This is a genomic window from Bacillus sp. REN3, from assembly GCF_017912555.1.
Taxonomy (GTDB): Bacteria; Bacillota; Bacilli; order Bacillales; family Cytobacillaceae; genus Mesobacillus.
In genome coordinates this window covers 1-115,343 of sequence record NZ_JAERSD010000005.1, presented here as the reverse complement: position 1 = coordinate 115,343, position 115,343 = coordinate 1, and the positions used below count along the sequence as shown (strand labels likewise).

The following is a 115,343-nucleotide window of genomic DNA, read 5'->3' as shown; positions in this document are numbered from 1 at the left end:
CGAGCTGACATATCCTTTCTTACCTGAAAAACTTACTCTGTACCAACCCCCGTGTTTTGAAAGTATGGCCACCTGTTTTCCCTTCGGGATGACAGTGATGACTTTGTACTTCGTTCCTGCACCAGATCTCAAATTTAAATTAGCAGTGGTTTTATATTTCATGGTCTGATTGGGTGTGTTTTTATTGGAGGTTTGCCCGGCCAGTTTAACATACTTGGAACTGACATATCCGGTTTTATCAGAATAACGGACTTTATACCAGGCGCCATGCTTTGAGATTAAGGTCACTTGTTTTCCTTTTGGGATGACGGTTATAATTTTGTAATTTGTCCCTGCCCCGGTCCGAAGGTTGAGATTGGCGGTTGTCGCATATTGAGTTGTTGCCTGAACTCCACGGACGGTATCTGGCATGAATGATGAGTTCCCCATTGGAAAGGATGTCAATGCAAAGATCATCGCCAACATGACTGCAATTCTTTTCAATAATTGTTTCAACCTTATCTCTCCTCACAAGAATGGTCATAAAGGACTCTCTGAATACCAATGTATGAAGCAACAGGCCCCTTGGTCAAAATGAATGCCCCCTTCGCAAGTTGAACTTCCTTTTCCTTATTGCCCCACCAGAAAGAAAATCCATATAAGGATCGGTCAAGCAAGCATAAACCAATAAATTAATAGATGAATACGCCATATCTCCTTTTTTCCTGAAACTAAGCAATGCAGCCAGTTCTTTCAGCATTTTGCATTCTCCGGCCTTATTATTGTTTTTTTGGAGAACACCATTACAGGATTTCCCCGACATGCGGAGTTGAAATAAAGTTTGTTCGAAATCTCTAATAAGCATTTTTGATGGAATAGAAAAGGGTGTATTCAAAATTCAACGGTTCAAAGGTAAATTCCTGCTTTTTTTGTTAAAGTTGATTCTGCACAAAAAAACAGCCTTCCTGACCTATCACCAGGAAGGCTGTTTGTAAAAAATCAGTATTGGATCAAGAAGTATTTCTTTTTACCGCGGCGGACAATCGTGAACTGGCCTTCAATGCGGTCAGCTTCACTCAAGACGTAAGCAGTGTCAGTCACGCGATCGCCGTTCAGGGAAACTGCGCCATTGCTGATATCTTCGCGCGCCTGGCGTTTGGATGGAGAAATATTCGCAGCAACCAGCAAATCGACCAAACCTGTTTCTCCCTTCCCTTCTACTGTAAAAGAAGGGACATCCTTGAAGCCTTGCTTGATTTCTTCAGCAGAGAGCTCTTTCACATCCCCGCTGAAAAGAGCGGCAGAGATCTTGATGGCCTGCTGAAGCGATTCCTCGCCGTGGATCATGCGGGTCATTTCCTCAGCAAGTGTCTTTTGTGCCTGGCGCAAATGTGGCTCATCCTTGACAGCTTGTTCAAGCTGTTCGATCACTTCCTTGCTTAGGAAAGTGAAGTATTTCAGGTATTTGACTACATCTGCATCCGCTGTGTTGATCCAGAACTGATAGAATTCGTATGGTGATGTTTTTTCAGGATCAAGCCATACAGCGCCGCTTTCTGACTTGCCGAATTTCGATCCATCCGCTTTCGTTACAAGCGGGATTGTCAGACCGTATGCCTTTGAACCTTCCCCCGTTATTTTGCGGATCAGTTCGAGTCCTGTCGTGATATTCCCCCACTGGTCACTTCCGCCAATCTGCAGCTTGCAGTCATGGTTCTTGTACAAGTGATAGAAGTCCATAGCCTGTAAGATCGTGTAGGTGAATTCAGTAAAGGAAATTCCTGTTTCGAGCCTTGAAGCAATCGTGTCTTTCGCAAGCATGTAATTGACACCGACATACTTGCCGAAGTCGCGCAGGAATGTGACGATATCCATCGATCCTGCCCAATCATAGTTATTGACCATCATGGCTCCGTTTTCGCCTTCAACATTAAAAATTTGTTCAAGCTGCTTCCTGATTCCTTCTACATTGTGCTGGACCTGCTCCAGTGTCTGCAGCTTGCGCTCTTCGCTTTTGCCGCTAGGATCCCCAATCAGGCCAGTCGCTCCGCCAACGAGGACGATCGGACGATGGCCAGCCTCCTGAAAACGACGCATTGTAAGGAAAGGCAGAAGGTGCCCGATGTGCATGCTGTCAGCAGTTGGGTCGACCCCGCAGTAGAGGGAGATTTTTTCCTTCGAAAGAATGTCCTTGATGCCTTCTTCATCTGTCTGCTGGTAGATGATCCCCCGCCACTGCAAATCCTGTAATAAATCCATGATCCTTCCTCCATTCAATATTTTCAATTCCACCGAACAAGGTCAGTGAAGCTGTACACAAAACAAAAAGCGCCCCTGCAATAAAATTGCAGGGACGCAGGAATGCGCGGTACCACCCGGCTTGAAAACAAAATTGTCTTCCACTCAAATAAGGTAACGGTTAAACCGTCCGATGCTACTATGTAAATCCAGTTCGCCATCGGCGCTCAGGGAGGTAATTCATCCTTTTGTATGTGCCGGCTCGCAGCGGCCGCCGGCTTTCTGGTACAGTGACAAAAGAACTACTGGTTCCCTTCACAGCTTTCTGCTATTAAGTTAATATTATACTTTTACCATATAGGTATGTAAATTGTCAAATATCGATATGAAATTTCAGAAAAATTCAGGATTCCAAGATTCCGGTTTGCATGTTTATGCTATAATGTATGTGATTTTAGGGGGAATGATATGGATGCAAGAAGAAAAACAGCCTTGGAAAAAAAGATTGCAATCCTTGGGTGCTTTTTTTACTAATAAACGAACCGTAAAAGGAGCAAGGATTACCTACCAGGTTCTCTGGAACATGGTGCTGATACTGATCATCATCACGATCCTCGGAGCCGGGTTTGCAGGTGGCGTTGGGGCAGGATATTTTGCGTCTCTCGTGAAGGATGAACCAGTAAGACCATACGAAAGCATGAAGAAAGATATATACAACTATGAGGAAACTTCTGATTTATATTTTGCTGACAATGTTTATCTTGGCAAACTCAGGACGGACCTCTACCGTGAAGAAGTTAAGCTTGAAGATGTGTCCAAGCATCTGATGAACGCCGTCGTAGCTACTGAAGATGAATATTTCTATGAGCATGATGGTGTCGTACCAAAAGCCATCATGCGCGCGCTTTTCCAAGAGGTCACGAATTCTGCGACATCCTCAGGGGGGAGCACGCTGACACAGCAGCTCATCAAGAATCAGATTCTGACGGATGAAATTTCTTTCGAGCGGAAAGCAAAAGAGATTCTCCTGGCCCTGCGGCTGGAGAAATTCTTTGACAAAAAAGAGATCCTGGAGGCGTATTTGAATGTCGCCACCTTTGGCCGGAATGCGAATGGCAGCAATATAGCAGGCGTCCAGGCGGCGTCAAAAGGCATTTTCGGCAAAGACGCCAAAGACCTAACACTGCCACAGGCTGCATTTATCGCCGGCCTTCCTCAGAGCCCATTTGGCTATACGCCATTCAGCAGCAACAACGGCGCTATGAAGGACCCGAAAGGCCTCGAACCGGGGCTCACCAGGCAAAAAACCGTATTGGCACGAATGCATGGCGCAGGGTTCATCACGGATAAAGAATACAAGGAAGCGATCAACTATGACATCACCAAGGATTTCGTCAAAGAAGTCCCAAGTGATAACACCGTTGAGGAATACCCATTCCTTACTTTCGAAATCGAGAAACGGGCAGTCACAATCCTCGCGAAAATCCTTGCAAAGCGCGATGGCTATGAAGTAGAGGATTACGAAAAGGACAGCGTATTGAAACAAGAGTATCTCGCGCTTGCCGATCGGGACCTTAGGCAGAACGGTTATAAAATTTATTCTACGATCAACAAAAAAATATACGATAAGCAGCAACAAACGGCTAAAAAATACGCCTACTATGGAAGCGACAAACCGCAGGTAGTACCTGACCCGGACAATCCTGGACAGACGATCGTCATCAATGAGCCTGTCGAAATCGGATCGGTCATGATTGAAAATAAGACAGGAAAGATCCTCAGCTTCGTCGGCGGACGCGACTTTGACCGGATCCAGGTCAACCATGCAACAGATTCAAAAAGGCAAAATGGTTCGACCATGAAACCATTGCTTGTCTATGCACCAGCCATGGAACTTGGGAAACTGCATCCTGGTACCGTTTTGCCTGATGTCGAGGTTTTCCTGTACGGCCCAAGAAAACCATGGCCGCACAATTACGACATGCGATACAGCGGACTGACAACGGCGAGACATGCGCTGACAAAATCCTATAATGTGCCTGCCGTTCTTGCCTATAAAAATATCCTTGGCCAGCAACCCGCAACCTTCCTGGATAAGATGGGATTCTCGAATCTCAAGAAAGTTGATTACTCGAACTTATCTACTTCTATTGGATCACTTGATGGAGGGGTCACAGTTGAGGAGAACACCAATGCATTCGGCACATTCGCCAATGGGGGCAAATTCATCGATGCCTATTTGATTGAGAAAATCGTGGATAAAGAGGGCAATGTCCTATTCCAGCATAAATCTGAACCTGTCGATGTCTTTAGTCCGCAAACAGCGTACTTAACGATCGATATGATGCGTGACGTCATTAACCGCGGAACGGCAACCGCAGTAAAAGGCAGGCTGAAGTTCAGTTCGGACTGGGCTGGAAAAACAGGGACAGGACATGATTACTATGATTCCTGGTTCGTAGCCACAAATCCAAACATATCAGTTGGCGTGTGGCTCGGATATGACCACAATAAAGCCCTTGAAAGACATTACAGAGGTCTTTCATACGGAGTGAGAACCCAATACATCTGGGCGGATCTAGTGAACGACGCGTATGATGTCAATCCTAACCTAATCGATCCTGCTGAGCGCTTCAAAATGCCTGGCGGAATCGTCAAACGTTCCTTTTGCGCTGTTTCAGGGCTGCTGCCCTCGAGCGCATGTTCCAAGGCTGGCCTTGTAGAGTCGGATTACTTCATCGCAAAATACGCACCGACAAAGGTGGATGACAGCCTGGTTGAAAGCAAGTTCGTTTATGTGGGCGACAAGCGCTACCTCGCACTTGATTCAACACCTGCTGAATTTGCGGAAACCGGGGTAATCCTGAATCCTAAATACATGGAAAGCATCATTGGACATAAAATCAGGAACCCGGCCCAGCTAATCCCGAACAAAGACAGGTGGGGGAAAATCCTTGCTGCCGATGATAAGCTGACAGAGAATGGGAAGACACCTGCAGCTCCTGGCATCAAGGTATCCGGTAATACGATTACGTGGGGCAAACACCCTGAAAAAGATGTAATTGGCTACAGGATCTATAGCGGCAATAAAAAAGTCGGCAGCATCAAAGCGGGAGCGGCTTTATCCTTCAAAGGAGGAAATGGTTCTTACCATGTAACCGCCGTTGACATTGCCGGAAAGGAATCGGCTCCATCTAATGTCATCCAGATTGGAAAGCCTGCTGAAGATCCAAAAAAAGATGGGCAAAAGCCGGATAAACCGAAGACAACAGACCCGAAGCCTAAGGATCCGCCATCGGACCCTAAGCCACAAAACCCCAAACCACAGGACCCGCCTCCTGGTGACGGCGGCACAAATGGGGATGGAGAACAAAACGAAACATAATTTATCATAAGAAAGGAAACCGCATCAACGAGGATGCGGTTTCCTTTTTTAAACACTATCCATGAAAAAGAAAAGGTCCAGCTCTCCCCACGTGGAATGGTTCATCAATGACTGAATTAAGAATACCCTATTCATGGAAAAAGAGCACAAATTTTCAACGTTTGCGCTCTTTTTCCAATCTTCTATTATTCTTCCATTGTTGACAGGTCTCCTGTAGGAAGATCAAGTTCCCATGCTTTAAGGACACGGCGCATGATTTTACCGCTTCGTGTCTTTGGCAGTTTATCGCGGAACTCAATTTCCCGCGGTGCTGCGTGGGCTGCCAAGCCTTTTTTAACGAATTGACGGATTTCCTCAATCAACTCGTCCGATTGCTCGTAGCCATCCCGTAAAGCAATGAACGCTTTGATGATTTCCCCGCGTACTGGGTCAGGCTTTCCAATGACACCCGCCTCAGCTACTGCCGGATGCTCTACCAGCTTGCTTTCGACTTCGAACGGACCGACGCGCTCGCCGGAAGTCATGATAACATCATCGACTCTTCCCTGGAACCAGAAATAGCCGTCTTCATCCATGTAAGCTGAATCCCCGGAAACATACCAGTCTCCAGGCATGAAATAAGATTCATATTTTTGCGGATTGTTCCAGATGGCATGCATCATCGCCGGCCAGCCTTTCTTGATCGCCAGGTTCCCCATTCTGTAAGGAGGCAGCTCATTGCCCTGGTCATCTACAATCGCTGCTTTTACTCCTGGAATTGGCTTGCCCATTGAACCAGGCTTGATCTCAAGGCACGGATAGTTGCAAATCAGCTGTGCACCGGTCTCTGTCATCCACCAAGTGTCATGAATTCGCAGGTTGAACACCTTCATGCCCCAGCGGACAACCTCAGGATTCAGCGGCTCGCCTACGCTAAGAATGTGGCGAAGTGAGCTAAGGTCGAATTTCTTCACGATTTCATCGCCTGCGCCCATCAGCATCCTGAATGCCGTTGGTGCACTATACCAAACAGTTACTCCGTAATCTGCGATCATCTTGTACCATGTCTCAGGATTGAATCGACCGCCAATGACGACATTGGAAGTTCCCGTCAGCCATGGAGCGAAAATCCCGTAGGCCGTTCCTGTAACCCAGCCTGGATCAGCTGTGCACCAATAGACATCGTCTTCTTTCAGATCAAGGACCCATTTAGCTGTCATGTATTGCTGAATCATCGCATTATGGACATGGAGGACACCTTTCGGCCTTCCAGTCGAACCGGATGTATAATGGAGAATCAATCCATCTGTGCGCTCTACCCATTCGATATCAAGCTTGTTGCTTGCTTCGGCAAGTTTCTTCTTGAAGTCGATGTATTCCTCTCTGTCCTCAAGGTTATCACCTACGAGAAGGATATGCTTCAATTCCGGAAGCTGGTCGGCAGGCACCCTTTCGAGAAGCTCAGGGGTCGTAACCAGCACTTTCGCTCCGCTATCTTCAAGCCTGTCCCGAACCGCGCCCTCCATAAAGGCTTCGAACAAAGGGCCGACAATCGCACCAAGCTTGATTGCTCCCAGAATGGCAAAATAAAGCTCCGGTGAACGTGGCATAAAAATAAAGACGCGATCCCCTTTTTCGACGTCTGCATATGTTTTGAATACATTTCCCGCTTTATTGGAGAGCTCCTTCATTTCCTTGAAGGTATATTTTTCTTTGCGGGTCCCATCTTGATAATACAATGCGATTTTATTTTTCCTGGAGCCTTCCGCATGGCGGTCGATTGCTTCATATGCCATATTCACCCTGCCGGTATCATGCCAGGAAAATTCCTTTTCGGCAGCTTTCCAGTCAAACTGGCCTTGAAGCTCCTGGTAATTTTTCAAATTATAATCCCCTTGTGTAACTGGCAGCGCTTCCACTTTCATATATCCATCCCCCTTGAAATTTTGATTTAAAATACATTATAGTATAAAAATCTTCTTTTCTCAATTTTTAAAATATTCGTCAGCCATCAGCTGCTAAGCTGGAAATCCATTTAATAAAACAGAAAATTTTGTGAAAGCGCTTTTCTTTGCTGCATTTTATGTATAATAGAGTTGACGTTTTGAATTGTTGACGGGTGGTGACCGAATGGAACACAAGAAAACTTATAATGCAAAAGAACTGAAAACTCCCCATGGCCGTCTAATCATTGAAGGCCCCATTTCTCCCGAAAAATTGGCAAGCTACGAATTCCATAAAGACCTGGTAGCTTTCCGCCCTCCCGCCCAGCAGCACAAGGCATTGATTGAAATTGCCGGCCTGCCTGAAGGAAGGATCATCGTGGCCCGATCAGGGCACGTGATTGTCGGGTATGTCACATTCCTTTATCCAGATCCGCTTGAACGCTGGTCCGAAGGCAAAATGGAAGATTTAATCGAACTTGGGGCGATCGAGGTAATACCCGAGTTCCGCGGCTGCTCTGTCGGCAAGAATCTGCTGATTGTTTCAATGATGGATGATGTCATGGAGGACTACATTATCATCACGACGGAATATTACTGGCACTGGGATTTGAAAGGCACCGGACTGAATGTCTGGGAATATCGGAAGATTATGGAGAAGATGATGAATGCAGGCGGACTCGTCTGGTATGCAACCGATGATCCTGAGATCAGTTCTCACCCGGCAAATTGCCTGATGGCCAGAATCGGGAAAAGAGTGCCGACCGAGTCCATCCAGAAATTTGACCAACTGCGCTTCATGAACCGATTCATGTATTAAACCTATCACCAGTCAACATGACAGATGGCTTATCATTCAAGGAGGAAAGCATATGATCGTTGATGAGATAATGAAAAAGGATGTAACCGTGCTTTTTCCTGAAGACTCGATTGCAAAAGCGATCAAAGTGATGGCAGATAAGAAAATACGGCATATTCCGATCATTGATCAAGACCATGCCGTCATCGGGCTGGTTTCAGACCGCGATATAAAGGACGCCGCCCCTTCCATCTTCCACTGGGACGAGCATAAGGAATCCCTCGAAAGGCCTATTGAATCCATCATGACTACTAAAGTGATCACCGGCCATCCTCTTGACTTCGTCGAGGAGATTTCCGCGATCTTTTATGAGCACAATATTAGCTGCCTGCCGATCATCAAGGATAAGAAGCTCGTCGGTATCGTGACCGAGACAGACTTGCTGCATACACTAGTTGAACTGACTGGAGCCCATCAGCCGGGGTCGCAAATCGAAGTTAGAGTTCCGAATAAGGCAGGGATACTATGTGAAATCGCGACTGTCATCAGCATGAGAAAAGCTAATATACTGAGCGTGCTTGTTTACCCTGATAAAAAGGATGATCGTTACAAAATCCTTGTGGTAAGGCTTCAGACCATGAATCCGATCGCGGTGATCGAGGATCTGAAGAAAGCCGGACATCAAGTATTGTGGCCGAATCTTCCGGGGGTTTCATCATGAGCGACCCCTCTGTTTTTGTTTTTTCCGAAGAACTGCTGAATTACCGATTCAGCAACCATCATCCTTTCAATCAAATGCGGTTGAAGCTTACTTTGGATTTGCTGAAAAAAATCGAGGCAATAGATGACAAACAGATCGTCGCTCCGCGAATGGCTACGGATGAGGAGCTCTTCCTTATCCATGACCCGAATTATGTGAATGCCGTGAAGATGGCTGGCCATGGCAAGCTAAAGGGCGATGCTGCTGAGGGCTATGGTCTTGGGACGGAGGATACGCCCATTTTCCCGAATATGCATGAAGCAAGCGCGCTGCTGGTGGGGGGCACGCTGACAGCTGTCGATTATGTCATGACAGGAAAGGCACGCCATGCCCTTCACCTTGGAGGCGGCTTGCACCATGGCTTTAGAGGCAAGGCATCGGGCTTTTGCATCTATAACGACAGTTCAGTCGCCATCAAATACCTTCAGGAAAAGTATGGCGCGAGAGTCTTGTATGTAGATACAGATGCCCATCATGGCGATGGCGTACAGTGGTCTTTCTATGATGACCCTAATGTTTGTACGTTGTCTATCCATGAAACTGGACGCTACCTGTTCCCAGGAACAGGAAATGTGAATGAACGCGGCCAGGGAAAAGGCTACGGATTTTCTTTCAACGTGCCTGTCGATGCATTCACTGAGGATGAATCATGGCTACACGCTTATAAAACAGCGCTGACAGAAGTAGCTGAATTCTTCAAGCCAGATGTCATTCTTACACAAAATGGCGCCGATGCGCATTATTTTGACCCGCTGACCCACTTATCGGCAACAATGGGCATCTTTAGGGAAATCCCACGGCTGGCCCATGAAATTGCCCATGAATACTGTGATGGCAAGTGGATTGCTGTTGGCGGCGGAGGCTATGACATCTGGCGCGTGGTTCCGCGTGCATGGTCACTGATCTGGCTGGAAATGACTGAAAACTCAAACTGTTATGGAAGCTTGCCACAATCATGGCTGGATGCCTGGAAGGAAGAGACATCAGTTGAGCTCCCGACTGGCTGGGACGACCCGGATGGCCTCTATGCTCCCATTCCTAGAAAACAGGAAATCAGCGAGAAAAATGCCCAGACAGTCGAGAAAGCACTCTACCCAATCCGCAACAGCAAGAAGTCTGAAACAATATAAAAAGGCTGGACAGCAACCTGTCCGGCCTTCTTCAACATTCACTTCGTTGACTTCCTGCTTTCAATCCTGTGCGGCAGGATAACGATGTTTTCTTCGACATTTTCTTTGTTCATGTATTTTGTCAGCAGGCGCATCGCCACTGCGCCGATATCATATAACGGCTGGACAATAGTAGTCAGCTGTGGACGGACCATCAGCGCTAGTCTTGTATTATCTGATGCAATGACCTCGAAATCATCCGGTACATTAAAGCCTACATCAGATGCGCCATGGACCACGCCAAGAGCCATTTCATCTGAACCAACGAGAATCGCGGTTGGCTTCTTATCAAGCTCGATGATCCTTTCGATGGCTTCAAGGCCGGAATCATACGTATAATCCCCCTCGATGACCAGTTCTTCATTGTACTCGATACCGGCATCTTTCAAGGCGCGCTTGTAGCCAGCAAGCTTTTTGTCCTTGTTGATCGGTTCCCGCAAAGGTCCAATCACAAAGGCTATCTCTTTATGCCCTTTTTCAAGAAATTCAGAAACAGCATCGAATGTTGCTTGTTCATAATCGATATTGACTGATGGGATTTCTCCTGACTCCTCGATGGATCCGGCAAGGACAATTGGAACAGGTGACTTTTTGAATTCTTCAACATGTTCTTTTTGAATGTTCCCGCCCATGAACACGATTCCATCCACTTGTTTCCCAAGCATCGTATTCAAAAGGTGCAATTCTTTTTCAATGTTCTGGTCTGAGTTGCTGAGGATGATATTGTATTTATACATCGTTGCAATATCTTCGATCCCCCTGGCCAGCTCGGCGAAGAACGGACTGGAGATATCTGGGATAATGACCCCTACAGTCGTTGTCTTCTTGCTCGCAAGCCCGCGTGCAACGGCATTTGGACGGTATCCGAGACGGTCGATAACCTCCATTACCTTCTTCCTGGTTGCAGGCTTGACATTCGGATTTCCATTCACCACACGTGAAACCGTTGCCATAGAAACGTTGGCTTCCCTGGCCACATCATAAATAGTAATATTCATCTATTCCACTCCTTCAGCTTTTTAACGGGATTTATTGTTTTAGTTTACAGCAAGTGCTGCATCCGTAATCATTTTAGTTTGTGATTTTTTGTACAAGTATAATTATGTTATTAATCATACGATATCCACACAAATCCCGCAATCTGAAGGGCTCATTTTCTCGACATTTTTACGTAAAAATCTTGTCCGGATCGGAAAATGGCAATGTAACAGAAAAACCTTCCTCCGTAGAGGAAGGTTCAAAGCCGATTTTATATCCTTACAAAGGGTGTTGATTTCAAGCCTGCCAAAAATTCATCGAATTGCTTCAAGTCCATTTGCTGGGCATTGTCGGAAAGGGCTACCGCCGGATCTGGATGCACCTCAGCCATCACTCCATCCGCACCGATTGCCAATGCTGCTTTAGCTGCTGGCAGCAGAAGGTCCCTTCTGCCTGTGGAATGGGTGACATCGACCATCACCGGCAAGTGTGTCTCCTTCTTTAAAATTGGCACTGCTGATATATCAAGGGTATTCCTCGTTGCCCGCTCATATGTCCGGATTCCGCGCTCACAAAGAATGATTTGGCCATTTCCCTGTGACATGATGTACTCAGCAGCGTTGATGAATTCCTCAATCGTTGCCGCAAGCCCCCGTTTCAACAGGATTGGCTTATTCACTGCACCTGCCGCCTTGAGCAATTCGAAGTTCTGCATATTCCTTGCACCTATCTGGATGACATCAAGGTACTCAACTGCAGTCTCTATATCCGCCGGGTTGACGATTTCACTGATGACCGCTAAATCATATTCATCGGCGACTCTTTTTAAAATTTTCAAACCTTCAAGTCCAAGTCCCTGGAAATCATATGGCGAAGTCCTTGGCTTAAATGCGCCGCCTCTAAGCAGCTTGAAGCCTTTCGCTTTTATTGCTTCCGCAACGGTCGCAACCTGTTCATACGATTCAACCGAGCATGGGCCGAACACGAAGCTTGGATTCCCTGATCCGATTTTCTCGCCCTTGATCTCAATGACTGTGTCCTCAGGCTTTTTCTTTCTCGATACAAGAAGTGCCTTGCGATGGTCATCCGACTGCATTTCGAGACCCGCTTTGAAAATTTCCTTAAAAATATGTTCAATCGTCGAATTTTCAAATGGACCGTGATTATTTTCCTTGATCAAATCAAGCATTTCTCTTTCGCGGACAGGGTCATAACGATATACGCCCTGAGTTTCTTTTGCTTTGCCGATTTCCTGGACTACCATCGCCCTTTCATTAATCAAGGACAATAACTCCAGGTTCAATTCATCCACACGGTTTCTTAGCTGGTCTAGATTCTTGCTCATTTTCCCGTCCCACCCTTTCGGAAATCATTTTAGCCCCAATCCTCAACATCGCACTCGAAGAAGAATATCGTTCTCTTCCAACAACAGCTGTATACTTCAGATTCTTTCCTGAATCAGTTTTGCAGTGACAGCAATGTTTTTTGTAATAAAAGTAATTATATCTGAATTAATTTCAATTGTCACGCTATTTTTCTTTAATAATTAAACGCTTTTAAGCAATAAAGCATTTTGCTGTACTCAATACCAGCACACATACGCCCTTTCCAACAAGAATATGATTTTAAAAACCTCTTGCTTACGAAAAAGATAGAACAAAACATCCATATCACCGAAAAACATCTCAAGGTTATGAATCTTGCTAAACAGCCTTGCTTTCGACTCGCTTTCCACCTGCGGCCAGGGACCTTCTGGGCGCTTGACGCAGCGTGTTATTCCTTTGAGTTGTTTCTGCAGTTGGAGCCAGCAATCCACCTAGAGCCACTCAATCCGTAACTGCTGGGGGCAAATACTGTTAAAAGCGAATGCATTGTTGGAAAAAAACCGAGTTCATTCAGTAACGATGGAATGAACTCGGTTTTTTAAATTTTACGGTACCAGGAAGACCGCTTTCAGTGCGCTATCCCGCAACTGATATTTTATTTTGAGTTTTCTTCCCTGGCCGCGTCAAGGCTTTTGGCGGTGATTTTGAAATGAGATGCATGCCAGGCTACATCGGAATTGACGAACATGATGGCCTGTGGTGATTCATGCTTAATATGGAACTTCTCTTCGATATGGTTTGAAAGATTCCTCGAATCCTGGACTGTCAGGAAATAGCAAGGTTCACCGCTGCTTCTCCCAAACTTTGAGAATTCATCAAATCCTGCCTGGCTGATTGGACAAGTCGTGCTATGCTTAAGCATGTAAAATGTCTCCCCGGAATCCACCAGCTGATTGAACTTTTCAATGGAATCGATTTTTTTCATTGACTTGATCTCCTTTTGAAAAAAATAAACGGTGAAGTAATCTTACCACTTCACCGTTTATTAGACAAACTTACTGATTCAATTTGCTTTCCGTGTCGTCAAAAGCTTTTTGTGTTTCTTCAAGCTTTTTCTGGACTTCATCTCCAGCAGCCGTTCTGGTATTATTCATCGAGCTTGTTTCAGCCATTGAGGTTGGTATTTCCTGAAGCTCATCTTCAGTCAGACCATCTTCTGCTGTTTGTGAGGCTTCGTCTTTTGGCTGGGTTTTCATGTCCTTCACTTTATTGATCAGTGTGGAAGACTGCTGTGTCACCGTTTCTTTTAATGCACCTGCCTTGTCCATTGCGACACTCGCAAGCTCGGATCCTTTGTCTTTGAGGGTGACAGTTTGTTCATTCAAGCTTCCTCTCAGCTCTCTTCCGGATTTAGGAGCAAGCAGCAAGGCTGCAAGCGCACCGGCAATTCCCCCAACAATCGCTCCTGTGACAAAGTCCTTTGAGTTGCTGTTTTCCCTCACTGAACCTTTTGCATCATAATGATTTTGCTCTCTTACTGGCATATTTATCTCCACCTTTCATTAATACTCCGCTTTTTCCTTCTGTCTGACCACCGTTTCCCCGCTTTCCATCTGGTGGTCAATCTGGACTGTTTTTTTTGACTTCCATTTTTCCTTTAATTCAAGGAAGACGTTGCTCCACTGGACAATCTGGGATATTTTATCCTTGTTCCTGTCAATTTGCTGGTCAACCAGCGAATGGACATTATGGATTGTTTGGTTGAATCTTTGCACGGAATTCCCTACATCCTTCACCGCAACAATGACACTGTTAAGGCTTTCGGATTTTCGTGAGATGTCATCTGCCAAGTTGTTCGTTTTATGCAGGAGCTCGGTTGTTTCGCGAGTCACTCCGTCAAGTTGCTTTTCCAGGCCATCAAGTGTGCCTGAAACACTGTCCAATGTTGTTTGCAATGATTTCAATGTTTTTGACAGTGCCACCACCAGCACTAAAAAGGCAATTGCTATTACAGCAACACTTAAGTACAAAATAATTTCCACTCTATACACCTCCGTTTAGCATATGTACATTTTACCCCCCAGATAGGTACGTAAACCAGTCTTGTCCAATAAGTATTTCAATATAATAGACTCTTATTCCTTCTTGAAAAATGAATAACTTTCTGCATGCCACAGGCATTTCGGTTACAATATGGATATATGTCAAATTTTTAGATTCCTAGGAGTGATGATCATGAAAGATCCGCGAATCCAGACACTGGCCAAAAATTTAATCAACTACTCGGTAAAGTTGAAAAAAGGCGAAAAAATCCTGATTGAAAACTTCGGGCTCCAACGAGAGCTTGTTACCGCGCTGGTCAAAGAAGCATACGCCGCAGGAGGCTATCCGTTTGTTTCGCTGAAAGACCAGCAGGTAGACCGCGCCCTGCTAATGGGGGCACAGGAAGAGCAATTCGAGATGCTGGCAGATTTCGAAGCGAACGTGATGAGCAAAATGGATGCTTACATCGGCCTCCGCTCTGGCGACAATATCAATGAGCATGCTGACGTACCGGCAGATAAAATGAGAATCCATGGCAATACGGTTGGCAAGAAAGTCCATAGAGAAATCCGCGTCCCGAAAACAAAATGGGTTGTCCTTCGCTACCCGAATCCGGCGATGGCCCAATTGGCCAAAATGAGCACGGAAGCATTCGAAAATTTCTACTTCGATGTATGCAATCTGGATTACGGGAAAATGGACATGGCGATGGATAGCCTTGTGGAACTGATGAATCGCACGGATAAAGTAAGGATTACTGGCCCGGGGACGGATTTGACTTTTTCAATCAAAGACATTCCGGCAATCAAATGCGCTGGTGAACTGAATATTCCCGACGGCGAAGTGTATACTGCCCCGGTGCGTGATTCTGTTAACGGCGTGATTACATATAATACCCCTTCCCCTTATCAGGGCTTCACTTTTGAAAATGTGAAACTGACATTCAAGGACGGAAAAATCATTGAAGCAGAAGCGAATGACAGCGAGAGGATCAATAAGATTTTTGATACGGATGAAGGGGCCCGTTACATTGGTGAGTTCGCCATTGGCGTGAACCCATACATCCTTCACCCGATGCAAGATATTTTGTTTGACGAGAAAATCGATGGTAGCTTCCACTTCACCCCTGGCCAGTGTTATGATGATGCCTTCAACGGCAACCATTCCAACATCCACTGGGATATGGTCAACATCCAGCGCCCTGAATATGGCGGCGGGGAAATTCACTTTGACGGCGTCCTGATCCGGAAGGACGGCCGCTTCGTCATTCCTGAGCTCGAAGGATTGAATCCTGAAAACCTGAAATAATAAGAGGCTGCAGACAACGCCCTCAAAACTGGCAGCTTCTTAACCAACGAACTCCAGGGCATGTCAAGAAACGCGGCTGAAAAATTCATAACTATCGGAAGGCTAGGCTAGTTTCCGTGGGAGCAGCATGATTATCCAGGTCAAGACTTAACATTCATATATTATAAAAAGGGAGGCGGGTCTGATCCTAAATGTTTCGTTTATGTGTGGGAACATACTGAAATAACATACTAATGAGCAGGCCAAATCGCAAAGGAACGAAAGGTAGCTTTATTGAAAAAGGCATAAACAAAACAGAACGCTTGAAAATCCAAGCGTTCTGTTTTGTTTGCTTATTCCAACTGTTTTTTATGGTGTTAAACGAACTGTGTTTCAGTATGTTATTTCACCTGTTTTTTTGGATCCGCATCCCATTCTCATTCATGACTGCAGCTGCTCTTCGTACGCCTCCTGGAACTTTTGGATATCCCCGGCCCCCATGAACAGGATGACACCGTCTTCGTGTTCTTTTAGGACAGAGGTATCTTGCTCTGCCATCAGTTCTGCATTATCTATTTTTTCTTCCAGGTCTGCAATCGTTAGCTTCCCATGGTTTTCACGTGCTGAACCAAAGATTTCGCACAAATAGACTTTATCCGCTTTGTTCAGGCTTTCGGCAAACTCCTGCAAAAATGCCTGGGTCCTTGTGAAAGTGTGGGGCTGGAAGACAGCAATGATTTCCCGATCTGGATATTTTTGCTTGGCTGCTTCAATGGTCGCTTTGATTTCCGTAGGGTGATGCGCATAATCATCAATGATGATCTGGTTTGCAACCTTCTTTTCAGTGAATCTCCTCTTTACTCCTTCGAATGTTTGAAGCTGTTCAGAGATTACTTTCGAATCGATGTTTTCATAATGGCAAAGCGCAATGACCGCAAGGGAGTTCAACACATTATGGTCTCCGTATGCTGGGATTGAGAATGAACTATAGAACGTATTCCTGACAAAAACATCGAAGGTGGTACCCTCGGTGGATTTGACGACATTCCTTGCCTGGAAATCATTCTCTTCGCCAAATCCGTAAAAAACGACAGGCACTTTCGCCTGGATTTTTTGCAGCTGTTCGTCATCCCCGCAGGCAAAAATGCCCTTTTTCACTTGCCATGCCATTTCCTGGAATGCAGAAAAAACATCTTCGATATTCGCAAAATAATCCGGATGGTCGAAATCGATATTTGTCATGATTGCATAATCAGGAAAATAAGAAAGGAAATGGCGGCGATATTCGCAAGCCTCGAACACGAAATATTCAGCATCGCGATCGCCTTTTCCGGTCCCATCTCCAATCAGGTAGGAGGTTGGCTTGGCCCCTCTCATCACGTGTGCCATCAATCCAGTGGTGGAAGTTTTCCCATGTGCGCCTGTCACCGCGACGCTTGTGAAATTCTGCATGAAATCACCCAGGAACCGGTGGTACCTTACAATCGGCAATCCGAGCTTCATTGCCTCCTGGATTTCCTCATGAGTGTCCGGATAGGCGTTCCCGGCAATGATGGTCATTCCGGGCTTGATATTTTCCTTATTGAACGGAAGGATCTTTATTCCGGATCTCTCAAGGGCAACCTGGGTAAAGAAGTGCTTTTCGTAATCGGAGCCCTGCACTTGATAGTCCATATCATGGAGAACTTGAGCCAGCGCACTCATTCCAGACCCCTTTATACCTACAAAATGGTAAATAGTCATATAAAGAACCTCCAACAACGTCTGTATGTAACACAGTATATGACAGATATGCTATTTTGCTCACGCGGGAAGGACAGCTCAAGGCATGGTGCCACTTTGCTGTCGAGCCGCATGAACAAATCTTCTTTTATCTATCTTCTTTACAATTTTAGTGTGAAACTACTTATTTTATATAACGCACAAAGCAAGACCCTGGCGAAAACCTGCGCAAATCTTCTATTTCCCCTATTATGGGGAGTTTAAACTTAAATGAGTTTTATTGCAACCTATAAAAGTCCGATGTTATAACTCAACTTTTTCCAGACGCGGATTCGGCCTGTACTTGCGGCCTGATTTGGCCTGATTCTTGCCATTAAGCATGACATTGTCTCCGGTGAAGCCGATTTTCAGCTTCAACAGGCTCCCGCCAACCCCATACATATCAACTGGTACATTTTGCTTTTCGAATTCAAGGATTCTCTGCTCACTAAAACCGCCGCTTACAACAATTTTCACATGGCGAAATCCTTCATCGTCCAGGGCTTTCCGCAAAGCGAAAATCAACTCGGCGTTCACGCCCCGCGGGTCAAAGGTGCCAAGTAGGTGCTGGTTACGTAAGAAATATTGATCAATCAACGTTCGTGAAGTATCGACACGGATTCCCTTCAATTTCTTCCCGAAGGCCCTTGCAACCTTCAGCGAATCGGTGATGGCGTCATTGTTATAATCGACAAGGGCAATCAATTCATCATTCGGGAAGGTTTCATGGTACGCCTCGGTGGCCGCAACGATATCGCCATTGAAAACTTGGACCAATGCATGTGGCATCGTTCCCATTCCCTGTTTGCCCCACCATTCATTCATCGCATGGGTCGCCTGGGCAGTGGCGCCGCCGATGTAAGCAGCATAACCATCGCCAGCCTGGGTAGTATAGTGATCGTCTCTGTCACCCATGAAAATAACCGGCTTCTGCTTTCCTGAATAGCTGGCAGCCTTGACAACATTATAAACATTCGTTGCAACAGACGTCCTTCTTGCAAGGATGCCATCGATGATCCCCTCGAGGTAACCGAAATTCTGATAAGGCCCGGTAACCGTCAGGACCGTTTCGAACGGCATGATTTTATCGCCATCCTTGAGTGAATAGATTTCCAGTTCCTTAGGATTATCAGCAAATGTCTGGATCAGCGCGATGACTTCATCCGTCCCGCAGAGCACCGCTTCATCCTTTTGAAAAAATTGCATCGTGACAATGTTATTTTCATGGTATTTCTTCACAAGTTCTTGTGTCTTAAGGAAATATACAGCAGAAAACCAGCCATCTCTGATTCTCTCATCAAATTTGAACGTATTGTTCGTCAAACGGCTGATTTTCCCCTGCATCTTCAATTCGATCTCTTTCATCCAAAAAGCTCCTTCAACATCTGCCCTTTCAGGGTCTTTAGGCATTTATCCTTATTTTACACACATAAATAAAGAATAACACTTTTTAAATGAATGTACTAGTCTCCCTGATGGACTCAAGGTCGGAAACAGTAATCAGGACATCCCTAGGTTTGCTGCCCTTCCCTTCTGAAATGAATCCGTGCTGTTCCATCATTTCAATCAATCTGGCAGCCCTGTTATAGCCGATTTTAAAACGGCGTTGGACACTGGATGTAGATGCTCCGCCCTGCACGACGACAAACTCGCAGGCTTCATAGAATAGTTCATCCTCTTCCTCCGTAACCTGGGCTTTTCTAAGCAGTTCTTCCTGCTCGAATAAGTATTCAGGCTCCCGCTGGTCCCTGACGAATGCCACAATATCATCGATTTCACTGTCAGTAACGAACGTACCCTGGAGACGGAACGGTTTTGAAGAACCGTTTTCAAGGAAAAGCATATCCCCGCGCCCCAGCAATTTTTCTGCTCCGCTGATGTCAATGATGGTTCTCGAATCAACCTGGGAAGACACGGAGAATGCAATCCGCGTAGGGACATTCGCCTTGATTAAGCCTGTAATGACATCAACAGACGGCCGCTGTGTCGCAATGATCAAATGGATGCCGCAAGCACGCGCTTTTTGGGCAATCCGGCAAATCGCTTCCTCTACGTCGCCTGGCGCCATCATCATTAAATCAGCTAGTTCATCGATAACAATCACGATATAAGGAAGCTTTTCAGCAAACCGCCGATGTTTGATGGCGAGTTCATTGAATCTGCTGATGTCACGCACCCCTGAGTGGGCAAACAGTTCATAGCGGCGTTCCATCTCCTCTACTGCCCATTTAAGTGAAGCTGTAGCGGCTTTCACATCTGTGATGACTGGGCTGACAAGATGAGGGATTTGGTTGTATGGTGCCAGCTCAACCATTTTCGGATCGATCAGCAAAAGTTTGACATCATCCGGATGGGCTTTATACAGCAAGCTGACCAGCATCGTATTGATGCAAACACTTTTCCCTGAACCGGTAGCCCCGGCAATCAGGCCGTGGGGCATCTTTTTCAAGTCCGTGATGATCGGCTTGCCTTCGATATCAAGGCCCAGAGCGACGGATAATGGCGATTTCTGTTCAAGGAAGCTGCCAGTCTGCAAAATCTCGCTTAACAAAACCGGCCGGCTTGAATGGTTCGGGACCTCGATCCCGATTGTATGCTTTCCGGGAATCGGTGCTTCAATTCTTATATCTTTGGCAGCAAGGCTTAATTTTATGTCATCTGACAGATTCGTAATTTTATTGACCTTGACGCCTGGTTCAGGCTTCAATTCAAATCGGGTGACGGATGGACCCTGGGTCATGTTCACTACTTTTGCTCCAACATTGAAATTCTTCAAGGTTTCATTCAGCATCTGTTCCTGCTCAGAAAGCCAGCTAGGATCAGGTTCCTTAAAAACTGGCGGATTCAGCAAATCCAATGGGGGAAACTCATATTCATCCCGGTGTTCAACTCCTGGGAGGTTGGCTGACCCTGCATTTTTTTCCGCAATGGAACCCTCTGCGGGTGCGTATGGAGTTTCCTCCTGGACCATTGTCTGAACGTGTTGCTTTTCTCCACTATCTCCCTTGGCCGTCGTTTCGTCGTTATTTGCGGTCTGTCTCTCACGTGAAAGCTGATTGCCAGAATGGTCAGTCAAGGTCTCCCTCATTCTTTCTTGACCGGGAGAAGTGTTTGCTCTTGCCATATTTCGTGCTTCCCATTTTTTCTTGTCCTGCTTTAGCATAAGCACATTGAATGGCAGCTGCCTTCTTGGCTGGACCTGCCTTGCTTGTCTTTCATCCTCCGGTCCAGGAATTCCGGTTCCTTCCCCTCTACCCTTTGCTTTTGCTTCATTGGCAGCATCTCCGGCAGCAACGATTTCCTGCTCGTTCCCGGCTTCAACCTTATTTTCTGCTTGCCAACGACCAGATTCCTCTTCACTATTTGCCTGGTGGCGGGTTTCTTCATCATTTTCAGGCATCACACTATCTTCCGGCGATGGTCTTCCCGTGATTTCCTTGTTTTGTTCTACTGGATATCTTGTTTGGTGCTGCTCTTTCGATTCAGCCTCCGGAACTGGTCTGCTTCCGATCGGTTGTATTGCCTCTTCATGGTTTTCGTGATCAAGTGAAAATTCTGCTCCTGTTTGTTCTTTGTGTTGATTTTCACGTTCTCCGTCATGCAGTACCTCGGATTCAATTAAAAGGGCGTTGGGAGCGCCTTCCATGTCCCTTGATTCTTCCTCAAGTCCAATCAGTCCTGTTTCGTGATATTTCTGCTTGATTGTCACCTCAGTTGTTTCCACCCGGTCCTGCCCAAACTCAGGTTCTTGCATTGGATGTCCATCGTTACTGGATTCAACCATCTGTGCGTCCTCAAGCTCCTTTCGTCTATCTGGTAATAGCCCTTGTTCATGGACCTTCTCCTGTTTTCTATTAAACAGCGAATCATCTTTCACACCGGGAGAGCGTTCAAAGCCAGTCAGTTCATATTCGATTTGTCCTGTCCTATTTGGACTGATTGGCTTCGGCCTTGCCGGCGGCCTGTTAAACGCATGGATTGGTGAAGGAATTTCCGTCGGCTTGAATGGCTGATGCGGTTTCACTCTGGCATTCTTTTTTGAATCATGGCGATATTTAAATCCACCGCCCTTTCTTGTCTCGAGGCGGTGTTTCATTCTTTCATTCTTATATGATCCTGGATTGGATGCGGGAACTGGGTTGCTCATTGTTTCATTGATGGACGAGCCTGAATCACCCCGTACCTCCTCCTGGATTCTCGCTGCCCTTTCCACTTTAGGCTTTGAATTTGACCGACGTGCAGGTTTACCTGCCTGACTCATTCTTAAAGGACCTTTTTCAGCAGTAATCGGCTTTACCCCATGAGCTTGCTCGAAATTCTTTACTCTTCCTGTTTTATCCTTTTCTCCCAGATTCTTTTCATCAGGGATAAGCGGGAAGCGGAACTGCCCTTTCGGATACTGATAAAGCACCCTCGTTTCAATCTCTTTCGCCTGATTATGTTCTTTTTTCCCTTGTATCGCTGCCTGTTTTTGTTCAGGCCAGACATCAAATTCATCATCTTCATTCTGAAAGATCGTAAAAAGCTTTTTAATCCAACTCAATTTTTATCACTCTTTCTTTCGCATTTCATTACTATTTTAACAGTTAATGAGTTTTTTTCGAGATAAATCGAAAGAATGAGCCAATTTTACGAGCTATCACCCTTCAACCGAATCAACTTTCGGCTTACGGATTTACAATACCTTACAGCCTCGAGTGCAAAAGGAAAAAGCCCGAAATCGGGCTTTTTCAATCCTGGGAAAGATTATTGCTTTTTGTTTTGCCTAAAATGAAAATTGGCTCCAATTCTCCGTTTTCATAAAGAAAAGATAAGGCTGTAATCGGAACCCGGCCTCCAGCAAAAAAGCTCATGGTCATCTGTGCGAGAATGTCATATCCGGTATCGTTCTCGATATCCGCGATGATCAGGACGTCCTGGTGGGGAACAGCAACCGCCATCGTACCCTTCATCCGGTTCTTCATTTCGTTCAGGAAACTGATGTTCAAGATCCTGCTTGCATCATAGCCATCGTTTGAATTAAGGAAGTAAAAGGTATTGTCTGCTACCCGGTCTTCTTTTAGTTTAACTGAAAGCGACCGAACATTGAAAAGAGCCGTCTCCCTGACCTGCCTTTTTTCCCACCCTTCTTTTTCCAGAAGTTTCTCATCAATCAGCCTGTAGGTCTTCCCCATATCAAGGGCGTAATAAATCCTTGTCTCGGCTGTATGGTCATCATACAAGAAGGGAACGCCCTCCTCGGCTTCCGCTGGAAAAGAAGTGGAGCGGATGACCGGAAAAATGCGTTTTTCACTTCCGGATAACTCCGGCGTGCTTTCCATGGCCTCTAGCCCTTCAGATATATAATAAACGACTTCATCGATGGCTTTTTCTTTCTGGTCCTGCCATTTAGCAATGATTCCAGGCAGCGCTACCGTGATCCCACGGCCAGTATCCGTATTTTCAATCCTGAGTTGGTCCTTTTCCCGATCATATTTAAAACTGCGGCCAGGATGCTTCAGGCGTTCCTCCAGCTCTTTCCTCATTTTCCTGCTATCCATCATTGTCCCTCCGTTTCCCACTTTTGTGAACCTATTTTACATGAAAATTCCCCCCACCTCAAAAAGGCTGGAGGGAAAAAGTTTTAGGAAAGACTTTCGATGAAGCTTTCGATTTCCTGCTGTGTCTTGCGGTTTTTGCTGACAAAGCGGCCAAGCTCCTTGCCGTCCCCAAATGCGATGAAACTTGGAATTCCGAATACATCCAGCTCAATGCACAGATCGATGAATTCATCGCGATCCACGGAGATGAAGGTATATTCCTGATATTCATTTTCGATTTCAGGCAATACAGGTTCGATCATTCGACAGTCCGGGCACCAGCCTGCTGTAAAAAGAAATATATGTTTCCCGTTGTTTTTCAACGTTTCGAACTGTTCCACAGATTCCAGCTTTTTCACATTTGTTCCCCCTGACTGATAAAATTTGCTCTTTCTATTTTAAACATGAATGGAGAAAAAAGAAACAAAAGCGAACCGAGATGGAAAACCTGGGATTTATCGCCTTCAGGGACAGCATTTGATATTTTTCTTTCCCCATTTGTTGGATGGGGTTAGGGATTCATACACCAGTCCATACGCCTGCCTCCTTTTCCAGTGTTACAGGGAACGGGGAAATGTAAATAAAAAAAACGCCATCTGCTGACGGCGCTATTCCACTTTGACCGAGTTTGCGATTTTCATCATTTCTTCAGCGTCTTTTTTAATGTTTTTCGCTTTCGTTTCAGTGGTAAGCTTGATGCCGCCAATCCCGACAATCAGCTGATAGGTATCATCCTTGACCTTTTTGATCAGCATATAGCCAAACTTGCCGTCCTTTGTGTATGTTTCATTCCCATCCCAATCCTTCTCCTGTTTCAAGGCAGATTCATAGACGACTTTGCTGTCAGCGCCTTCATGCTGGTTGTAAAAAAGAAGGTAAGTCCTTGAACCATTCACGAGCAGGATGTTATTCGGAGCTTCTTCCTTTACTTCAACGCCAAGCGGCAAATGGTATTTTATATCTTTCGAACTATTATTCGCTTCCTCAGGCTTTCCATTAAAAACATTCCCAACTGCTTCTTTTGCTTCGCTCTTTTGTTCAGAAAACGAAGCAGAGCAGGCTCCAAGCAGCAATACGGCCATGATTGCAAGCCCGATGGCCTTTATATTCATCATACTTTTTTCCTCCTTGCTAAGGACTGACCACTTCTTTTCTATCATACTTTCTTAATAAATAGGAGACAAGCCTTGCAAGCAATAATTTGTTGGAATTTATGACATTTTTCAGAAATTTGTCGAATCATCTCTCTTCCTATTGCTTCCTTCATTTCTCTTGATTTTGTATTCATATTGTCCAACGAGCAATTTCATGACATGGAGGAACATTTCACTACGATTGACCTGCCCTTCCGTAAAAATCCCTACAGCCCCTTCGTTTTTCCTTACATTCCGCTTCCTTGCGTATTCATCCATCACTGGCCCAAGTTCCTCACCTGCTAATAACCTTTTGGCAATTTCTTCTGGAAGCGGGATCCTGGCACCCCCGGCGATCAATGGTTCCATGCCTTTTGCTGCCAGGGCACCCCAATTGCACAATACTAGGCCATAATGAGTTTGCTGTACTCCTCCTTCCAGCCCGATCCCGATTTGGGCTTCTCCTCTTTCAGCAGCTTCCAGCGCCCTGTTGACCGCCCCTTTGATTGTTTCGTCATCAGACATCGGCTGCTCACTGACACCAGAATGTGCATCGATGGAAATGACTTCAGCTGAAAGAAATTTGAATGCTTCCTCGACTGCCAGGATTTTAGCTGGATTCTTTGAACCGATTGCGACCCTCATTTTGTTCTCCTCCTCTTAAAACCGTGAAAAAGAGGCAGTTTGGCGGCTGCCTCTTTCAATTAAGCATTATTCTTGATTGTTTCGACTGTTCCCTTATCAGCTGCCTTCACGAGCTTGATGAGCAGTTCCTTTGCAGCTGCATAATCATCTACATGGATCATCGATGCTGCTGTATGGATATACCGGGAGCAAATGCCAATTACCGCACTTGGGATTCCCTGGTTAGAAGTATGGACTCTTCCCGCATCTGTTCCTCCCTGGGAAACGAAATACTGGTAAGGGATATCATGGGTTTCTGCCATATCCAGGACGAACTCTCTCATACCCCGGTGTGTCACCATAGAGCGATCGAGAATCCGCAACAAAGTTCCTTTTCCAAGCTGGCCGAATTCATTTTTATCTCCGGTCATGTCATTTGCGGGGCTTGCATCCAGTGCAAAGAAAAGATCCGGATCGATCATGTTCGCTGCTGTTTGCGCGCCTCTCAGGCCGACTTCCTCCTGGACAGTCGCACCGGAGTAAAGTATGTTAGGGAGCTTTTCGTCACTGGTTTCCTTCAGCAATTCGATGGCAAGTCCGCATCCATAGCGATTGTCCCAGGCTTTTGCCAAGATTTTTTTCTCATTCGCCATTGGCGTGAACGGACAAATCGGGACAATTTGCTGCCCTGGCTTGATGCCGATTTTCAATGCATCTTCCCTGTCATCCGCACCAATGTCAATCAGCATGTTCTTGATTTCCATTGGCTTGTTCCGCTTGGATTCATCCAACAGATGAGGCGGGATGGATCCAATCACACCTGTTACTGGCCCGTTTGCTGTGATAATCTGGACACGCTGGGCAAGCAGCACCTGGCTCCACCATCCGCCAAGTGTCTGGAAACGGATCATCCCATTCTTCATGATCGATGTGACCATGAAGCCTACCTCATCCATATGCCCTGCCACCATGATTTTCGGGCCATTCGGATCTCCCCTTTTGACACCGAAGACACTCCCCAGCTTATCCTGGATCAATTCATCTGAATACATGCCCAATTGTTCTCGCATAAAGCCGCGCACTGCATGCTCATTTCCCGGAGCCCCAGGCAGTTCGGTCAATGTTTTAAAAAGCTTAAAGGTTTGCTCGTTCATTTCACTGCTCCTCTTCAACTATTGCTTAGATTTCCTAAAGAATATGTATATATGTATTTTACAGAACATTCTTTATGCTTGCCAGTATTTATTCAATTTCATTCAAGGAGGAAAGCGCCGCTGGAAATCGTTTAATTCTTTGCCCGCAACCGATGATTTGTTATGATGGATATATCAAAAAAAACCATTTATCCTTGGAGGTCCAGAATATGAATTGGAAACCATTTCTCCTCGGTGTTGCTACAGGACTGGCTGGTGCCTATGCCATCAATGAGCTTGCTTCCCAAAAAAAGCAGGTCTCAGCTGATAAGGTCCTTGTACATGCGAAAGAGTTATTTAAGAAGTCAGGGCCCATCAGCGGTTCCTGGATCAATATGACGGCTGAACCGTACATAAAAGCTCCCCTAGATTATATGGTTTACAGGGGCGGCATCTCCCGTCATTCGAATGGAGGCACAGAGCAGTACGAGTTCCTAGCGGACGTTTCTACAGGAACGATCCTCGACGCCTATCCGCTAAAATGAAAAGGCAGTTCAAAAGTCCTTCCCAGGCCTTTTGAACTGCTTTTTTTTATTTCCTGTGGGAACAGGCCAAGGCTGAGGGTTTAGGGATAAATAATCCACCCGGGGCTGCTCTTGTTCCTTTTATGAACCGCTCCATCTGATGATTGCGGCGGCTTTCATAACTCAAAACCGGATCCAACAGTTCCACTTTGATTAATCATTTTCCATGCTCGATGGCTTCTTTTATTTTTCCTTCCCCATCGAACTTGATTGCCCTGTATATGGCATCATGATAAAAAGTGAACCAGGCATCACGGCTTTGTCCGAAATCCAGCCATTTTTGCTTTGCCGCAATTGAATCCATGGGATAGTCATCATAAGCCATTACCCAGAGCGGATTTTGATGGGCATGGGTAGGCATGATGTCAGCCATGTGGACAATCGTTTCGTCCCCATCTTCGATGATCATGATGGAATGGCCGTCGCTGTGCCCCCCGGTATGCACCATTTTAATAGGGCCATAACTCCACTCTTTGTCGAATGTCTCAACCTGTTGTTCGATTCCCTGCCAATTTTCCTTCCAGTATGTACTTTTTGACCGGATATTCGGATTTCGCATTTCCTCCCATTCAATACTGGAGACAATAATTTTTGCATTCGGAAAAGCAGATACATTTTCTTTTTTCGTCAAACCACATGCATGGTCAAAATGCATATGGGTCATCAATACATAATCAATATCAGCAAAAGCCAGCCCGTGTTCGGCAAGGCTTTCCTCCAGCTTCGACTCTTCTGTCACGCCAAAATTCCTTTTTTGCTTCTCGTTCAGTTTGCCATTCCCAATCCCGCTTTCCAACAGAAAGTTCTTTCCCTCCGCGCGGATTAAAATCGGGTCGGTCCGCAATTCGATCTGATTGGACTCATTCACTTCATACTTCCTTTGCCACAGCGGTTTCGGCACAACGCCAAACATCGCCCCTCCATCAAGGTTCGTGACTCCGCCATTCAACCAGTTCAGTTTCACATTCTTCAGCTCAAGCTTTTCCATATCCATTCCCCCTCGTCGATCTTTTATTAGATTGTATCATTAAGGTTTCGAATTTTTAAATAATTTCTTCTTTGTTTAGTTGCATAAATGGCTGCCATGCACTTTTTCGTTATGAAACAAAGGCCACGCGCTTAAAGAGTAACGGCAAATGCGGGATTCCGGACTTAATTCTCCCAAAGGCAACAGCCCGCAGCCAAGTAAAAGCCCCGCCATCGCCGGCGGGGCTTAGGAGATCATCTACATTGGAATTGCACTTCGCAGCGGTAAATCCGGCTGCCTTTTGATGAGAACTTCTCTTCGTATTCTGTCATGATGTTCCCTTCGAAATCACTGTTGTGGAGATCGAGACTTACAAAGTTCAATAACATTCCATATTGTGAAAAGCTTACTAGAGAGTATTCGAATAATCCCTGGTTATCTGTCTTAAAGTGGATTTCGCCATTTTTGACGAGGATGGATTCATACACCTCGAGAAAAGATTTGAATGTCAGTCTCCTTTTTTCATGTCGCGTTTTCGGCCAAGGATCCGAGAAATTCAGGTAAATCCTGCTCACATCACCCTGCTCGAAGTATTTGGAAAGCTCAGCGCCATTTACATTCATCAGCTTGCAATTTGGCAGCTCTGCATCGATTAAACGGTCGAGCGCGCTGACAATCACGCTCTCCTGCAATTCGATACCAATATAATTGATATCCGGGTTCGCTTTGGCCATCCCAGTGATGAACTGGCCCTTTCCTGTCCCGATTTCAATATGGAGCGGCTGGTCTTTTTCAAATACAGCCCCCCAATCACCGCGGAATTTTTCTGGTTCATGGATGACGTAATCCGGATATTGAAGCAATTTATCTTTCGCCCAAGGCTTGTTTCTTAGTCTCATACCTGCACCTCTGTACTATTTTCATTCGTTTCAAACAATATCATGCAATACATATGTTTTCAAGCCGAAAATGCAGTGGTGCATAAACATAAAAAGGAATCCACAATCTAATAGTGAATTCCTTCAAAAACGAAAGGGTGATTGTTTTTATGCCTTTAAGCCATCATGACCAGGTCAATTTGCTGAAAGATATATTAAGCAGCCAGGAAGCAGACTGCTGCGGTTCGGTTGCGGAATATCAACAATTGGAACGGCTGATAAAATCCCTGCTGGTCAATACGGATGTTGACAGCAAGGTAAAATCGCTTTTGCAGGATGTTTATCAGTACAGCCAGAATGGAATCAACTCCCGAGATACAGAAGGACATATCGAGTTACACCGCGGCCAGCTGGCACAATGGGTCAATGATATCGGCCAGTTCACCTGATCACTCGACCAGGTTCTTCAAGAAATCGACCCATTTTTCCATTTCTGCCAGCCTGTCCTGGTTTTTGTGCCATTGGATGGATGAAAGTGCCTGTGAATAAACATACCACTTCATCCTTTGCTTAAGATCCTCTGTCAGCTTCAAGCCATACTTCTCAAGCCAGCTCTCCCATTCCTCGAAAGGGATATAGGAATAAAGAAGAAGGCCAAGGTCGATTGCAGGGTCAGCAATCATCGCTCCATCCCAATCAATCAGGTACAGCTGGTTATTTTCTGTCAACAGCCAGTTGTTATGGTTGACATCGCAATGGCAGACGACCTTTTCAGCGCAGTCTACCCTGCGGGCATTCTCAGCCAGGAACTCCATCGCCTTTTTCACAACAGGCTTGCTAAGAATATCATCGTCCAGGTCATTATTTAAGGCTGTAAGGATCATTTCAGGCTGGAGAGGGCTTTTTCCAAGCCTTGTCAGCATGCCAAGCAATGGATCAGATGCATGGATTTTCTTGAGCAATTTCGCAACCCGGTCGTTATTCATATCCCCGGGCTTCAGCTCTCTTCCATTCATCCATTGCTGTGCCGTTATCACATCTCCGTTCTCTAACCTTTTTGTCCAAACAAGCTTGGGGACAATTCCTTCTGCGGAAAGTACAGCAAGAAAAGGGGACGAATTGCGTTTTAAAAACAGTCTTTGTTCTTCATGCTGCGCAAAATAAGCAGCGCCTGTCGCGCCGCCTGCAGGAACGATTTCCCAATCCTGTCCAAATAAATGTTCCAAAGTTAGTCACCTTCAATTTATCACTATTTCCCTAATTCTGCTGAAAACTGGAAATGTAGCATAAAATATCAATCTATCTTCTTAATAAAAGTCGGAATAAGAAAGCGCGAGGCGCCCCAAAAAGAGGGACGCCGGCTAAAAACCGCCCGTCCTTTGGCAGTGTGGACGCCAGCGCGTCCCTGGCCAGCCCAATGCATAAGGCTGGCTAGTTCTTTCACCTTACGGACGGATTGGCTTGTGGCCTCAACCCGATGGTACCTGGAACTGGAGATTTCTCGAAGTACCAGATACATTGTGTTAAGAATAAAAAGACAGCTATTGATCGAATCGTAGACAATAGCCATCCTATAAATTTTATCCTCAATAGGCTTATCGCGTCAACCCCATGAGGATCAATTTAACATCAGGCAACATGAAGGTCCCTTACCTTGCTGCAGTGAACAGCGACCACGGTTCAATCAGCGCCTTGCTGCCTTCCAGTTGGCGGAAAGGCCGTTCGCTGGCATTTTCATGGTCGGCGAGGACGTTCCATCTCGCATCCTTGCTTAAATCAACAAGCTGCTGGCCATTTGTCGGATTGAAAAAAACAATGATTTCATTCCATTTTCCTAGGTTGCCGATTTCATGCAGCCTATACCCGATTAGCGGGGCATGCACCGGAATGAAGGACATATGCCTGCAGATCCCCGCTTTATCCGGAAACCGGAAAGCTGCATGGCTTTTGCGGATACTGATGATTCCTTTGATATATTCCACATTTTCAATATTTTCGTCCCGCAAATCCCAATCAAGCCAATTGATTTCATCCGGGGAACGGTAGCTGTTCCCGATCCCCTTCTTTGTCCTGAAAAATTCCTGTCCGCTATGCAAAAAAGGGATGCCCTGGGCAAGAAGGACCATTGAGGTCGCCAGCCTGTGTTTCTTCTTCAGTACAGAAGTATCCAGTTCAGGATCGCAGACTGACAGTTTATCCCAAAGGGTATGGTTATCATGTGATTCAATATAGTTGACAGATTGTACAGGCTCGAGGAATAACCCCGTCTTCCTTCTGCCGATTCCGACACTCCCGGCCATGACTTGTTTGGCCGCCTCAACGAGTCGTTCGTTGCCCATTGCGTAGCCTCTGTCATATAAATTGAATGTACTCCCTTTGATCGTATCACGGAACCAGTCGTTGAACTGGCCAATTCCACCAAGCTTTGCCTGGTTCCCGATGTTTGCTTTCCTGTCAGGGGCGAGCGGTGTATTAAGATCCCACCCCTCCCCGATGATCAGTGCCGCAGCGTCTGCCGCCAATACGGCCTCCCGGACAGCTGCCATTGTTTCGACATCCAGGATCCCCATCAAATCGAACCTCAGACCATCTATATGGTATTCCGACATCCAATATAAAACAGAATCAAGGATGAATTTCCTTGCCATCTGCCTTTCGGATGCAAAATCATTGCCAACGCCTGTGCCATTGGATGGAAGGCCATTTGAATCGTGGCGGAAGTAATATCCGGGAACGATTTTTTCAAAGGAGGAATCCTCGCGGATGAAAACATGGTTGAAGACAACATCCATGATTACCCTTAAACCAATTCGATGGGATGCCTCTATCAGCTGCTTCAGTTCCAGGATCCGTTTGTAAGGGGCGTCGGGAACCGTCGAATAACTTCCTTCGGGCGCATTGAAATGAAGCGGGTTGTAGCCCCAATTGTATGAACCTGATGGCTCAAGTTCATCCACACCTTCAAAATCATTGAATGGCAGGAATTCAACGTGGGTTACGCCCAGGCTTTTTATGTAGGAAAGCCCGGTCGGTATCCCCCTTGGACTCGCCGTTCCTATCCCTGCGGCTCCGGTATACGTTCCTTTGTCTTTAGTACCGCTTCCTGGGTGCATCGTCAAATCCCTTATATGTGTTTCATAGATGATTGCATCGATGGGAGCGCCATACTGAGGAGGGATGACATGGGCAATGCGCGCCTTTTCAGGATCGATGATGACCCCGTGCCTCCCATTTACGGAAACTGCCCGAGCATATGGATCAACCGCTTCACGCCACCTAAGATTCACACATACCAAAAAACTATAACGGTATAATTCGAGATCACGGGCGATTTCAACAGACCAGACGCCTTTCTCCCCTCTGTCCATCCTGACAAACTCTGCACCATCCTCATCCTTTGGAAAAAGCTTGAGCTTGACGTTAGTGGCAGTGGGAGCCCATACTTTGAACCCGCTCATTCCTTCTGCATATGACACCCCAAGGTCATTGCCTTCATAAAAGAAAAGCTGGTCAAATTCCTCTGAACGGATAACAGAGCCAATCTGCAGGTCTGTCTCGCCGCCGTGCTCATCCACTATCGTATATTCCTTGCCGATTTCAGGAGTGATAGCTGGAACACAAACATACTTCACAGCCTGGTCAAGACGGATGGTTTCCTGTATTTCCAACGGCAAATCAATGCCATTTCCTTTGATCCTGAAAGCTTTGGATTCACCGCTAAAATAAGGATAAGGAAGCAGAATGGTGATTACATTCAATTGATCTAGGTAGGCATTAAATATACGCTCAATGGCCATCATCGCTTCTCAACTCCTCCATTTGCTCTGCGGTGTCATATCCTGCAAGAATCCTCAATTTTTTTGGGCACACATCAATCCTCAAAGGAGTGTGGCCAACTATTTCCCCATCTGCATGGACCAGTACTTTTCGTGGTGAATCAATCGTGATCGTCTTTGCAGTGAATTGCAGTACTTCCTTAAACATTGTATGCTTTCCCCAGAATACGCTGATGAAGACAAGAAGAAGCTTCCATCTTGAAAGATCCGAGACGACCGTCACATCCAACAGCCCATCGGATGGATGTGCGTGCGGAGCAATTTTCATTCCGCCCCCGTAAAACCGCTGATTGGAGACCGTTATGAACCAGGCTGACTTGAAACTCATTTCTTTCCCATCAACCGTCAGGTCATAAGGAACGAGACGATAAGTGAACACATTTTTCACGAGGATGAAAACATAGACAAGCCTGCCTAGCGACAGGCGATTCAAAAGCTTTTTCATCCTCGATTCATTCGCTTCTTTGGAAATGATCGCATCGAAGCCTACGCCCATATTATTCATAAAATATGTTTCATGGACTTCATTATGTCCGATTTTCCCGATATCGATATCAATTGAAGCGCCTATGTTTTCTCCGATGAACAACTGCAATGCATCGCTTGCTTTTTTAGGAATCCTGTAGCCTCTCGAAAAATCATTTCCAGAACCGCCAGGTATGAATCCTACCATTGTATTCGGGTATGCCGCGGCCCCGTTCACCACTTCATGCATCGTACCGTCCCCGCCAACAGCTGCAATGATGAGTGGCTGGCCCGAAGCTTTTCGGGAAAGCGTTTCCGCAATCTCCTGTGCATGGCCGGGATACTCCGTAAAAAAAGCAAGGAACGACACCCCGGTTGCTCTCAGATCCACCTCGAGCTTTCTCCAAGTCTTCAGGCAGCTCCCATTCTTGGCATTCGGATTGACGATAAAATAAATCTTCCCCATATGACCAACCTTCATTTTATTATTGATGATCGCCATCCGGATTGCTTTCCCATTCAAGTCTCCTGACAGCTGTTGTCTGGCAATATTGCAAGAGGACCTGCGCTGCTTTTAACTGAGTATGCTTAAGAGGTGATTTCATTCTTCTCAGTTCCTTGAACCAGGATTCGAAATTCCGTTTTTCGATAAATTGTATGCCATAGGGAGGCTGAGGGTAATCAATGAAACCATTCCTGCTCAGCAACAATTTTTGCACTGGCAGTTCGACCCCATGCATGTCAAAAAGTGATTTAACAATTTTCCCGGTCCTGTTCAGCGCGATCAGCGGATTCAGGACCTTTTTCTGTCGATGCTTCGTTTTCTTGACCCAAAAACGCTCCTTGCTCCCGACAAATACCGCATCAGCCTCCTCTTCAAGAAAGGAAATGCAAATGGCGGCAGCCGGGGTAACAATAATCAACTCTGCTTCTACAGGTGCTTTCTTCAGTAAAAAGATAGGTTTATATAAAATAAGAAAAGTATCAGGGAAACGCTGAAGCAAAAACTTCAGTGTCCGGTCCCTTGTGAAATCCTTGTCAATGAAAGATGTTTCTGTCAAAGTCGAACTCGCCCACTTCAACTGGAAAGGCATCAGCTCATTCAGGAAATACTGCTTCAATTGCTCGACCGACTTGATATTCCCTGGTATCCCGCCTATCACTTCCTCCATTAACGATTCTGCGGAGCCATTCGGAAAAGGATCAGCCTCGGGCTTTTGCAGTTCATTGGATTTCCTGAGTTTGCCCTTGAGTTTCTTTAAAATGCCGACAGACTGCCCCTCCTTCTGTTCAAAGTTGGATGCAGCGTCTGCCTGCTCGACTTTGCCTTGTTCCCATTTATCCTTCATTCCATCCCATTGCTGTTGCTTCAGCCGGACAAATCTCGAAGGGTACAGATAAATATCCTGGGCATAACGGGAAACATAATCCTGGAGCTTTATTAATTGTGCCATGCTCATGACCTGCCTTTGATCCTGCAGCCTTCAACCATCCTTGCGGACTGCAAGCGGAAATATTGTGATTGGTTCATACTTTGGGCTATTCCCCAAATGAGTCTTGTACAAAACGACTCTGTCAGCGCAGAAAGGCAATCCTCCCTCGAATGGATTTTGCCCGTATGTATAGGGCGCTTCATCCAGCCACCTTCTCGCAATCGTAATATGAGGGCTGAACGGCCTTTTCTCAAGGGTGAAACCGGCGTCAAGGCATGCAGAGAACACCTTTTCCCTCAAAGCAGCAAGGGCAAGTGATCTTTCAAGCCCCGCCCAAAAAATACGCGGGGAATCTTTTCGCCCGAATGTACCGAGATGATCGATCCTGAGCTCGAATGGAGCTAAGCCTTCAAGTGCCTCCTCTATCCGCCGGTTGGACGTATCGATGGCGTCAAACGGAGCATTCCCCAGGAATGCAAGCGTAATATGATAATCATGGGGATGTACCCATGTCTTGAATGCAAGCTGCTGTTTCAATCCTTCTGCCGCTTTTTCCAGGTATCTTTTCACTTCCGCGGGCAATTCGAGGGCATAAAAATAATGGGCTTGCTGAACCATATTGAACATCCTTTCTAATCTTGAATTCATTGTAGCAAATGGGAAGGGTTTTTGGCAGATTTTCCTTTATCCGTTTTTAATCCGTAATCATTGATAGGAATAGTCTATATTTTGTATGATAAAGAAGGAACATACGTTATTTTTCATTCTTCAATCTTCAATTATTCAATTCTTTGGAAGACTAAACCAAAGGAATTTAGCAGCAAAGGGAGGTAAAATAAAAATGAAAGTTGTCAATAATATCGCTTCATTGATCGGGGAAACACCATTGGTCAAACTGAACCGACTTGCGCCTCAAGGCGGCGCTTCTGTCTATTTGAAGCTTGAATTCTACAATCCAAGCAAAAGTGTCAAAGACCGTGCAGCCTATAATATGATCGTGGCCGCCGAAAAGGAAGGCTCCCTGAAGCTGGGCTCGACGATCATCGAGCCAACAAGCGGGAATACCGGAATCGGCCTCGCGATGAATGCCGCGGCCAGAGGATATAAAGCAATCCTTGTGATGCCGGACACAATGACACTCGAAAGGATCAATCTCCTGAAGGCATATGGGGCTGAGGTTGTTTTAACTCCTGGAGATGAAAAAATGCCGGGTGCTATTAAAAAGGCTGAGGAGCTGCTGGAAGAAATACCGGACAGTTTCATGCCAATGCAATTCGAAAACAGCGCAAATCCTGACGCCCACCGGAATACGACTGCAAAGGAAATCATCCAAGCCATGGAGGAACTCAAAAAACCGCTAAGCGCTTTTGTTGCCACGGCGGGAACAGGAGGGACAATCACTGGGACCGGGGAAACACTCAAGGAAACATTCCCGGATTTGTCGGTCCATGTTGTTGAGCCTGCAGGATCTCCTGTGCTGTCAGGAGGAAAACCAGGGAAACACAAGCTTGTCGGAACAAGCCCTGGTTTCATCCCGAAAATCCTTAACCAGGACGTCTATGACAAAATCCACAAGATTGAGGATGAGGAAGCATACGAGACTGCGAGGCGCCTTGCAAAAGAAGAAGGTATCCTTGTTGGCCCTTCCTCCGGTGCCGCATGTTTTGCCGCGATCAATGTCGCGAAGCAGCTAAAGCCCGATGAAGTCGTAGTCTGCATCGCCTGTGACACCGGTGAACGGTACCTGTCCAGCGATGTGTTCAGATATGAATAAGTTCCGCCGGACGATGAACAAAAAAGTGAGCTCGCCCCGATATGGGCTTCCCATATCAGTGGTTACGATATAACTTCGCAAAAGAATTTCTATGCGCAGCCCAACTTACAAAAGGGAAAGCACAGTGAACGATTAAAATCGCTCATTGTGCCTTTTTTATGTAGAACTTCTGATTCTCACGTTTTTTTCCGATATCCTTACGTGTGTCACCAATTCAATCGTTAGAATTGTTAAAGAAGTCCCTCGTTCTATCAATTACGCTCTGGTGATATCAGACGAGGACCGCTGGCTTGAGTGCCTGGGCTTGTGTGAAAATCCGGTGCCATTCACGATTGGCCTCCATCCCGAAGAGCCTGAGATAGCTTTGGTGATGAGTGGAGGCTCTGGTAATTTTTACGCGGCAAACAAGCCCCGGCGATGCTGGTTGGTACCTGTGGGGATGTTCCATTTCCGGCCAAAACGATGAATTAACCTGGTTTAGCGCTGAATTTTTGCTGGCTAACACTGGGCAGCCAAAGTGTGCTGCTGTCCATTCGGCGTTCGTTCCACTTTTCAAGCTCCTACTCTTGTTCCTCCTCATCCTCGAAAATGGTGCCCGAATGCAGGGTCATTCCGGAGAAAATTTCTTCCATTTCTGCCTGGAGCCTTTCAGTGATTTCCTGAGCTTCTTCAGTAGTTAGAGAGTCCTTTGTGTAACCGAACAAATAATTGTTCAGGTCGAACTCACGGAGCTTGCATTTCGTATGGTAGATGTTTTCCTGGTACACATTGACATCGACCATATCGAAAAGGTTCTTCACATTCTCAGGTATATAGTTTTGGATCGAGCTGATATCATGGTCGATGAATAGCTTGTTTCCTTCCTTGTCCCTTGTGAATCCTCTCACCTTGTAATCGATTGTCATGATATCAGTATCGAATGAATGGATAAGATAATTCAACGCCTTCAAAGGCGATATCTCCCCGCAAGTGGAAACATCAATATCCGCCCTGAAGGTGCTGATTCCTTCATCAGGATGGAATTCAGGATAAGTGTGGACAGTAATATGGCTTTTATCAAGCTGCAGGACGACATTGTCTGGCAGAGGGCCTGGGGATTCATCGAAGGACTCCTCGGGCACTTCGACAACCGGTCCTTCAGATACCAGGATCGTGACGCTGGCTCCCTGTGGCACATAATCCTGCTGGGCTACATTCAGGACGTGCGCCCCGATAATATCGGCGACATGCGTAAGGATTTTTGTCAGCCTCTCTGCATTGTATTGCTCATCAATATATTCAATATAAGCTTCACGTTCTTCCCGTGATTTCGTGTAACAGATGTCATACATATTGAAGCTCAAGGACTTCGTTAAATTATTGAATCCATGCAATTCAACGTGCTGCGCTGGTGTGAATTTCATTCATTGTTCCCCCTGTCAGAATTCTGCTAAGCCCAGTCTGATTACGAACAAAAGACAACGAATCAAGCAGATTATCTTTGATTAAATATTTTTATGATACCCACTACTTCAATTTAAAAACTAATCGCCTTTCCAGAGAAGTCCCCCTAATTCGCCAATCGTATCCCAGGGACGCAAGATGCCTTCGTGTCACCTAATCCACTGGAATGGCTGGATTCCTTGACGTGGCCGCTTCGCTGAAACATCCATGAAGGCAGATAAGCAAAAAATGATAACAAAGATCGAAACCATCCTGAGAAATGGACTTCCATCAGCCATAAATTGCGGACTAGTTTAGAATGGCATAAAAAAGCCCATAGACATAATGTCTATGAGCTTATTGCTTTTTTATTGGATTGGTCCGCACTGCGCCTCAATTTCCGCCTTGAAAAGCTCCTGCAGACGTCTTGTGACAGGACCTGGTTTCCCATTGCCGACTTGCTGCCCTTCTATTTTGATAATCGGCATGACCTCAACAGTCGTCCCGGATGAAAAGACTTCATCGGCTGATAGAAGGTCTTCGACTGTGTATGCTTTTTCTTCATACCCCATTTTTTCATTTCCGCAAATCTCAAGAAACTTCTGCCGCGTGATCCCGTTGAGAATATGGTTATCAGCAGGGTGGGTTATGATGACACCATCCTTGACGATCGAGATATTGGAATGGCTGCCTTCGGTAACAGTCTGCCCCCGGTGCAAGATGGCTTCGAAGCATCCTGCCTCTGCAGCTTTTTGCTTTGAGAGCAAATTCCCCAGCAGGTTCAGGCTTTTGATATCGCAGCGAAGCCAGCGGATATCCTCATCAAGAATCGCCTGTACGCCTGCTTCCATCGATTCCTCAGGTCGAGTGACCTTCCTTGTATAGGCAACAAACGTCGGTGAAACCCCTGAAGCCGGAAAAACGTGGTTCCGAGGCGAAGTGCCCCTGGTAAACTGCATATAAACAATCCCTGTCCCCAATTCGTTCCTCGCGATTAGATTCTCGGTCATCTCGACAAGCTGCTCCTGGCTATACGGAAGTTCCATCCTGATTTTTTTCGCGCTTTCTTCGAGCCGGTTCAAATGTTCCTTGCCTGTGAACATTTTCCCGTTGTATACCCGGATTACTTCATAAACTCCGTCACCAAACTGATAGCCTCTGTCTTCAATGTCTACTTTCGCTGAAGCTCTATCTGTGAGCCTGCCGTCTACAATTACGAATTCCATCCAATTTCCTCCTGTTTCTTTAGCGAGCCAACTCATAAATGGCTTGTGCATAGATTGCCGTTGCTTTTAAAAGATCCTCGATGGTCATGTATTCATCTTTTTGGTGTGCTATATCCGGCCTCCCAGGGAATAATGGACCAAAAGCAACTCCTGATTCCAGGGCCCGTGCGTAAGTGCCACCGCCGATCGACAGCAATTCCGCCTTTTCTCCTGTCTGTTCTTCGTACACTTTTTTCAAGGTCTGGACTAGGAAACCCTTCTCATCGACATGATGCGGCCTTGAATCAGAAAAGTTCTCGATTGCAATTCCTTCCGAAGCAAGGACATTGTTCAGGATTGCCTTTGTCTTATCCAGGTCAGTTGTGACCGGATAGCGCATGTTCAATCCTGCCCGTCCTCCATTTTCACTCGTATACGAAAGCTTCCCGACATTGATCGTCAAATCGCCGGTAATATCATCTTTATAAGCTATGCCCAATTCTTTTCCCCGTGAATCCTTGTATAGATATTTTACGACGAATTGAAAGAAGCGGCTGCTGTTTTGGTCCAGGCTTAAACCTGCAAGGAAATCAGCCATATGCAGTCCTGCATTTTTACCGTTATCAGGCTCCATGCCATGAGCAGATACGCCTTCAAGTTCAAGGATGAGTTTGCCGCTCTCGACATATGCCCTGCCATTGAGTTCATTTTCCTTTTTATATTCCTCGAACCTCTGGACGATATCTGTCTGTGATTGAGAGACAGCGAGGGTGGCACGCGCGTAGTCGGGTACCATGTTATAACGCCTTCCAGAAGCGAAGCTCATCACCCTGGCGTCATGGCCTTCCCCTTCCGCTGATGATGCCCGATAAACTAAATCATAATCGGCAATCCCTTTTTCTGCATAAATAATCGGAAAATCCGCATCAGGTGCAAACCCCATTGCAGGCGTTTCTTCATGTTCGAAATAGTGGTCAACACAGCGCCAATTGCTTTCTTCATCTGTACCGATGATCATCCTGACACGCTTATTCAGCGGCAGATCCAGTTCCTTGACGATTTTCATCGCATAGTAGGCAGCCATCGTCGGCCCCTTGTCATCGATAGCACCACGGGCAAAGATTTTCCCTTCACGGATTTCCGCCCCAAACGGATCGCTCGTCCAGCCATCCCCCTCTGGGACGACATCGACATGGCATAGGACCCCGACAATTTCCTTTCCCTGACCAAATTCCAGGTGTCCTGCAAGGTTGCCAACATTTTTTGCCGTGAAGCCATCCTTTTCGCCTAATTCAAGCATGAATTCAAGCGCCTCTTTGACCCCTTCACCGAGCGGCGCATTCTCGGAAGCATTTTCTTCATCAAGGACGCTCTTTATTTTGAGAAGGTTTTGCGCATCCTTGATAAGGCTTTCCTTCCTTTTTTCCACTTCATTCATCCATTGGATTTCAGCCAATTTTACATACCTCCAGATTTTTATCATCTATGTATATTATGTTCACTTCATGCGCTTTTGGCTGCATGTCAGGAACGATATTCTTATTGTACCTTATCTTTGTCTTTTGGAAACTTAAATTTCATTTTACCCCTGACAGCATCGCTAGTTCTTATTTTTTCAATTTTCTAACTCCTGGCATATTTAGCCTGTTTAGAACCATATCGTAAAGTAAATATAGGTTATTGAGGAAGGGAGGAAGAACACGCTTACTTATTAAATTTTTGTAAAAAACAGTGAATTGGCTGGTATTTTCCTTGAATTAGGAGTAAAATAGTCCAAAAGGTAAGACATCTTATAACTGCCTTTTTAAAATGGACGCAAAAGGAGCTGTCTGGAAAGAAGAAAACTACATACTTGAGGATTCGTCTTCACTCAGCTGTCGGTTGCAGGATTATGACTAGGGGTTTAAAAAAAGGATAGGGAGTGGTTGTTTGAAACCTTCGACTAACCGGATGATAAACCGCATCAAATCCATCTACATGTTCATATGTAAGAATGGCACTGTCACAACTCAAGATCTTGTAGAGGAATTCGGAATTACTCCAAGGACCATCCAGAGGGATTTAAATGTCCTGGCATATAACGACTTGGTAAAAAGTCCTAGCCGAGGTAAATGGACAACGACCCAAAGAAAGGTAAAGATGTCATCATAAAGGAATGAAGAGAAAAAAATCGCCATTTGGCGATTTTTTTATGGTTCATATGACTGGAGCAGCTGAACCTCTTCATCGGTCAGCTCCCGATACTCGCCAAGCTCGAGTGTCTCATCGAGTTCGATCGGTCCCATCGAAATTCTTTTCAAATACATGACCCTTTTGCCTACAGCCAGGAACATCCTTTTCACCTGGTGGAACTTTCCTTCCGTAATCGTCAGCTCAATATCGGAGGTAACGCCTGATTTCAGGATGGCGAGCTCTCCTGCCTTCGTCTTGTAGCCGTCTTCAAGTGTCACTCCGTTTTTGAACGCCTCGATATCTTCTTCTGTCACTTCTCCTTCTATGACAGCGAAATACGTTTTTGGCACGTGCTTCTTTGGTGACAAAAGCTTGTGTGAAAGCTGGCCGTCATTTGTGATGAGCAGCAGCCCTTCGGTATCTTTATCAAGCCTGCCGACAGGAAAAGGCTCGAAGACAAGGTCCTCGGCCTCAAGCAGGTCGATTACCGTTTCATCGCGGTCGTCTTCCGTAGCGGAAATGACTCCCGGAGGCTTGTTCATCATCAAATAGATAAATTCCCTGTATTCGATTTCTTCCCCGTTCAGCGTCACGGTATCGCGTTCAGGGTTGATATGCTGCTTAGCGTCCTTTACGATGGCACCATTCACCCTTACGACACCATTTTTCAGAAGTTTCTTCACATCTTTCCTGCTTCCATGACCCAGGTTAGAAAGCATCTTATCGATTCTCATCAGGGGACCTCCCTCATAATGGGCAGCAGCCCACTCCATTTTCCGCTAACTACATAGACTAATATCATACTTTTATAAAAAAGAGGAGTGACTGTTATGAATTATCGCCAGCATGGCCAGGAGCTTTATTTTCCGATTCCCGGAGGGCCAGGTTATCCCGGAGGACCAGGAATCCCAGGCGGAGGGAATGTCAACCAGCGGCTGGACCGCCTGGAGCGCCAGGTTGACCGGCTGGACCGCAGGGTGGGCAGGATCGAGCGCCGCCTTGGCATCCGCGATCATGACCAGGAATTTTATTATTGACGATGGATAAATGGCCTTTGCTATGAAGGCCATTCTTTTTATGGCCGTTTTCTAAAAGATTTGAAATGATCTTCAAAATAATTTCGTTGACTGGAGCGAAAGGTGCTTAACTCCTTGAAAATGAGGCAGCATTTTCTTCGTGCATGGGCAAACTAAAGGGAGCCTGTTCCATGTCCGCCTGGATTGCGGGACGAAGATTAGCCCCGCTTTCTCCGGCAAGGATGCTCACCATCCGTCCTTCGGAAAGCGATGATCCTTGAGCGGACTTTACCAAAAATTTACTGGCAAACGGAATCTATTTTCTTAAACTGGCAGCCGGAGTTTCTGTTTCAGCCTTGTGACCCGATCACCGAACAGCCTGTCCACCAGCTTGCTGCGGAACCCAAGGTAGAAATAAACTACTGAACCAATCACTGCACAAATAACAATGATCATAATGGATTGGAACTTGGCAGCGGGAGACAGGAACTGAACGATCACCTTGTAGAACGCAGCCGTCACCCCCGCCATCAGCCCGGAAAATAAAAGAATGAGAATGATCCTTCTTGTGACGAAGCCCATTGGGTATTTGGCAAACGTCTTGATCACAAGCATATTGATAATGATTGCCGCAGCGTAACCAAGGGCGGTTGACAGCACTGCCCCCTGTGTTTCGAATAGCTTGATCAAAGGAATATTCAGGCTCAGTTTCACGAGCAAGCCCGTTAAAAGACTAAGGATCGTGAAACGCTGTTCGTTGATGCCCTGAAGGATTGCCGCGGTTACCGAGTATAGGGCGAATAAAATCGCGACAGGGGCATATGTCATCAATACTTCTGTTCCAAGGCTGTTGTGCTTATAGAAAACAGTGAACATTGGCTCTGCAAGAAGCGACAAGCCCACCGCAGCGGGAACAGTGAGGAACATCAACACCTGGAACGTCTGGTCCAGCTGGCGCCTCATCCCTTTTCTGTCATTTTCCACAAAGGCTTTGGTTATACTAGGGACCAGTGTCAGCGAGAATGCCATCGCAAGCGAAACTGGAATGATCACCAGCTTATGTGTCTGGAAGTTAAGCACTGAAAAAGCAGCGTTCGCCTCATTCCCTGAAAAGCCAATGGTTGTCATCGTCTTGGAAAATGTCATCATATCGATAAACTGGAACAAGGGATTGGCAATCCCGACAAAAACAAACGGTGCTGCATAAAGCAAGATTTCCTTGTAAATCTCTTTAAGGGAAATATCCATTGTCCCTTTGTCTTCCTTCAGAAGCTCATCAAGGTACGGTTTCCGTTTGAACCAGTACCACCCCAAAATCGCCAGGCCGCCAATTGCCCCGATGAAGGCCGCGAATGTCGCGACACTGACCGCGGTAACGATACTGCCTCCAAGCAAATGAAGGACAATGTAGGCTCCCGCAAGCACAAAAATGATCCTGACAATCTGCTCGACAACCTGTGATACAGCGGAAGGGCCCATTGATTGATGCCCCTGGAAAAAACCTCGAATCAGACTCATGAACGGCACGACAATCAGCGCGAAGCTCACAGCGCGGATGACTGTTGTGGCGTCTTCAGCAGTGACCTCCACATCCTCCCCGCCTGTACTGATCGCCATTTCCGCAAGGACAGGTGCAGTGAAATACATCACAAGAAAAGAGATCGTTCCGGTTGCAAGCATGACAGCAATCCCTGATTTGAACAACTTCCTCCCGACAGCGTATTCCCCCATCGCATTATATTTTGCAATGAACTTTGAAACGGCCAGCGGGACACCTGCAGTCGCAATGCTGATGAAAATGGTATACGGAATATAGGAAAATGAATAAAGCGCAGTCCCATAATCTTTTACAATGGCATAAAAGGGAATGACATAGAAAAGCCCCAGCACCTTCGAAAGGATTGTGCCGAGCGTCAATATGAATGTACCCCTTAAAAGCTTCGATGACATATAATCCCTTCCTAATAAAAACTTTTCAAATCAATCTAAAAATAACAGTCGCTACAAACTTGTATTTTACCATATTCAAAATCATAAACGATGATAATCCTCATTTACAAAGACTTTTTTCCACTTTCATTAGTTTACTCCTCTTTTGACCATGATGCTAGTTTCGCAAGCCGCTGTTATTCCATCAAATAACACATACTGTTATCGGGAAATGATTTAAGAGATGCTATATAATAAGAAAAGCCCGGCGAACTGCCTTGGGGGAATTGCATGGAAAAGTTGGTGGGAGAATGAAATATGATGTAATAGTACTAGGTGGCGGACCGTCAGGATTGATGGCGGCAATTGCGGCAGGGGAACAAGGCGCCAGGGTCCTCCTCATCGATAAAGGGGACAAGCTTGGGCGGAAACTCGCCATCTCTGGGGGCGGCCGCTGCAATGTGACCAACCGCCTTCCCGTAGATGAAATCATTAAGCATATACCAGGGAATGGACGGTTCCTCTACAGCGCTTTGTCCATTTTCAGCAATGAAGATATCATTTCTTTTTTCGAAGGACTTGGCATCAAGCTCAAAGAAGAAGACCATGGCCGGATGTTCCCGGTGACGGACAAGGCACAGTCCGTAGTAGATGCCTTGCTTTCAAAGCTGGAAGAACTGAAAGTGGAAATCAAGACAAACAGTCCGGCTGCCGATGTCCATTACAAAGATGGGAAGGCGGAAGCGGTAGAGCTGAAGAACGGGGAGAAGATCTATGCCCGCAGCATCGTCATTGCGGTTGGCGGAAAATCCGTTCCCCATACCGGCTCAACAGGCGATGGCTACGCTTGGGCTGAAAAAGCTGGCCATACGATAACCAGCCTGTTCCCGACTGAAGTCCCTGTTACTTCAAACGAAGCTTTTATAAAAGAAAAGACGCTTCAAGGCCTCTCACTGAGAGGAGTTGCTCTCAGTGTCCTGAATCCAAAAGGGAAACCGCTGATCATGCATGAAATGGATATGATTTTTACCCATTTTGGCATCAGCGGGCCGGCTGTCCTCCGCTGCAGCCAGTTTGTTGTCAAATCGATGCAAAAGTGGAATCTCGACGAAGTGGTCATGTCACTGGACGCGCTTCCCGGGAAGAAAGAAGAAACGCTGTTCCAGGAAATCATGGAACTGATCAAGTCAGAGCCGAAAAAAGCGGTCAAGAACCTGCTGAAAGGCCTTCTTCCTGAACGATACCTGCTATTCCTGCTTGAAAGAAGCGGCATCGATCCTGCCGTGCAGGGCGGCCAGGCCGGCCATGAAAAAATCCGCGGGTTCGTGAAATCGGTCAAACAATTCCATTTCAAGGTGAATGGGACTTTGCCGCTTGATAAAGCATTTGTCACCGGCGGAGGTGTTTCGGTAAAAGAAGTCGAGCCGCAGACAATGGCATCGAAAAAGACGGCAGGCTTATATTTTTGTGGAGAAATCCTTGATGTCCATGGCTATACAGGCGGCTACAATATCACATCCGCACTCGTTACCGGCCGGCTTGCCGGAGTGAACGCAGCCGGCTATGCAATGGAATAGCCCCCGGTCCTTCCGCGTGCATTCGCCACGCGGAATTTCTTTTTCTTCGATATCGTGCTTTCCTCCTCCTGGGAAAGCTTCTGAACAGCGGACCCCCTGTACCTTTCCATTTTATTGTCCGAAGAAAAACAGAGCCTTGGAAATTCAGGCTCTGTAGACAATCATGGCGGAAAAACAATAAATCTGTTCTTCTTCCAATTCTTCATGAATGACTGCGACATTGTATTTGATGTCAAGCAGTTTTTTCTCATCAAGTCTTTCCAGGAAACTGTTCATATCTTCTTCGAGATCCTTCTCATGTTCATGGTCAAAAACTCTCACCTGGATCAAAATGTTTCTCCCTCTCTTTTTAGATCCAGTATTGCCATTTTTTCAGCACTCTATAATTACGGCCTGGTCGTTTCGCCTTTCCAATCCAGCATCCCGCCAACCATGTTCTTCACTTTGAAACCCTGGTCGCTTAGGTAGTAGCACACGTTGCCGCTGCGCGCGCTTGAACGACAAACAAAAATATATTCCTTCTCCTTATCGAATTCATTGAGCCTCTCGGGGATTTCCCCCATCGGGATGTGCTTTGCTCCTGGAATCATCCCGGCTTCCACTTCATCATGCTCGCGGACATCGACAAGCTCAAGCTTTTCCCCCGCTTCGATTCTCTTCTGAACTTCATCTGTTGTGATTGTTTCAATATTTCTCATAATCATTACCTCCAATTAATTTTCAAATCACCCTGTCTGACCAGGAATCGTACCATCCTTCATTTTCCCCTATTTATTATAGGAAAACTCATTCCCATTCGCAAAAAATAAACACCACGGGGTATCTTCATAAAGGTTTATACTGTACTCTATAAAAAAATATAGGGGATGTTCCTACATATTCCCCAAGAAAAAAGCCGGCCTTTTATGGTATCTATCCAGATAACCTTTATGGCCAGCTTCATCCCTGAATCATTCAATTTCTCTTCAATTGATTTCCTTCCTAGTTCGCAACGATGTTGACTAGTTTTCCTGGTACAGCGATGACTTTACGGACAGTTTTGCCATCGATCTGTTCCTTTACGGCATCATCATCCATCGCAATTTGCTCCATCGCTTCCCTGCTGGCATCTGCAGGAACCATCATTTTCGCTTTGATTTTCCCGTTCACCTGGACAACGATTTCTACTTCATCGTCGACAAGCTTCGCTTCATCATATGCAGGCCATGCCGCATAGGCGATTGATTCATTGTGGCCAAGCTTTTGCCAAAGCTCTTCTGCGATATGCGGACAAACAGGTGCAAGCATTTTAACGAAGCCCTCCATATACACCTTCGGGAGTTCAGTTGCCTTGTAGGATTCATTGATGAACACCATCAATTGGGAAATGGCTGTATTGAACCTCAATCCTTCATAGTCCTCTGTTACTTTTTTCACTGTCTGATGATAGACTTTTTCTAGGTTCTGGACGTCTGCATCCTTTATTTTCGGATTCAGGGCGCCGTTTTCATCGATGAACAAACGCCAAATCCGGTCAAGGAATCGGCGTGAGCCATCAAGACCGTTTGTGGACCAGGCAATCGAAGCTTCAAGCGGCCCCATGAACATTTCGTAAAGGCGAAGCGTATCCGCTCCGTGGCTTTCCATGATATCATCCGGGTTGACGACATTCCCTTTCGATTTACTCATCTTTTCATTATTTTCACCAAGGATCATGCCCTGGTTGAATAGCTTCTGGAAAGGCTCTTTCGTGTGGACGACACCGATGTCGTAAAGAACTTTGTGCCAGAAGCGCGCATAAAGCAAGTGCAATACCGCGTGCTCGGCTCCACCGATGTAAATGTCGACTGGAAGCCATTCCTTTACCTTTTCAGGATCAGCAAGGGCTTGATCGTTCTCTGGATCAATATAGCGAATGTAGTACCAGCAGCTTCCTGCCCACTGCGGCATCGTATTCGTTTCCCGGCGTCCCTTCCTTCCAGTTTCTGGATCGACAACATTCACCCACTCATCGATATTGGCAAGTGGGGACTCGCCAGTGCCGGATGGTTTGATTTCAGTCGTTTTCGGCAACATTAGCGGAAGCTGGTCGTCAGGAACCGCCGTCATTGTGCCATCCTCCCAGTGAATAATCGGAATTGGCTCGCCCCAGTACCGCTGGCGGCTGAACAGCCAGTCTCTCAGGCGGTATGTCACCTTCTTCGTGCCAATGCCTTTTTCTTCAAGCCAGGCAATCATCTTGCTGATACCCTCTGCCTTATTCAAGCCGTTAAGGAAATCGGAATTCACATGCTCCCCGTCACCAATGTAAGCCTCTTCAGCAACATTCCCGCCGGCAACGACTTCCCTGATCTCAAGATTGAATTTCTTTGCGAATTCGTAATCGCGCTCATCGTGAGCCGGAACTGCCATGATCGCTCCTGTTCCATACGAAACAAGTACATAGTCGGCAATCCAGATCGGCATTTTCTCGCCGTTAGCCGGATTGATCGCATATGCTCCCGTGAAGACGCCTGTTTTGTCCTTTGCAAGGTCGGTCCGCTCAAGGTCGCTCTTGCTCTTGATTTCATCGATGTATTTTTCAACGGCACTGCGCTGCTCAGCTGCCGTGATTTTATCGACAAGCTGATGCTCTGGCGCCAGGACTGCATATGTCGAGCCAAACAATGTATCCGGACGGGTAGTGAACACTGTGAAAGTTTCATCGTGTCCGTCAATCTGGAAGGTGACTTCAGCACCTTCAGAGCGGCCAATCCAGTTGCGCTGCATATCCTTCAGGCTTTCAGGCCAGTCAAGCAAGTCAAGGTCCTCAAGCAGGCGGTCCGCATAAGCTGTGATTTTCAGCATCCATTGCCTCATCGGGCGGCGTTCAACTGGATGCCCGCCTCGCTCGCTCTTTCCATCGATGACCTCTTCATTTGCCAGCACGGTGCCAAGTGCAGGGCACCAGTTCACTGCGACTTCATCAATGTACGCAAGTCCCTTTTCATAAAGCTTCAGGAAAATCCATTGCGTCCACTTATAATAATGAGGGTCAGTCGTGTTGATTTCACGATCCCAATCGTATGAAAAACCTAATCCCTTGATCTGGCGTCTGAATGTATTGATGTTCTGCTCCGTGAACTTTGCCGGGTCATTCCCTGTGTCAAGCGCGTATTGCTCAGCAGGCAGACCGAATGCGTCCCAGCCCATCGGGTGAAGGACATTGAATCCTTGCATCCGCTTCATGCGCGACAAAATGTCTGTCGCCGTATAACCTTCCGGGTGGCCGACGTGCAGTCCTGCCCCAGAAGGATAAGGGAACATGTCAAGGGCGTAAAACTTTTGTTTCCCCTTATCGTCAGTCGTTTTGAACGTTTTGTTTTCTTCCCAGTACAATTGCCATTTCTTTTCAATTTCCTGATGGTTAAAGCTCATTGTTTTGACCTCCCGATCTTTAGTTTTATTTTTAGCGGGATGTTTTGGAGAAAGCAATGTTAAATTAGGCTGTTGAAACCCGTTTCTGGTACTTCGTTTTTCTCGGGCTTGCCAGGGAGCCCACACTGGGCTAAGCGCCTCCATAGCCTCCCCTTCTCCCGCTGGACAGAATGGGCTTCCTCGAGTTTGCCCACGTACGAAGGAAATGCGTTAGCATTTTCGAGGAGTCTTTCGTACCTTCCGCTCCAATTATCAGGTATTTAAAAATCAACATTGTCTTTAACAAAGCTTTGGAAAAACAAAAAACTCCCGCCCCTGATAAAAGGGACGAGAGGATATGTATGATCTCCCGCGGTACCACCCAGATTAGTGTGCAACACTCGCTTCATTGGTCCTTAACGCGGAAAACGGCAAGCATTACTGGCTGCTATTGTTCATGCTTGCGACTCAAAGGCGAGTTCATGATGGACCTGTCTGGCTTGCACCGTCCGCCAGCTCTCTTTCAACAGGCTTTGCACCATTACTACTCCTTGTCAAAGTCTTTCGAAATATTAGATATAGGGATATTGTAATAAAAATTCCTGCCCGATGCAAGCGGCCAAGGTTTTTAGAAGCTAGTATATGCATTTTTGGCACAACAGTGAGGGTGTATTGCAGGAAAAAAGATAATTTTAAGTTTGAGCAACGCCTTTTTTGTATGTTCTTGGGAATATACCCAGTGGGTTTGGGCATTGAGCACCGCCTTTTGTATACCTATACAACTTGGTAAAAAACCGCTTGCAATTTCCAACCTGCACGACTCTTACGCTTTTTGCCTACTGGAACGACAAGAAACAGGATGGATTCGATGTCAAGCGATTACTGTGGGTATCAAGTCTTACTGTTAAATCGTTGTTCTTACAGGATTATGCAAAGGTTTAATTGGACTGGAAGTCCAGCATTTATTCGGATAAACCTCCAGGAAAAAACAACATTAAAATAGGAAGAAGCACTAAGCCTCTTCCTTTTGACAATGCTCTATTTCGTTTCCGCAGCCTCGAGCAATAAATCGACAATATGAACGCCTTTCATCGTGTCTGACAGGCCTTCGCGTTCGATGCCGAGCTTCATCTGTAGCAGGCAGCCAGGATTCGCAGTAACGATTGTAGTCGCATTGGTCGCTTTTGCCTGGACCATTTTCGAGTCGAGGAGCTGCATCGACATTTCGCTTTCGATAATGTTGTAGATCCCTGCGGAACCGCAGCAGCGGTCCGCGTTCTGCATCTCGCGGTACTCAATGCCTTGGATCGACTGTAGCAGCACCCTTGGCGCGGACGCTGTCTTCATGACATTGCGCAGGTGGCATGAATCCTGATAAGTAATGACCTGGGGCGGAAGTTCAAGCTTTACTTTTTCATGGAAACCAACCTCAACAAGTATTTGCGAGATATCCTTGATTTTATCGGCAAAAGCTTTCGCGCGATTCTTCCATTCAGGATCATCTTTCAGCAGGTGGTCGTAGTCGACCAAAAACGCACCGCATCCGCCAGCATTCGTGATGATAAAATCAACACCTGTGTCTTCGAATGCCTTGATGTTCCTCCTGGCGAGCTCCTTGGCGTCTTCCTTTTCTCCGCTGTGGCCATGCAGCGCCCCGCAGCATGCCTGGTCCTGAGGAATGGCGATTTCGCATCCTGCCAGCTGCAGGAGCTTCATGGTCGCATTGTTAGTATCCATGAACATCGTGTCCATCAGGCAGCCGCTGAAAAAGGCCACTTTGTGTGTCTTCTTCCCGATTGCTTCAAGGTGCTGCGGACGATTTTTCATTTCCTTCATCGTCGGCACCTGCGGCAGCACTCTTTCCATTGTGGCGAGCGATTCCGGGAATAGCTTCATTAAGCCAGTACCCCGCGCCACCTTTTGCAGCCCGGAACGCTGGTAAAAACCAATCAGGCCAGTCAGGCCGCGCATCCGGCCCTGATTTGGGAACAAGCCTTTGAAAACAACTCTGCGCACCGCTTTTACAGGCAGCGAAAATTTCTTGTTCTGGTTAACGATATCGCGCGCTTCTTCAAGTAGATGGCCGTAATTCACACCGGAAGGACAGACTGGCTCGCAAGCACGGCAGCCGAGGCAGAGATCAAGGGACCTTTCGAAATCCTCATCAGGCTCGATCAGCCCGTCGGCGACTGCCTTCATCAACGCGATCCTCCCGCGCGGCGAATGCGTCTCCTGATAACCTGACTCGATATAAGTAGGACACGTCGGCAGGCAAAAACCGCAGCGCATACAGTTCAAGAGTTCATCCTGGTCCATCTTTTCCTGGAACTTCGCCTGGATTCTCTGCTGTTCTTGTATTGTTGTCATTTTGTTACCACCACTCGTTTCCTGCTGTCTTTCGCGAATATCTTTCCAGGATTCATGATATTGTTGGGATCTAGTGCTTGTTTGACGGCTTTCATCGCAGCAATCCCTTCTTTTCCGAGCTTCAGTTCAAGGTATGGGGCCTTCATGACGCCGACGCCATGTTCACCGGTTATGGTGCCGCCAAGTTCAATCGATTTCATGAATATCTCGGCAAAAGCCTTTTCGACCCGTTCCATTTCATCATGGTCACGGGAATCTGTCGGACATGTCGGGTGAAGATTTCCATCCCCTGCGTGTCCGAAGGTGCAGATTTTCACATTATATTTCTCCGCGATTTCATTGATGGCATTCACCATTCTGGATATCTCTGAGCGCGGCACCGTCGCGTCCTCGAGGATTGTGGTCGGCTTCAGCCTCGCAAGCGCGGAAAGCGCGCTCCTCCTCGCTGTCCTGAGTGCATCCGCTTCTTCCTCCGTCTTTGCAACCTGTACGGAAACAGCATTCTCTGCACGGCAAACCTCCGCTATCCTCGCCATATCCCTCTGTACAACCTCCACCGGTCCGTCCTGCTCAATCAATAGAACGGCTTTGGCATCAGTCGGCAATCCAATCCTGGCAAAATCCTCTACTACCTTCAGCGTAGGCTGGTCAAGGAATTCAAGCGTGGTTGGAATGATCTTCCCAGCAATGATCTGGGAAACTGATTTCGCAGCGGACTCAATGTCCTGGTACAGGGCAAGCATTGTCTGTTTCGATTCCGGCATGGGGATAAGCTTCAAAGTTGCTTCAGTGATCACGGCAAGCGTCCCTTCAGAGCCGACAAACAACCTTGTGAAATCGTATCCGGCTACATCTTTTGCGAGCTTTCCGCCGGTACGGATGATATCGCCATTAGGAAGTACCGCTTCTAGTCCCATGACGTAATCTCTCGTCACTCCATACTTCAACCCACGCAGCCCGCCTGAATTTTCGTTCAGGTTGCCGCCGATCGTCGAGATTTTCATCGAACTTGGATCTGGCGGATAAAACAGCCCCTTCGCCTCAACCGCGTTGATCATATCAAGCGTGACAACGCCAGGCTGGACAGTGACCGTCAGGTTTTCTTCATCGATTTCTATGATTTTGTTCATATGTTTAAAAAGAAGCACAATCCCCCCTTCAGTCGGGCATGTCCCTGCACACAGATTCGTGCCCGAACCGCGTGGAACGATTGGAATATTATGTTCATTGCAGATCCTTACAATCTGTGAAACTTCCTCTTTATTCCTTGGACTGACAACCGCATCCGGCATAGACTGAAAGTTAGGCGTCGCATCATATGAATAGACAAGCCTGCCTGTCTTGGAATCGTCATAATTGGCAGCCGTTACAATCGAGACAATCTGTTCTTTCACCGTATTGGAAATCATTTTTTCCCCTCCATGATTTTTGAGATGAGTGTGGCATTACGCCTTCCGTTCCCTCACCTTTTTGTATTTCGGGCATGCGAGGCGCAGCCCAAAAAGTAATCGCTTTCAACAGGTCATCTGATGACTTGATGAATTTAGCTTTAATAAGAATTATAGAGGACTTTCCATGGCATTTACAATCCTTTTAACGAAATTCTTTAGATAACCGAAAAAATATCAGCAAGAATTTTCACAGTCATGTATTCGTTATTCCCCAAATGGAGAAAAATTGTATAATGAGAGTGAAGAGAACAAATTTTGGAGGCTTTAGTTTGCAATATAAAAAAATCAAACCTAAGAAAATATATGAAGAAGTTGCCGAAACCATTTATGAAATGATCCGCAGCGGACAACTGAAGCCCGGTGATAAACTTGACTCAGTCCAGCAGCTTGCCGAAAACTTCCAGGTTGGGCGTTCTGCCATCAGGGAAGCACTGACAGCGCTTAGGGCGATGGGCCTGATTGAAATCAGGCAGGGCGAAGGAACGTATGTGAAGGAATTTGAAAGTGAACAAATCAATTTCCCGTTGTCCACCGCTGTTCTGATGAATACTGAAAACATCGCCCACCTGTTGGAGGTCCGAAAAATACTCGAGGCAGGGACAGTATATTGCGCGGCGGAAAAGCGGACAGACCTGCAGCTAAAATCGATGGAGGATGCCTTGGAGGAAATGGCAAAGGCCAACGGCGATGAAGAGCTCGGCGAAAGAGCCGATTTGCAGTTCCATTTGGCTATTGCGGAAAGCTCGCAAAATCCTCTGCTGATCAGCTTGATGAATCATGTTTCAGGCTTGATTGGCGAAACGATGAAGGAAACACGCAGACTATGGCTGTATTCGAAGCAAACGACCACGGACAGGCTGCATGATGAACACTACAATATCTACCTGGCCATAAAAGAGCAGGATGCCGAAAAGGCAAGGAGCCTGATGCTCAGCCATATCGAAAACGTCGAGGACATCCTCCATAAGTATATCAGCCAAGCCAAAAATCCGGCAAAATAACAGCAGCCGCACTTCAATCATGAAGTGTGGTTTTCTTTTTTTATTGAAACCCCTTTCACATCAATGCATTTATGTAGTAATATTAATTTAAATAACAGGTCATCAGATGACCTGTTTAATAGAGTGAATAGAAAAGGGGTTAAAACATGAAGGTAACTCTTTTTGCAACATGTTTGGTTGATATGTTCCAGAGCAATGCGGGTAAAGCTACAGTCGAACTGCTGGAACGGCTTGGTTGCGATATCGAATTTCCTGAATCCCAGGTGTGTTGCGGCCAGCCTGCTTATAACAGCGGTTATGTAAAAGAAGCGAAAGAAGCTATGAAATCGATGATCGACACTTTCATTGATGCTGAGTATGTGGTATCCCCTTCAGGTTCATGCATCACAATGTTCCATGAATATGCGCGGATTTTCAAGGGAGACCCTGTCTGGGAGCCAAAAGCGAAGAAGCTTGCGGCGAAATCCTTTGAATTAACTCAATTCATCGTTGATATATTGAAAATCGAGGATGTTGGCGCCCGCTTTGAAGGCAAGGTTACTTATCATACTTCCTGCCATATGACGAGACTGCTTGGTGTCAAAAAAGCTCCATTGATCTTATTAAGCAATGTAAAAGGCCTAGAGTTCACCGAACTGCCTGGCAAAGAGCAGTGCTGCGGGTTTGGCGGCACCTTCTCTGTGAAAATGGCTCAGATTTCCGAACAAATGGTCGATGAAAAGGTCAGACACGTTGAAGAAACTGGCGCAGAATACTTAATCGGCGCAGATGCTGGCTGCCTGATGAATATTGGCGGACGGATCGATAGACAGGGTAAACCTATCAAAGTGCTTCACATTGCTGAGGTTTTGAACAGCCGCTGATCGACTTTCCACCAAAGATTTTTTTGAATTGGCTATGTTAAAGACCAGTGTTGATTTTTGAATACCTGTTGGTTGGAGCAGAGGGCACATAGACTCCTCGAAAATGCTAACGCATTTTCTTCGTGCGTGGGCAAACTCGAGGAAGCCCATTCAGTGTCCAGCGGAAGTACCGGACAGGGGAGACCCGGACGCTCAATGCGCCGAGGAGAAAGAAAAGCGGAAGCGCATTGGCCATCCCGACAAGCGCTGGGCGACTAAGACTGCCGCGTACTGCGGCAATGTCGGCACTAGGACTTTCTGTCCTTCGAAGTGCCTGGAGTGGAAATCAACAATCAAATTTAACATAGCCTTTGAATGAAGAGGAGGGAATATTCTATGGCAATGAAGATCGGAACAGATGACTTTAAAGTACGCGTCGACCAGGGGATCAAGGATTCTTTTATGAGAGGCGCTGTTGCCGGTGCACAGGAACGGATGGGCACACGGAGACTCGATGTCACAGAAGAACTTGGTGACTGGGAGGAGTGGCGTCTTCACGGGGAGGAAATCCGCCAGCACGTCCTTGAGAACCTCGACTTTTATCTTGAGCAGCTGAGCGAAAATGTTGCGAAACGCGGTGGCCATGTCTTCTTCGCCCAGACAGCCGAACAAGCGAATGAATATGTGAAGAGTGTGATTGAGAAAAAAAATGCGAAAAAGGTCGTGAAAGCCAAATCGATGGTTACAGAGGAAATCAACCTCAATGCAACCCTAGAAAAAGCTGGGTGCGAAGTGATCGAAACAGATCTAGGAGAATACATCCTCCAGGTGGACGACCATGATCCGCCATCTCACATTGTCGTCCCTGCCCTGCATAAGAATAAAGAGCAAATCCGTGATGTTTTTGCCAAGAAGCTCGGCTATCAAAAAACAGAGAAGCCTGAAGAGCTCGCCTGGCATGCACGTGAAATGCTCCGCCGTGAATATTTGACTGCGGACGTCGGCATCACTGGCTGCAATTTCGCTGTTGCCGAGACTGGCTCATTCAGCCTTGTGACGAACGAAGGAAACGCCGATCTGGTCACTTCCCTGCCGAAGACACAAATCACCGTGATGGGGATGGAGAGACTGGTGCCAACTTTCGAGGAGATGGAAGTGCTTGTCAGTCTGCTCACAAGAAGCGCTGTTGGCCAAAAACTGACCAGCTATATCACCGTTCTCACCGGGCCGAGAGAAGAGCTTGATGCCGATGGCCCAGAGGAATTCCACCTCGTCATCGTTGATAACGGCCGTTCAAAGATTCTAGGGGGCGAATTCCAATCCGTCCTGCAATGTATCCGATGTGCAGCATGCATCAATGTTTGCCCGGTATACAGGCATGTAGGCGGACACTCATACGGGTCGATATATTCCGGACCGATTGGTGCTGTCCTTTCTCCTCTACTTGGAGGATATGATGAGTACAAGGAGCTTCCGTATGCTTCCACACTTTGCGCAGCCTGTACGGATGTCTGCCCTGTCAAAATCCCGCTGCATGAACTTCTGCACAAGCACAGGCAGGTCATTGTTGAAAATGAAGGAAAAGCACCAATTTCGGAAAAGCTTGCCATGAAGGCTTTCGGACTAGGAGCTGCTTCCCCGATGATTTACAAGCTTGGTTCAAAGATTGCGCCAACCGCAATGAATCCATTCACATCCGGGGACAAAATTTCAAACGGGCCTGGCCCATTGAAAGCATGGACGGAAATAAGGGAATTCCCAGCCCCTAACAAAGAAAGATTCAGGGACTGGTTCAAAAACCGCGAAAAAGGAGGCAAATAGGTATGCCAGGGACAATCCATAACCGCGATGCCTTTTTAGACCAGATTGCCGGTTCGCTTGGAAGAGGCAGGCTTACATCAGGCGTAAAGGTACCTGCCTGGAAACATCGTCCGCAGGACAGGGTCCTTCGAGGTGCAACCCAGGATGAACTGCTCGAAGTTTTGAAAAACCAATGCCTGAAAATCCATACAAGCCTTGTCATCACTGACTTGAATAAGCTCCCTGATGCTTTAAATGAAGCCGTGAAGAACTATGGCGGCGGACCAGTTGTGTCCTGGAGGGATGAGCGCTTCTCTAAATGGGGACTTGATGGCCTGATGAAGGAAGAGTGGCCAGCCAAAAATATCGATGTGCATGAATGGGACTACACAAAAGGCGGCGAAAATATCCTTCATGCTGAAAAAGCGAATGTGGGGATTACCATAAGTGAAATCACGCTGGCAGAGTCCGGTACAGTTGTCCTATTCAGCGACAAGGATAAAGGACGTACGGTCAGCTTCCTTCCCGCAGCCTATATCGCCCTGATTCCTAAGAGCAGCATCGTGCCGCGGATCACCCAAGCGGCAAGGAAAATGCGCGACATGCACCTTTCCGGAAACCAAGTAGCATCTTGTGTGAACTTCATTACCGGTCCGAGCAACTCTGCGGATATCGAGCTGAATCTCGTTGTCGGTGTCCACGGCCCCGTAAAAGCTACCTATATTGTCATTGAAGACCTATGAACGGAGCATTCCCAATGGGCTAACATATATAAATCAAGCCGGCAATCCAAATATTGGATGCCGGCTCTTTGATTCTCATTGCACCGTATAGCCCCCATCGATGACTGCCGCCTGGCCGGTGATTCCCTTCGCCTGGTCGCTTGCGAGGAAAAGGACATAGTCGGCAACTTCCTCAACTTCAAGCAGCCGTTTTTGAGGCACGAGCGGAAAGATAATATCATCAAGCACTTTTTCCAGCGGGACACCCCGCGTCTCAGCAAGCCCCGCAAGCTGGTTCCGGACCAGCGGGGTGTCAACATATCCCGGACAGACAGCGTTCACGGTAATGCCATGTGCTGCCGTTTCCAGGGCTGCTACTTTCGTCAAGCCGATTACTCCATGCTTGGCGCTGTTATAGGCTGCCTTTCCGGCAAAGCCGACAAGTCCATTGATGGAAGCCATGTTAATGACCCTCCCGAATGATTGCTTTTTCATGATTGGCAGGACATGTTTAAGAGCCATGAAAGGTGCTGTCAGCATGACTTTTAGCAGCCGTTCGAATGTTTCTGTCGGAAAATCCTCGATTAACGAAACATGCTGGATGCCAGCGTTATTGACAAGGATATCCACTCCGCCATACTGCTCCATGCACATCTCAACCGATGCCTTTATTTCCTCCTCCTCCGTCACATCGCATGCCATCCCTGACGCTTCAAAACCAAGCTCACGCAAGGATTTCACCGCACAATCGACATTATCCCCCTGTAAATCTGTCAAAAACACCTTATTTCCATTGCTAGCGAATCTTTTTCCAATTTCATAACCGATTCCACGCCCAGCACCCGTTATCAGGACTGCTCGACCTTTTGCCATAATAACACTCCTTTCATTATATCCCCAGACCAAGCGAGAACAGAATGATTGCTAGTATCACCCCGATTGCCGGGACGATGACCGTGACGGCAGCTACAGGATTATAGGCGTCCTGGTGGGACTCCCCGCATATTGCCCTTACTGTCGTGACTACATAGCCATTATGTGGCAATGAATCGAGGGCTCCCGAGGAAATGGCCACTACTCTGTGAAGCGCCTCCGGGTTGACCCCCATATCAAGATAGTGCGGCGCCAGAATTGGCAGCGCGATCGCCTGGCCGCCAGATGCCGATCCCGTCATCCCGGCAATGACACTTACAGCAATCGCACTGCCGATCAGTGGACTTCCAGGTATGTCTGTCATGAAGTTGACGGCAGTCTGGAACGCCGGCACAGCCTTCGCTACCCCGCCAAATCCAACTACAGCCGCAGTGTTCCCGATTGCGATCAACGCTCCGATCGTCCCCTCTGAAACAGCATGCCAAAAATTCTTGAAGTATTTGCGGTTCAGCAAATAAGCAGATACCACGCCGCCAAGAAGGGCGAGGATCAGGGCTGATTGCATCAATCCCTTATGGAAAATGAAGGAAATAGCAAGAACGACAATTAAAGGAATCAAGCCCAAGGCAGGATGCGGCAATTCGCGTTTTTCCTGGATCGGGTCTGTTTCGCGGGAAACGAATTTTTCCCCCTTTGCTACAGCCCGTGTAATCATCCGCTTCAGCCACCAGTAGCCAAAAATCATCATGAAAATCGCAACGATCAAACTAACCTCCCAGCCTGCATACGGGGTCGTATTCAAATACTCAATCGGAATCCAGTTCTGGATTTCCGGAGAGCCGGCGGACGTCATTGTGAAAGTAACAGAACCAAATGCAAGCGCAGCCGGGATGAAGCGCCTTGGCAGGTCTGCCTGCCTGAAAAGGCTGAGCGCCATCGGATACACCGAGAAGGCGACGACGAACAGGCTTACCCCGCCGTAAGTCAATACAGCACATGCAATGACAATAGCGAGGACGGCAAATTTCATCCCGAACTTACCGACAATGTATTCGGAAACACTGTCTGCCGCACCACTATCCTCCATTACCTTCCCAAAGATCGCTCCTAGCAGGAACATCAAGTACCATGAAGTCACAAAACTGGAGAAACCCGCCATGTAGTTCCCGACAAAATTAGCTGCCCCTTCCTCAACCAACTGCGGGAATAGCGGCATTCCGCTCAACAAAGCCACAAATAAGGCTGAAATTGGCCCTACAATCAGCAAGTTCATGCCCCTCATTGTTAAAAAAATCAATAAAGCCAGGCCGCCAATCAATCCAATCATACTAAGCATTTCTCTTCCCCCTTTTTCTCTTCAAGAATCTTGTTAGACTAATAATCTGATAGCGCTTTCATCCTCCTTTAAATTTGTATGGACGGCTGCTAATTCTAATGCAACTTCCGTGCCAAGTTTTATGTTTATGTATTGCCTCTTATTTTTTCGGAATTTTCAGTCATCCGGTTCCGAAATTCCGGACACTCCCGTTCTTCAATACTTCGGAAGATCTCATTGTTTTTCATATTTTTTATCATGCTAATAGTTCTTTGGAATGCCACAAAAAAGAAAGTCCGGAAATCCGGACGCCAATCCGGATTTTCGGACTAAAGCAAATCGTGCCTTTTTAATTTCTCATAAAGCGTGGACCGGCTGATGCCAAGCTCCTTTGCTGCCATTAATTTATCGCCCGGATGCCTGTCGATGCTCCGCATCAATACCCACTTTTCCGTTTCTTCGAGTACATCCTTGAGCTTCTTATTCTTAAAACGGTATAAAACATTTTGTGTCTTCAGGTAATCCGGAAGCGAATCGACCGATATCCGCTCCCCGGTTGTAAGATGGACAGCGGCTTCAATCACATTCTCGAGCTCCCTGATATTCCCCGGCCAGTTATACGTCTTCAGGATTGCCATTACTTCATCCTCAATGCCTGTTATCCTTTTTCCAAGCCGATTCGTAACTTTCCTGATGAACTGGGCGATCAACAGGCTGAGATCCTCCGCCCTTTCCCTTAACGGAGGGACGCTGAATGGCACAACATTGATCCTGTAAAATAAATCTTCCCTGAAGCGGTTTTCTTCAATCATCGATTCCAGCGGCCTGTTCGTCGCAGCGATGATTCGGACATCGACCTTTCCCGGCATGGTTGAGCCGATTGGCTCTACCTCACCATCCTGCAATGCCCTGAGGAGCTTTACCTGCATATTGAGCGGCATATCCCCGATTTCGTCAAGGAACAATGTCCCATGATCAGCTAGCTGGAATTTGCCTTTTTTACCGCCTTTCTTGGCCCCCGTGAACGCCCCCTCTTCATAGCCAAACAGCTCCGACTCCAGCAAATTCTCTGGTATCGCGCCGCAGTTCACTTTTATGAACGGCTTCTGGCTCCTGCCGCTCAGCCTGTGGATGCTATGGGCAAACAACTCCTTGCCTGTTCCGCTTTCGCCCCTTATCAAAATCGATATATCACTATTTGCCACGAGCTTCACTTTGTCCTTCAGAGTTGAAATTTGAGGTGATTCACCAAGGATGTCATCGAGCGAATATTTAACACCGGAATCGATTTTCTGGATATACGGCTGCATTCTCGTCAGCAGGCTTTTCACATGGCTGTCCATCTTCATCCATTCCTGTGTATCACGGAAAAACACCGTCCCGAACGCAGCGATAACCTCTCCATTCTTGAGGATCGGAACACGGTTCGCAATCATGTAATTCCCCTTGATGTACTGGAGGTCAGCCAGTTCTTCCTTTCCAGTCTGCGCGACGATATGCATCCTCGTATTCTCGATCACATCTGTCACATGCCTGCCAATCGTCTCATCGCGGTTGACTTCAAGGAACTCACAATAATTATGGTTTATGTAGATGATCCTGCCTTCCCTGTCGACGACCACAAGCCATTCAAAAGCATTTTCGATAATCGTTTCAAGGATATCATCCGGGATATACAGCGGTTTTACTTTCATGGCCATCACCCATTTTTCCTTACATTTTATCATATTTTTCTGATAATTGATTTCTGCATTCACCCATTAGGAAAGGAAGCCACCCAATTTGGACAGCTCCCTTTTTTGATCATGAAACCCTTGCAGTCATGCTGCTCGCTTCCTTCAATTTCCTATCATAGATGGCAGCAGTGAAAATCGCTGCGAACATAATGCCGATCAGTACGGTAAAAAGCATTGGCATACCAAATAGATCTGCAAGGATTCCGCCCATCAACGGCCCAATCATCCTCCCGCCTGTCGCGGTACTATTGACAATTCCCTGGTAAAACCCTTCCCTGCCTCTTGGGGCAAGGGTGTCCGCGATCGTCGGGACAGCTGGCCAGACTAGCATCTCTCCGATTGTCAGGATGACCATCCCGGCAACAAAGCCCGTGAATTGTTCCGCTCCAGCAGCTACAGCATAAGAAATGATGAAAATAACCATGCCGGCAATAATCTGAAGCTTCAGCTTACTTTCAAATGGCCGTACTAGCCTGTTGATTACAGGCTGCCCGAGCACAATAAGCGCGCCGTTTAGTGTCCAGAGGATGCTGTATTGGTTTAAAGAAATATTCAGCTCCTGTGTATAAGCTGCAATCGTTGTTTGCCACTGGACATAGCCGACCCAGCATAACAGGTAGCCTGCCGAAAGGATCAGCAGGGCATACAGCTTAGTCCGGTTCCTGACTGCCCCATTTTCCTGGAGGATACTTGTTTGTTTGGCAGTTCCATTATTGATGCCGCGGTAACCAAAAACAGCGATCAAAAGGAAAATGAAATACATCAAGGCATTTGCGATGAATATCAGCTGGAAGGAGTAAGAAGCGACAAAGCCGCCAAGCGCCGCACCGACAGCAACACCGAGGTTCTGGGCAACATAGATGGCGTTGAAAGCCCTGCGGCCGCCCTCCTTCCACACAGATCCCGCCATGGCGTACATGGACGGGAACACAATTCCAGAGCCGAAACCGGCCAATGTCAGGAAAATAATGTACTCCGGCCATCCATGCCAGAAGGTCAAACCAAGCAGCGAAACGATTGTGATCCCAATACCTAAAAGGATCGCTTTGTAGCCGCCGATTTTATCAAATAAGCTGCCGCCGAACAGATTCCCGATGACGCTCGCAGCCGCGTTAACCATAAGGACAATCCCGGCAACAGACAGGGACTTGCCGAGGTGGTCATGGATATAGATCGTGTTCAAAGGCCATAAAAAAGAAGAGCCAGTAACATTCACTGCCATCCCTATTATCAAAAGCCAGAGGGTACGAGGCATGAAAAACGCTCCTTTGCCTGTAAGGAGTGTTTCGGCTCCTTACATCCTATAAATTTCGATTACCAAAGTAATTTTAGAGGTTTTCAGTTTTGGATGCAATAGGAAGCACAGATGTTTTTGAAGTCCAAATTTTCTACAATTTACAGGGTGCATTATTCTGGTTTTTTCATCGAGATTGATGAGGTTGGTGGACTGATTAAATCGGTAAACCACCGTGGAATCTCCAATTCGCAAAATTGTGTAGGTTTTGCGCTAAATTAGGAATCATTTGCGCTAAATAAATTCACTTCTGGAGGTAAGTATCCCCGCTAAATAATGGGTTCGGCCGCTAAATTCCTGGTCCTTCCCGCTAAATTGCTCGCCAAAGCAAGCGACTTCCATATTTCCTCAAATGAATGGTTTTGCGATCGAAAATTCTACTGAATCTCACATCCTGTAACTCTCGTTTGGGCAAAAATGCCTGTTTACATTCCGCCAACCTCTACTTTTGACAGGTATTCCCCCACTTAACAGCCTCCACGCCTTTTTTACTGCAAGAGCATATGTAGTGAACAGCAGTCGAATCAAATTCCTTAAAAAACCGCAGCACCCTTGACAATTCCTGGATTTTTTGCAAAACTAAAGAAAACACCATGCAAACCATCATTTGCACAGTGTTTTCGTGTTAAACTATTCTCTATTTACTATTCTACTTTTTAGGCGATGGTGTCGCCGGAGGCTGTTGGGCCGGGAAGTAACTGTTTATCGCTTTGTCTTTTTTCTTGAAGTTATCTTTCTCGTCGTATACAGCCTTCTTCACTTTTTCAATCTCAGTCTTTAATTCTTCAAGATTGACATTCTTCTTGGTCAGCTCTTCAATTGCCAGGTTGATGGCATCGTTTGACTCTTTGATTGAAATCCTCAACGTATCCATCGCGCCCTGCGGATTGTGGAATCCTGCGGAGCTTTCCGCAGCGACGATGTCCCAGAACCATTGGCCCCTCCTGATATGCTCCTGTGCTTCTTTGATTTTCTCCTGGCTGACGCCTGATGTGATCATTTTATTTACATAGTAGTGTGAAGTAATTGATACATCTTCGGCTTCATGCAAGGCTTCCATATGTGTATCCTGAATCTTCAGGACTCGTTCTTTAAGGTCATCCATATCCCTGTTGCTATGGCAAGTGGAGCATGATTGTTCCATCGTCTTAAGCGGCGATGTCCACCAGTGTGAACTGATTTTCTTCTTGCCATCCACCCTGTCGTAAGGCATGTGACAGTCTGAACATGTTACGCCAGCCTCGCCGTGAGGACCTTCCATATGTGTCTCGAAGTCCGGATGCTGGGATTTCAGCATAGGCGTCCCTGAGACGTTATGGATCCAATCCTTATCAAATCCCTGTTCCTTAGCAGTCGTTTCATAATATTTATACATGTCTTCGGGTTTGAAGCCGTTTGCCCAAGGATACGTAACCTCGCCATTGTCTGCGGCAAAATAGTACTCAACGTGGCACTGTCCGCAAACATAATTCCTCATATCATTCCTGCTTGGATTGGACATGTCGATACCTTGTGATTCCATCGCTTTGATGAAGCTTGGGCGCGTGACACGCAAGTCCATTGTCTGCGGGTCGTGGCAGTCAGAGCAGCCGATTGGCGAGTGTCCCATCGCTTCTGCTTTTGGCCAGATGTCCTTATTGAAGTTTCCGCTCCAATAGTCGTCTCCCATTTCCTCAATCATATGTGGTACGGCAGTCGACTTACAGGTTAAGCAAGAACCAATCGATTTATCAGTGATACGGGCAATCGCTCGAATATCTTCGTTTGCATAAATATGTCCGCGGTCCTCGTTGTATTCAGTCGCGAATCCGTATCCGTTGAAAAGAACCGGCAAATAAGGTTCCTTATCGTGGTCAAACTTGCTTCGCTTAACCGAACCACTGTACTTCGTGTCTTCCATCTTTTCATTTTTCTTATAGCTGTCATACTGCAGCGGGAAGAGATCCTTGAAGGCCTCATTGCTGATTTCATCCTTGCTCAGCCCGGTTTTCAGCTCTTTTGCTGAAGTGGCTTTGTCTTCAGAACTGGCGCAGCCTGACAGGATGAGCATGACAGCGGCAAGGAGCAAATATGCCCAGCGGTAGTTCCTAGCCATTGTTCATCGTACCTCCCTTTTTTTCTATGAGCTCACCTGGTTTTGGCGGTTTGAAATAATCTTCTGTCTTGAAGCCTTTGCCATGCGGCACTGCCTGGTGACAGCTTGAACAACTATCCTTTGCATCATGGGACACGTTTTCCAAGGTGTTCTCGTGGCAGCTGATGCAGTTTTCATTGATGACTTCATCCGAGCTTTCGGTGGCGTGCAGCACCTTAGGGATTTTTTTCTCCCCAAGGGTATTGAAATACACGTGCGTCATGCCTGCTTTTGCCTTGTATGTGTATTTTTTGACCATACTGTCATGCGGCAAGTGGCAATCGCCACAGGCAAGGCCTGCATGGTTGGAATCAGCGAACGAATTGTGGACTTCAGTCATGATATGGCAGCTGCTGCAAAAATCAGGTGAATCTGTGTAGGCAAGCGTCTTGACGGTCACGACTGAAACGATGATTCCAGCAAAAACACCAATGAACAACAGCATTTTTTTGTCAATTCCAAGTAGCTTTTTCAGCATTCTTTTTCACCTCCCCCAGCCCGCTTAAAGCCGGACGCCTTGGCAAACGCCCGGCTCTTGGAAAAATCTATTAAAACACTTATGTGCTTTAAACATGGTTATGGTGAAACTTTTTCTTTAATCAAGCTGATTAGGTCTTCTTTGGTCGTCGGACCTGAAAACCTTTCGACGATGACCCCGTCCCGGTCAATGATGATGGTTTCAGGCTGGCCGATCACATTGTAATCCTTCGATATTTCCTCTTTTGTATCTAAAAGGTATGTCAGCTTTGAGTTGCTTTCCCCAATATACTTTTCCATCCTTTTCCGTGATTCCCCTTTGGCTAGAATCAAAAGCTTGGCGTCTTTGTACTCTTTTCCGAAGGCTTCCAGTTCAGGTGCTTCGTCGATGCAAGGGGCGCACCAGGTCGCAAAGAAATTGAGGACGACTGGCTCGCCTTTGAGGTCTGACAGTCTATATATTTTTCCGTTCACATCCTTAAGTTCGAAGTCTATTGCCTGATCTCCAGGCTGGGCTGACGCCTTGCCCCCTAGTCCGCTGACCAAAAAGCCAATGATGCCGATGACTGCGATGATGACGGTAATTTGAACGATCCTCTTGCCCATTGTCTTCACCCGCTTTTATTTTTCTGCATTCCATTCTTCCAGAAGCTGAAGTTCTTTCTTCAAAGCCTTCTGGCGTCTCCCCAGCACCACAACATAGCCTGCGATCAACGTCCAGATAACTGAGTATGCCATGAATAAATAAGTCATTTTCTTTTCCTCCTTAAGATTGATTTCAATGGAAAAATGTTTTCCTATCCAGCGAGTTTTTCAATTGCCTTGCTTTTGGCTTTCTTGACAACCTGACGCATGTTTTCGATGTCAATCCCTTTGCGCATCAGGAAGATGTACAGGAGCGTGATCGTTAAAATCGAGAAGAGAAGGGCAACAAGCATGTTTGGCTCGATTCCGCCTCCCTGCTGGTTTTTCCCATCACCGAAAACGACTGGGTGCAGCTTTGTGTTCCACCAGCGGATTGCCATGAATACAATCGGGACGTTAATGACACCGATGATGCCGAATACCGCGGAAAGCTTAGCAATCTTCTCCCAGGACCCTTCCATCTTGCGGATGAAAAGATAAGCAACGTATATGAACCAGAGAATCAATGTCGTCGCGAGACGGGGTTCCCATGTCCACCATGTATTCCAGCTCGATTTTCCCCAGATCATCCCGGTAATCAAGGTGATAGTGGTGAACAGGACGCCGATTTCAGCTGATATGCCGGCATTGATATGATGCTGAATGGTTGGCTTGATCAATGTCCTCACGCTGTAATAGCCTACGACAATGAAAGCCAGGAATGCCACCCAGGCACTGCCGACATGGAAATAAAATATTTTTTGAGCGGCACCCATGAATTTTTCGACTGGCGACCAGATGAATACAAGATAAAGTGCGATAAAAAACGCTGGTACAAGTGTATAGAATAATAACCGGTCAAAGATACCCGAATTCTTTTCCATTACGATCCCTCCATGATAAATTCGAATAGGAAAAAGCAGGCTGCGAGAAACAGCAGGTCATATGCGGACATCAGCCGCAGCCAGGAAACTGCATTGGTGATGGTCTCATTTTCAAGGATGATCCCCGTTGCCTGGACAGCCGCGATCATCAGCGGGCTTAAAAGCGGCAGCAGCAGGACCGGCAGCAGCATCTCGCTGTTCTTCGCGTTTGCTGAAAGTGCTGCGAGGAAAGTGCCGACAATGATGAATCCAAGTGTCCCGATGATTACAACCGCGATGAACCAGACGAGTTTGCCATTGAAACGGTAATCGAACAAGATAAATAACACAGGAATGCTGATCAGCTGTACTGCTGTCACTAGCGTGAAGTTCGCCAGCACCTTCCCAAGATAAATACTCGAGGCATCAATCGGCGCCGACCGCAAACCGGTCAGGGCATCATTTTCATACTCGGATATAAACGAGCGGTTCAGCCCCAGGATTCCTGAAAAAATGGTGATTAGCCATACAAGCCCTGGAATGACCGCCTTTACCATGTTGTTTGTCGGATCGAATGCAAAGCTGAAGACCAGGATTACAAGACTTGAAAAGATGATCATCATCCCGAATGTCTGCTTTGTTTTTAGCTCGTTGCGTAAATCTTTGCTTGCGATCGTCCAGGCGTCAGCCACAATGCTGCTCATGCCCCGTCCACCTCTTTTCCATACCACTGCTTCATAGACGGAAGATCGAAATCGGATGCAAGCGGCAGCGTCGATATGATCCTCCCCTTCCGTAGCACGGCGACCCTGTCAGCCAGAGCATGGACCTGTTCGAAATCATGCGAGATGAGCAATATCGATGTGCCGCCTTCCTGTTTCTTTTTAATGATTCCATTCAACAAAGCGACTGCTTCTTGGTCCAGCCCGGTATGCGGTTCATCAAGCATCAGGATTTCCGGATCGGGCAGGAGGACCCTGGCAATCGCTAACCGCTGCATCATCCCTCTTGAAAAAGAACGGATAGGCATATCCCTGAACAAGTAAAGTCCCACTTCCTTAAGGAGGTCATTCGCTTTCCGTTCCAAGTCTTTCACTTTGTAAAGTTTGCCGTAAAACCTCAAGTTCTCGAGCGGAGAAAGCGTATTGTACAAGAATGATTCATGACCGAGGAACCCGATTTTCTGTTTGATTTCGGGCGAGTTATTCTTTACCGGCTTTCCGTCCAGCAAAATCTCGCCGCTCGTTGGCTGCAGCAAACCGACCGTACATTTGAAGAATGTACTTTTTCCCGCTCCGTTTGGCCCAACGACTGCCAGGATCTCTCCTTTTTGCAATGTCAGCGTGATATTCCGCAAAACTAATTTGTCCCCCAGCATTTTGGTCATGTTCCTTAATTCGAGCATGTTCCCCAACTCTTTCATAATGTGTATTGTTGCAGTTCTTTCATCACTTGATCCAGATGTTGTTCATAATCGTGACGTTTCCTTGCGTAATCTAGCTCAGTGATTTCAGCATCCATGAATTTCCCTTCCAACCCTGCCAACTGTTCTTCAATGACGTTCTTCTTCAGGAGCAAATGCTTGAAACGCTGATCCTCATTGTCCTCAACCCTGATTTCCTGTCCCCTGCGTTTTTTCAAGAAGAAGACTGCAACCAGGCCTGCACCAATCAGAATCAGCAAATAATGAGGATTTATCCATTTCAGGACCGGCGTGGTAAGCCAGAAAGTGACAAGCCAGTCAGGATGGTAAGCAGGTCCCATCTCCATCACCCCTTCTGTTTGCGGAGTTTGCGCAACTCCCTGAGGATTTCTGCTTCCGCTTCGTCACCGTTCTCCCTGCTTCCTGCTGGCTTCTTGCCATCCATGCCTGTCTTCATCAATTCAGCAGCCAGCAGCTGATACTGCTCCTTCAATCTCCCGAAATCCTCCGCTGTGATTTTCTTCATCAAATAGTCCATTTCGAGTTCATTGACAGCACTGTAAATCTGGTCGAGCGTTAGCGTTTCCTCCTCTACCACAGCTCTTTCCGAATGCTTTTCGGCCGTGGTGAAAAAAGGCGAGACAATGAAGTAAAAGCAAGTAAGAATCACGATTGCTCCTGCTATTAAAAATACATAATCCATTCTGATCAGCTCCTAGAAAAGCTTCCGGCGCTCTTCGTCAAAAGTTTTTGTGGCGATTTCCTTCTCGATTTCCGATTGCCAGTCACTGTCGGTTCCCGCTTTAGCCTCTGCTTTGCGGGCGGTCAGCTTCTTCAGCCAGATAGCCACTATGATGCTGCCGATGGCAAATCCGGCTGCCGGCATTCCCCAGGCAATCCAGCCGCTTGTGCCGCCTCCTGGCGTCCTTAACGCAGCCTGACCATACTCATCTACATACGATTGGATGATCTGTTCTTCCGATTTGCCCCCATTCAGCATCTCAATGACTTCCTCGTAATATATTTTCTTGACTGAGCATGTTGAAAGTTCATGGTCGGCGTGGCCCTGCATGTCAAGCTGGGCGATAATGTGTTTGAATTCCTTCGAATTATAGGTGAACGCCGTTGCCAGGCTAGGGATCAAAACAAGGAAAAGAAATGTCTGGAATAGAATTTTCTTTTTCATCCGCTTCACCTTCCCGCAGTTTTCAGGCCTTTATTGATTTGGTAGCGGAACGAAGACGGCCGACCTCCTGCAAGGGCGAACGCTGTCCCGATAACCATGATGATGCCTCCAGTCCAGATCCAGCTGACGAATGGATTTACTTTTACCATGAAAGTCACTTTATCCTTGTTCTCCCATGAGCTTACGACAACATATAAGTCCTGGCTCCAATTCGTCTTGATCGCAACCTCTGTTGAAGGCTCTGGCCATGTTTCGTAAAAGATTTTTTCGGGTTTGATTTTTCCGATATCCTTGCCTTTATAACTTACATCAATATCTGCGATGATAACGCCATTTCCATTCTTCATATGTTCTGTCAATTCATTGAATTTCAGGCTATAATCGCCAACCTTGATGCTTTCCCCCGCGTTGACAGTCTTCAGCACCTCAGTTGAATAGGAGTGAGAGGAGATGACCCCCACTGCGATGATGGCAATCCCGATATGGACGATATAGCCGCCGTATCGCCGCTGATTTTTCACCGTCAACTTGAATGCGGCTTTGAAAATATTCTCTTTCGTCGCTTTTCTTCTTGCGCTGATTCCCCTGATGAACTCAAGGATGTGAGTCCCAAACATGAATGCTGTTGCCGATAGGCCGACGACCGCATAAATGCCTTTCACCCCGAAGGCAAACAGCCCAATCGCAGTCACGACTCCCATCGCAAGCGGCCAAATCATACTTTTTACGAACCTTTCAATAGCAGCTTTTTGCCAGGCAATCAGCGGGCAGATGCCCATTAGCACAATCAGTACAAGCAGGATCGGAGCCATTACCTTGTTGAAATAGGGGGCACCGACATTCACTTTCGTTCCGGTGAACGTCTCGGAGATCAACGGGTACATCGTTCCCCAGAAGACCGCGAACGCCGCGACCACGAGGATCAGGTTATTCAGCAGGAAGCTGCTTTCTTTTGAAAAATAGGCTTCGATCGGGCTGCTGTCCCTCTTGATCAAGTTGTATCTTGACAGCACGATATACAGTGACAGGATCATCATGAAAGACATGAAGATTAGGAAGTATGTGCCCAGATTGCTGTCACCAAAGGCATGGACGCTCGTCAAGATGCCGCTTCGGACAAGGAAGGTACCGAACAGCGTCAGGATATAGGACAGGATGATCAGGCTCAGGCTCCATGTCTTCAGCATGTTCTTCCGTTCCTGGATCATCACTGAGTGCAGGAAAGCAGAGACCGTGAGCCATGGCAGGAAGGAGGCGTTCTCAACTGGGTCCCACGCCCAGTAACCGCCCCAGCCAAGCTCAAGATAGGCCCACCAGCCGCCGATGATATTGCCAAGGGTCAGGAAAAGCCAGGCTAACAGCGTCCATCTTCTTGTCAATTTGATCCACTCTGCATCCATCCTTTTCAGGATCAGGGCAGCAATCCCAAAAGCGAATGGAACTGCCAGGCCAACGTAACCCATATAAAGAGTGACTGGATGAAGGATCATCCCGGGATTTTGCAGCATCGGATTCAGGCCTTTGCCATCCGCTGGAATTTGGTCTGTCATTTCAAATGGATTGGCGTTCAAGGCCATCACCATGAAGAAAAACAGGATATTCAGCATCAGGATGCTTGAAACGTATGGAACCATCTGGTTTCTTTTTTCCTTTGAAAAGACGACCATCGCGGTATAGATTGACAACAGGAATGCCCATAGCAGCAAAGAACCTGCATTGCCTGCCCAGAATGCCGTCAGTTTATAGACAATCGGCAAGCTTTCATTCGTATAGGATGCGACATATTTGTATTGGAATTGACTCGTTCCCAAAAGGTAAAGGAGCAGGAAGGCAGCGACGCTCGATACAAATGCGAGCGATAGGACGGCTCCCCTTCCGCTTTCAATCCATCTTTCATCCTTTTTTTTAATCCCGACCGCATTCGCAATCAGACCGTATAATGAAAGGGCAACGCCGAGGTAGATTGCAATATTCCCGATTAAATACATACAGATAACCACCCATCTGTTTTATTCCTGTTTATCATTTTTGTATATTTCCTTGTGCATGTCGGTATCGTAATTTTCCATATCTTCGCCTTCGTATTTACTTGGGCACTTTGTCTGGACCTTCTCTGCTTCGAAAACACCGTTTTCCTTTATAAAGCCTTCAACCAGGACAATGACATCTTCTGAAAAGTTGTCCGGCTTAATGCCTTCATGGAAGACCTGCAGTGAACCCCCGTCCTCTTCATAGATTTCAAACCGGAGTTCAAGCTGATCGGCATCCCATTTGACGGAATCTTTATCAAGCAGGCCCTGTGTCATGATATAATCGCCCTCATATCTGGAACCATCTTTCACCAGATCGGCAATGGTAATTTCCTTGCTGCCTGCGCTTGGCATCGTCGAAAACATCATGATGATGACCGCAGCCGCAGCCAGGGCCAGTCCGCTGATAATCTTTTTGTTCTTTGACATCATCTTTTCCCTCCAAGCTTATTGATCAATTCGTTATACTCTTCTTCGGAGATGCTTCCTTCCATCAGCATCGATCTCAATTTCCTTTTCTTGATTTCAAAATCATCATTCGGCACTGCAGTTTTTGGCTTATACTTCCCTGTCCTGCGTTTAAGAACAAAAACCAGGATGGCAGCTGCTGCCAGGCTGATTCCGCCGACTACAGTTATCACGATCCAGAGCGGGATTTTTTCATCATTTTGTTTGACGCTCCCAGCCTTCTTTGAATCACCAGCCATGTCGTCCATGATTTCCGCCGTGGTTCTTGTTTCCTCCCGTTTATATTCGAGAGCGACTTTCTTTTCTTCGCCAGGCTTCATTCCCTGGATTTGATACAGAAACATGTTCATGTTATAGGAGTTTTTCTGGTGCTGTTCCGCTTCCGGGTAAAGCTTGAAGCTTTCTGTCTTCAATGGTTCGATGAAAATCAAGTTCATTAGCCCGATATCCGCGAAGCTCTTGAAGCTGTATGACAAAGTGTTTGTGCCATTCTTCTCCTTGATGGCGTCTGTATAATATTCAATTACGAACTTGTAAATTTCCTGCGGCTGGATTTCTGCGCTCGTTTCCCAGGAGATGGTCCCTTTTTTCTTGTCTATTTCATATTCAATATCATTCATTTCGCTGAGGTCCCGAGAATAATCAGCAACATACCCGATCCTGAAATTCTTATCGTCCATCGGCAGCGGAATGACGACCTTGCCCTTTTGCGGCTCTGCAGCATTGTTGATTAACGCCCCATGATAGCCGATCAGCAACGGAGGATTCTTCTGTTTCTTATCCTTAGGATGGTAGGAATATTCCGGCATAACCTGAACAGTCAGCTCCTCCATTTTCAAAACATTTTTTGTATCCCCTGCATTTGCCAGCTGAGGCAGCGGGAGCAGGAGCAAAAAGAACATTGCCAGAACGAGCTGTATTTTTTTCATTTCGTACATCCTTTCTATATGTGACAATCCTGTGAAACTTTTCACATGAATTGTCTGCATTCCATTCATTAAAGACGGCCTAAGCGATTTGAATGATTTTGGTTTTTAATGTAAAAACCTGATTCTCATAAGGCTTCTACATTATTTAAACCATTTCTCCGATGGCTCAATCTGTGATTTACATCACGGAATTTCAGCCAGTTTTATCCGAATTGTGAACGAGGGGGATCCCGATGATAAGAATTCTGCATCTTTCCTTACCAGCTTCTCCCTTTAGATCCGTTAATTCAAGCCATATTTTAAAAAACAAAAAACCTCACTTCGTCTTTTCGAAGTGAGGGTGTTACAAATTTATGAAGATTGCCCTGGTTCAGGGTGGAATTTAGACTTAACAGCCTGACCGCCTTTTTGCTCATATTTCTTTTTTGCTTCCTTTACCGGGTTATAATCCTGCCCCAATTCAAGATCCTCGCTGTTGATGCCATTCCGCGTTTTTTGCTCTGGATTATTTTGTTTCGAGCGCTTTTTCAACGATATTCCCTCCCTGTCAATGATCCAATAAAATCATGTTGTTCTGTACCTGCTGGAGCTGGAGCCTCATCCTATGCAGACGCTCACGCTGCTGGGCATTGGCGCTGAGAGCGAGCTTGGCAAGGTCATTGTAGGCATCCTCAATGGTTTGGAGGGCATTTGTGAAATCCCCATCGTTATAATGCTCCTGCATGCTGGCATCCTGATATCGCTCTTGAGCGAGCCGGATTGCATCCTCACATTGCTGGAGAAGCTGGTCAACTGATTGTCGAGTTGCCAATTTCAGTCCTCCTTTATATGTCAATGAAGCAAGTCTGCTTCTTTTTTATTTTTGGTCACAGAACATTTTCCTATCACCTTTTTAACAATAATCCTGGCTGCCAATTATTAATAAGGATTGGATTCGTTTACTCTTAGTGATACAATTCTTTAAGGTATTTATTGAACAGATAGGTACAAGGAGGTTTCTGATATGTCTCAGGCCAACCCTTTTCGATATGCTTCGGATGACAAACGATACTACACCTGGAATTACCACTTGCGGAAGCATTTTGGCCATAAAGTCTTCAAGGTCGCTCTTGATGGAGGCTTCGACTGTCCGAACCGTGATGGTACTGTCGCCCACGGCGGATGCACATTTTGCAGCGCCTCAGGTTCAGGCGATTTTGCGGGTAACAGGGTTGAAGACCTTGGCACTCAATTCCTAAAAATCAAAGAAAAAATGCATTCAAAATGGAAAGACGGAAAATACCTGGCGTACTTCCAGGCATTCACGAACACACACGCACCCGTCGAAGTGCTGCGTGAAAAATATGAGTCGGTCCTTGAGGAAGAAGGAGTTGTCGGCCTCTCGATTGCGACCAGGCCTGATTGTCTTCCGGATGATGTCGTCGAGTATCTTGCAGAATTGAATGAAAGGACATATTTATGGGTTGAACTTGGTTTGCAGACCATCCATGAAAGTACAGCCACATTGATTAACCGTGCCCACGATTACGAAACGTATAAGGAAGGCGTGGACAAGCTCCGGAAGCATGGGATCAGGATCTGCTCCCATATCATAAACGGGCTTCCGCTTGAAACAACCGACATGATGATGGAAACAGCGAGGGAAGTCGCGAACCTTGACGTCCAGGGCATCAAAATCCACCTGCTCCATCTATTAAAAGGCACCCCGATGGTCAAGCAATACGAAAAAGGATTGTTGGAATTCCTTTCTTTTGAACAATATATCAACCTTGTTTGCGATCAACTGGAAATCCTGCCGCCGGAAATGATCATCCACAGGATCACCGGCGACGGGCCAATCGATTTGATGGTCGGCCCAATGTGGAGCGTCAATAAATGGGAAGTCCTGAACGCAATCGATGCAGAAATGAAACAGCGCGGCAGCTGGCAAGGAAAATACTATGCCGCGGAAAAGGCGGTGGCTTTGGAATGAAGCTTGAACGGATCCTTCCATTTGCAAGAAGCTTGCTTAAGCTTGCCGTTAAACCAGGCGATATCGTGATTGACGCCACTGTAGGAAATGGCCACGACACAATTTTCCTTGCAAACCTTGCTGGCCGTACTGGCAGGGTATACGGATTTGATATTCAGGATGAGGCTCTGGCTTCATGCAGGACAAAATTACAGGAACATGGACTGCAGGAACAGGTCACATTGTTCCATACAGGTCACGAAAATATCCTTGAAACGATTCCACCTCTTCATTTCGGCAAGATAACAGGGGCGATTTTCAACCTCGGGTATCTGCCGGGCGGAGACAAAAGCATTGTCACTGTCCCTCACACTACGATTTCAGCCATCGAACAGCTGCTGCAGATCATGGCACCAGAAGGGATCATCGTCATTGTCATTTACCACGGACACCCTGAAGGTGCGGTCGAACGTGACTACTTGCTCCGTCATGTAAAATCAATCAGCCAGGATGAAGCACACGTCCTCGAATACCGGTTCCTGAACCAGAAAAACAATCCGCCATTCATCATCGCGATTGAGAAAAGGTAAGAGGAAAATTTAAAAGCTGTTTTTCACCAGAGAAATGCTGGTGAAAAACAGCTTTTTTGTTGGCGGATTTCTTTCCGAATGTATCTCTTTCCGAATGTAAAAAAGCTTGACTAGATTGATACCTTGTCTTTGGGCAGGGCAGGTTCCCGCCCTCAGTTGTTCCCCTTGCTCGGCAAGCAGCCCTTGGGCCCGATCCGCGCCTTTGCGGTACCTTTTCACCCTCCCGGCCACCCGTTCGGGCACGAGACGGCCTCTTGCGGTACCTTTTCACCCTCCCGACAGCCCATTCGGGCACGAGACGCCCTCTTGCGGTACCTTTTCACCCTCCCGGCCACCCGTTCGGGCACGAGACGACCTCTTGCGGTACCTTTTCTCCCTCCCGACAGCCCGTTCGGGCACGAGACGGCTTCTTGCGGTACCTTTTCCACCTCCCGGCAGACCGTTCGGGCACGAGACGACCTCTTGCGGTACCTTTCTTGCTAAAATTGCTGGGATTTGGGATCTATCCCGCGTCATTCCCTTCTTTGCTAAAGCAGCTGGGAACCCAAGATCTATCCCGCGTCGTTCCCTTTTTGCTATAGCAGCTGGGAACCCAAAATCTATCCTGCCTCGTTAGCGCCCTTCCTTTCTTGCTTTGCCAGCAGCTGCTCTCGTATATCCTTATTCAGCAATCTATCCCACATAGTTTGAGCCGCTGCTAGTTCCTCAAAGGGCACGAGGCATTATGACCAAAAAAGAAAGCGGCTGTAATTCCAATCATCTGGATTTACAGCCGCCATAATGGTATTTTAGCCAAAATTCCAAGACTAGGAAAAATTCCTATTTTATCAAAGCCCTGGAAAGGCCATGCGGGATCCACTTTTGCAGTGAACGATAGGCCCGTCCATTGATGTAAAAGAAATAGCTGACCGGACCTGCTTTCCTGATTATTTCCCTGGAAAGCTTTCTGATTCCTTCCTGGCTCCTTACCTTTTCATCGGACAAGTACACGCCAAGCAATCCGCGGTTGATTAGTTTATGGAATTTGCGGTGCGGCAGCTTTGCGGTATGGTAATCGGCATTTTTCACGAAATGGCCAAGCCTCCTGAAAAGCGCTTCCTCATTTTCATAATAGAAGCAGAAATTCAGATCGCCGCCCTGCCTGTCTTCCTCCTGGTCTATGAAGTAATCAAGCAGGATATGCAGGCCCTGTATGTATGGAAAATAGCCATGGCGGATGCTTTCCGCATATTCTTGCTTGAAATCGTCGCGCATCGCGTACGAAACAAGGCAGAAAATACCGAGAGTCGAGCCTGTACAGGCCGAAAATTCATACCATTCCATATCCGGAATGTCTGCACGATGGTCATTGAACCATGTTTTCAGCCTCGGGACGCGGTCTTCGACTTCTACGTGCTTGTGAATCTGCAAATCGCAGTAATAGCTGCAGAGTTCCTTAAGATGCTGTTCGATGAAATCAAAATGCTCCAGCTCCGCCAGTACTTCACGGCAGACCGTGACAAGTTCAAGAAGATAGCCACCATCGTTCTGGTCTTTCCGTTCACGATAGTAATTTTTGGGCTGGCTTTCAAGATTAAGTGAATCGGCCATCGATTCATGCAGTGCGGCAAAATCCGCCGGATCCAAGGAAGTACTTCGATCGCAGAGATTATCGAGATAGTCGCTGATTGTTTGGTAAGCGACAATGAACCGGATTGCCTGTTTGTATTTTCCTTTTGCTGTAAGGCTGAGAATCGAACCTCCCTCACAATGGAATGTTTTATGTTCGATACTCGCAAGCGCCTGTTTCCTCAATTCAGGATTGGGAATTTCCGCAGCCCTGCTTTTCCAATAGGAAAGCTCCCGGTGTACCTGCGGCAGTACCTGTCGATAGACTCGGTACATTAAACTTAGCGGCATAGATGGAATGAGCATGAGTCCGATTCTCCCCCTTCCATTTTATCTTTAGTATACATATCCAATCGCCTTCAGCTGGCTAATCACGAAGTCGAGCGCGTAAGCGAAAACCTCTTCGCGTTCAGGCTCATTGAAAACCTCATGGTAGCATTTCGGCCATTCCTTGTATCGTTTTTCCGAAAGCGGAGCGTGGTTGAACCATTCCAGGACTGAATGCTTATTGACTATTTTATCGTCCCCGCCCTGCATCACAAGCATTGGGACATCCTGTAGTTTATCCATGTTCTCGTAAGCAAGCTCAATCGCGGAAATAAGTTCCCGGTACCATCTGACAGAAACCTTGGTGATATAAAGAGAATCATTTTGGTCAGCCTGCCTGACATCTTCATTCCTTGTCGCCATTTCGACTGTAAGCCCAGGTGACATCCTTAATGTCGGCATGATGACATTGATGCCATGGGAAAGCATCTCCATCATTTTTGAAGGATAGTTGACAAGCCCAAGGCATGGGGAAGAAAGAATGACCCCAGCTATGTCCATATGCTCCTCCTGAAGCAATCGGATCGCAACAAGTCCTCCCATGCTATGGGCAAGGAGGAACACAGGCAAATCGAAATCATACGCGGCCTCGATCCAATCCTTCACTTCGTTGATATATTCGTCAAACGAATCGATATGGCCTCGGTTCACTCTCGTTGTCATACCCTGGCCCGGCAAATCACCCATGATGACATGAAAGCCGGAAGAACGCCACATCTCGATCAGCCAGCCATACCGGCGATGATGCTCAAGCGCTCCATGGATCATGACGATGACAGCCTTGGCTTCCCCGTCCGCTTCCCATTTCCACATGATGATTCCCCCTCTTATTACTTTTTCTTTATTTAAAAGAACTATAATATATAATTAGATGAATTTAAAAATGAAAGCTTTATTTACCGAAAAAATTTTTGAATCAGGAGTGTGCATAATGATTTATCCTTATCACGGCAAGACACCAAAAATAGCGGATTCTGCGTTTATCGCTGACTATGTGACCATTACAGGAGATGTCGAGATTGGCGAAGAGTCCAGCGTCTGGTTCAATACGTCGATTCGAGGTGACGTTGCGCCGACTATTATTGGCAGTAAAGTGAATATCCAGGACAACTCAGTCCTTCACCAAAGCCCGAATAATCCGCTCATTCTTGAAGACGAAGTGACGGTTGGGCATCAAGTCATCCTCCATAGTTGTATCATCAGGAAAAAAGCGCTGATCGGCATGGGATCCATCGTATTGGATCAGGCGGAAATTGGCGAGGGTGCTTTCATTGGCGCAGGAAGCCTTGTGCCACAGGGCAAGAAAATCCCGCCCAATACTCTCGCATTCGGAAGGCCCGCAAAAGTTATCCGCGAACTGACCGAGGAAGATATCAAGGACATGGAACGGATTTCAAGGGAATACGCCGAGAAAGGCAATTATTATAAAGGCTTGAAGAATTACCTGTAACCGAATGGTCAGCTGCCATGCTTAAGATTTTCCTCTCTACACCGATAATAACTTATATACCCGCATACTTCCATGTTTATGCGGTAGGACAAGGTGATGAAGGATGAACTCGGTATTTTTAATGCTGGCAGCCATTGTACCGCTGCTTTCCTTATTTTTTTACCTGACAAGCAAAAGCAGGAGCATCATCAAATCGACGATGATGTTCCTGGTTGTCTTCCTTTCCTTTATTGGCGCTTTCGCATTCGAAAACCTGCAGGAGGCAAAAGTGGCGAAGGCGGTCGAGACAGTCAAGCAATGGATCAAGCCATCAGTGAAAAATCAGGTCCCGCTCATCAAGGACGGCCCGATGGCGGAAGTGATCCCTATAAAAGATAATGTGTTGCTTGATGCCCCAATCATCGGGCAGATGCCTGAGCTTCCCCGCGGGTGCGAGGTCACCAGCCTTTCCATGCTCCTGCAATATGCCGGAGTGGGGACAGACAAGCTTACCCTTGCAAGGGAAGTGAAAAAAAACCCAGCAGAGTACAAGTTAGCCGATGGAAACATCTATTTTGGCAATCCGAATGAAGGTTTTGTCGGCAACATGTATACATACACCGAACCAGGCCTCGGTGTTTACCATAAACCCATCGCCGAATTGGCTGAACGCTATCTCCCCGGGAAAATAAAGGACATCACCGGAGCGGAATTCTCGGAACTGAAAACCCATCTTTCAGATGGACGTCCCGTATGGGTCATTATCAACACTCTGTATAAAAGAATCGATGAAAGCTATTTCCAGACGTGGTACACCCCCTCCGGAAAAGTGAAAGTGACAACAAAAGAGCATTCTGTGCTAGTGACTGGCTACGACCAGGAATATGTATTTTTCAATGACCCGCTCACTGGCGAGAAAAATAGAAAAGCACCCATGCATGATTTTGAGCAAGCATGGGTGCAGATGGGAAAGCAGGCGATTACGTTCCTGCCAAATTAGCCTTTCAGCGACTGCAATACCTTTTGCGTTTCATACTCCTTTTGAAAGGAGTATTTTTTTTCAACATACACATCATGCCAGAGCATGAACATTAGGACAGTCCAGATCTTCCGGCTGTAATCCCCTTTGTTCCGGCAATGGTCATCCAAAAGCTTCAGCAAGTATGCTTTGTTGATCAAATGATCCGTTTGGCTTTCCGTGATCAGCTTCTTTGCCCATTCGTTCATTTCATCTTTCAGCCAGTGGCGGATCGGTACTGGGAAACCGAGCTTTTTCCGTGTCAGGACATGCTCAGGGACCACCCCTTCAGCCGCCTTGCGGAGAATGTATTTGGTCGTTCCGTTGGCTGTCTTCAGGCTTGTCGGAATCTTGGAGGCCGTTTCGAACACAATCTTGTCAAGAAACGGGACGCGAAGCTCAAGTGAGTGGGCCATCGTCATCTTATCCGCCTTCAACAGAATGTCGCCGCGCATCCAGGTGTGGATATCAATGTACTGCATCGTATCGACTGGATCATACCCCCTGCTCTCGCGATAGAGCGGTTTTGTGATATCTGTAAAATTGTACTGGTTATTGTAAACATGGAGAAGCTGGCTTTTCTCTTTTTCAGAGAACATTTTCGCATTGCCGATATACCGCTCTTCCATTGGTGTCACGCCTCGTTCGATGAAGCTCTTGCCCTTCACTCCATCCGGCATCATCCTCGCGATGCCGCGCAGCATTGCCTTGCCTATGCGGGGCACCTTTTCGAATACTTCAAGATCCTGAGGCTCACGATAAATATTGTAGCCGCCAAACAACTCATCCGCGCCTTCGCCGGACAGGACAACGGTAACATGTTTTCGCGCCTCGCGTGCTACGAAATACAAAGGTACCGCTGCTGGATCGGCAAGCGGGTCATCCATATGCCACATGATTTTCGGAAGCTCTTCCATGTATTCTTCCGGGCTGATGACATAACTGATGTTTTCGACGCCAAGCTTGTCGGCTGTTTCTTTTGCTACATCGATTTCACTGAAGCCGTTCCGCTCAAAACCGACAGAGAATGTCTTGATCGCCGGATGGTATTCTTTTGCAATCGAAGCGATGATCGAAGAGTCAATCCCGCCGGACAGGAAAGAACCGACTGGCACATCACTGCGCATATGCATTTTAACTGATTCAAACAGGACATCCTTAATTTCCTTGATGAACTCATCTTCTGATTGATGGACCGGCTGGAAGCTTGCCTTCCAGTAGCGCCTGATTTCCATTGGAGAACCGATTTTCTTCGTGAAATAATGGCCAGGCTCCAGCTTGCGGATCCCCTCTGACATCGTATGAGGCTCAGGAACGAACTGATATGTCAAGTAGTGCTGCAGTGCCTTGTAATCAAGGACATCGTTTTCAAGCGCAAGCAGGATGCTCTTTTTTTCGGAACCGAAGAATGTGCGTTCTCCGTTTTCATAATAAAAGAACGGCTTGATGCCAAAATGGTCACGGGCGCCAAAAAGCATCTGTTCCTGCTTATCCCATATCACAAAACCGAACATGCCGCGAAGCTTGTCTACTGCGTGTTCCTTAAGCTGGCTGTACAAAGCAATGATGACCTCTGTATCCGAGTGGGTCTCAAATTCAAACCCTTCCTGGATCAGTTCTTCACGAAGCTCAAGATAATTATAGATTTCTCCGTTGAAAATGATCCAATAACGCTCATTTTCATATGACAAAGGCTGGTGCCCGCTCTCAATATCGATGATGCTCAGACGGCGGAAGCCGAACTGGATATGCTCATCGTAAAAATACCCATCATCATCGGGACCGCGATGGGTAATGATATCATTCATATTTTTAAACAGTTGTTTCTGTTCGCTGCTGAATTCCTGTGGTTTTTCATGTAGACAACCGATAAAGCCACACATTGGGTACTTCACCTTCTCCATTCAAAAAAAGATTTATAAGCATTTCCTTTTACATCAAAAACATACTATCTAATACTACCACTAATTGAGTAAGTTTTGCAGTAAAATTTAAGGGAATACTCTATTTTACACTCGCCGGGCCGAAACCAAACCTTCTAGCGCCACCAGATTGCAAATATAGAGCATCCAACGAAAAGAGGAGCTGCATATTTTCATGCAACTCCCCTGGTATTTTATTTTCCTTGTGCCTGTGTGCGGAGTGCTTCGGCTTTATCCGTCCGCTCCCAAGGAAGATCGATGTCAGGACGGCCAAAGTGTCCGTAAGCGGCTGTCTGCTTGTAGATCGGCTTTCGCAGATCAAGCATGTTGATGATTCCTGCCGGCCGCAAATCGAAGTTCTTATTGACCACATCGATCAATACATCTTCTCTTACAGTGCCAGTGCCGAATGTATCGATGGAAATCGAAACCGGCCGGGCAACACCAATCGCGTAAGCAAGCTGTACCTCCACCTTTTCAGCCAAACCAGCAGCAACAATGTTTTTCGCAACATAGCGGGCAGCATAGGCAGCAGACCTGTCAACCTTTGTAGGATCCTTGCCGGAGAATGCTCCGCCGCCGTGGCGAGCATATCCACCGTAAGTATCAACAATGATCTTGCGGCCCGTCAATCCCGCATCCCCTTGTGGTCCGCCAATGACAAAACGGCCAGTCGGGTTGATGAAATATTTTGTATTTTCATCAATTAGCTCTGATGGTACAACAGGATTGATGACGTGTTCTTTCAGATTGCGCTGGATTTGCTCCAGTGACACCTCTGGATGGTGCTGGGTTGAAATGACGATTGTATCAATCCTGACAGGCTTGTCATTTTCATCGTATTCAACCGTAACCTGGGTTTTTCCATCCGGACGAAGGTATGGAAGGACCTCTTCCTTGCGAACCTCGCTCAGGCGGCGTGATAGTTTATGTGCCAGTGATATCGGCAGCGGCATAAGCTCCTTCGTTTCATTGCAGGCAAATCCGAACATCAATCCCTGGTCGCCAGCACCGATCGCTTCGATTTCTGCGTCAGACATTTGCCCTTCACGAGCTTCAAGTGCCTGGTCGACACCCGCGGCGATGTCAGGAGACTGTTCGTCAATTGAAGTCAATACTGCGCAAGTTTCCGAGTCAAATCCATACTTTGCGCGAGTATAGCCGATTCCCTTAATTGTTTCGCGGACGATTTTTGGAATATCTACATATGTAGATGTTGTGATTTCCCCTGCAACAAGCACAAGGCCAGTTGTCACGGATGTTTCAGCAGCAACCCGGGCATTCGCATCTTTCGCCAGGATGGCATCCAGGATCGCGTCAGAAATCTGGTCGCAAATCTTATCCGGATGTCCTTCTGTTACTGATTCAGAAGTAAACAAACGACGTTTTGTTGACATCTGATTTCCTCCCTTTTTTATAAAATAAGCAAGGCTATCCCAATCCAAGCCTTGGTTGATACGGTACTCATTCCCTACGTAGTATGAAATAAACGCTGAGTTTTTATTAGAAAGCCATGATAATGCACGCTGGCACCATTGTTTCTAATCCTGCCCATGGGAGCAATGTCACCTGAGGAGGCAGGGAACAGAAAAAAACATAAAAAAACCTCTCCATTTGATGAGGAAAGGTTTTAGCTTTAATCTGCGCCTTTCGCTCTTATCGTTCAAGGGCATTTCCCTTGCGTCAGGTTAGCACCTTTGCCCGGAAAAATCCGCCTGTGATCCAGGTTCTTTTTCTCGTCTGCAGGTTGCTGGGTTTCATTGGGCCTGTCCCTCCACCAGCTCGGGATAAGAGAGTATCCGTTCAAATCAAAATCATATCCGACCTACAAATACATGTCAATGATTTTCTCGTAAATTACTCCAGTGAACAGCTTCCATTTTCACATTTCCGACGCATGAATCTATAACGGTTGGCAGCAATCCATTTATAGAAAGGGTTTCCCACAGCTGGAGCAAGTGGAAGGTACATCAACAATCCCGCAGCAAATGTCAGCGGGAACAACAGGAATAGCCGCCTTACAGCATAGAAGCCTTTCAATACTTTTCCGTTCTGGTCAATGATGTGAAGTTCCCGTCTTAAAGCCGCTGCCCTGAATCCGGGACCGCTCCCAGCCTTTTCATGTTCTTGAAGCGAAATCCACTCCACGCGATGGAACCAGTCCAATTTTTCCATTGTCCTTTTCGTTTGCTGGCAGAGGCTGCAAGATTCGTCATACAAAGCCATTGTTTTACGGGACATTTTTTTCACCTTCCTTCCATAATTTATACGATATGTTAACATACTATAATCACAGTATTTTTTTCTCTATCCCCGTACTCCTATATTCTCTATAATTAACGTTAGGAAAAGTGAATTTTTTCTGGCATCAGTATAGACTAATCATACTAATGTGTTATACTTTTACCTGGATGTAAACACTTTCAATCTTATCAATCTGGAAAAAGGAAGGTATTCATCAGATGAGTGTTGTAGGATTTTCAACCGAACTTTCAACTTTATTAAAAGGAAGCAATATCCGCACCCAGCTTTCTGTGCCGCAATTGGTCGAGAAGATGCTGAACCGCAATGAGGGCTTGCTGACTTCAACAGGTGCCGTCAGGGCTACAACTGGAAAGTACACTGGCCGCTCCCCTAAAGATAAATTCATAGTAGAAGAAAAATCAGTAAAAGACAAGATCGACTGGGGTTCTTCCAACCAGCCGATTTCCGAGGAGTCATTCTCCAAGCTATACAATAAAGTACTGAATTACCTAAAGGAAAGAGAAGAAGTTTTCGTCTTCAAGGGATTTGCAGGAGCAGACAAGAAATACCGGCTCCCTATCCAGGTCATTAACGAATACGCCTGGCATAACCTATTCGCCCACCAGCTGTTCATCCGCCCGGAAGCTGGAGAGCTTGCGGACCATGAGGCGAAGTTCACGGTCATTTCCGCGCCTACCTTCAAAGCGGACCCTGCAGTCGATGGAACGAATTCAGAAACCTTCATCATCATTTCATTCGAACAACGCGTTGTACTGATTGGCGGTACAGAATACGCTGGAGAAATGAAAAAATCGATTTTCTCGGTGATGAACTATCTTCTCCCTGAAAACGGGATTCTTTCCATGCACTGTTCAGCGAATGTCGGACGGGAAGGGGATGTCGCTTTATTCTTCGGCCTTTCAGGTACCGGCAAAACGACCCTTTCTGCCGATAACAACCGCCGTCTGATCGGCGATGATGAGCACGGCTGGTCTGCCAATGGTGTGTTCAACATTGAAGGAGGATGCTACGCAAAGTGCATCAACCTGTCAAAAGAAAAGGAACCGCAGATCTTTGATGCCATCCGGTTCGGTTCCGTGCTTGAAAATGTCGTGATTGATCCAGAAACACGAATTGCCGATTATGATGACAACTCGCTGACTGAAAACACCCGTGCCGCTTATCCAATCCAGGCGATTGACAACATCGTAGAGCCTAGCATCGCCGGCCATCCAAATACGATCGTCTTCCTGACAGCCGACGCATTCGGCGTACTGCCTCCAATCGCCAAGCTAACGAAGGAACAGGCGATGTACCATTTCCTTAGCGGCTATACTTCGAAGCTTGCTGGAACAGAAAGAGGGATCACTTCCCCACAGGCAACATTTTCGACATGCTTTGGCTCTCCGTTCCTGCCGCTTCCTGCGACCAGGTACGCAGAAATGCTTGGCGAGAAGATCGATGAGCATAATGCGAAGGTCTTCCTTGTGAACACAGGCTGGACTGGCGGAGAATATGGAACCGGCAGCAGGATGAAGCTTGCGTTCACCCGTGCCATGGTCCAGGCAGCGCTTGAAGGTGAACTGAACAATGTTGAAACTGTCAAGGACCGGATTTTCGGCTTGGATATTCCACTGCATGTTCCAGGTGTTCCTGATGATGTCCTCCAGCCAGTGAAAACATGGAATGATGAAAAAGCTTATTACGAAAAAGCGAATGAACTTGCCGGACAGTTCCGTGAAAACTTCAAGAAGTTCTCGAACGTCCCAGCAGAAATCGAAGAAAAAGGCGGACCTAAACCGCAGCTATAATACAGAAAAGGCCATTCCCAAACCGGGCTGGCCTTTTTTCTTTAATTCGTCGAGTTGAGTGAAACAAGCTGGTACGTAATAGAGGTCATGTTCTCTGTCCATTCCACCTTTTTGATGACACCCGTTCCAATGAGGTCTCCGTGGATTGTTTTTTTCACTTCCAGCGGAATGTCAATAGGGTAAAGCCTGTAGCCTTCCTTTTGCAAAAAGAAGTAATTGTCTTCAAGCCGATTTTCCCTGCCCTTCGTTACGATCATTGTATTCAGCTCTAATGGCATTCCCATCAATCTCTCTCCTCTTCAATGTCACTTCAACCTTATTCTATCACTTTTCTGAATGGGTTTTCATCCACTTCGATAAATCCTCAACGACTTTCCGGTTGGTGACCGGAGGGAAGTAATGGGTATATTCATCAAAATACCAGCTTTCAACCTCCTTCCCCAATTCCTTCAGCCTCTTTTCCAGCCTGAAGGAATGCTCGACAGACACATTCCGATCCTGCATTCCATGGATCAGGAGGACAGGTACCTCGAGTTTGTCAATCTCATAAAGGGGCGTCCTCGATTTATATCGTTTTGGATACTTTGCTGGCGTCCCGCCAATGACCCGTTTCATCATCCTTCGCAGATCCTTTCTTTCCACATAGGTCAGGGATAGATCTGTGACCCCGCCCCATGTGACGATGGACGCTGCTCTTGGAAACCGGATGCCTGTCAGCAATGCCATCAGACCGCCTCTGGAAAAACCGAAGAGATGGATTTTATCCACCCACGGAAGGGACTGGAGAAGCTCGAAACCCGCGTATGCATCATTCCGGTCTTCGCCGCCGAAATCTTCGTCCCCTTCCCCGCCCTGGTTGCCGCGATAAAAAGGCGCAAACACCGTAAATCCCTCCGAAGCAAACTGGGCGATCCTTGCCGGCCTGACCTTGCCGACATTCTTGATGCCTCCCCGCAAATAAAGGAATCCGTCCGTGCTGCTGCAGTCCTTAGGCTTTGCGAGGAGGCCCTTGACCTTCAATCCCTCAGAATAATAGGTTACCAATTCCAGCTCGACTGCAGGGTTTGGCGATGGAAATTTATATGCTGAAATGATTTGTCCTTCCTTTTCCAAGCGTCTCACTCCTCATATGTTTTTTTTCCTGGGCATTCACACATTTTTATCAAGCTCATACGATATCGTAGATTGCATAACTACTCATTTCCAAAAGAGTTTTTAGGAGGCACCTGTATGAAAAAGTGGTCCAGAGCGGGTTTATCTTTATTGATGGTCATGATTCTTATTATACCTCTTGCAGCCTGCGGAACAGAAAAGGTACAGACAATCCGCGTCGCTGAGGTAACACGGTCGATTTTCTACGCTCCTCAATATGTTGCCCTTGAAAAAGGATTTTTTGAGGAGGAGGGGTTGAAAGTTGAACTGACAACTACATGGGGCGGAGACAAAACAATGACGGCCGTCCTTTCTAATGCAGCTGATGTTGCCCTTGTTGGCTCTGAAACATCGATTTATGTGTATGCCCGAGGTTCAAATGATCCTGTCATCAACTTTGCCCAGTTAACCCAGACGGATGGCACTTTCCTTGTATCGAGGGAAAAAATTGAAAACTTCACCTGGGACCAGCTGAAAGGTACAACTTTCCTCGGACAGAGGACTGGCGGCATGCCCCAAATGGTCGGTGAGTTCGTCCTCAAGAAGCACGGCATCAATCCGGAAAAAGATCTGAATCTCATCCAAAACATCGACTTTGCCAATATCCCGAATGCCTTCGCATCTGGGACCGGCGATTTCGTCCAGCTGTTCGAACCCACTGCCAGCTTGTTTGAAAAAGAAGGAAAAGGGCATATTATCGCTTCTTTCGGAACAGAGTCGGGCCATGTACCTTATACCACATTTATGGCTAAACGAAGCTATATGAAAAAAAATCCCGATACAATCGAAAGATTCACCCGAGCGATTTACAAGGCGCAGCAATGGGTGGAAAACCACAGCGCAAAGGAAACCGCTGAAGCTATCCAGCCATATTTCAAGGATACAGACCTTGATTTGATCGTAACAGTCGTAGATCGGTATAAGAGCCAGGGGTCATTTGCAACAGATCCGATCCTTGATGCGGAGGAGTGGAGCAACTTGCAGGACATCATGGATGAAGCTGGTGAGCTCCCGAAAAAAGTAAGCCATGACACTCTCGTCAATACAGAAGTGGCAGGCAAAGTCATGAAATAAACAGGAGGTTGCAGCCACGTGGACTTTTTATCATTAAAAGGAATCCATCATACTTATTTCACGAACGTTTCCGCTACAACAGCCCTTGATGATGTTTCGCTTGATGTCAGGAAGGGAGAGTTCGTCTCCTTTCTTGGCCCTAGCGGCTGCGGCAAGACAACCCTCCTTTCGATTATTGCCGGGTTGATCGAGCCGACCGGCGGAACCATCACCCTCGAAGGAAAACCAGTGAAGGATGCTGCCGATAAAATGGGATACATGCTGCAGCAGGATTATTTATTCCCTTGGAAAACCATTGAAGAAAATGTCCTTCTCGGACTGAAAATCGGCGGAATTGAAGATGTGTCCAAGAAAAAGAAAGTGTTGGCAATGCTTGGTGAGATGGGACTTGACAATGTTGAAGCTCTCTATCCGAAGCAGCTATCCGGAGGGATGAGGCAGCGAGTTGCGCTCGTCAGGACACTCGCGACTGAACCAAAGCTCTTGATGCTTGATGAACCCTTTTCGGCGCTGGATTACCAGACAAAGCTCAGATTGGAGGATCTTGTTGCCAATACATTCAAGGCTTTCGGAAAAACAGCTATCCTTGTCACCCACGACATCGGGGAAGCGATTGCGATGAGCGACCGTGTTTTCCTGTTTTCCCCCAGGCCTGGCACGCTATATAAAACGTTTTCGGTGCCAGAAGAATTGAAGTCATTGACACCTTTCGAATCGAGGAACCACCCAATGTATAATGAATTGTTCCAAACAATTTGGAAGGAGTTGGAATTCATTGAACCCGCAGAAGAATACTGAACTCCTCCATAAGCAATACTTAAAAACGTTAAGCCGTGAGCGAAAAGTCGTCCGCCTTTACCAGTTCACTATCTTCATCGCCTTTTTTGCGCTTTGGGAAACCGCTAGCAGGGCCCAGTGGCTCGATCCGCTCCTGTTCAGTTCTCCGCTGAAAATCTGGAAGCTCCTTGTCGAAAAAACGCTTGATGGCTCTCTGATGATGAATCTTGGCGTGACGCTCGCGGAAACCGTACTGGGCTTCATCCTCGGAACACTGCTGGGAACACTGCTCGCTGCGATGCTCTGGTGGTCGCCGATGCTGTCAAAAATCCTGGATCCATACCTTGTCGTCCTCAATTCAATGCCAAAGGTCGCACTTGGGCCAATACTGATTGTCGCACTTGGCACGAATTTAACATCGATCGTGGCAATGGGCGCCATCATTTCGATTATCATAACAACGATTGTCGTCTATACAGCTTTTAAGGAAGTCGATCCGAACTATTTAAAAGTATTGCAGACTTTCGGCGCCAAAAGGTCACAATGCTTTAAGGAGGCAATCCTGCCCGCCTCCTTCCCGACGATCATCTCGACGCTTAAAGTCAATGTCGGGTTATCCTGGGTCGGCGTCATCGTCGGCGAGTTCCTAGTATCTGCACGAGGCCTCGGCTATATGATTATCTACGGTTTCCAAGTATTCAATTTCACGCTTGTTTTCCTTTCGCTGTTTGTCATTGCGATCTTCGCAACCTTGATGTATCAGCTGGTTGAGCTGCTTGAAAAGAAACTGATCAAGGGAAATCAATGAACAACCCCTTTTTATTGGACGGTGTATCCAAGACAGATTCAGATAAAAACACAAAAAAATCGGTCCCCTGAAATCATGGGGCCGATTTTCAAAGTGTATTTTGGTAAACAATGATCCTCTAAGCACTGCCGGCTTTAAACAACAACCTTTTACGAAAACTCAAATTTATTCCGCAGAAATTGCAGGCTTCTTTCCACGACAGCATCTTTCATGATAAAGCTGTAACCATCCTTCATTCTTTCTAAAAGCAAGTCTCCGCTGACAAGGACGGGACCAGCAGTTTCCAGGTAATGATCCCGGATGATCAGCCTTTCTGCTTCACCGTAAAAAATCCTTTTGACAAAGGGGCTTTTCCCATCGTCAACGCGGTATTCCCCGACGCTTTCCAGTTTTCCAAGCACGGCGCCGGTTTCCTCAAGAACTTCCCGCCTTGCGGCCTGCTCAAGCGTTTCCCCTTCCTCCACTTTTCCACCGGGAAACTCCAGGCCTCTTTCTTTATGCTTCGTCAACAGCCAATCATTTTTATATCGGCAAATGACAAGGATATGCCTCGCTTTTCGATCAAACGCATTTTCCGAAAAAACAAGGGTGACCTTTGCGCCGTTCATATCAATGAATTGTTCCATTCCCTACCCACTCCCTATATTGATTATATAGGGACGTGGCCGACATGCAAATGCCCCGGGATCTTTTATTTGCCAGGAAGGATTCCCATGCTTTCGATATGCTGTTTCGCTTCTTCGTCCCCAAGCTGGTAGATTTGCTCATAGACCTGGACAAGCAATCTGTCGAGCGCATCATTTTCCCTGTCATAATGATATTGGATATAAGGAACATGGGCCCTCATGAAATTTTGCCAGCCAGTGGAATACGCCTGTTCGAAAATCTCCCTCAAATCGGTGATTTCTTCATCCGTTGCCTCTATTTTAAAATTCCATGGCGATGCCGTCGAAACGGTGGAAATTTCTCCATCGCTCACATTGATGTAATACGTCTTCTTGTCATTAGCCATACAGTTCACCTCATGGATATCGTTCCCTGCACCAGCATGCCTTTATACTGCCTTTTCACAATTGAATTAATTTCCTATCATCTTCCCAGGAGATGGGATACAATTGAATTGCCACGCGCTGTCTCAGGAAAATACTTTGATTTCAAGGAATATTTTTTCTGGCAAAGGGTATTTAATAAATACAACGAATTGATTATGGACGCAACGAATTGTGAGGTGATTCGAAATGAAACTCATAGATGAACTATATGAATTATACAGGAACAAATTGACCGGTGACGAAGAGGATATTGATATGCTTGCGTTTGCGTTCCTTGAAGAAATGAGCCGCGAAGATTTATTGAAGATCATCGAAGACCTCGACAAGCAAGAGCTTTATGACTTGATGGGCCTGTATTTGATCGAGAGCCTCAAGGGGAAGTTCGCCCAGGAAGATTTCGGAACACGTTCTGTCGGTTCCTTTCCATCCCGGAATATCCATTGATTTCAAAAATCAAAAATTACCGCATACATACAAACCGGCCTGCGCCGGTTTTTCTTTTTGGAAAATGAAAAAATGGCCATCGGCGGCCATTTTTCTGTTTATCCGAGGTATGCTTTGAACATCCACATATGCTTCCTTAGGCTCTTCTTGACGCCTAAAAGCATGTCCGCTGTCCCTTCATCCTCAGCCTTCTGGGCAATTTCAATTCCTTCTTGAAGCTCGTCGACAATCTTGGAGAAATCATCGTACAACTGGCTGACCATATCTTCTTCCTTTTCGGAGCCAGACGCTTCTCCAACGGATGACAACTCCAGGCACTCTTTCAATGTTGCTACAGGCTTTCCTTCAAGCGCCAGGATTCTTTCCGCGAATTCATCGATGATGACGCTTGCTTCATTGTACAGTTCTTCAAATTTCGTATGAAGTGTGAAGAAGTGGCGGCCTTTCACATACCAGTGGTAATTGTGAAGCTTAGTGTAAAGGACCGTCCAGTTTGCTACTTGTTTGTTTACCGATTGAATCAACTCTTGATTTGCCATGATTTCATCCTCCTCATGATTGTATATTCCCTTCCCGCCATATAAAGAAACATCAAAACAGCAACTTTTTTCCTATGGGAGAGAAGAACATGCTACAATAATTTTGAAGCAAAGGAGGCCTTTTTATGTATACTATAGTAGTTATTTCAGTCGTCATTGTCATCGTTGTCCTGGTTTTAAGTGTGCTCACGACTTCAAAAGCCTATCAGTTCAAACATACCGTCGATCCCCTTGATGAAAGGCTGGATGGAACGGATAAGATGAAAAATAATCAAAAACAGGCAAATGGCAAATCCTGAGTAGGTGCCCTTGACTACCATTGCCCGCTAAATTTTCTGATACCTGACAAATGCCTTAGCACATCCTTGATTGAAATTGCGGCTGCCCATTCATCTTGCCGATTCTTGACGTGGCTCGTATCTGCCTTCCCAGGCTGATGGACACCTGTCCGGATGATGGGCAAGGTTAGGATCTCAAGCCGATGTGAATATTTTTTGACATACAAGATAACTAGGAACGATCAATAAAAGGAGCTGAAATCCAGCTCCTCCAATTTAACAAATTAAAACCTGCAGTAAGGAGTCATGCAGCCATGATGAAAAAAGCCATGATTGGCTTCATCCGTTTTTACCAGACAGTCATTTCGCCGCTAAAGCCGCCAACTTGCCGTTTCTATCCAACATGTTCGCACTATGGACTTGAAGCGATCCAGAGATTCGGGCCTTTCAAGGGCGGCTGGCTGACGATCATCCGCATCCTCAAATGCCATCCACTCCATCCGGGAGGGATCGATCATGTCCCAGAAGAATGGCCAGCGAAAAAGAAGGTCAAGCCTCATAACCATTGATGACAGGATCAAGCCTGCCCGTCTCGGGGTCAATGACCAACCCGTGAACCGGAACGTCTGCAGGCATCAATGGGTGGTTCTTGACGATTTCAACACTGTGGGCAACACTGTCTTTAACGTTATCAAATCCATGCAGCCACTGGTTGATGTCAATTCCAGAGTAATTTAGCGTATTGAGGATATCATCCGAAACACCCCGCCGCTTCATTTCCCCAATCACAGCATCGGGCTTCATCCCACTCATGCCGCAATCATAATGGCCGATGATCATCACTTCCTCAGCTTTCAGCTGATAGACAGCCACAAGGAGGCTCCGCATGATACTTCCAAACGGATGCATGATCAGCGCTCCGGCATTCTTGACAATCTTCACATCCCCATTCCGGACATTCAATGCCTTAGGCAACAGCTCCACAAGCCTTGTGTCCATACATGTTAAAATCACCATTCGCTTGTTAGGGAACTTTGTCGTCTTAAACTCCTCATATTTTTTTTCTTCAACGAATTTCTGATTATGTATCAGTATCTCATCAAGCATTTTCATAACTTCAACCCCTTTGAAAAAATTTCTCTATCTAAGAATACCGCAAAATGTAAGTGAACAAAAATCTTTTACTTGATTTTAGGGCATTCTTTATGTAAGATACTTAAAGATAAATCGTAACGATTACGATTAATATTGTTATTATAGACTTCTTTTTACTTTAATAGGAGGCTCCAAAATGAAACGATTGGCCATTCTTTTTTCCATTTTATTGTTTGCTGCTTTCTTTTTAGGCGGCTGTGCACAGGAAACCGACAAAAATATTCAAGACCAGAAAGGAAAGCTGCAGGTTTACACAACTGTCTATCCACTGAAGTACTTCACGGAACAAATAGGTGGAGAATATGTGGAAGTTGACACAATCTACCCCCCAGGAGCAGATGAACATACCTTCGAGCCATCGCAAAAAGATATGATCACTCTTGCCGATGCAGACTTGTTTTTCTATGTTGGATTAGGCCTCGAAGGATTTGTTGACAAGGCAAAGAAAACACTTGAAAACGAGGATGTGAAAATGGTGCCTGTCGGCGAAGCCATTCATTTGGAAGAAGGAAGCACAAATGAAGAGGAAGTGGCCGATCACAATGAGGATGACCATGGAAATGGGGAAGGACATAGCCATGGTGATGTTGACCCACATGTTTGGCTCGATCCCCTTTATGCAAACGAAATGGCTGCTGCGATAAAAGACCAGCTTGCAAAGCTGATGCCTGAGCATGAAGATGCATTCCAAAAAAATTACAGTGAACTATCCGCTCAGCTTAAAGACCTCGATCGGGATTTCAAAGCTGCCATCGATAGCTCCAAACGGAAGGAAATCATTGTCTCACATTCAGCCTATCACTATTGGGAAAAACGTTACGGCATTGAACAAATCAGCATTTCCGGAGTTTCAACAACAAATGAGCCATCCCACAAGGAATTGAAAGAGCTGATTTCCTATGCGAAAGAGAAGGAAATGAAATATGTCATCAATGAGCAAAACTTCCAATCAAAACTCGCAAAGACCGTCCAAAAAGAAATAGGTGCTAAGTCCCTGACCCTTCATAATCTTTCCGTGTTGACAGAGGATGATCTCTCCAAAAAAGAAACCTATTTCACATTGATGGAAAAGAATCTCTCCACACTAAAAAAAGCTTTAAATGAATAAGATCGAACAGCCTCCCATTCGGGAGGTTATTTTTATCCTGATATGTTATTTTTGGATACTATTACAAATACAGGGAGGAAGTCTCCGAGCAAAGATCCGCCCTGCCCTGGTTTCCGGTGAGTCGTGCCCAAATGGGTTGCCGGAAAGCCAAAAGCAGAACGATCCGAAGCAAATCGTGCCCATACGGGCTGCCGGGAAGGCGTGAAGGGAACGCAAGAGCGTCTTTCGTGCCCAAATCGTCTCTCGAGAGAGCGTAAAGGGAACGCAAGAGGGCTTCTCGTGACCTAATGGGTTGCCGGAAAGCCACAAGAGGAACTATCCGGGGCTGATTCCCTGCCTGATTTTAACGCGAATAAGGACGTTTACGTTATTGCATCCTAATGGTGTATCAAACAAAAAGGAGTGATACGTATATGGCAAAGGATGTATTGTGCGAAGTAAACAACTGCCAGTACTGGGAGCAAGGAAATCTCTGCAGCGCTGACAAAATTTATGTCGTAAGCCATATTGGTGAAACAGCAGAGAACAACAAACACACAGACTGCAAAACATTCGAAGCGATGGAGTAGCAAAAAACCGGGCATCTGGCCCGGTTTCTCTTCTGAACGTCTCCTTCCCAGCAGACCGATTGCCAGCCTCCAGAAAGGACCTTTACCACAAAAAGCGCCCTCCGGATCAGAGAGCGCCATTTAAAATCAAGCTTCAAGGCTTGCCATTGGTCCAAAGAATTCATAATGGATCCTGTCTTCTGTGACACCAAGGTCCTTCAAAGAAGCATTGATTGCTTTCATGAATGGGACAGGTCCGCAAAAATAGAAATCAGCTTCTCCTATGTTGGTGTGTTCTTTCAGCCATTCTTTTGTGACATAGCCTTCTGCGTCGAAGCTCGCTTCCTTGCGGTCCTCTTCTGTTGGTAAATCGTAAAAGACAAATGTTCTTACGTTCGTCTTTTTAGCAGTGGCCGCTACCTCCTCCTTCAATGCGTGCATATTTCCATTTTGTGCTGCATGGATGAAGGTTACTTCCTTTCCAGGCTGCATATCGGCTATGGTATTCAGCATGCTGACCATCGGAGTCAGGCCAACCCCTCCGCTGAGCAGCACGATTGGAGTTTCTTTTTCAGTATCCAGGAAGAAGTCGCCTGCTGGTGCGCTGATGTTCAACACATCGCCCTCATTTATGCTTCGGTGCAAATAATTGGAAACTTTGCCGTCTGGCGTCTCCATTCCAGTTTCTTTCTTGACGCTGATCCGATAATAGCCTTTTCCTGGCGCATCAGACAAGCTGTATTGACGGATATGAGAGAATTCTTCGCCTTCGATTTCAACTTTGACACTGATGTACTGGCCAGGCTTGAAGTCTGCAATCTCTTTGCCATCCACAGGTTTCAGATAGAAGGAAGTAATCACTTCGCTTTCTTCGACTTTGTTAGTCACCACGAATGCGCGGAAATCGTCCCAGCCGCCTTTTTGGGAAGCTGCTTTCTCATACATATCCGCTTCGACGGAAATGAAGGCATCTGCAATGATGCCGTATGCCTCTGTCCAGGCATTGATGATCTCATCTGTTGCCGCATCTCCAAGTACCTCTTTGATTGCGAGAAGCAAATACTTCCCGACAATTGGATAATGCTCAGGCTTGATACCTAGGCTGCGGTGCTTATGTGCGATTTGTTCCACAACCGGGAGGATCGCTTCAAGATTGTCGATGTACTTTGCGGCTGCATAGACCGTTCCAGCAAGCGCTCTCTGCTGGCGCCCCTGTTTTTGATTTGCGTGATTGAAAATATTCAGCAACTCCGGATGGTTTTCAAACATTCTTTTATAAAAAACTGTCGTGATTTGTTCGCCATGTACTTCAAGTACTGGTACTGTCGATTTGATGATTTCGATTGTTTTTTTATCGAGCATTCTTATCCACTCCTTACACTGATTCTGACTTTTTCTTATTCTCATAGTGATTATAATAAAAACAAACCTTCGAATAAGTGATGCACATCACACTATTCTAAAATAGCATTAAAAAAAGCACTGACAGATGAACAGTGCTAAAAAATATATTCTTCCTTAAACGTCGTGACTTCCTTAAGCCTTTTACGATTCAGTTCATATCCTATCCCCGGCTGATCTGGTACATGGATGAAGCCATTCTCCACACGAACTTCCGGTTTGATGATATCTTCCTCCCAGTATCGGGCGGAACCCGAAATATCGCCGGGAATCGTGAATCCTTGCATGGAAGCGAGAGCGATATTATGTGCCCTTGAGATCCCAAATTCTATCATCCCGCCTGCCCAGACAGGAATGCCTTTCGCGAAGCAGTAATCATGGATTCTCTTTGCTTCTCCAAGCCCTCCAACACGGCCGGCCTTTATGTTTATGACCCTACAGCTCCCAAGCTCGATTGCTTTGCGGGCGTCATCAAAGGTTACAATGCTCTCATCCAGGCATATCGGTGTCGCAAGCTGTGCCTGGAGCCTGGCATGATCGACAATATCATCATGGCCAAGCGGCTGCTCGATCATAAGCAGCCCGTATTCATCAAGCGCTTTCAAACGACTTGCATCCGCCAATGTATATGCAGAATTGGCATCTGCCATCAGCTGCAGGTCTGGAAATCTTCTGCGTATTTCAGAAACGAGCTCCACATCGTTTCCGGGATTGATCTTTACCTTGATACGGCTGTAGCCAGCTTCTAAATAACCTTCGATCTGCCTGATTGCTTCAGTCGGATCGGGATGGCCGACAACAACACCAGAAGGAATTTTCTCCATAGTCCCGCCAATTAACTGTGATAGGGGAATCCCTTGGCGCTTCGCCTGAAGATCCCAAAGCGCTGTCTCAAGAGCTGATTTCGCCATGTGATTCCTTCTGATTCCTTTGAACAATCCAAACGCTTCAGAAGGGTGTCCAAGACCTTTATTCTTCAGGAGCGGAACAAGAAAATCCCTTATCATATGGTAAGAAGTCTTGATGGTCTCTTCTGTGTACCATGGCGACGAAAAAGCAACACCTTCCCCATATCCGACATAGCCATCCTTCCCTTCAGCCTCGACAATGAGCGCTTCCCTGGCTGCTACTGTCCCCAGATGGGTCATGAACGGCTGTTTCAATGGCATTTGAATGACACTTAGCCTGACCGCTTTAATTTCCATTGCTGTCGCCCCTCGTTTCAATCCTCTCGCGCAGCTTCCGTCTCAATAACTTTTTCGCTGCATTGCGCGGGAGATTATCTATAAAATAATATCTTTTTGGCAGCTTATATTTGGCGAGTTTCTCGATGCAGAACTCGGCTAATTCGTCCGCATTGACATCCTGGCCTGGATGCAAGACGATAAACGCTGCTGGTACATGGCCCCATTGCTCATCTTTCACACCCACGACCCCTGCATCGGCAATGGCCGGATGGGAAAGGAGCACACTTTCGATTTCTGCCGGGTAAACATTTTCCCCGCCGGAAATAATCAAATCTGAACGGCGGTCAAGGACGTAAAGGAAACCATCGCTGTCGAGATACCCAATATCACCGGTATGCAGCCACTGGTTACGGATTTTTTTCGCCGTTTCTGCTTCTCTGTTCAAATATCCGATTGTTACATTCGGCCCTTTGACAAGGATTTCACCTTCCGTATGAGCTGGAACGTTGGTTCCCTTCTCATCGGCAACCCTTATTTGGTTGGGGAACAAAGCCTTTCCTGCAGAACCTAGCTTCGTAAAGCTGTATTCTGGTGATAAAGTCGCAAATTGGGAGGAAGTCTCGGTCATTCCGTATGTCTGGAATACCGGAATTTTTTTTTCAAGGCATTCCTCCAGCATTGGCAGAGGTGCTGGTCCACCGCCGAGAAGCATGCATCTGAAAGCGGCTGGCAGCCTTTCTTCTCCCAGCCCGGCCAGGATCCTTTTCAGCATGGTGCTGACAACCGACATTACCGTAACCTGATGATCGCGGATATCTTTAATCACCTTTTCCTCATCAAACGAAGGATGCAGCACGATCGGCATTCCATATATTTGGCTCCTCATCAGGATTGAGTAGCCGCTTATGTGGAAAATCGGCACTGCGCACAGCCATTTATCGTGTTCATGCAATCCAAGGTTCAGGGCGGAACCCGCAGCGCTCCACCAGTGATTGCCATAGGTCTGCATGACTCCCTTAGGATTGCCTGTCGTTCCAGAAGTGTACATGATGGTTGTAACATCCCCCAAATCATACTCCTCAAGGATCTCAGGCTTTCCTGCAGGAATATCCGCTAGTTCGGCTAAGCTGACGAACTGCGACTTCGAATCAATGGAATAGACCTTTTCCGAAAAAGCTGAGTCATAGATCAGGATTTCCGCCCCTGAATCATCGAGCTGCCAGGATAACTCTTCCGCTGTCAGCCGATTGTTCAAAATCACCGTCCTGATGCCGGAGATTTGCAGGGAGTAGAGCACGAAAACAGAGTCAGCATTATTGGATAAAAGGACGGCGGCAACAGACTTTTTTCCAGGAGTGATGGAGCGAATTTTTCCTGCCAGGACAGCAGCGTATTCAAACATCTGATTGAACGTATATGTATGTCCCTCATATATCAAGGCTTCCCTGTCCGGTGTCAGTTCAGCTCTTTTCTTCAGCCAGTTCGGCATCATTTGATCCATGCCGATCCCCTCCTTCCACTCGCTTTTTAATACGAAAACAGCCTGATGGATCACCCATCAAGCTGTTCTTCAAATCTTCTTCCTAGCAAATGATCAAGGGAATCTTGGAAACTGGCCGAAGTCTGGCTTGCGCTTTTCCTTGAAGGCATCGCGCCCTTCTTTCGCCTCGTCAGTAGTATAATATAACAGCGTGGCATCGCCAGCGAATTGCTGGAGCCCGGCTAGGCCGTCTGTATCAGCATTCATTGCCGCTTTCAGGAAGCGAAGAGCTGTTGGGCTCTTCTCAAGGATTTCTTCACACCATTTGATTGTCTCCTGTTCCACCTGATCAAGCGGAACAACGGTGTTGACAAGACCCATTTCAAGTGCTTCCTGGGCATTGTACTGGCGGCACAGATACCAGATTTCACGAGCCTTCTTATGGCCGACGATCCTTGCCAGGTAACCGGAACCATAACCAGCGTCGAAGCTGCCTACTTTAGGTCCTGTTTGGCCGAAAATAGCATTGTCAGCGGCGATGGTCAAGTCGCAGACGACGTGAAGGACATGTCCCCCTCCAATTGCATAACCCTTTACTTGCGCGATGACAGGCTTTGGAATTACACGGATCAGACGCTGAAGGTCAAGGACATTCAGGCGGGGAATTTGGTCTTCGCCTACATAGCCGCCATGGCCGCGAACCTTCTGGTCTCCACCGGAACAGAATGCTTTGTCCCCTGCACCTGTAAGCACGATGACTCCAACGCTTGCATCATCGCGCGCATAAGCAAATGCGTCAATCAGTTCCATTACCGTTTTTGGACGGAAAGCATTTCGAACTTCAGGGCGATTGATCGTGATCTTAGCGATTCCGTTATATGTTTCATAAAGAATATCTTCATATTTGCGTTCTGCAACCCACTCAACTGTCATTGAATTACCTCCTAATTATGTATTCGACAAAAACTCACTTACTATTGTACCAAATTTTTCAGCATGTTCCACATGAATTGCATGACCGCTGCCTTCAATCGACACATGTTTTGCCTTCGGAAGCCTGGAAGCCATCTTTTCCGCGATTTTCTCAAACTTTTCATCAAGTGTTCCAGTGATCAGCAGTGTCTCAAACGGGAAAGAACCGAGTTTATCCCACCAGGAAGGCTGCCTGCCAGTTCCCATGCCGCGCAGGCTGTTCGCAAGGCCTTGTGGATTATTTAGCATTCTCTGATTCCTTATTTGTTCCCTTACATGATCAGGTAAATTCAGCTGGCTCTGGAAAAGCGGGATGGACTCCCAATAATCAACGAATTTTTCGACCCCTTCAGCTTCGATTCTGGCAGCGAGTTTGCTGTCATTTTGCCTGCGGAGTTCCCTGGCAAGAGCATCCTCTATCCCAGGTGTCGTGCTTTCAAGCACAAGTTTCCTGACTCTTTGCGGATAAAGGGAGGCAAATGTAATCGCCACCCTGCCACCCATCGAGTAGCCTAACAAATCCGTCTTTTCGATTTCCAGCTCATCAAGCAGTGTTCTTAAGTCATTTGCGATTTTTTCGATTTCGTACCTTGCTTCATCCGCAGGTGAATCCGTTTGGCCATGCCCTGGAAAATCAGGGATAATCACGCTGGCATGTGTGCCCCAAACAGGACAAAACGGCTTCCAAGTGGAAGCCGCCCCTGTATACCCATGGAGAGCCATGAGCGAGAATCCTTCCCCGCACATTTCGACATGGTAGCTTAAGCCATTGATCGTCTTTTTCATTCCATGTCACCCTTTACCATTTCACTTATTTCCCGGGAAACAGATTTCCACAAATCTCGATGTTCTGTCAGATTCCTGTCCCTTGCCGTCTGTATTTCCATCACTTTCAAGCCATGGATTCCTTTATTTTCATTCAGAACCTCTGAAAAGTGATCCCAGTCTTTGATAGCATCATATTTTCCGCCATACATAGCAACAACATGGCTGAAATCAAGGTCAAGTGGCGTTCCGAACAACTTTTCAAAATGCTTCGGCTCATCAGCCTGCGGAAGGAAGGAGAAAATCCCGCCGCCGTTGTTGTTGATCAACAAGATATTGATATCCAGATTATATAGCTTGGCAGGGAGAAGGCCATTCAAGTCATGATAGAATGTGAGATCGCCAAGCACAAGATAGAAGGGCTGTGAAACGACAGCAGCGCCAAGCGCTGTCGAAACGACGCCATCAATCCCGTTGGCTCCCCTGTTTGCCATAACCTTGATGTTTTTCTCATTGAAAAGGAAAAAGGAGTCCAGATCGCGAATTGGCATGCTGTTGCCAACAAACAACACAGCGCTCTCAGGCAGCCATTCCATGAGCTGATGGAAAAGCTTTCCTTCGCTCAATTCTGCAACTTCGGAAACAGCAGCCATCTTTTCTTTGGCCGCAGAATTGGCAGCATGCCATTTTTCGAAATAAGCCGATCCATTTGCAGGATGAATGTTCTCACTGATTTTTTTGCAAAAAACAGCCTCATCACTGTACAGCATATCCGATGCTGACATGGACGGTTCACGCCATCCTCCTCCGCCATCGACAACTATCTGCCTTGCGCCGCGGTTTTCCTTTATGAAAATCGTCAGCGCTTTTGAGACCGGCATTGCCCCGAAACGGATGATCAATTCGGGCTTCAGCGCCTCCCTGGCATCTTCATTCCGTAAAAAAGCATCATAGGAATCTACAATATACCGGCCATCATGCGTTCCGCTCCGCAGCTGGGAAAGCGGGTCAGCAAGGATAGGGAACTTGAGCTTTTCGGCAAGGACAGTCACTTCTTCAGCGAATCGATCGTTATCCATTTGTCCGCAAACAATGATTCCCTTGCTGTAATGTGAAAGGTCCTTCCCAAGCTCTGCGTAAACTTCATCCGGCAAGCACAGATTCCCGGTCTGGATTTCCACATACCCGCTTGATCGTTCCGTTGTTTCGAATAACTTGTCATCCATGACAGGAATGAGCGGCTCCCTGAATGGGAAATTCAAATGCACCGGACCGGCTGGATGGCTTGAAGCCGTGGCAGCTGCCCTCGCGCAGACGGTCCTTGCATACCTGATCATGTCGTCTGTTTTTTCTGGAGTCGCCATTTCCACAAACCATTTCACATTTTTTCCGTAAAGATGGATTTGATCGATTGCTTGAGGGGCACCGACATCACGAAGTTCATGAGGCCGATCGGCCGTCAGGACAATCAGAGGAACCCTGGAGATGGCCGCCTCGATGACTGCGGGATAATAATTGGCTGCTGCAGTTCCCGAAGTACATAGGAGGGCAACAGGCCTTTTCGATGCCTTCGCAATTCCCAGGGCAAAAAATGATGCAGACCGTTCATCCACATGGACATGGATCCGCAATTCCGGATGCTCTGACATGACCATGGCCATTGGCGTCGATCTAGAGCCAGGGCTGATGACGACATCTTGGATCCCCGACGTTGTTAATTCAGCTACGAAAGCTGCTATATAGGCTGTTAAGTCTTCCTGGTGGCTCATTCTTTATTTCCTCCCAGTGCAGTGAGCATCGGTTTGAACTTGATACGTGTCTCAGTGTATTCACTTTCGGCATTTGAGTCCGCAACAACCCCACAGCCGGCGAACAGTGACGCTTCATTCCCCTGAATCAGGCCAGAACGGATGGCTACTGCGAATTCCCCGTTTCCCTTATGGTCCATCCAGCCAATCGGCGCAGCATAATATCCACGGTCAAGCTGCTCGACTGCCCTGATTTTTTCAACAGCTGCCTGTTTTGGAAGCCCTCCAAGCGCTGGAGTCGGATGGAGTTTGTCCACTAAATCGAGAAGCGATGTACCTTCGCGGTTTTGGCCGACCACTGGCGTATATAAATGCTGGATGTATTTCATTTTCATCAGCTTTGGCTCGTCAGGGATGATAACCTCATCACATGTCTCTCTCATGGCTTCCTTGATCATGTCCACTACGTATTGATGTTCAATCAAATTCTTTTGGTCGTTCAACAGCTCCTGGCCAAGCTTTTCATCTTCCGCGGATGTACAGCCCCGGCCGATCGATCCTGCAACACATGCAGAAAAAACATTCCCTCCATCCTTCTTAACAAGCCTTTCAGGGGAGGCGCCAATGAAGCAGTCTCCATTCGATTCGAACGCAAAGGTAAAACTATCTTTCTGGACATGCAAAAGATTGTGAAGGACGGTTTCAGCCTGCACAGGATCTTTGAAGTGGAGCCTCAGCTCCCTTGCGAGTACCACCTTTTTCAATTCACTGTCTGCTAACCCGTTCACCACATCGGTAACAGTTTGTTTCCACGTTTCGGGCTCGATTTCCTCCATGTTTTCCATCACTGGCTTCGCAAGTGGCGGACTCTCTTCCGACACCTGCAGGATCTCTTGACGTTCGTTGATCACTTTTTCAAATAAGGACTCATCATCATGCTGTGTGCAGATGACATTCGTCGTGAAGTAAACATCACCATTCACAATTGTCAGCATATATTTTGGAATATGGAATAATGCTCCGGAATACTTGGCCCACAGGCCGGTTTTCTCTTTCATCGGATCAAAGGAAAACCCGCCAAACATAACAGGCCCTGTGCCATTCACATTGAATTTATTGAAAACAAGAGCATTTTCATTAAAACGCTTCCACTTTTTTTCTACATGAAAAAAGCGGTCAGCACCCTGATCCGACTGTATTTGTCCGCATATTCCCAATCCAGATATAAAAGCAGTTCCTTCAGGATCCTTCCAAAAAAACCGTTCTCCTAAAAATCGTTCCCTGCCTGATGCAAAAAAATTAAATGGGTCTATATGGTCTATTTTATGCACTTCACTGACAAGAACAGACTGAGAAAGTCCTTTGGCATGCTCTATTGCTGCAAGAATCCCCTGCCTTAACTCCGTTTCTTGAATCGCAACCAAAAAAATCCCTCCAATAACAGCCTCTCATCTGTTATCACACGTTTTAAAGCTTATTATAAGATACACCTCAAAAATAACTCTGTCAATCATGACCATTCCATCATGCCTGGTATTTTCCTTATTATATATAGAATCGCAGCGATCTAGCTAAACTGGTAAAACTAACCAACAGGAAGGACAAAAATACTAATTGACAGTCTATATGTGAATACCTACACTAAATATTGTAAGCCAATATTACCCCATTTTTAAAGGGCTTTTTGACAATTTTGGCTCTTTTAGATAATATATAAAGGTTTGTAATTATGAAGCAAAGGGAGAGAATTGAAATGCAACCACAGCTACAGCCCGGCACTTCTGCAGTAAAGCAAGAAGCAGACTGGAAAGTTTGGTGGCAGCTGACACGGCCTCATACATTGACAGCATCATTTGCGCCTGTTCTTTTAGGGACTGCGCTGGCGCTCGAAGAAAATGGCGGGATCCATTGGGGATTATTTGCGGCCATGCTGGTGGCAAGTCTGTTGATCCAGGCTGCAACCAATATGTTCAATGAATATTATGACTTTAAAAGAGGGCTTGACACTGAGAAATCCGTCGGGATCGGAGGTGCCATTGTCCGCCATGGCATCAAACCAAATACCGTTTTATCACTGGCGTTTGGATTGTATGGAATTTCAGTGCTGCTTGGTGTTTACATTTGCATGAGCAGCAGCTGGTGGGTTGCAGCTGTAGGCGTTGTCTCGCTAGCGGCAGGCTATCTATACACTGGCGGTCCGCTGCCGATTGCCTACACCCCATTCGGTGAGCTTGTGGCAGGGTTTTTCATGGGAATCTTGATCATCCTGATTTCTTTTTATATCCAGACAGGAACAGTGACGACAACAAGTGTGCTTGTATCAATGCCGAGCTTCCTGCTGGTCGGGGCAATCCTCCTTGCCAATAACATCCGTGACCATGATGGAGACAAAGAATTCGGCCGCAAGACTTTGGCCATCCTGCTCGGCAGGAATGGAGCGATCAAGCTTCTCTCAGGAATGTTCATCATCTCTTACCTCTGGATCATTGGCCTGATCATCACGGGCATTGTCTCGCCGTGGGCCGCGATTGTGGGGCTAAGCATTCCGAAGGCAATAAAGGCGGCTAAAGGCTTCATCGGCAAGAGCACCCCAATGGAATTGATGCCGGCCATGAAAGCAACTGCCCAGACAAATACCATTTTTGGCTTCCTATTATCTATTGGCATTTTCATCGCGGTCCTCTAGTACGTAAGCTTCCGTTCATCGGAAGCTTTTTCTATGTTTCCTGGAAATGAGACCGGGTATTCATTAGATAAGAATAAGTTCCTGGCAAACATAGGGAACGATAACGAAGAGGAAGTGTAAAAATGCTGACAAAGGTGCAATTGAACAAATTAAAGGAAAGTCTGATAGATGAAAAGGAAAGGCTTCTTGATCAAGTCGGGGATGAAGCAAAGGAAGGATACCTAAATGGAAGCCAAAGGGATGCCACAGGCGATCTTTCAGCGTACGATAACCATCCTGCTGATAGCGGGACAGAAATGTTTGAGAGGAGCAAATACCTTGCCATCGATGGGCATAATGACGACCTCCTGGAGAAAATCGGAAACGCACTGAAAGCGATGGAAGACGGCACTTACGGAAAGTGCGCGGAATGCGGAAGGGCAATCCCTTACGAACGCCTGGAGGCAGTTCCCTATACGCTTTACTGTGTTGATCATACCCCTGAGCAGACTCTGCCGAACGACAGACCAGCAGAGGAAGAAGTATTGGAACTGACGCACAATACCGACTTCGACCGCAGGCAAAATGAAGAAATGACCGACAATAAAAACAGTTTCAACGATGTTGCCCAGTTCGGGACATCTGAGACACCTGCAGATTTCAACACCCATGAAGAGGACTATAATAAGCTCTATATCGATGAAGAAACTGAGGGCGGCTTCACAGAAGACTATGAATCATTCAGCACTGCCGACCTCGAAGGAAAGAATCGCCGCTTTGTCTATAGCGAAACAGAAGCTGAATACGAAGAAATGCTTGATGATGCGGGGATTGAGTCCCAGCTGGGAGACATTCCTTACCGAAAAAGGGACAGTTATATCCAGGATAAAAAGAAAGAAGGGAAAAAGGAGACCGATTGATCGGTCTCCTTTTCTTATTTCTTCAATACTGATTGAACATGCCATATTTTGTCTGCATATTCACTGATCGTCCTATCGCTTGAAAAATAGCCCGATTTAGCAATATTGACAAGGCTCATATCAAGCCAGTCTTTTCGGTCAAGGTATTTGCGGCTGACTTCCTGGTGCACCTGGACATAGGACGCAAAGTCACGCAGGACGAAGTACTGATCATTGTGCCCGAGCAATGAGTCATAAATCTCACTGAAAAGGTGTTCAGTATCCGGAAAGAAACCATTCACAAGCTGATCGGCCACCTGGCGGATCCGTTTGTCATGGTGGTAATATTCCAATGAATGGTAGCCGTCATTTTGCTGGTACCCCAACACTTCCTCGGCAGTCAGGCCGAACAGGAAAATATTCCCTCTTCCGACCCGCTCAGTGATTTCCACATTGGCGCCATCCAGTGTTCCTACAGTGAGGGCGCCGTTCATCATGAACTTCATGTTCCCTGTCCCGGAAGCCTCCTTGCTTGCGGTCGAAATCTGTTCACTGATATCGGCCGCCGGAAAAATGCTTTCAGCCAGGGAAACACGATAGTTTTCAAGGAAAACGACCTTCATTTTCCTATTGACATCAGGATCGTGGTTCACTTTGTCCGCGACAGAATTGATCAGTTTAATCACTTTTTTAGCAAATTGATAGCCAGGCGAAGCCTTTGCCCCGAAGATGAAAGTCCTCGGATAAGGAAGCACATCCTCCCCTTCCTTCAGGGCATTATACAAATACATGATGTGGAGGACATTGAGCAGCTGGCGTTTGTACGCATGGAGCCGTTTTACCTGGATGTCGAAAACCGATTCTGTGTCGATCTTCATACCTGTTTTTTCAAAGATCCTGCTTGCGAGTTTCTCCTTATTTGTCTGCTTGACTGCATGCAGCTGCTGCATGAACGCCGGGTCCCCCCTGAACTCCATAAGTTCTTCAAGCATTTCAGGAGATCTGATCCAGCCTGGTCCTATGGAGTCTGTAACCAACTTCGCCAATCCAGGGTTCGCCTTCAGCAGCCAGCGTCGGTGGGTAATCCCGTTTGTCTTGTTGTTGAAACGATCAGGAAACATCTGATAAAACAAGTTCATTTCCCGGTTTTTGAGAATTTCGGTGTGGAGCATCGCCACTCCATTGATGCTATGGCTCCCAACAATCGCCAGAGGAGCCATCCTGACCTCTCCATGCGCGATGACTGCCATCTTCTCCACCCTGTCCCAATCACCTGGGTATCGGTCCCAAACATGGCTGCAGAACCGCTCATTTATTTCCTCTATGATCATATAGATCCGTGGCAGCAGCGGTTTGAAGATGCGGATTGGCCACCGTTCTAGGGCTTCGGCAAGCGTCGTATGATTCGTATAGGAAAGAGTGTTAACAGATATATGCCATGCATCGTCCCATCCAAGGCCTTCCTCATCCATCAGGATCCTCATCAGCTCGGGCACCGCAATCGCTGGATGGGTATCGTTGATATGGATGCTGACGTATTCATGGAAGAGCATCAGGCTCTTGTGCTTCTTCTTGAAAGACAGAATAATTGCCTTCAGGCTAGCCGCTACAAGGAAATATTGCTGCTTGAGACGGAGGATCTTTCCCTCATCCTGAGTATCGTCCGGATATAAGAACTCGGAAACCGACTCGGTCTCCTTTTTATATTTGAAAATGTCTGAATGGAACGGGTACCTTGATGGCTCAGCGTTCCACAGCCTCAATGTATTGACCGTCCCCGTACCATACCCGATCACTGGCAAATCATATGGCACAGCCATGATTGTTTCTGCATTGAGGTGCCTGAAAACGAGACGGCCATTTTCCAACCTGCTTTCGACTTCACCCCAAAAAGGGACCTCGACGGCAGCATCCGCCTTCCTCACTTCCCATACATGGCCATTCCTTAGCCATTGCTCAGGCAGTTCGACCTGGTAGCCATCGACGATTTTTTGCTCGAACAAGCCATGCTTATAGCGGATTCCACACCCATGGCCAGGCAAATCGAGCGAAGCGAGTGAATCCAGGAAACATGCCGCAAGGCGGCCAAGGCCTCCATTGCCTAGAGCGGCATCCGCCTCTACTTCTTCAAGACGGTCCAGGTCGATTCCCAGCTCCAGCAAGCCCTCTTCCACAACCTTCTCCACACCCAGATTAATCAGATTGTGACGCAGCAGGCGCCCAAGAAGGAACTCAATCGATAAATAATAAACCTGTTTCTTTGCCTCTGTACGGTAAAGCTCATTCGTCCTGATCCAATCCGCGCTCACATACTCTCGAATCATATGGCCCAGCGTCTGGAATTGCTCCCGTTTTGTGCTTTCTTCAAAGCTGGTTCCAAACATCATCTCAAGTTTTTTCAAAAAAGCTGTCTTGAACTCTTCGACATTAGAAAACATGCGACTCACTCCTTGAAATGAGATCGGAATAGAGAGCCTCATATTGTTTTGCCGACTGAGCCCAGCTGTAATCCATCTCCATCGCTTTTATGGAAAGCTCCTCCCATTTCTCGCTGTCACGATAGATTGACAGCGCCCTCTCAATCGTAAACAGCATATCATGGGCATTGAAATTTGCGAATGTAAATCCATTGCCTTCTCCGGTGAATTCGTTGTACGGCAGGACCGTGTCATTCAAGCCGCCCGTTTCCCTGACAAGCGGGATTGCGCCATAGCGCATCGCAATCATCTGGCTCAGTCCGCAAGGTTCGAACTTTGATGGCATCAGGAACAGGTCGGCTCCAGCATAGATTTGATGAGCAAGCTTTTCATCAAAGCCAATGTAAGAGCGGCACTGCTCACGATAATGTCCAGACTTCTCACTGAAAAAATGTTCAAATTCCCGATCTCCTGTTCCAAGAACGACAAGCTGGACACCCGCAGACATGATTTCATCGAAAACCCACCTGACAAGTTCAAGCCCCTTCTGCTTTGTCAAACGGGTAATCATCGCCACTAAGGGAATGTCACGGCTTTCAGGAAGACCAAAAAACCGCTGGATTTCCAGCTTGTTATCAACTCTCATTTCAAATGAATCGATACCGAAATTCCTTTCGATCGCCACATCTGTCTTAGGATTGTATAATTCGTTATCAATGCCATTCAGGATACCCGAAAGGTCTTCCTTTCTCTTCCTGAGGATTCCATCCAGCTTTTCCCCGTAATAGGGAGTCTGGATTTCTTCCTTGTAGGTAGGGCTTACGGTCGTAATGTGGTCAGCGGAAATCAAGGCTGCTTTCATGAAGTTTGCGTTCCCGAAAAACTCAAGCTGCTCCTCATTGAAATAACGGCTGTCGATATGGAGCAGGTCACCAAGGATTTCACGCGGAAAAATTCCCTGGAACTGCAGATTATGAATCGTAAATACAGAACGGATAAAACCATAACCAGGCTTCCGATAGTACTCCGTCCTCAGCAAAAAGGGAATCATCCCTGTATGCCAATCATGGCAATGGATCACATCAGGGTAAAACTCGAGTTCCGCAATGAAATCAAGGACTGCGCGGTTGAAATAGGAAAAGCGCTCGCCATCATCATAATGCCCGTAAAGTGAATCCCATTTGAAATAATACTCATTATCCACGAAATAAAAAGTCACGCCATCGTATTCAAGCGTTTCAATGCCGCAATACTGTGTACGCCAGCCAAGCTGCACCGTATACTCCTTCACTCTTTCCATTTCATCCCTGAAGCTTTCTGGAATCATCCCATATTTAGGCAAGATCACCCTGACATCTGCCCCAAGCTTTTTCAATTCCTTTGGCAGCGAACCTGCGACATCTGCCAAACCGCCCGATTTGATGAACGGAACACATTCTGATACTGCAAACAAAATTTTCACGAGCCTGCCCTCACTCCCTGTACCGTCCCTTTGCGGATAACGGCCGGTGAATTCGCTGAGGCCGTGATGATCGTTCCTTCTTCAACTTTCACATCTTTATCGACAATGACAGATTCCAATATACAATTCTCCTTGATTTGTGTTTTTTGCATGATGATGCAATTGCGGATCATGCTGCCTTTTCCGATTTTGACTCCCCTTGCTATGATGCTGTTTTCAACCTTTCCTTCTATCAATCCTCCGTTTGCCACCATGGCATTCCTTACATTTGCTTCTTTTTCATAGCGCGTGGGCGGCTCATCCTTGACCTTCGTCAGGATTGGCCTTTCCTTCGGGAACAATTCCTTCCAGACTTCGGGCTTCAGCAGATCCATGCTGGCGCTGAAATATTTGGCTAGAGAGTCAACCATCACTGCATACCCCTCGAAGTTGTAGTAGCAAAGATTGAACTGGCTGTCGGTGTCCATGATGACATCCCTTAGATTTGAATAACCCGTTTCCTTTCTCGTATGGATCAAATCCATCAGGAGGGTCTTCTTGACAAGGTAGATGCCTAGTGATTCCCTGCCTTTCCTGACTTCTGTTATATCACAGCCTGATTGGATATGCCAGTCAAGCAAGGGCTGGAAATCCATATTGAAAACTGTATAGGAATTGGCAATCAATGCATATTCCTGAGTGCTGCGTACAAAAAAATCAATATTATCCGCAAAATGGTCAAGTGACCCGATTCCTGGATATGGCTTATCAAGGTTAGGCGAAGGAAAGAAAAAGAGTCCATCCCTCTTCCGGTTGAGGTCCCAGTTCCTTCCTGAACCTAAATGGTCCATCAGCGAGCGATACTGGAACTTTGGAAAAATCGCCACACTCTGGATACCAGAGTTCACCATATTTGACAGGATGAAATCGATCAGCCTGTACCGCCCCCCGAAGGGTATGGCGGCGACTGAACGGTGGAGAGCCAGTTCAAGGAGATTCTCGTGGACAGTTGTCGCGTCTATTACTCCCAATAATCGTTTATTCATTTAGATTTCCTCCTGATTCCGATCAACTGGATTGCAATTCTCCAATTGTTTCTTCGCATATTAGAGTGATTTCATTGCTGCCTTGGTCCGGTACAATAATCATCCCATCAGGCACATATACGCCTGGGGACACAATCGCTTTCTCAATCCGGCAGTTATGGCCAATCACCGCATCAGGCATGATGACCGTTTCTTTGACCACTGCCCCTTTTTTTACCGTCACTCCCTGGAAGGCAACTGTTTTCGAAACTTCACCTTCAATTTTGCAGCCTTCATTCACAAGCGACTCAGTCACTTCCCCCTCAGGACAGATATATTGGGGCGGCTGATTTGGATTCACTGAATAAATTCTCCACGAATGATCAAACAGCTTCAATTCACAATTCCTGTCCAGCAGGTCCATATTGGCTTCCCACAGGCTCTGGATTGTCCCTACGTCTTTCCAGTACCCCTTGAATGGATAAGCGAACAACTTCCTGTCTTCCTTCAGCATCAGCGGGATGATATCCTTGCCAAAATCATGGCTTGATTGAGGATTCTGATCATCTTTTATCAAATATTCTCTTAATACACTCCATTTAAAAATATAGATACCCATCGATGCAAGATTATTCTTTGCATTCTTTGGCTTTTCTTCAAATTCAACGATTTTTAAATCGGAATCCGTGTTCATGATCCCAAAGCGCTTTGTTTCTTCCCAGGGCACCTCAATGACCGATATCGTAGCATCCGCTTCTTTTTCGATATGGTAATCCAGCATCGTTTCGTAATTCATCTTATAAATATGGTCGCCAGAAAGGATAAGGACATATTCAGGGTTATACTGATAAAGATAGTTCATGTTTTGATAAATGGCGCTGGCAGTTCCAGAATACCATTTCACCTCGGACGTTTCGGCATATGGCGGAAGTACAGTTACACCGCCGTCTTTCCTGTCAAGGTCCCATGCGCTCCCGATCCCGATATATGAATTGAGTACCAGCGGCTGGTATTGGGTCAGGACGCCTACCGTATAAATCCCGGAATTCGTGCAGTTGCTCAAAGGGAAATCGATGATCCGGTATTTCCCTCCGAATGGGATGGCAGGCTTAGCGAGATTCTTTGTCAGCGATTGGAGCCGGCTTCCCTTTCCTCCTGCCAGCAACATTGCTACGCACTTCTTCTTTTTCATGATGGTTCCTCCCCTTTCTTTTGATAACAGGACGCAAGATAATAAACCCGAATGGAGAAAGATTCATTTCAACTGAGAACTTCCTTCCATGAAAAGCAGTCTCTTTCGCCTTCAGGACTCTTTTATTAATGACACCAGAACCCCCAAAAGCTTCCGCGTCACTATTGATGATTTCTCGATACTCCCCTGCCTTTGGAACGCCGATCCGATAATGGCTGTATGCTTTTTCGGTAAAATTGCAGACGATGACAAGAAATTCGTCTGGATTCCTGCTTTTGCGAATGAATGAAAAGACAGATTGCTCATGGTTATCTGCGTCGATCCATTCAAAGCCTTCGTGCACATAATCAAGCTCATACAGCGGCTTTGACCGTTTATACAGCCTGATTAAATCCTTGACATACTGGTCCATTTTCTGGTGCATATCGTAATCAAACAAGTTCCAGTCAAGCTGCTCACGGTCCTTCCATTCAGTGAACTGCCCGAACTCAGTTCCCATGAAGGTCAATTTTTTTCCTGGATGGGCGGCCATGAAGCCCAGCAGTAAACGGAGTTGGGCGAATTTTTGCCAATAGTCGCCCGGCATCTTATCGAGGAGCGATTTTTTTCCATGGACAACTTCATCGTGTGAAAAAGGAAGGATAAAACTTTCGGAAAAGGCATAGAGCAGGGAAAAGGTGATTCTGTCATGGATATGCCTGCGATCCTTCGGCTCTGTTTCCATATATTTTAGTGTGTCATTCATCCAGCCCATGTTCCATTTGTATGTAAAACCAAGCCCGCCATATTCCACAGGGGCAGTCACCTGCGGCCAATCGGTAGAATCCTCTGCAATCATCATCACACCAGGCCCGAATTCTTTCACAACTTTGTTCAGCTTTTTCAAAAACTCGATGCCATACGAATTCGCGGCCTGATGCGAATTCGGCCAGTAAATGATATTTGCTACCGCATCCACCCGGAAACCATCGATATGATACTTTTCCATCCAAAATAAGGCGCTTGAAATCAGGAAGCTTTGTACCTCCGTCTTTCCCAAATCAAAGTTAGCAGTCCCCCAAACATGGTTTTCACGATCATTTTCATGTTTGTATTCGAATAGATGGCTTCCATCGAATTTATATAGGCCGTGAGCGTCCTTGCAAAAGTGCCCCGGAATCCAATCAAGGATGACACCTATCCCGTTTTGGTGGCATTGATCAACGAAATACATGAAATCATGCGGCGTGCCATACCGGCTTGTGATTGAAAAATAGCCGGTGGATTGGTAACCCCATGAAACATCGAGCGGATGCTCGGTTAGCGGCAATAGCTCAACATGAGTGTAGCCATGGGAAATGATGTAAGCAATCAATTCGTCCGCTAGCTCCCGATATGTATAGAACGTTCCATCTTCCTTCTTTTTCCAGGATCCAGCATGTAGTTCATAGATGAACACAGGCTGGTCCAAACTGTTTCTTTTCTCCCGTTTCCGGAGCCACTTTTCGTCATTCCAGCTATATCCATCAAGCGGACAGACGACCGATGCAGTATTCGGCCGGACTTCAGAGAAAAAAGCATAAGGATCTGCTTTAAGGATTCTTTGATCAAAGGAAGTCTGGATTTCATACTTGTAAATGGAACCCGTTAAATCCTTTTCAACAAAAAGCTGCCAAACTCCCTCATCGTTCATCCTGCTAAATTCATAGCCGTCCCCATTCCATCCATTAAAATCACCAACAAGCCTGACAGCAACTGCAGCTGGAGCCCATACACAAAATCGAGTATATGTACAAAAGTCTATTTTCATGACATGTGCCCCAAATAATTGATAGCTCTGGAACAAAGTGCCCTCATGGAAAAGATGCAATTCAAAATCGGTTGGATGGTTTGCCAAAGTTCACACCTGCCTCTAAAAAACATTTCATTCTAAGTAGTATTCTAGTTAACCGGCAGAAACCCTTGTAAACATTTTTTTAATTTTTTGAAATTTTTCTTAACATTATCTTAATATCATGAAAAACCGGGAATGAAAACGATGGATGCACTGAATTTCCCAACTATACGATTTAGTGGATTACTGCTTTTAGAAGGGCAACGCTTTCTATCCTAAGGGAGAAATCATTCATGCAAGAAAAATCACAGTCGAAAGACTGAAACGAGGGATGGATGCCATGATTGGAACTTAGTTGAGCGGGAAAGCGGTAATATTCGTCTTTACAGACTTTTAAAGGAACGCAGCAAAGATAATTACCAGAATGAAGGAAGAATGGAGTGAAATTATATTTATGAAGCAAAAAAAAAAACAATCAGCATGATTGCTGACTGCTTTTCTTATGACCCCTACGGGATTCGAACCCGTGTTACCGCCGTGAAAGGGCGGTGTCTTAACCACTTGACCAAGGGGCCTTATGGCGGAGAAGGAGGGATTTGAACCCTCGCGCCGCTTACACGACCTACGCCCTTAGCAGGGGCGCCTCTTCAGCCTCTTGAGTACTTCCCCAGACCTTATAAATAAAAATGGCTCCGCAGGTAGGATTCGAACCTACGACCGCTCGGTTAACAGCCGAGTGCTCTACCACTGAGCTACTGCGGAATAGTGTGATGATATTTAAGAATATGGGCCTAAGTGGACTCGAACCACCGACCTCACGCTTATCAGGCGTGCGCTCTAACCAGCTGAGCTATAGGCCCGTATGGAGCGGGTGATGGGAATCGAACCCACTACATCAGCTTGGAAGGCTGAGGTTTTACCAGTAAACTACACCCGCATTTATTTGGAATGGGGCGACTGATGGGAATCGAACCCACGAATGTCGGAACCACAATCCGATGCGTTAACCACTTCGCCACAGTCGCCATAAAAATTGATGGAAATAAAGGTGGCTCAGGACGGAATCGAACCGCCGACACAAGGATTTTCAGTCCTTTGCTCTACCGACTGAGCTACTGAGCCATAATATTAATTGTGCTGCCTATACTTTGATAAGCTTCGTCCTTTGCTCGAAAGACCTCCCGGCCTTCCTCGCAGATTGCCGCAGAAGCTGAATCGTGATGTGAGCAATCTGCTCTACCGACTGAGCTACTGAGCCATAATAATAATTGTGCTGCCTATACTTTGACAAGCTTCGTCCTTTGCTCGAAAGACCTCCCGGCCTTCCTCGCAGATTGCCGCAGAAGCTGGATCATGATGTGAGCAATCTGCTCTACCGACTGAGCTACTGAGCCATAATCATTTTGCTGCCTATACTTATAATCAAAATGGCGGTCCCGACCGGGATCGAACCGGCGATCTCCTGCGTGACAGGCAGGCATGTTAACCGCTACACCACGGGACCAGATTGCGGGGGCAGGATTTGAACCTGCGACCTTCGGGTTATGAGCCCGACGAGCTACCGGACTGCTCCACCCCGCGACGATAATAAATGAAACTATTTTGTTTATGCTCCAGGAGAGCAAAGACTGTCCCGATCTCAGGAAGTTGAATCAAGATGCTGCTCGATCGGTACAACTCGCCGTTTCATCAGTGAAGTAACGCTCGTTGCTCCACCCCGCGACGATAATATTTTAAAAATGGAGGAGGAAAGGGGATTCGAACCCCTGCGCGGTTTGACCCGCCTGTCGGTTTTCAAGACCGATCCCTTCAGCCGGACTTGGGTATTCCTCCATAAATAACAAAAATATAATGGTGGACCTTGTAGGACTCGAACCTACGACCGGACGGTTATGAGCCGTCTGCTCTAACCAGCTGAGCTAAAGGTCCATATTCAGCGCGTTAATCTTATAGCTAAGACTCACTTGAATGTCTGTCCCCATCTCAGAAAGCTAATCCAAGAAGCAGATCGATGGGTACAACTCGAAGTTAATTCAGGGAAGCTTCGCTCGTTGCTCTAACCAGCTGAGCTAAAGGTCCATATTCAGCGCGTTAATCTTATAGCTAAGACTCACTTGAATGTCTGTCCCCATCTCAGAAAGCTATCCAAGAAGCAGATCGATGGGTACAACTCGAAGTTAATTCAGGGAAGCTTCGCTCGTTGCTCTAACCAGCTGAGCT

Annotated in this window: 105 protein-coding genes, 11 tRNA genes, 1 riboswitch and 2 other annotated features (1 of these 119 running past the window's edge); of the genes, 30 read left to right on the top strand and 86 right to left on the bottom strand. The window is 46.6% G+C overall.

All coding sequences use genetic code 11. The features are described from left to right. Together JJQ88_RS06395 and tyrS are read right to left on the bottom strand one after the other, a co-directional pair. Positions 1 to 495 carry the beginning of a D-alanyl-D-alanine carboxypeptidase family protein gene (locus JJQ88_RS06395; protein WP_210364901.1) on the bottom strand. It extends 576 nt beyond the left edge of the window, so the window shows 495 of its 1,071 coding nt (coding positions 1–495); the start codon lies at positions 493 to 495; the stop codon falls past the left edge of the window. A gap of 483 nt (positions 496 to 978) precedes the next feature. Next, positions 979 to 2,238 (bottom strand): tyrosine--tRNA ligase, encoded by a 1,260-nt coding sequence (gene tyrS, locus JJQ88_RS06390; RefSeq protein ID WP_210364900.1) that lies wholly within the window; start codon positions 2,236 to 2,238, stop codon positions 979 to 981. Between the two features lie 87 nt (positions 2,239 to 2,325). Beyond that, positions 2,326 to 2,545 (bottom strand) — a binding site (T-box leader). A gap of 144 nt (positions 2,546 to 2,689) precedes the next feature. Here tyrS and JJQ88_RS06385 point away from each other — a divergent pair. Next, the gene (locus JJQ88_RS06385) at positions 2,690 to 5,602 is read left to right on the top strand and encodes a transglycosylase domain-containing protein (RefSeq protein ID WP_210364899.1); all 2,913 of its coding nucleotides are present in this window, start codon (positions 2,690 to 2,692) and stop codon (positions 5,600 to 5,602) included. 185 nt (positions 5,603 to 5,787) lie between these two features. Here the strand turns inward: JJQ88_RS06385 and acsA are convergent, their stop codons facing one another. Continuing rightward, a complete protein-coding gene (gene acsA, locus JJQ88_RS06380; protein WP_210364898.1) occupies positions 5,788 to 7,506 on the bottom strand; it encodes an acetate--CoA ligase in 1,719 nt (572 codons plus the stop codon). Positions 7,507 to 7,711: 205 nt separating this feature from the next. Between acsA and JJQ88_RS06375 the strand changes: the two genes are divergently transcribed. From JJQ88_RS06375 to JJQ88_RS06365, 3 genes are read left to right on the top strand one after another with little or no spacing between them, the layout of a single operon-like run. After that, the gene (locus JJQ88_RS06375) at positions 7,712 to 8,344 is read left to right on the top strand and encodes a GNAT family N-acetyltransferase (RefSeq protein ID WP_210364897.1); all 633 of its coding nucleotides are present in this window, start codon (positions 7,712 to 7,714) and stop codon (positions 8,342 to 8,344) included. A gap of 52 nt (positions 8,345 to 8,396) precedes the next feature. Then, complete coding sequence (locus JJQ88_RS06370; protein ID WP_210364896.1) at positions 8,397 to 9,044, top strand: acetoin utilization AcuB family protein; 648 nt, start codon at positions 8,397 to 8,399, stop codon at positions 9,042 to 9,044. Beyond that, positions 9,041 to 10,213 carry an acetoin utilization protein AcuC gene (locus JJQ88_RS06365; protein WP_210364895.1) on the top strand — a complete coding sequence of 391 codons (1,173 nt, stop codon included), beginning with the start codon at positions 9,041 to 9,043 and terminating at the stop codon, positions 10,211 to 10,213. Before JJQ88_RS06370 ends, JJQ88_RS06365 begins: the two co-directional genes overlap by 4 nt. A gap of 38 nt (positions 10,214 to 10,251) precedes the next feature. Here JJQ88_RS06365 and ccpA read toward each other — a convergent pair whose 3' ends face one another. The 5 genes from ccpA to JJQ88_RS06340 all read right to left on the bottom strand — a co-directional run bounded on the left by ccpA (position 10,252) and on the right by JJQ88_RS06340 (position 14,597). Further along, positions 10,252 to 11,250, bottom strand: a complete 999-nt coding sequence (ccpA, locus tag JJQ88_RS06360) for a catabolite control protein A (protein WP_210364894.1) — start codon at positions 11,248 to 11,250, stop codon at positions 10,252 to 10,254. 251 nt (positions 11,251 to 11,501) lie between these two features. Further along, positions 11,502 to 12,575, bottom strand: a complete 1,074-nt coding sequence (locus JJQ88_RS06355) for a bifunctional 3-deoxy-7-phosphoheptulonate synthase/chorismate mutase (RefSeq protein WP_210364893.1) — start codon at positions 12,573 to 12,575, stop codon at positions 11,502 to 11,504. A gap of 635 nt (positions 12,576 to 13,210) precedes the next feature. Then, positions 13,211 to 13,540 carry a bacillithiol system redox-active protein YtxJ gene (gene ytxJ / locus JJQ88_RS06350; RefSeq protein ID WP_210364892.1) on the bottom strand — a complete coding sequence of 110 codons (330 nt, stop codon included), beginning with the start codon at positions 13,538 to 13,540 and terminating at the stop codon, positions 13,211 to 13,213. Positions 13,541 to 13,610: 70 nt separating this feature from the next. Next, positions 13,611 to 14,099: a YtxH domain-containing protein gene (locus JJQ88_RS06345; protein WP_210364891.1), complete on the bottom strand. Its 489-nt coding sequence runs from the start codon at positions 14,097 to 14,099 to the stop codon at positions 13,611 to 13,613. An 18-nt stretch (positions 14,100 to 14,117) separates the two neighbouring features. After that, positions 14,118 to 14,597: a DUF948 domain-containing protein gene (locus JJQ88_RS06340; protein ID WP_210364890.1), complete on the bottom strand. Its 480-nt coding sequence runs from the start codon at positions 14,595 to 14,597 to the stop codon at positions 14,118 to 14,120. Positions 14,598 to 14,790: 193 nt separating this feature from the next. Between JJQ88_RS06340 and JJQ88_RS06335 the strand changes: the two genes are divergently transcribed. Next, positions 14,791 to 15,906 (top strand): aminopeptidase, encoded by a 1,116-nt coding sequence (locus JJQ88_RS06335; RefSeq protein ID WP_210364889.1) that lies wholly within the window; start codon positions 14,791 to 14,793, stop codon positions 15,904 to 15,906. 420 nt (positions 15,907 to 16,326) lie between these two features. On the opposite strand, the gene murC is transcribed toward JJQ88_RS06335, so the two are convergent. The 8 genes from murC to JJQ88_RS06295 form a co-directional block, all read right to left on the bottom strand. Continuing rightward, complete coding sequence (gene murC, locus JJQ88_RS06330) at positions 16,327 to 17,628, bottom strand: UDP-N-acetylmuramate--L-alanine ligase (RefSeq protein ID WP_210364888.1); 1,302 nt, start codon at positions 17,626 to 17,628, stop codon at positions 16,327 to 16,329. A 282-nt stretch (positions 17,629 to 17,910) separates the two neighbouring features. Further along, entirely contained in the window at positions 17,911 to 19,011 is a 1,101-nt protein-coding gene (locus JJQ88_RS06325) for a nicotinate phosphoribosyltransferase (RefSeq protein ID WP_210364887.1), read from the bottom strand. An 85-nt stretch (positions 19,012 to 19,096) separates the two neighbouring features. Further along, positions 19,097 to 22,189 carry a DNA translocase FtsK gene (locus JJQ88_RS06320; protein WP_210364886.1) on the bottom strand — a complete coding sequence of 1,031 codons (3,093 nt, stop codon included), beginning with the start codon at positions 22,187 to 22,189 and terminating at the stop codon, positions 19,097 to 19,099. A gap of 187 nt (positions 22,190 to 22,376) precedes the next feature. Continuing rightward, positions 22,377 to 23,186 carry a DUF1444 domain-containing protein gene (locus JJQ88_RS06315; RefSeq protein ID WP_210364885.1) on the bottom strand — a complete coding sequence of 270 codons (810 nt, stop codon included), beginning with the start codon at positions 23,184 to 23,186 and terminating at the stop codon, positions 22,377 to 22,379. A gap of 83 nt (positions 23,187 to 23,269) precedes the next feature. Beyond that, the gene (locus JJQ88_RS06310; protein ID WP_210364884.1) at positions 23,270 to 23,584 is read right to left on the bottom strand and encodes a thioredoxin family protein; all 315 of its coding nucleotides are present in this window, start codon (positions 23,582 to 23,584) and stop codon (positions 23,270 to 23,272) included. A gap of 249 nt (positions 23,585 to 23,833) precedes the next feature. Then, positions 23,834 to 24,340 carry a hypothetical protein gene (locus tag JJQ88_RS06305; protein ID WP_210364883.1) on the bottom strand — a complete coding sequence of 169 codons (507 nt, stop codon included), beginning with the start codon at positions 24,338 to 24,340 and terminating at the stop codon, positions 23,834 to 23,836. A 108-nt stretch (positions 24,341 to 24,448) separates the two neighbouring features. Next, on the bottom strand, positions 24,449 to 25,003 hold the full coding sequence (locus tag JJQ88_RS06300) for a DUF84 family protein (RefSeq protein WP_210364882.1): 555 nt from the start codon (positions 25,001 to 25,003) through the stop codon (positions 24,449 to 24,451). A gap of 59 nt (positions 25,004 to 25,062) precedes the next feature. Next, entirely contained in the window at positions 25,063 to 26,136 is a 1,074-nt protein-coding gene (locus JJQ88_RS06295; RefSeq protein ID WP_210364881.1) for a M42 family metallopeptidase, read from the bottom strand. Positions 26,137 to 26,345: 209 nt separating this feature from the next. On the opposite strand from JJQ88_RS06295, the gene JJQ88_RS06290 reads away from it, so the two are divergent. Then, positions 26,346 to 26,660: a hypothetical protein gene (locus JJQ88_RS06290; protein ID WP_210364880.1), complete on the top strand. Its 315-nt coding sequence runs from the start codon at positions 26,346 to 26,348 to the stop codon at positions 26,658 to 26,660. Positions 26,661 to 26,856: 196 nt separating this feature from the next. On the opposite strand, the gene JJQ88_RS06285 is transcribed toward JJQ88_RS06290, so the two are convergent. Continuing rightward, the gene (locus JJQ88_RS06285; RefSeq protein WP_210364879.1) at positions 26,857 to 27,687 is read right to left on the bottom strand and encodes a YtnP family quorum-quenching lactonase; all 831 of its coding nucleotides are present in this window, start codon (positions 27,685 to 27,687) and stop codon (positions 26,857 to 26,859) included. A 233-nt stretch (positions 27,688 to 27,920) separates the two neighbouring features. Continuing rightward, complete coding sequence (trmB, locus tag JJQ88_RS06280; protein WP_210364878.1) at positions 27,921 to 28,565, bottom strand: tRNA (guanosine(46)-N7)-methyltransferase TrmB; 645 nt, start codon at positions 28,563 to 28,565, stop codon at positions 27,921 to 27,923. A gap of 149 nt (positions 28,566 to 28,714) precedes the next feature. Here trmB and JJQ88_RS06275 point away from each other — a divergent pair, with 149 nt between their 5' ends. Continuing rightward, positions 28,715 to 28,993: a YtzH-like family protein gene (locus JJQ88_RS06275; RefSeq protein WP_210364877.1), complete on the top strand. Its 279-nt coding sequence runs from the start codon at positions 28,715 to 28,717 to the stop codon at positions 28,991 to 28,993. Here JJQ88_RS06275 and JJQ88_RS06270 read toward each other — a convergent pair whose 3' ends face one another. The 5 genes from JJQ88_RS06270 to thpR all read right to left on the bottom strand — a co-directional run bounded on the left by JJQ88_RS06270 (position 28,994) and on the right by thpR (position 34,896). Further along, positions 28,994 to 29,770, bottom strand: a complete 777-nt coding sequence (locus JJQ88_RS06270; protein WP_210364876.1) for a phosphotransferase family protein — start codon at positions 29,768 to 29,770, stop codon at positions 28,994 to 28,996. Between the two features lie 423 nt (positions 29,771 to 30,193). Next, positions 30,194 to 32,344 carry a type I pullulanase gene (gene pulA / locus JJQ88_RS06265; RefSeq protein WP_210364875.1) on the bottom strand — a complete coding sequence of 717 codons (2,151 nt, stop codon included), beginning with the start codon at positions 32,342 to 32,344 and terminating at the stop codon, positions 30,194 to 30,196. Beyond that, a complete protein-coding gene (locus tag JJQ88_RS06260; RefSeq protein WP_246860961.1) occupies positions 32,331 to 33,368 on the bottom strand; it encodes a diacylglycerol/lipid kinase family protein in 1,038 nt (345 codons plus the stop codon). The genes pulA and JJQ88_RS06260 overlap by 14 nt, the downstream gene beginning before the upstream one ends. Next, positions 33,331 to 34,299 (bottom strand): NERD domain-containing protein, encoded by a 969-nt coding sequence (locus tag JJQ88_RS06255; protein ID WP_210364874.1) that lies wholly within the window; start codon positions 34,297 to 34,299, stop codon positions 33,331 to 33,333. The genes JJQ88_RS06260 and JJQ88_RS06255 overlap by 38 nt, the downstream gene beginning before the upstream one ends. Positions 34,300 to 34,329: 30 nt before the next feature. Then, positions 34,330 to 34,896 (bottom strand): RNA 2',3'-cyclic phosphodiesterase, encoded by a 567-nt coding sequence (gene thpR / locus JJQ88_RS06250; RefSeq protein WP_210364873.1) that lies wholly within the window; start codon positions 34,894 to 34,896, stop codon positions 34,330 to 34,332. 223 nt (positions 34,897 to 35,119) lie between these two features. Between thpR and cysK the strand changes: the two genes are divergently transcribed. After that, entirely contained in the window at positions 35,120 to 36,052 is a 933-nt protein-coding gene (cysK, locus tag JJQ88_RS06245) for a cysteine synthase A (RefSeq protein ID WP_210364872.1), read from the top strand. A gap of 560 nt (positions 36,053 to 36,612) precedes the next feature. On the opposite strand, the gene speD is transcribed toward cysK, so the two are convergent. From speD to pepV, 3 genes are all read right to left on the bottom strand, one after another. After that, entirely contained in the window at positions 36,613 to 37,455 is an 843-nt protein-coding gene (speD, locus tag JJQ88_RS06240; protein WP_210364871.1) for an adenosylmethionine decarboxylase, read from the bottom strand. 387 nt (positions 37,456 to 37,842) lie between these two features. Beyond that, the gene (gene dat / locus JJQ88_RS06235; RefSeq protein ID WP_210364870.1) at positions 37,843 to 38,700 is read right to left on the bottom strand and encodes a D-amino-acid transaminase; all 858 of its coding nucleotides are present in this window, start codon (positions 38,698 to 38,700) and stop codon (positions 37,843 to 37,845) included. A 19-nt stretch (positions 38,701 to 38,719) separates the two neighbouring features. Further along, positions 38,720 to 40,135, bottom strand: a complete 1,416-nt coding sequence (gene pepV, locus JJQ88_RS06230; protein WP_246860960.1) for a dipeptidase PepV — start codon at positions 40,133 to 40,135, stop codon at positions 38,720 to 38,722. Positions 40,136 to 40,608: 473 nt separating this feature from the next. Here pepV and JJQ88_RS06225 point away from each other — a divergent pair, with 473 nt between their 5' ends. Beyond that, positions 40,609 to 40,830, top strand: a complete 222-nt coding sequence (locus tag JJQ88_RS06225) for a DeoR family transcriptional regulator (protein WP_210364868.1) — start codon at positions 40,609 to 40,611, stop codon at positions 40,828 to 40,830. 38 nt (positions 40,831 to 40,868) lie between these two features. Here the strand turns inward: JJQ88_RS06225 and JJQ88_RS06220 are convergent, their stop codons facing one another. Further along, positions 40,869 to 41,585: a pseudouridine synthase gene (locus JJQ88_RS06220; RefSeq protein WP_210364867.1), complete on the bottom strand. Its 717-nt coding sequence runs from the start codon at positions 41,583 to 41,585 to the stop codon at positions 40,869 to 40,871. 96 nt (positions 41,586 to 41,681) lie between these two features. Here JJQ88_RS06220 and JJQ88_RS06215 point away from each other — a divergent pair, with 96 nt between their 5' ends. Beyond that, positions 41,682 to 41,888 (top strand): hypothetical protein, encoded by a 207-nt coding sequence (locus JJQ88_RS06215; protein WP_210364866.1) that lies wholly within the window; start codon positions 41,682 to 41,684, stop codon positions 41,886 to 41,888. Positions 41,889 to 42,191: 303 nt separating this feature from the next. Here the strand turns inward: JJQ88_RS06215 and JJQ88_RS06210 are convergent, their stop codons facing one another. Next, the gene (locus JJQ88_RS06210) at positions 42,192 to 43,817 is read right to left on the bottom strand and encodes a putative polysaccharide biosynthesis protein (RefSeq protein ID WP_210364865.1); all 1,626 of its coding nucleotides are present in this window, start codon (positions 43,815 to 43,817) and stop codon (positions 42,192 to 42,194) included. Positions 43,818 to 44,107: 290 nt separating this feature from the next. On the opposite strand from JJQ88_RS06210, the gene JJQ88_RS06205 reads away from it, so the two are divergent. Beyond that, positions 44,108 to 45,373 (top strand): BaiN/RdsA family NAD(P)/FAD-dependent oxidoreductase, encoded by a 1,266-nt coding sequence (locus JJQ88_RS06205; protein ID WP_210364864.1) that lies wholly within the window; start codon positions 44,108 to 44,110, stop codon positions 45,371 to 45,373. Positions 45,374 to 45,517: 144 nt separating this feature from the next. Here JJQ88_RS06205 and JJQ88_RS06200 read toward each other — a convergent pair whose 3' ends face one another. From JJQ88_RS06200 to glcD, 5 genes are all read right to left on the bottom strand, one after another. Beyond that, positions 45,518 to 45,703, bottom strand: a complete 186-nt coding sequence (locus tag JJQ88_RS06200; RefSeq protein ID WP_210364863.1) for a sporulation protein Cse60 — start codon at positions 45,701 to 45,703, stop codon at positions 45,518 to 45,520. Positions 45,704 to 45,759: 56 nt separating this feature from the next. Continuing rightward, complete coding sequence (locus JJQ88_RS06195) at positions 45,760 to 46,071, bottom strand: rhodanese-like domain-containing protein (RefSeq protein WP_210364862.1); 312 nt, start codon at positions 46,069 to 46,071, stop codon at positions 45,760 to 45,762. 283 nt (positions 46,072 to 46,354) lie between these two features. Next, positions 46,355 to 48,769 carry a leucine--tRNA ligase gene (gene leuS / locus JJQ88_RS06190; protein WP_210364861.1) on the bottom strand — a complete coding sequence of 805 codons (2,415 nt, stop codon included), beginning with the start codon at positions 48,767 to 48,769 and terminating at the stop codon, positions 46,355 to 46,357. 320 nt (positions 48,770 to 49,089) lie between these two features. After that, positions 49,090 to 49,315 (bottom strand) — a binding site (T-box leader). A 471-nt stretch (positions 49,316 to 49,786) separates the two neighbouring features. Beyond that, a complete protein-coding gene (locus tag JJQ88_RS06185; RefSeq protein WP_210364860.1) occupies positions 49,787 to 51,115 on the bottom strand; it encodes a (Fe-S)-binding protein in 1,329 nt (442 codons plus the stop codon). Then, positions 51,112 to 52,524, bottom strand: coding sequence for a glycolate oxidase subunit GlcD (gene glcD, locus JJQ88_RS06180; RefSeq protein ID WP_210364859.1), 1,413 nt, complete (start codon positions 52,522 to 52,524; stop codon positions 51,112 to 51,114). Before glcD ends, JJQ88_RS06185 begins: the two co-directional genes overlap by 4 nt. Before the next feature lie 311 nt (positions 52,525 to 52,835). Here glcD and JJQ88_RS06175 point away from each other — a divergent pair, with 311 nt between their 5' ends. The 4 genes from JJQ88_RS06175 (at position 52,836) to JJQ88_RS06160 (ending at position 56,952) form a co-directional block, all read left to right on the top strand. Further along, positions 52,836 to 53,567 carry a FadR/GntR family transcriptional regulator gene (locus JJQ88_RS06175; RefSeq protein WP_282597667.1) on the top strand — a complete coding sequence of 244 codons (732 nt, stop codon included), beginning with the start codon at positions 52,836 to 52,838 and terminating at the stop codon, positions 53,565 to 53,567. A 146-nt stretch (positions 53,568 to 53,713) separates the two neighbouring features. Further along, positions 53,714 to 54,430 (top strand): (Fe-S)-binding protein, encoded by a 717-nt coding sequence (locus JJQ88_RS06170; protein WP_210364857.1) that lies wholly within the window; start codon positions 53,714 to 53,716, stop codon positions 54,428 to 54,430. A 375-nt stretch (positions 54,431 to 54,805) separates the two neighbouring features. After that, positions 54,806 to 56,230, top strand: a complete 1,425-nt coding sequence (locus tag JJQ88_RS06165; RefSeq protein WP_210364856.1) for a LutB/LldF family L-lactate oxidation iron-sulfur protein — start codon at positions 54,806 to 54,808, stop codon at positions 56,228 to 56,230. Between the two features lie 2 nt (positions 56,231 to 56,232). Continuing rightward, entirely contained in the window at positions 56,233 to 56,952 is a 720-nt protein-coding gene (locus tag JJQ88_RS06160; protein WP_210364855.1) for a LutC/YkgG family protein, read from the top strand. A 75-nt stretch (positions 56,953 to 57,027) separates the two neighbouring features. On the opposite strand, the gene JJQ88_RS06155 is transcribed toward JJQ88_RS06160, so the two are convergent. The 19 genes from JJQ88_RS06155 to JJQ88_RS06065 all read right to left on the bottom strand — a co-directional run bounded on the left by JJQ88_RS06155 (position 57,028) and on the right by JJQ88_RS06065 (position 73,094). Next, on the bottom strand, positions 57,028 to 57,804 hold the full coding sequence (locus JJQ88_RS06155; RefSeq protein ID WP_210364854.1) for a 3-hydroxybutyrate dehydrogenase: 777 nt from the start codon (positions 57,802 to 57,804) through the stop codon (positions 57,028 to 57,030). A 16-nt stretch (positions 57,805 to 57,820) separates the two neighbouring features. Then, positions 57,821 to 59,140, bottom strand: coding sequence for a GntP family permease (locus tag JJQ88_RS06150; RefSeq protein WP_210364853.1), 1,320 nt, complete (start codon positions 59,138 to 59,140; stop codon positions 57,821 to 57,823). A 308-nt stretch (positions 59,141 to 59,448) separates the two neighbouring features. Beyond that, positions 59,449 to 60,813, bottom strand: coding sequence for a sigma-54 interaction domain-containing protein (locus JJQ88_RS06145; protein WP_210365009.1), 1,365 nt, complete (start codon positions 60,811 to 60,813; stop codon positions 59,449 to 59,451). Positions 60,814 to 60,922: 109 nt separating this feature from the next. Next, a complete protein-coding gene (locus tag JJQ88_RS06140) occupies positions 60,923 to 62,110 on the bottom strand; it encodes an MDR family MFS transporter (RefSeq protein WP_210364852.1) in 1,188 nt (395 codons plus the stop codon). Positions 62,111 to 62,798: 688 nt separating this feature from the next. Then, positions 62,799 to 64,244, bottom strand: coding sequence for an ammonia-forming cytochrome c nitrite reductase subunit c552 (locus JJQ88_RS06135; RefSeq protein ID WP_210364851.1), 1,446 nt, complete (start codon positions 64,242 to 64,244; stop codon positions 62,799 to 62,801). Next, complete coding sequence (locus JJQ88_RS06130) at positions 64,237 to 64,761, bottom strand: cytochrome c3 family protein (protein ID WP_210364850.1); 525 nt, start codon at positions 64,759 to 64,761, stop codon at positions 64,237 to 64,239. The genes JJQ88_RS06135 and JJQ88_RS06130 overlap by 8 nt, the downstream gene beginning before the upstream one ends. Positions 64,762 to 64,859: 98 nt before the next feature. After that, positions 64,860 to 65,366, bottom strand: coding sequence for a TlpA family protein disulfide reductase (locus JJQ88_RS06125; protein WP_210364849.1), 507 nt, complete (start codon positions 65,364 to 65,366; stop codon positions 64,860 to 64,862). A 15-nt stretch (positions 65,367 to 65,381) separates the two neighbouring features. Further along, positions 65,382 to 65,513, bottom strand: a complete 132-nt coding sequence (locus JJQ88_RS06120) for a CcmD family protein (RefSeq protein ID WP_210364848.1) — start codon at positions 65,511 to 65,513, stop codon at positions 65,382 to 65,384. 44 nt (positions 65,514 to 65,557) lie between these two features. After that, on the bottom strand, positions 65,558 to 66,268 hold the full coding sequence (ccsA, locus tag JJQ88_RS06115) for a cytochrome c biogenesis protein CcsA (protein ID WP_210364847.1): 711 nt from the start codon (positions 66,266 to 66,268) through the stop codon (positions 65,558 to 65,560). Continuing rightward, on the bottom strand, positions 66,268 to 66,951 hold the full coding sequence (locus tag JJQ88_RS06110) for a heme exporter protein CcmB (RefSeq protein WP_210364846.1): 684 nt from the start codon (positions 66,949 to 66,951) through the stop codon (positions 66,268 to 66,270). The genes ccsA and JJQ88_RS06110 overlap by 1 nt, the downstream gene beginning before the upstream one ends. Then, entirely contained in the window at positions 66,948 to 67,652 is a 705-nt protein-coding gene (ccmA, locus tag JJQ88_RS06105; RefSeq protein ID WP_210364845.1) for a heme ABC exporter ATP-binding protein CcmA, read from the bottom strand. Before ccmA ends, JJQ88_RS06110 begins: the two co-directional genes overlap by 4 nt. Positions 67,653 to 67,666: 14 nt before the next feature. Then, the gene (locus JJQ88_RS06100) at positions 67,667 to 68,011 is read right to left on the bottom strand and encodes a hypothetical protein (RefSeq protein ID WP_210364844.1); all 345 of its coding nucleotides are present in this window, start codon (positions 68,009 to 68,011) and stop codon (positions 67,667 to 67,669) included. A gap of 5 nt (positions 68,012 to 68,016) precedes the next feature. Further along, complete coding sequence (locus tag JJQ88_RS06095; protein WP_210364843.1) at positions 68,017 to 68,373, bottom strand: hypothetical protein; 357 nt, start codon at positions 68,371 to 68,373, stop codon at positions 68,017 to 68,019. 12 nt (positions 68,374 to 68,385) lie between these two features. Then, the gene (locus tag JJQ88_RS06090; protein ID WP_210364842.1) at positions 68,386 to 68,856 is read right to left on the bottom strand and encodes a cytochrome c-type biogenesis protein CcmH; all 471 of its coding nucleotides are present in this window, start codon (positions 68,854 to 68,856) and stop codon (positions 68,386 to 68,388) included. 5 nt (positions 68,857 to 68,861) lie between these two features. Further along, entirely contained in the window at positions 68,862 to 70,844 is a 1,983-nt protein-coding gene (locus tag JJQ88_RS06085) for a heme lyase CcmF/NrfE family subunit (protein WP_210364841.1), read from the bottom strand. Between the two features lie 21 nt (positions 70,845 to 70,865). Beyond that, positions 70,866 to 71,315 carry a cytochrome c maturation protein CcmE gene (locus tag JJQ88_RS06080; RefSeq protein ID WP_210364840.1) on the bottom strand — a complete coding sequence of 150 codons (450 nt, stop codon included), beginning with the start codon at positions 71,313 to 71,315 and terminating at the stop codon, positions 70,866 to 70,868. Continuing rightward, complete coding sequence (locus tag JJQ88_RS06075; protein ID WP_210364839.1) at positions 71,315 to 72,283, bottom strand: hypothetical protein; 969 nt, start codon at positions 72,281 to 72,283, stop codon at positions 71,315 to 71,317. Before JJQ88_RS06075 ends, JJQ88_RS06080 begins: the two co-directional genes overlap by 1 nt. A gap of 351 nt (positions 72,284 to 72,634) precedes the next feature. Continuing rightward, complete coding sequence (locus JJQ88_RS06070; RefSeq protein WP_210364838.1) at positions 72,635 to 72,814, bottom strand: glycogen biosynthesis protein GlgD; 180 nt, start codon at positions 72,812 to 72,814, stop codon at positions 72,635 to 72,637. 16 nt (positions 72,815 to 72,830) lie between these two features. After that, positions 72,831 to 73,094 carry a YtzC family protein gene (locus JJQ88_RS06065; protein ID WP_210364837.1) on the bottom strand — a complete coding sequence of 88 codons (264 nt, stop codon included), beginning with the start codon at positions 73,092 to 73,094 and terminating at the stop codon, positions 72,831 to 72,833. A 192-nt stretch (positions 73,095 to 73,286) separates the two neighbouring features. On the opposite strand from JJQ88_RS06065, the gene mnmL reads away from it, so the two are divergent. Together mnmL and mnmM are read left to right on the top strand one after the other, a co-directional pair. Next, complete coding sequence (mnmL, locus tag JJQ88_RS06060) at positions 73,287 to 74,255, top strand: tRNA modification radical SAM protein MnmL/YtqA (protein ID WP_210364836.1); 969 nt, start codon at positions 73,287 to 73,289, stop codon at positions 74,253 to 74,255. Then, positions 74,252 to 74,824, top strand: coding sequence for a tRNA 5-(aminomethyl)-2-thiouridylate-methyltransferase MnmM (gene mnmM / locus JJQ88_RS06055; RefSeq protein WP_210364835.1), 573 nt, complete (start codon positions 74,252 to 74,254; stop codon positions 74,822 to 74,824). Before mnmL ends, mnmM begins: the two co-directional genes overlap by 4 nt. A gap of 819 nt (positions 74,825 to 75,643) precedes the next feature. Here mnmM and JJQ88_RS06050 read toward each other — a convergent pair. Together JJQ88_RS06050 and JJQ88_RS06045 are read right to left on the bottom strand one after the other, a co-directional pair. Further along, positions 75,644 to 76,738: a tetraprenyl-beta-curcumene synthase family protein gene (locus JJQ88_RS06050; protein ID WP_210364834.1), complete on the bottom strand. Its 1,095-nt coding sequence runs from the start codon at positions 76,736 to 76,738 to the stop codon at positions 75,644 to 75,646. Between the two features lie 30 nt (positions 76,739 to 76,768). Continuing rightward, positions 76,769 to 77,572, bottom strand: coding sequence for an alpha/beta fold hydrolase (locus JJQ88_RS06045; protein ID WP_210364833.1), 804 nt, complete (start codon positions 77,570 to 77,572; stop codon positions 76,769 to 76,771). Positions 77,573 to 77,690: 118 nt separating this feature from the next. Here JJQ88_RS06045 and JJQ88_RS06040 point away from each other — a divergent pair, with 118 nt between their 5' ends. Next, complete coding sequence (locus tag JJQ88_RS06040) at positions 77,691 to 78,209, top strand: gamma carbonic anhydrase (protein ID WP_210364832.1); 519 nt, start codon at positions 77,691 to 77,693, stop codon at positions 78,207 to 78,209. Positions 78,210 to 78,312: 103 nt separating this feature from the next. Beyond that, entirely contained in the window at positions 78,313 to 79,188 is an 876-nt protein-coding gene (locus tag JJQ88_RS06035; RefSeq protein WP_210364831.1) for a C39 family peptidase, read from the top strand. Here JJQ88_RS06035 and asnB read toward each other — a convergent pair. The 3 genes from asnB to JJQ88_RS06020 all read right to left on the bottom strand — a co-directional run bounded on the left by asnB (position 79,185) and on the right by JJQ88_RS06020 (position 83,369). Beyond that, positions 79,185 to 81,089 (bottom strand): asparagine synthase (glutamine-hydrolyzing), encoded by a 1,905-nt coding sequence (gene asnB, locus JJQ88_RS06030; RefSeq protein ID WP_210364830.1) that lies wholly within the window; start codon positions 81,087 to 81,089, stop codon positions 79,185 to 79,187. The two genes, JJQ88_RS06035 and asnB, sit on opposite strands and share 4 nt — an antisense overlap. Positions 81,090 to 81,322: 233 nt before the next feature. After that, a complete protein-coding gene (gene metK, locus JJQ88_RS06025) occupies positions 81,323 to 82,525 on the bottom strand; it encodes a methionine adenosyltransferase (protein WP_210364829.1) in 1,203 nt (400 codons plus the stop codon). A 256-nt stretch (positions 82,526 to 82,781) separates the two neighbouring features. After that, positions 82,782 to 82,922, bottom strand: a riboswitch (SAM riboswitch). Between the two features lie 63 nt (positions 82,923 to 82,985). Next, complete coding sequence (locus tag JJQ88_RS06020; RefSeq protein WP_246860959.1) at positions 82,986 to 83,369, bottom strand: thiol-disulfide oxidoreductase DCC family protein; 384 nt, start codon at positions 83,367 to 83,369, stop codon at positions 82,986 to 82,988. Between the two features lie 221 nt (positions 83,370 to 83,590). On the opposite strand from JJQ88_RS06020, the gene pckA reads away from it, so the two are divergent. Continuing rightward, on the top strand, positions 83,591 to 85,183 hold the full coding sequence (gene pckA, locus JJQ88_RS06015) for a phosphoenolpyruvate carboxykinase (ATP) (RefSeq protein WP_210364828.1): 1,593 nt from the start codon (positions 83,591 to 83,593) through the stop codon (positions 85,181 to 85,183). A gap of 41 nt (positions 85,184 to 85,224) precedes the next feature. Here the strand turns inward: pckA and JJQ88_RS06010 are convergent, their stop codons facing one another. Both JJQ88_RS06010 and JJQ88_RS06005 read right to left on the bottom strand, forming a co-directional pair. Further along, complete coding sequence (locus JJQ88_RS06010; protein WP_210364827.1) at positions 85,225 to 85,467, bottom strand: DUF2584 domain-containing protein; 243 nt, start codon at positions 85,465 to 85,467, stop codon at positions 85,225 to 85,227. A 40-nt stretch (positions 85,468 to 85,507) separates the two neighbouring features. Beyond that, complete coding sequence (locus JJQ88_RS06005) at positions 85,508 to 86,296, bottom strand: alpha/beta hydrolase family protein (protein WP_210364826.1); 789 nt, start codon at positions 86,294 to 86,296, stop codon at positions 85,508 to 85,510. 117 nt (positions 86,297 to 86,413) lie between these two features. Here JJQ88_RS06005 and JJQ88_RS06000 point away from each other — a divergent pair, with 117 nt between their 5' ends. The 3 genes from JJQ88_RS06000 to JJQ88_RS05990 are packed head-to-tail and all read left to right on the top strand — an operon-like array spanning position 86,414 to position 88,994. Continuing rightward, entirely contained in the window at positions 86,414 to 87,409 is a 996-nt protein-coding gene (locus JJQ88_RS06000; protein WP_210364825.1) for an ABC transporter substrate-binding protein, read from the top strand. Positions 87,410 to 87,427: 18 nt separating this feature from the next. Then, entirely contained in the window at positions 87,428 to 88,207 is a 780-nt protein-coding gene (locus JJQ88_RS05995; protein WP_210364824.1) for an ABC transporter ATP-binding protein, read from the top strand. Continuing rightward, positions 88,185 to 88,994 (top strand): ABC transporter permease, encoded by an 810-nt coding sequence (locus JJQ88_RS05990; protein ID WP_246860958.1) that lies wholly within the window; start codon positions 88,185 to 88,187, stop codon positions 88,992 to 88,994. The genes JJQ88_RS05995 and JJQ88_RS05990 overlap by 23 nt, the downstream gene beginning before the upstream one ends. Positions 88,995 to 89,143: 149 nt before the next feature. On the opposite strand, the gene ytkD is transcribed toward JJQ88_RS05990, so the two are convergent. After that, entirely contained in the window at positions 89,144 to 89,620 is a 477-nt protein-coding gene (gene ytkD / locus JJQ88_RS05985; RefSeq protein WP_210364822.1) for an RNA deprotection pyrophosphohydrolase, read from the bottom strand. 65 nt (positions 89,621 to 89,685) lie between these two features. After that, positions 89,686 to 90,006 carry a hydrolase gene (locus tag JJQ88_RS05980; RefSeq protein ID WP_210364821.1) on the bottom strand — a complete coding sequence of 107 codons (321 nt, stop codon included), beginning with the start codon at positions 90,004 to 90,006 and terminating at the stop codon, positions 89,686 to 89,688. 226 nt (positions 90,007 to 90,232) lie between these two features. On the opposite strand from JJQ88_RS05980, the gene JJQ88_RS05975 reads away from it, so the two are divergent. After that, positions 90,233 to 90,490: a DUF6154 family protein gene (locus tag JJQ88_RS05975; protein WP_210364820.1), complete on the top strand. Its 258-nt coding sequence runs from the start codon at positions 90,233 to 90,235 to the stop codon at positions 90,488 to 90,490. Positions 90,491 to 90,588: 98 nt separating this feature from the next. Here the strand turns inward: JJQ88_RS05975 and JJQ88_RS05970 are convergent, their stop codons facing one another. Beyond that, entirely contained in the window at positions 90,589 to 91,029 is a 441-nt protein-coding gene (locus tag JJQ88_RS05970) for a Dps family protein (protein ID WP_210364819.1), read from the bottom strand. A gap of 125 nt (positions 91,030 to 91,154) precedes the next feature. Here JJQ88_RS05970 and ytzI point away from each other — a divergent pair, with 125 nt between their 5' ends. Both ytzI and yidD read left to right on the top strand, forming a co-directional pair. Continuing rightward, positions 91,155 to 91,328, top strand: coding sequence for a YtzI protein (ytzI, locus tag JJQ88_RS05965; RefSeq protein WP_210364818.1), 174 nt, complete (start codon positions 91,155 to 91,157; stop codon positions 91,326 to 91,328). 293 nt (positions 91,329 to 91,621) lie between these two features. Then, the gene (yidD, locus tag JJQ88_RS05960; protein ID WP_210364817.1) at positions 91,622 to 91,876 is read left to right on the top strand and encodes a membrane protein insertion efficiency factor YidD; all 255 of its coding nucleotides are present in this window, start codon (positions 91,622 to 91,624) and stop codon (positions 91,874 to 91,876) included. Here yidD and JJQ88_RS05955 read toward each other — a convergent pair. Next, complete coding sequence (locus JJQ88_RS05955; protein ID WP_210364816.1) at positions 91,857 to 92,420, bottom strand: beta-class carbonic anhydrase; 564 nt, start codon at positions 92,418 to 92,420, stop codon at positions 91,857 to 91,859. The genes yidD and JJQ88_RS05955 overlap by 20 nt on opposite strands. Before the next feature lie 178 nt (positions 92,421 to 92,598). Between JJQ88_RS05955 and JJQ88_RS05950 the strand changes: the two genes are divergently transcribed. Further along, positions 92,599 to 93,570 (top strand): metal ABC transporter solute-binding protein, Zn/Mn family, encoded by a 972-nt coding sequence (locus tag JJQ88_RS05950; protein ID WP_210364815.1) that lies wholly within the window; start codon positions 92,599 to 92,601, stop codon positions 93,568 to 93,570. 413 nt (positions 93,571 to 93,983) lie between these two features. Then, positions 93,984 to 94,139, top strand: coding sequence for a DUF1540 domain-containing protein (locus JJQ88_RS05945; RefSeq protein ID WP_210364814.1), 156 nt, complete (start codon positions 93,984 to 93,986; stop codon positions 94,137 to 94,139). Between the two features lie 126 nt (positions 94,140 to 94,265). Here JJQ88_RS05945 and hmpA read toward each other — a convergent pair whose 3' ends face one another. The 7 genes from hmpA to JJQ88_RS05910 all read right to left on the bottom strand — a co-directional run bounded on the left by hmpA (position 94,266) and on the right by JJQ88_RS05910 (position 103,095). After that, positions 94,266 to 95,480, bottom strand: a complete 1,215-nt coding sequence (gene hmpA / locus JJQ88_RS05940) for an NO-inducible flavohemoprotein (RefSeq protein ID WP_210364813.1) — start codon at positions 95,478 to 95,480, stop codon at positions 94,266 to 94,268. 137 nt (positions 95,481 to 95,617) lie between these two features. Beyond that, the gene (gene menC / locus JJQ88_RS05935) at positions 95,618 to 96,724 is read right to left on the bottom strand and encodes an o-succinylbenzoate synthase (protein ID WP_210364812.1); all 1,107 of its coding nucleotides are present in this window, start codon (positions 96,722 to 96,724) and stop codon (positions 95,618 to 95,620) included. After that, on the bottom strand, positions 96,714 to 98,198 hold the full coding sequence (locus JJQ88_RS05930) for an o-succinylbenzoate--CoA ligase (RefSeq protein ID WP_210365007.1): 1,485 nt from the start codon (positions 98,196 to 98,198) through the stop codon (positions 96,714 to 96,716). Before JJQ88_RS05930 ends, menC begins: the two co-directional genes overlap by 11 nt. Before the next feature lie 102 nt (positions 98,199 to 98,300). Next, complete coding sequence (gene menB / locus JJQ88_RS05925) at positions 98,301 to 99,119, bottom strand: 1,4-dihydroxy-2-naphthoyl-CoA synthase (RefSeq protein ID WP_210364811.1); 819 nt, start codon at positions 99,117 to 99,119, stop codon at positions 98,301 to 98,303. A 15-nt stretch (positions 99,120 to 99,134) separates the two neighbouring features. Further along, positions 99,135 to 99,944 carry a 2-succinyl-6-hydroxy-2,4-cyclohexadiene-1-carboxylate synthase gene (gene menH / locus JJQ88_RS05920; protein ID WP_210364810.1) on the bottom strand — a complete coding sequence of 270 codons (810 nt, stop codon included), beginning with the start codon at positions 99,942 to 99,944 and terminating at the stop codon, positions 99,135 to 99,137. After that, positions 99,941 to 101,692, bottom strand: a complete 1,752-nt coding sequence (gene menD, locus JJQ88_RS05915) for a 2-succinyl-5-enolpyruvyl-6-hydroxy-3-cyclohexene-1-carboxylic-acid synthase (protein ID WP_210364809.1) — start codon at positions 101,690 to 101,692, stop codon at positions 99,941 to 99,943. The genes menH and menD overlap by 4 nt, the downstream gene beginning before the upstream one ends. After that, positions 101,689 to 103,095 (bottom strand): isochorismate synthase, encoded by a 1,407-nt coding sequence (locus JJQ88_RS05910; protein WP_210364808.1) that lies wholly within the window; start codon positions 103,093 to 103,095, stop codon positions 101,689 to 101,691. Before JJQ88_RS05910 ends, menD begins: the two co-directional genes overlap by 4 nt. Before the next feature lie 329 nt (positions 103,096 to 103,424). Here JJQ88_RS05910 and JJQ88_RS05905 point away from each other — a divergent pair, with 329 nt between their 5' ends. Beyond that, the gene (locus tag JJQ88_RS05905) at positions 103,425 to 104,357 is read left to right on the top strand and encodes a 1,4-dihydroxy-2-naphthoate polyprenyltransferase (protein ID WP_210364807.1); all 933 of its coding nucleotides are present in this window, start codon (positions 103,425 to 103,427) and stop codon (positions 104,355 to 104,357) included. A gap of 122 nt (positions 104,358 to 104,479) precedes the next feature. Then, the gene (locus JJQ88_RS05900) at positions 104,480 to 105,256 is read left to right on the top strand and encodes a TraR/DksA C4-type zinc finger protein (RefSeq protein WP_210364806.1); all 777 of its coding nucleotides are present in this window, start codon (positions 104,480 to 104,482) and stop codon (positions 105,254 to 105,256) included. Positions 105,257 to 105,270: 14 nt separating this feature from the next. Here the strand turns inward: JJQ88_RS05900 and JJQ88_RS05895 are convergent, their stop codons facing one another. From JJQ88_RS05895 to JJQ88_RS05820, 16 genes are all read right to left on the bottom strand, one after another. Further along, a complete protein-coding gene (locus JJQ88_RS05895) occupies positions 105,271 to 107,673 on the bottom strand; it encodes a glycogen/starch/alpha-glucan phosphorylase (protein WP_210364805.1) in 2,403 nt (800 codons plus the stop codon). Continuing rightward, entirely contained in the window at positions 107,663 to 109,114 is a 1,452-nt protein-coding gene (glgA, locus tag JJQ88_RS05890; RefSeq protein WP_210364804.1) for a glycogen synthase GlgA, read from the bottom strand. The genes JJQ88_RS05895 and glgA overlap by 11 nt, the downstream gene beginning before the upstream one ends. Then, positions 109,111 to 110,139, bottom strand: a complete 1,029-nt coding sequence (locus JJQ88_RS05885; protein WP_210364803.1) for a GlgC family sugar phosphate nucleotidyltransferase — start codon at positions 110,137 to 110,139, stop codon at positions 109,111 to 109,113. The genes glgA and JJQ88_RS05885 overlap by 4 nt, the downstream gene beginning before the upstream one ends. 22 nt (positions 110,140 to 110,161) lie before the next feature. Beyond that, on the bottom strand, positions 110,162 to 111,310 hold the full coding sequence (locus JJQ88_RS05880) for a glucose-1-phosphate adenylyltransferase (RefSeq protein ID WP_246860956.1): 1,149 nt from the start codon (positions 111,308 to 111,310) through the stop codon (positions 110,162 to 110,164). After that, positions 111,228 to 113,186, bottom strand: a complete 1,959-nt coding sequence (glgB, locus tag JJQ88_RS05875) for a 1,4-alpha-glucan branching protein GlgB (RefSeq protein ID WP_210364802.1) — start codon at positions 113,184 to 113,186, stop codon at positions 111,228 to 111,230. The genes JJQ88_RS05880 and glgB overlap by 83 nt, the downstream gene beginning before the upstream one ends. Positions 113,187 to 113,626: 440 nt before the next feature. Continuing rightward, a tRNA-Glu gene (locus JJQ88_RS05870) sits at positions 113,627 to 113,698 on the bottom strand. 3 nt (positions 113,699 to 113,701) lie between these two features. After that, positions 113,702 to 113,792 (bottom strand) — tRNA-Ser (locus tag JJQ88_RS05865). 18 nt (positions 113,793 to 113,810) lie between these two features. After that, positions 113,811 to 113,885: transfer RNA gene (locus tag JJQ88_RS05860), tRNA-Asn, on the bottom strand. Positions 113,886 to 113,909: 24 nt separating this feature from the next. Then, positions 113,910 to 113,983, bottom strand: a tRNA-Ile gene (locus JJQ88_RS05855). 3 nt (positions 113,984 to 113,986) lie between these two features. Further along, a tRNA-Gly gene (locus JJQ88_RS05850) sits at positions 113,987 to 114,060 on the bottom strand. A gap of 12 nt (positions 114,061 to 114,072) precedes the next feature. Continuing rightward, positions 114,073 to 114,148: transfer RNA gene (locus tag JJQ88_RS05845), tRNA-His, on the bottom strand. Positions 114,149 to 114,172: 24 nt separating this feature from the next. After that, positions 114,173 to 114,245 (bottom strand) — tRNA-Phe (locus JJQ88_RS05840). Positions 114,246 to 114,551: 306 nt separating this feature from the next. Beyond that, positions 114,552 to 114,627 (bottom strand) — tRNA-Asp (locus JJQ88_RS05835). Positions 114,628 to 114,630: 3 nt separating this feature from the next. Further along, positions 114,631 to 114,704, bottom strand: a tRNA-Met gene (locus JJQ88_RS05830). A gap of 159 nt (positions 114,705 to 114,863) precedes the next feature. Beyond that, positions 114,864 to 114,956 (bottom strand) — tRNA-Ser (locus JJQ88_RS05825). A 19-nt stretch (positions 114,957 to 114,975) separates the two neighbouring features. After that, a tRNA-Ile gene (locus JJQ88_RS05820) sits at positions 114,976 to 115,052 on the bottom strand. Positions 115,053 to 115,343: the final 291 nt, after the last annotated feature.

Bases quoted from the DNA above. Each gene is read 5' to 3' on its own strand.
- JJQ88_RS06215 (WP_210364866.1), top strand. From the start codon at position 41,682: ATGAATTATCGCCAGCATGGCCAGGAGCTTTATTTTCCGATTCCCGGA.
- JJQ88_RS06305 (WP_210364883.1), bottom strand. From the start codon at position 24,340: ATGATGAATATAAAGGCCATCGGGCTTGCAATCATGGCCGTATTGCTG.
- JJQ88_RS06255 (WP_210364874.1), bottom strand. From the start codon at position 34,299: ATGGCACAATTAATAAAGCTCCAGGATTATGTTTCCCGTTATGCCCAG.
- JJQ88_RS06165 (WP_210364856.1), top strand. From the start codon at position 54,806: ATGGCAATGAAGATCGGAACAGATGACTTTAAAGTACGCGTCGACCAG.
- JJQ88_RS06370 (WP_210364896.1), top strand. From the start codon at position 8,397: ATGATCGTTGATGAGATAATGAAAAAGGATGTAACCGTGCTTTTTCCT.
- acsA (WP_210364898.1), bottom strand. From the start codon at position 7,506: ATGAAAGTGGAAGCGCTGCCAGTTACACAAGGGGATTATAATTTGAAA.
- JJQ88_RS06365 (WP_210364895.1), top strand. From the start codon at position 9,041: ATGAGCGACCCCTCTGTTTTTGTTTTTTCCGAAGAACTGCTGAATTAC.
- tyrS (WP_210364900.1), bottom strand. From the start codon at position 2,238: ATGGATTTATTACAGGATTTGCAGTGGCGGGGGATCATCTACCAGCAG.
- JJQ88_RS06110 (WP_210364846.1), bottom strand. From the start codon at position 66,951: ATGAGCAGCATTGTGGCTGACGCCTGGACGATCGCAAGCAAAGATTTA.
- JJQ88_RS06205 (WP_210364864.1), top strand. From the start codon at position 44,108: ATGAAATATGATGTAATAGTACTAGGTGGCGGACCGTCAGGATTGATG.
- JJQ88_RS06100 (WP_210364844.1), bottom strand. From the start codon at position 68,011: ATGGGACCTGCTTACCATCCTGACTGGCTTGTCACTTTCTGGCTTACC.
- JJQ88_RS05930 (WP_210365007.1), bottom strand. From the start codon at position 98,198: ATGATGCCGAACTGGCTGAAGAAAAGAGCTGAACTGACACCGGACAGG.
- JJQ88_RS06300 (WP_210364882.1), bottom strand. From the start codon at position 25,003: ATGAGGGTCGCAATCGGTTCAAAGAATCCAGCTAAAATCCTGGCAGTC.
- pckA (WP_210364828.1), top strand. From the start codon at position 83,591: ATGAGTGTTGTAGGATTTTCAACCGAACTTTCAACTTTATTAAAAGGA.
- menD (WP_210364809.1), bottom strand. From the start codon at position 101,692: ATGAGCCACCAGGAAGACTTAACAGCCTATATAGCAGCTTTCGTAGCT.
- JJQ88_RS06155 (WP_210364854.1), bottom strand. From the start codon at position 57,804: ATGGCAAAAGGTCGAGCAGTCCTGATAACGGGTGCTGGGCGTGGAATC.
- JJQ88_RS05975 (WP_210364820.1), top strand. From the start codon at position 90,233: ATGAAACTCATAGATGAACTATATGAATTATACAGGAACAAATTGACC.
- yidD (WP_210364817.1), top strand. From the start codon at position 91,622: ATGATGAAAAAAGCCATGATTGGCTTCATCCGTTTTTACCAGACAGTC.
- JJQ88_RS06375 (WP_210364897.1), top strand. From the start codon at position 7,712: ATGGAACACAAGAAAACTTATAATGCAAAAGAACTGAAAACTCCCCAT.
- ccmA (WP_210364845.1), bottom strand. From the start codon at position 67,652: ATGCTCGAATTAAGGAACATGACCAAAATGCTGGGGGACAAATTAGTT.
- JJQ88_RS06295 (WP_210364881.1), bottom strand. From the start codon at position 26,136: ATGAACGAGCAAACCTTTAAGCTTTTTAAAACATTGACCGAACTGCCT.
- JJQ88_RS06315 (WP_210364885.1), bottom strand. From the start codon at position 23,186: ATGGATAGCAGGAAAATGAGGAAAGAGCTGGAGGAACGCCTGAAGCAT.
- thpR (WP_210364873.1), bottom strand. From the start codon at position 34,896: ATGGTTCAGCAAGCCCATTATTTTTATGCCCTCGAATTGCCCGCGGAA.
- JJQ88_RS05970 (WP_210364819.1), bottom strand. From the start codon at position 91,029: ATGGCAAATCAAGAGTTGATTCAATCGGTAAACAAACAAGTAGCAAAC.
- JJQ88_RS05900 (WP_210364806.1), top strand. From the start codon at position 104,480: ATGCTGACAAAGGTGCAATTGAACAAATTAAAGGAAAGTCTGATAGAT.
- JJQ88_RS06040 (WP_210364832.1), top strand. From the start codon at position 77,691: ATGATTTATCCTTATCACGGCAAGACACCAAAAATAGCGGATTCTGCG.
- JJQ88_RS06355 (WP_210364893.1), bottom strand. From the start codon at position 12,575: ATGAGCAAGAATCTAGACCAGCTAAGAAACCGTGTGGATGAATTGAAC.
- mnmL (WP_210364836.1), top strand. From the start codon at position 73,287: ATGTCTCAGGCCAACCCTTTTCGATATGCTTCGGATGACAAACGATAC.
- JJQ88_RS06210 (WP_210364865.1), bottom strand. From the start codon at position 43,817: ATGTCATCGAAGCTTTTAAGGGGTACATTCATATTGACGCTCGGCACA.
- JJQ88_RS06170 (WP_210364857.1), top strand. From the start codon at position 53,714: ATGAAGGTAACTCTTTTTGCAACATGTTTGGTTGATATGTTCCAGAGC.
- JJQ88_RS06290 (WP_210364880.1), top strand. From the start codon at position 26,346: ATGAATTGGAAACCATTTCTCCTCGGTGTTGCTACAGGACTGGCTGGT.
- speD (WP_210364871.1), bottom strand. From the start codon at position 37,455: ATGAAATTCACACCAGCGCAGCACGTTGAATTGCATGGATTCAATAAT.
- JJQ88_RS06050 (WP_210364834.1), bottom strand. From the start codon at position 76,738: ATGCTCATTCCATCTATGCCGCTAAGTTTAATGTACCGAGTCTATCGA.
- JJQ88_RS06130 (WP_210364850.1), bottom strand. From the start codon at position 64,761: ATGCTGAAAAAGCTACTTGGAATTGACAAAAAAATGCTGTTGTTCATT.
- JJQ88_RS06020 (WP_246860959.1), bottom strand. From the start codon at position 83,369: ATGTCCCGTAAAACAATGGCTTTGTATGACGAATCTTGCAGCCTCTGC.
- JJQ88_RS06160 (WP_210364855.1), top strand. From the start codon at position 56,233: ATGCCAGGGACAATCCATAACCGCGATGCCTTTTTAGACCAGATTGCC.
- JJQ88_RS06090 (WP_210364842.1), bottom strand. From the start codon at position 68,856: ATGAAAAAGAAAATTCTATTCCAGACATTTCTTTTCCTTGTTTTGATC.
- ccsA (WP_210364847.1), bottom strand. From the start codon at position 66,268: ATGGAAAAGAATTCGGGTATCTTTGACCGGTTATTATTCTATACACTT.
- pulA (WP_210364875.1), bottom strand. From the start codon at position 32,344: ATGATGGCCATTGAGCGTATATTTAATGCCTACCTAGATCAATTGAAT.
- JJQ88_RS06325 (WP_210364887.1), bottom strand. From the start codon at position 19,011: ATGAAAGAGATCGAATTGAAGATGCAGGGGAAAATCAGCCGTTTGACG.
- mnmM (WP_210364835.1), top strand. From the start codon at position 74,252: ATGAAGCTTGAACGGATCCTTCCATTTGCAAGAAGCTTGCTTAAGCTT.
- glcD (WP_210364859.1), bottom strand. From the start codon at position 52,524: ATGATTTCCAATACGGTGAAAGAACAGATTGTCTCGATTGTAACGGCT.
- JJQ88_RS06220 (WP_210364867.1), bottom strand. From the start codon at position 41,585: ATGAGAATCGATAAGATGCTTTCTAACCTGGGTCATGGAAGCAGGAAA.
- JJQ88_RS06150 (WP_210364853.1), bottom strand. From the start codon at position 59,140: ATGCTTAGTATGATTGGATTGATTGGCGGCCTGGCTTTATTGATTTTT.
- JJQ88_RS05950 (WP_210364815.1), top strand. From the start codon at position 92,599: ATGAAACGATTGGCCATTCTTTTTTCCATTTTATTGTTTGCTGCTTTC.
- menH (WP_210364810.1), bottom strand. From the start codon at position 99,944: ATGAAAAAGACGATCAATGGCTTAAGCTACCATGTCGAAATGTGCGGG.
- JJQ88_RS05980 (WP_210364821.1), bottom strand. From the start codon at position 90,006: ATGGCTAATGACAAGAAGACGTATTACATCAATGTGAGCGATGGAGAA.
- JJQ88_RS06045 (WP_210364833.1), bottom strand. From the start codon at position 77,572: ATGTGGAAATGGGAAGCGGACGGGGAAGCCAAGGCTGTCATCGTCATG.
- ccpA (WP_210364894.1), bottom strand. From the start codon at position 11,250: ATGAATATTACTATTTATGATGTGGCCAGGGAAGCCAACGTTTCTATG.
- JJQ88_RS05945 (WP_210364814.1), top strand. From the start codon at position 93,984: ATGGCAAAGGATGTATTGTGCGAAGTAAACAACTGCCAGTACTGGGAG.
- JJQ88_RS05905 (WP_210364807.1), top strand. From the start codon at position 103,425: ATGCAACCACAGCTACAGCCCGGCACTTCTGCAGTAAAGCAAGAAGCA.
- cysK (WP_210364872.1), top strand. From the start codon at position 35,120: ATGAAAGTTGTCAATAATATCGCTTCATTGATCGGGGAAACACCATTG.
- murC (WP_210364888.1), bottom strand. From the start codon at position 17,628: ATGACTATTTACCATTTTGTAGGTATAAAGGGGTCTGGAATGAGTGCG.
- leuS (WP_210364861.1), bottom strand. From the start codon at position 48,769: ATGAGCTTTAACCATCAGGAAATTGAAAAGAAATGGCAATTGTACTGG.
- JJQ88_RS06345 (WP_210364891.1), bottom strand. From the start codon at position 14,099: ATGCCAGTAAGAGAGCAAAATCATTATGATGCAAAAGGTTCAGTGAGG.
- JJQ88_RS06000 (WP_210364825.1), top strand. From the start codon at position 86,414: ATGAAAAAGTGGTCCAGAGCGGGTTTATCTTTATTGATGGTCATGATT.
- JJQ88_RS05880 (WP_246860956.1), bottom strand. From the start codon at position 111,310: ATGAAAAAGAAGAAGTGCGTAGCAATGTTGCTGGCAGGAGGAAAGGGA.
- dat (WP_210364870.1), bottom strand. From the start codon at position 38,700: ATGGAATTCGTAATTGTAGACGGCAGGCTCACAGATAGAGCTTCAGCG.
- JJQ88_RS06080 (WP_210364840.1), bottom strand. From the start codon at position 71,315: ATGTCAAAGAACAAAAAGATTATCAGCGGACTGGCCCTGGCTGCGGCT.
- JJQ88_RS06335 (WP_210364889.1), top strand. From the start codon at position 14,791: ATGAAAGATCCGCGAATCCAGACACTGGCCAAAAATTTAATCAACTAC.
- JJQ88_RS06095 (WP_210364843.1), bottom strand. From the start codon at position 68,373: ATGGATTATGTATTTTTAATAGCAGGAGCAATCGTGATTCTTACTTGC.
- JJQ88_RS06120 (WP_210364848.1), bottom strand. From the start codon at position 65,513: ATGACTTATTTATTCATGGCATACTCAGTTATCTGGACGTTGATCGCA.
- ytkD (WP_210364822.1), bottom strand. From the start codon at position 89,620: ATGGAACAATTCATTGATATGAACGGCGCAAAGGTCACCCTTGTTTTT.
- JJQ88_RS06185 (WP_210364860.1), bottom strand. From the start codon at position 51,115: ATGACAACAATACAAGAACAGCAGAGAATCCAGGCGAAGTTCCAGGAA.
- JJQ88_RS06010 (WP_210364827.1), bottom strand. From the start codon at position 85,467: ATGGGAATGCCATTAGAGCTGAATACAATGATCGTAACGAAGGGCAGG.
- JJQ88_RS06075 (WP_210364839.1), bottom strand. From the start codon at position 72,283: ATGAAAAAAATACAGCTCGTTCTGGCAATGTTCTTTTTGCTCCTGCTC.
- JJQ88_RS06035 (WP_210364831.1), top strand. From the start codon at position 78,313: ATGAACTCGGTATTTTTAATGCTGGCAGCCATTGTACCGCTGCTTTCC.
- JJQ88_RS06085 (WP_210364841.1), bottom strand. From the start codon at position 70,844: ATGTATTTAATCGGGAATATTGCAATCTACCTCGGCGTTGCCCTTTCA.
- asnB (WP_210364830.1), bottom strand. From the start codon at position 81,089: ATGTGTGGCTTTATCGGTTGTCTACATGAAAAACCACAGGAATTCAGC.
- JJQ88_RS06135 (WP_210364851.1), bottom strand. From the start codon at position 64,244: ATGGCTAGGAACTACCGCTGGGCATATTTGCTCCTTGCCGCTGTCATG.
- JJQ88_RS06145 (WP_210365009.1), bottom strand. From the start codon at position 60,813: ATGAAAGTAAAACCGCTGTATATCCCGGATGATATCCTTGAAACGATT.
- metK (WP_210364829.1), bottom strand. From the start codon at position 82,525: ATGTCAACAAAACGTCGTTTGTTTACTTCTGAATCAGTAACAGAAGGA.
- JJQ88_RS06385 (WP_210364899.1), top strand. From the start codon at position 2,690: ATGCAAGAAGAAAAACAGCCTTGGAAAAAAAGATTGCAATCCTTGGGT.
- JJQ88_RS06125 (WP_210364849.1), bottom strand. From the start codon at position 65,366: ATGGGCAAGAGGATCGTTCAAATTACCGTCATCATCGCAGTCATCGGC.
- menC (WP_210364812.1), bottom strand. From the start codon at position 96,724: ATGGAAATTAAAGCGGTCAGGCTAAGTGTCATTCAAATGCCATTGAAA.
- trmB (WP_210364878.1), bottom strand. From the start codon at position 28,565: ATGAGACTAAGAAACAAGCCTTGGGCGAAAGATAAATTGCTTCAATAT.
- JJQ88_RS05955 (WP_210364816.1), bottom strand. From the start codon at position 92,420: ATGAAAATGCTTGATGAGATACTGATACATAATCAGAAATTCGTTGAA.
- JJQ88_RS06140 (WP_210364852.1), bottom strand. From the start codon at position 62,110: ATGCCTCGTACCCTCTGGCTTTTGATAATAGGGATGGCAGTGAATGTT.
- hmpA (WP_210364813.1), bottom strand. From the start codon at position 95,480: ATGCTCGATAAAAAAACAATCGAAATCATCAAATCGACAGTACCAGTA.
- JJQ88_RS06285 (WP_210364879.1), bottom strand. From the start codon at position 27,687: ATGGAAAAGCTTGAGCTGAAGAATGTGAAACTGAACTGGTTGAATGGC.
- JJQ88_RS05895 (WP_210364805.1), bottom strand. From the start codon at position 107,673: ATGTTTTCTAATGTCGAAGAGTTCAAGACAGCTTTTTTGAAAAAACTT.
- JJQ88_RS05885 (WP_210364803.1), bottom strand. From the start codon at position 110,139: ATGAATAAACGATTATTGGGAGTAATAGACGCGACAACTGTCCACGAG.
- ytxJ (WP_210364892.1), bottom strand. From the start codon at position 13,540: ATGAAAAAAATCGATTCCATTGAAAAGTTCAATCAGCTGGTGGATTCC.
- ytzI (WP_210364818.1), top strand. From the start codon at position 91,155: ATGTATACTATAGTAGTTATTTCAGTCGTCATTGTCATCGTTGTCCTG.
- menB (WP_210364811.1), bottom strand. From the start codon at position 99,119: ATGACAGTTGAGTGGGTTGCAGAACGCAAATATGAAGATATTCTTTAT.
- JJQ88_RS06275 (WP_210364877.1), top strand. From the start codon at position 28,715: ATGCCTTTAAGCCATCATGACCAGGTCAATTTGCTGAAAGATATATTA.
- JJQ88_RS06195 (WP_210364862.1), bottom strand. From the start codon at position 46,071: ATGAGAAATATTGAAACAATCACAACAGATGAAGTTCAGAAGAGAATC.